At 71.7% G+C, this 112,275-nt stretch carries 106 protein-coding genes, 1 tRNA gene, 1 other RNA gene, 2 pseudogenes and 1 riboswitch (1 of these 111 only partly in view); of the genes and pseudogenes, 66 read left to right on the top strand and 44 right to left on the bottom strand.

Annotated elements, in window-relative coordinates; all coding sequences use genetic code 11:
* A protein-coding gene (locus tag AB0B57_RS18500; RefSeq protein WP_357070690.1) for an SRPBCC family protein crosses the window boundary here: on the top strand, positions 1–302 show its 3' portion. Its footprint begins 166 nt before the window's first position; only the last 302 of its 468 coding nucleotides appear in the window; its start codon lies off the left edge, out of view; its stop codon occupies positions 300–302.
* Between the two features lie 119 nt (positions 303–421).
* Here the strand turns inward: AB0B57_RS18500 and AB0B57_RS18495 are convergent, their stop codons facing one another.
* From AB0B57_RS18495 to AB0B57_RS18475, 5 genes are all read right to left on the bottom strand, one after another.
* Positions 422–895 (bottom strand): hypothetical protein, encoded by a 474-nt coding sequence (locus AB0B57_RS18495; protein ID WP_357070687.1) that lies wholly within the window; start codon positions 893–895, stop codon positions 422–424.
* Positions 896–1,063: 168 nt separating this feature from the next.
* Positions 1,064–2,083, bottom strand: coding sequence for a hypothetical protein (locus tag AB0B57_RS18490; protein WP_357071044.1), 1,020 nt, complete (start codon positions 2,081–2,083; stop codon positions 1,064–1,066).
* Positions 2,084–2,139: 56 nt separating this feature from the next.
* Positions 2,140–2,271: riboswitch (cyclic di-AMP (ydaO/yuaA leader) on the bottom strand.
* Between the two features lie 112 nt (positions 2,272–2,383).
* On the bottom strand, positions 2,384–3,301 hold the full coding sequence (locus AB0B57_RS18485; RefSeq protein ID WP_357070684.1) for a cation diffusion facilitator family transporter: 918 nt from the start codon (positions 3,299–3,301) through the stop codon (positions 2,384–2,386).
* Between the two features lie 107 nt (positions 3,302–3,408).
* Positions 3,409–5,523 (bottom strand): AAA family ATPase, encoded by a 2,115-nt coding sequence (locus AB0B57_RS18480; RefSeq protein ID WP_357070681.1) that lies wholly within the window; start codon positions 5,521–5,523, stop codon positions 3,409–3,411.
* Positions 5,524–5,631: 108 nt separating this feature from the next.
* Positions 5,632–6,576: an alpha/beta hydrolase gene (locus AB0B57_RS18475; RefSeq protein ID WP_357070678.1), complete on the bottom strand. Its 945-nt coding sequence runs from the start codon at positions 6,574–6,576 to the stop codon at positions 5,632–5,634.
* Between the two features lie 158 nt (positions 6,577–6,734).
* On the opposite strand from AB0B57_RS18475, the gene AB0B57_RS18470 reads away from it, so the two are divergent.
* Entirely contained in the window at positions 6,735–7,361 is a 627-nt protein-coding gene (locus AB0B57_RS18470) for a carbonic anhydrase (protein WP_357070675.1), read from the top strand.
* A 201-nt stretch (positions 7,362–7,562) separates the two neighbouring features.
* Here AB0B57_RS18470 and AB0B57_RS18465 read toward each other — a convergent pair whose 3' ends face one another.
* Positions 7,563–7,892: a hypothetical protein gene (locus AB0B57_RS18465; RefSeq protein ID WP_007463527.1), complete on the bottom strand. Its 330-nt coding sequence runs from the start codon at positions 7,890–7,892 to the stop codon at positions 7,563–7,565.
* Between the two features lie 309 nt (positions 7,893–8,201).
* On the opposite strand from AB0B57_RS18465, the gene AB0B57_RS18460 reads away from it, so the two are divergent.
* Together AB0B57_RS18460 and AB0B57_RS18455 are read left to right on the top strand one after the other, a co-directional pair.
* Positions 8,202–8,693 carry a DUF3145 domain-containing protein gene (locus AB0B57_RS18460; protein WP_357070672.1) on the top strand — a complete coding sequence of 164 codons (492 nt, stop codon included), beginning with the start codon at positions 8,202–8,204 and terminating at the stop codon, positions 8,691–8,693.
* A gap of 87 nt (positions 8,694–8,780) precedes the next feature.
* Positions 8,781–10,514 carry a glycoside hydrolase family 3 N-terminal domain-containing protein gene (locus AB0B57_RS18455; protein WP_357070669.1) on the top strand — a complete coding sequence of 578 codons (1,734 nt, stop codon included), beginning with the start codon at positions 8,781–8,783 and terminating at the stop codon, positions 10,512–10,514.
* Between the two features lie 28 nt (positions 10,515–10,542).
* Here the strand turns inward: AB0B57_RS18455 and AB0B57_RS18450 are convergent, their stop codons facing one another.
* Positions 10,543–11,202, bottom strand: coding sequence for a lipoprotein (locus AB0B57_RS18450; protein ID WP_357070666.1), 660 nt, complete (start codon positions 11,200–11,202; stop codon positions 10,543–10,545).
* Positions 11,203–11,335: 133 nt separating this feature from the next.
* Here AB0B57_RS18450 and AB0B57_RS18445 point away from each other — a divergent pair, with 133 nt between their 5' ends.
* Positions 11,336–11,554, top strand: coding sequence for a hypothetical protein (locus AB0B57_RS18445; protein ID WP_112582579.1), 219 nt, complete (start codon positions 11,336–11,338; stop codon positions 11,552–11,554).
* Positions 11,555–11,604: 50 nt separating this feature from the next.
* On the opposite strand, the gene fabF is transcribed toward AB0B57_RS18445, so the two are convergent.
* The 8 genes and pseudogenes from fabF to AB0B57_RS18405 all read right to left on the bottom strand — a co-directional run bounded on the left by fabF (position 11,605) and on the right by AB0B57_RS18405 (position 19,241).
* Complete coding sequence (gene fabF, locus AB0B57_RS18440; RefSeq protein WP_357070662.1) at positions 11,605–12,831, bottom strand: beta-ketoacyl-ACP synthase II; 1,227 nt, start codon at positions 12,829–12,831, stop codon at positions 11,605–11,607.
* A gap of 2 nt (positions 12,832–12,833) precedes the next feature.
* Positions 12,834–13,073, bottom strand: a complete 240-nt coding sequence (locus tag AB0B57_RS18435) for an acyl carrier protein (RefSeq protein WP_030330276.1) — start codon at positions 13,071–13,073, stop codon at positions 12,834–12,836.
* An 85-nt stretch (positions 13,074–13,158) separates the two neighbouring features.
* Positions 13,159–14,103: a beta-ketoacyl-ACP synthase III gene (locus AB0B57_RS18430; RefSeq protein WP_357070658.1), complete on the bottom strand. Its 945-nt coding sequence runs from the start codon at positions 14,101–14,103 to the stop codon at positions 13,159–13,161.
* The gene (locus AB0B57_RS18425; RefSeq protein WP_357070654.1) at positions 14,100–15,026 is read right to left on the bottom strand and encodes an ACP S-malonyltransferase; all 927 of its coding nucleotides are present in this window, start codon (positions 15,024–15,026) and stop codon (positions 14,100–14,102) included. The genes AB0B57_RS18430 and AB0B57_RS18425 overlap by 4 nt, the downstream gene beginning before the upstream one ends.
* Before the next feature lie 97 nt (positions 15,027–15,123).
* Positions 15,124–16,395, bottom strand: a pseudogene (locus AB0B57_RS18420) (helix-turn-helix domain-containing protein); the annotation flags it as partial.
* Positions 16,396–16,418: 23 nt separating this feature from the next.
* Positions 16,419–17,267: a septum formation family protein gene (locus tag AB0B57_RS18415; protein ID WP_357070651.1), complete on the bottom strand. Its 849-nt coding sequence runs from the start codon at positions 17,265–17,267 to the stop codon at positions 16,419–16,421.
* Positions 17,268–17,361: 94 nt separating this feature from the next.
* Positions 17,362–18,045 (bottom strand): response regulator transcription factor, encoded by a 684-nt coding sequence (locus AB0B57_RS18410; RefSeq protein WP_357070648.1) that lies wholly within the window; start codon positions 18,043–18,045, stop codon positions 17,362–17,364.
* On the bottom strand, positions 18,042–19,241 hold the full coding sequence (locus AB0B57_RS18405; RefSeq protein ID WP_357071041.1) for a histidine kinase: 1,200 nt from the start codon (positions 19,239–19,241) through the stop codon (positions 18,042–18,044). The genes AB0B57_RS18410 and AB0B57_RS18405 overlap by 4 nt, the downstream gene beginning before the upstream one ends.
* Before the next feature lie 120 nt (positions 19,242–19,361).
* Between AB0B57_RS18405 and AB0B57_RS18400 the strand changes: the two genes are divergently transcribed.
* A complete protein-coding gene (locus AB0B57_RS18400) occupies positions 19,362–19,904 on the top strand; it encodes a phosphoribosyltransferase family protein (RefSeq protein ID WP_357070645.1) in 543 nt (180 codons plus the stop codon).
* 225 nt (positions 19,905–20,129) lie between these two features.
* Positions 20,130–20,456: a hypothetical protein gene (locus AB0B57_RS18395; RefSeq protein ID WP_357070642.1), complete on the top strand. Its 327-nt coding sequence runs from the start codon at positions 20,130–20,132 to the stop codon at positions 20,454–20,456.
* Positions 20,457–20,540: 84 nt separating this feature from the next.
* On the opposite strand, the gene AB0B57_RS18390 is transcribed toward AB0B57_RS18395, so the two are convergent.
* Positions 20,541–21,188: a hypothetical protein gene (locus AB0B57_RS18390; RefSeq protein WP_357070639.1), complete on the bottom strand. Its 648-nt coding sequence runs from the start codon at positions 21,186–21,188 to the stop codon at positions 20,541–20,543.
* Positions 21,189–21,441: 253 nt separating this feature from the next.
* Between AB0B57_RS18390 and AB0B57_RS18385 the strand changes: the two genes are divergently transcribed.
* The gene (locus tag AB0B57_RS18385) at positions 21,442–22,047 is read left to right on the top strand and encodes a copper resistance protein CopC (protein WP_357070636.1); all 606 of its coding nucleotides are present in this window, start codon (positions 21,442–21,444) and stop codon (positions 22,045–22,047) included.
* 309 nt (positions 22,048–22,356) lie between these two features.
* Here AB0B57_RS18385 and gltX read toward each other — a convergent pair whose 3' ends face one another.
* From gltX to AB0B57_RS18370, 3 genes are read right to left on the bottom strand one after another with little or no spacing between them, the layout of a single operon-like run.
* Positions 22,357–23,766 carry a glutamate--tRNA ligase gene (gene gltX, locus AB0B57_RS18380; protein WP_357070633.1) on the bottom strand — a complete coding sequence of 470 codons (1,410 nt, stop codon included), beginning with the start codon at positions 23,764–23,766 and terminating at the stop codon, positions 22,357–22,359.
* A gap of 51 nt (positions 23,767–23,817) precedes the next feature.
* A complete protein-coding gene (locus tag AB0B57_RS18375) occupies positions 23,818–25,095 on the bottom strand; it encodes an MFS transporter (RefSeq protein ID WP_357070630.1) in 1,278 nt (425 codons plus the stop codon).
* Positions 25,092–26,441, bottom strand: a complete 1,350-nt coding sequence (locus AB0B57_RS18370; protein WP_357070627.1) for a GH1 family beta-glucosidase — start codon at positions 26,439–26,441, stop codon at positions 25,092–25,094. Before AB0B57_RS18370 ends, AB0B57_RS18375 begins: the two co-directional genes overlap by 4 nt.
* A 188-nt stretch (positions 26,442–26,629) precedes the next feature.
* Between AB0B57_RS18370 and AB0B57_RS18365 the strand changes: the two genes are divergently transcribed.
* Positions 26,630–27,076, top strand: a complete 447-nt coding sequence (locus AB0B57_RS18365; protein WP_088988232.1) for an SRPBCC domain-containing protein — start codon at positions 26,630–26,632, stop codon at positions 27,074–27,076.
* 259 nt (positions 27,077–27,335) lie between these two features.
* Here the strand turns inward: AB0B57_RS18365 and aceE are convergent, their stop codons facing one another.
* On the bottom strand, positions 27,336–30,074 hold the full coding sequence (aceE, locus tag AB0B57_RS18360; RefSeq protein WP_357070623.1) for a pyruvate dehydrogenase (acetyl-transferring), homodimeric type: 2,739 nt from the start codon (positions 30,072–30,074) through the stop codon (positions 27,336–27,338).
* Positions 30,075–30,252: 178 nt separating this feature from the next.
* On the opposite strand from aceE, the gene AB0B57_RS18355 reads away from it, so the two are divergent.
* The 7 genes from AB0B57_RS18355 to AB0B57_RS18325 all read left to right on the top strand — a co-directional run bounded on the left by AB0B57_RS18355 (position 30,253) and on the right by AB0B57_RS18325 (position 36,113).
* Positions 30,253–30,732 carry a hypothetical protein gene (locus AB0B57_RS18355; RefSeq protein ID WP_357070620.1) on the top strand — a complete coding sequence of 160 codons (480 nt, stop codon included), beginning with the start codon at positions 30,253–30,255 and terminating at the stop codon, positions 30,730–30,732.
* Positions 30,733–30,758: 26 nt separating this feature from the next.
* Positions 30,759–31,163: a YjbQ family protein gene (locus AB0B57_RS18350; RefSeq protein WP_357070617.1), complete on the top strand. Its 405-nt coding sequence runs from the start codon at positions 30,759–30,761 to the stop codon at positions 31,161–31,163.
* 373 nt (positions 31,164–31,536) lie between these two features.
* The gene (locus AB0B57_RS18345; RefSeq protein WP_357071037.1) at positions 31,537–31,941 is read left to right on the top strand and encodes a MarR family winged helix-turn-helix transcriptional regulator; all 405 of its coding nucleotides are present in this window, start codon (positions 31,537–31,539) and stop codon (positions 31,939–31,941) included.
* Between the two features lie 51 nt (positions 31,942–31,992).
* Complete coding sequence (locus AB0B57_RS18340) at positions 31,993–34,860, top strand: thiamine pyrophosphate-dependent enzyme (RefSeq protein ID WP_357070614.1); 2,868 nt, start codon at positions 31,993–31,995, stop codon at positions 34,858–34,860.
* 112 nt (positions 34,861–34,972) lie between these two features.
* Positions 34,973–35,410, top strand: a complete 438-nt coding sequence (locus AB0B57_RS18335; protein ID WP_272612865.1) for a DUF3052 domain-containing protein — start codon at positions 34,973–34,975, stop codon at positions 35,408–35,410.
* 89 nt (positions 35,411–35,499) lie between these two features.
* Positions 35,500–35,964 carry a peroxiredoxin gene (locus tag AB0B57_RS18330; protein ID WP_357070610.1) on the top strand — a complete coding sequence of 155 codons (465 nt, stop codon included), beginning with the start codon at positions 35,500–35,502 and terminating at the stop codon, positions 35,962–35,964.
* 77 nt (positions 35,965–36,041) lie between these two features.
* Positions 36,042–36,113: transfer RNA gene (locus AB0B57_RS18325), tRNA-Val, on the top strand.
* Positions 36,114–36,384: 271 nt separating this feature from the next.
* Here AB0B57_RS18325 and AB0B57_RS18320 read toward each other — a convergent pair.
* Entirely contained in the window at positions 36,385–36,972 is a 588-nt protein-coding gene (locus AB0B57_RS18320) for a TetR/AcrR family transcriptional regulator (protein WP_357070607.1), read from the bottom strand.
* A gap of 74 nt (positions 36,973–37,046) precedes the next feature.
* Here AB0B57_RS18320 and AB0B57_RS18315 point away from each other — a divergent pair, with 74 nt between their 5' ends.
* From AB0B57_RS18315 to AB0B57_RS18305, 3 genes are all read left to right on the top strand, one after another.
* Entirely contained in the window at positions 37,047–37,463 is a 417-nt protein-coding gene (locus tag AB0B57_RS18315) for a nuclear transport factor 2 family protein (protein ID WP_357070604.1), read from the top strand.
* On the top strand, positions 37,460–37,663 hold the full coding sequence (locus tag AB0B57_RS18310) for a heavy-metal-associated domain-containing protein (protein ID WP_357070601.1): 204 nt from the start codon (positions 37,460–37,462) through the stop codon (positions 37,661–37,663). Before AB0B57_RS18315 ends, AB0B57_RS18310 begins: the two co-directional genes overlap by 4 nt.
* A gap of 136 nt (positions 37,664–37,799) precedes the next feature.
* Positions 37,800–38,351: a DinB family protein gene (locus AB0B57_RS18305; protein ID WP_357070598.1), complete on the top strand. Its 552-nt coding sequence runs from the start codon at positions 37,800–37,802 to the stop codon at positions 38,349–38,351.
* 14 nt (positions 38,352–38,365) lie between these two features.
* On the opposite strand, the gene AB0B57_RS18300 is transcribed toward AB0B57_RS18305, so the two are convergent.
* Positions 38,366–39,118: a hypothetical protein gene (locus AB0B57_RS18300; RefSeq protein WP_357070595.1), complete on the bottom strand. Its 753-nt coding sequence runs from the start codon at positions 39,116–39,118 to the stop codon at positions 38,366–38,368.
* A gap of 315 nt (positions 39,119–39,433) precedes the next feature.
* Positions 39,434–40,174 carry a 3-oxoacyl-ACP reductase family protein gene (locus AB0B57_RS18295; protein WP_357070592.1) on the bottom strand — a complete coding sequence of 247 codons (741 nt, stop codon included), beginning with the start codon at positions 40,172–40,174 and terminating at the stop codon, positions 39,434–39,436.
* Between the two features lie 163 nt (positions 40,175–40,337).
* On the opposite strand from AB0B57_RS18295, the gene AB0B57_RS18290 reads away from it, so the two are divergent.
* Both AB0B57_RS18290 and AB0B57_RS18285 read left to right on the top strand, forming a co-directional pair.
* Complete coding sequence (locus tag AB0B57_RS18290) at positions 40,338–40,817, top strand: GNAT family N-acetyltransferase (RefSeq protein ID WP_357070589.1); 480 nt, start codon at positions 40,338–40,340, stop codon at positions 40,815–40,817.
* 91 nt (positions 40,818–40,908) lie between these two features.
* Positions 40,909–42,051 carry a polysaccharide pyruvyl transferase family protein gene (locus AB0B57_RS18285; RefSeq protein ID WP_357070586.1) on the top strand — a complete coding sequence of 381 codons (1,143 nt, stop codon included), beginning with the start codon at positions 40,909–40,911 and terminating at the stop codon, positions 42,049–42,051.
* 8 nt (positions 42,052–42,059) lie between these two features.
* On the opposite strand, the gene AB0B57_RS18280 is transcribed toward AB0B57_RS18285, so the two are convergent.
* Positions 42,060–42,266: a hypothetical protein gene (locus AB0B57_RS18280; RefSeq protein ID WP_357070583.1), complete on the bottom strand. Its 207-nt coding sequence runs from the start codon at positions 42,264–42,266 to the stop codon at positions 42,060–42,062.
* A gap of 81 nt (positions 42,267–42,347) precedes the next feature.
* Between AB0B57_RS18280 and AB0B57_RS18275 the strand changes: the two genes are divergently transcribed.
* The 3 genes from AB0B57_RS18275 to AB0B57_RS18265 all read left to right on the top strand — a co-directional run bounded on the left by AB0B57_RS18275 (position 42,348) and on the right by AB0B57_RS18265 (position 47,152).
* The gene (locus AB0B57_RS18275; RefSeq protein WP_357070580.1) at positions 42,348–42,866 is read left to right on the top strand and encodes a DinB family protein; all 519 of its coding nucleotides are present in this window, start codon (positions 42,348–42,350) and stop codon (positions 42,864–42,866) included.
* Between the two features lie 97 nt (positions 42,867–42,963).
* Positions 42,964–46,161 carry a DEAD/DEAH box helicase gene (locus AB0B57_RS18270; protein ID WP_357070577.1) on the top strand — a complete coding sequence of 1,066 codons (3,198 nt, stop codon included), beginning with the start codon at positions 42,964–42,966 and terminating at the stop codon, positions 46,159–46,161.
* 73 nt (positions 46,162–46,234) lie between these two features.
* Complete coding sequence (locus tag AB0B57_RS18265; protein ID WP_357070574.1) at positions 46,235–47,152, top strand: SWIM zinc finger family protein; 918 nt, start codon at positions 46,235–46,237, stop codon at positions 47,150–47,152.
* Between the two features lie 4 nt (positions 47,153–47,156).
* Here the strand turns inward: AB0B57_RS18265 and AB0B57_RS18260 are convergent, their stop codons facing one another.
* Positions 47,157–47,414 carry a DUF3040 domain-containing protein gene (locus AB0B57_RS18260; RefSeq protein WP_091409372.1) on the bottom strand — a complete coding sequence of 86 codons (258 nt, stop codon included), beginning with the start codon at positions 47,412–47,414 and terminating at the stop codon, positions 47,157–47,159.
* Positions 47,415–47,844: 430 nt separating this feature from the next.
* Between AB0B57_RS18260 and AB0B57_RS18255 the strand changes: the two genes are divergently transcribed.
* The 5 genes from AB0B57_RS18255 to AB0B57_RS18235 are packed head-to-tail and all read left to right on the top strand — an operon-like array spanning position 47,845 to position 54,148.
* On the top strand, positions 47,845–49,947 hold the full coding sequence (locus tag AB0B57_RS18255) for a DUF1800 domain-containing protein (protein ID WP_357070571.1): 2,103 nt from the start codon (positions 47,845–47,847) through the stop codon (positions 49,945–49,947).
* An 8-nt stretch (positions 49,948–49,955) separates the two neighbouring features.
* The gene (locus AB0B57_RS18250; protein WP_357070568.1) at positions 49,956–51,338 is read left to right on the top strand and encodes a DUF1501 domain-containing protein; all 1,383 of its coding nucleotides are present in this window, start codon (positions 49,956–49,958) and stop codon (positions 51,336–51,338) included.
* Positions 51,335–52,753 (top strand): ferredoxin reductase family protein, encoded by a 1,419-nt coding sequence (locus AB0B57_RS18245; protein ID WP_357070565.1) that lies wholly within the window; start codon positions 51,335–51,337, stop codon positions 52,751–52,753. The genes AB0B57_RS18250 and AB0B57_RS18245 overlap by 4 nt, the downstream gene beginning before the upstream one ends.
* A gap of 11 nt (positions 52,754–52,764) precedes the next feature.
* Positions 52,765–53,376, top strand: a complete 612-nt coding sequence (locus AB0B57_RS18240) for an FMN-binding protein (protein WP_357070562.1) — start codon at positions 52,765–52,767, stop codon at positions 53,374–53,376.
* Positions 53,377–53,425: 49 nt separating this feature from the next.
* Positions 53,426–54,148, top strand: a complete 723-nt coding sequence (locus AB0B57_RS18235; RefSeq protein ID WP_357071034.1) for an FAD:protein FMN transferase — start codon at positions 53,426–53,428, stop codon at positions 54,146–54,148.
* A gap of 314 nt (positions 54,149–54,462) precedes the next feature.
* Here the strand turns inward: AB0B57_RS18235 and AB0B57_RS18230 are convergent, their stop codons facing one another.
* A complete protein-coding gene (locus AB0B57_RS18230) occupies positions 54,463–55,134 on the bottom strand; it encodes a bifunctional DNA primase/polymerase (RefSeq protein WP_357071031.1) in 672 nt (223 codons plus the stop codon).
* 247 nt (positions 55,135–55,381) lie between these two features.
* Between AB0B57_RS18230 and AB0B57_RS18225 the strand changes: the two genes are divergently transcribed.
* The 7 genes from AB0B57_RS18225 to mctP all read left to right on the top strand — a co-directional run bounded on the left by AB0B57_RS18225 (position 55,382) and on the right by mctP (position 62,485).
* Positions 55,382–56,608, top strand: coding sequence for a helix-turn-helix domain-containing protein (locus AB0B57_RS18225; RefSeq protein ID WP_357070559.1), 1,227 nt, complete (start codon positions 55,382–55,384; stop codon positions 56,606–56,608).
* 16 nt (positions 56,609–56,624) lie between these two features.
* Complete coding sequence (locus tag AB0B57_RS18220) at positions 56,625–57,197, top strand: flavoprotein (RefSeq protein ID WP_357070556.1); 573 nt, start codon at positions 56,625–56,627, stop codon at positions 57,195–57,197.
* Positions 57,198–57,268: 71 nt separating this feature from the next.
* Positions 57,269–58,141, top strand: a complete 873-nt coding sequence (locus AB0B57_RS18215; protein ID WP_357070553.1) for a Nif3-like dinuclear metal center hexameric protein — start codon at positions 57,269–57,271, stop codon at positions 58,139–58,141.
* Positions 58,131–58,868 carry a C4-type zinc ribbon domain-containing protein gene (locus AB0B57_RS18210; RefSeq protein WP_357070550.1) on the top strand — a complete coding sequence of 246 codons (738 nt, stop codon included), beginning with the start codon at positions 58,131–58,133 and terminating at the stop codon, positions 58,866–58,868. Before AB0B57_RS18215 ends, AB0B57_RS18210 begins: the two co-directional genes overlap by 11 nt.
* A 3-nt stretch (positions 58,869–58,871) precedes the next feature.
* On the top strand, positions 58,872–60,014 hold the full coding sequence (locus AB0B57_RS18205) for a bifunctional RNase H/acid phosphatase (RefSeq protein WP_357070546.1): 1,143 nt from the start codon (positions 58,872–58,874) through the stop codon (positions 60,012–60,014).
* Between the two features lie 579 nt (positions 60,015–60,593).
* Positions 60,594–60,836 (top strand): DUF3311 domain-containing protein, encoded by a 243-nt coding sequence (locus AB0B57_RS18200; protein ID WP_139587743.1) that lies wholly within the window; start codon positions 60,594–60,596, stop codon positions 60,834–60,836.
* The gene (mctP, locus tag AB0B57_RS18195; protein ID WP_357070543.1) at positions 60,836–62,485 is read left to right on the top strand and encodes a monocarboxylate uptake permease MctP; all 1,650 of its coding nucleotides are present in this window, start codon (positions 60,836–60,838) and stop codon (positions 62,483–62,485) included. Before AB0B57_RS18200 ends, mctP begins: the two co-directional genes overlap by 1 nt.
* 233 nt (positions 62,486–62,718) lie before the next feature.
* Here the strand turns inward: mctP and AB0B57_RS18190 are convergent, their stop codons facing one another.
* Positions 62,719–63,177: a MarR family transcriptional regulator gene (locus AB0B57_RS18190; RefSeq protein WP_357070540.1), complete on the bottom strand. Its 459-nt coding sequence runs from the start codon at positions 63,175–63,177 to the stop codon at positions 62,719–62,721.
* 54 nt (positions 63,178–63,231) lie between these two features.
* Here AB0B57_RS18190 and AB0B57_RS18185 point away from each other — a divergent pair, with 54 nt between their 5' ends.
* On the top strand, positions 63,232–64,464 hold the full coding sequence (locus AB0B57_RS18185) for an MFS transporter (RefSeq protein WP_357070537.1): 1,233 nt from the start codon (positions 63,232–63,234) through the stop codon (positions 64,462–64,464).
* Positions 64,465–64,490: 26 nt separating this feature from the next.
* Here the strand turns inward: AB0B57_RS18185 and AB0B57_RS18180 are convergent, their stop codons facing one another.
* Positions 64,491–65,252 (bottom strand): sulfite exporter TauE/SafE family protein, encoded by a 762-nt coding sequence (locus AB0B57_RS18180; RefSeq protein ID WP_357070534.1) that lies wholly within the window; start codon positions 65,250–65,252, stop codon positions 64,491–64,493.
* Positions 65,253–65,349: 97 nt separating this feature from the next.
* On the opposite strand from AB0B57_RS18180, the gene AB0B57_RS18175 reads away from it, so the two are divergent.
* Complete coding sequence (locus tag AB0B57_RS18175; RefSeq protein ID WP_357070531.1) at positions 65,350–66,312, top strand: threonine/serine dehydratase; 963 nt, start codon at positions 65,350–65,352, stop codon at positions 66,310–66,312.
* Between the two features lie 136 nt (positions 66,313–66,448).
* Positions 66,449–66,865: RNase P RNA component class A (rnpB, locus tag AB0B57_RS18170), an RNA gene on the top strand.
* 152 nt (positions 66,866–67,017) lie between these two features.
* Here rnpB and AB0B57_RS18165 read toward each other — a convergent pair.
* Positions 67,018–67,818, bottom strand: coding sequence for a methyltransferase domain-containing protein (locus AB0B57_RS18165; protein ID WP_357070528.1), 801 nt, complete (start codon positions 67,816–67,818; stop codon positions 67,018–67,020).
* A 297-nt stretch (positions 67,819–68,115) separates the two neighbouring features.
* On the opposite strand from AB0B57_RS18165, the gene AB0B57_RS18160 reads away from it, so the two are divergent.
* From AB0B57_RS18160 to AB0B57_RS18150, 3 genes are all read left to right on the top strand, one after another.
* The gene (locus AB0B57_RS18160; RefSeq protein ID WP_357070525.1) at positions 68,116–68,505 is read left to right on the top strand and encodes a phosphotransferase; all 390 of its coding nucleotides are present in this window, start codon (positions 68,116–68,118) and stop codon (positions 68,503–68,505) included.
* 11 nt (positions 68,506–68,516) lie between these two features.
* Positions 68,517–69,026, top strand: a complete 510-nt coding sequence (locus AB0B57_RS18155; RefSeq protein WP_357070522.1) for a hypothetical protein — start codon at positions 68,517–68,519, stop codon at positions 69,024–69,026.
* Between the two features lie 1,097 nt (positions 69,027–70,123).
* Complete coding sequence (locus tag AB0B57_RS18150) at positions 70,124–71,149, top strand: DUF4062 domain-containing protein (protein ID WP_357070519.1); 1,026 nt, start codon at positions 70,124–70,126, stop codon at positions 71,147–71,149.
* A 72-nt stretch (positions 71,150–71,221) separates the two neighbouring features.
* Here AB0B57_RS18150 and AB0B57_RS18145 read toward each other — a convergent pair whose 3' ends face one another.
* Positions 71,222–71,362 (bottom strand): hypothetical protein, encoded by a 141-nt coding sequence (locus AB0B57_RS18145; protein WP_357070516.1) that lies wholly within the window; start codon positions 71,360–71,362, stop codon positions 71,222–71,224.
* A gap of 207 nt (positions 71,363–71,569) precedes the next feature.
* Positions 71,570–72,064: a nuclear transport factor 2 family protein gene (locus AB0B57_RS18140; protein WP_357070513.1), complete on the bottom strand. Its 495-nt coding sequence runs from the start codon at positions 72,062–72,064 to the stop codon at positions 71,570–71,572.
* A gap of 202 nt (positions 72,065–72,266) precedes the next feature.
* Here AB0B57_RS18140 and AB0B57_RS18135 point away from each other — a divergent pair, with 202 nt between their 5' ends.
* On the top strand, positions 72,267–72,728 hold the full coding sequence (locus AB0B57_RS18135; RefSeq protein ID WP_357070510.1) for an SgcJ/EcaC family oxidoreductase: 462 nt from the start codon (positions 72,267–72,269) through the stop codon (positions 72,726–72,728).
* 247 nt (positions 72,729–72,975) lie between these two features.
* Here the strand turns inward: AB0B57_RS18135 and AB0B57_RS18130 are convergent.
* Together AB0B57_RS18130 and AB0B57_RS18125 are read right to left on the bottom strand one after the other, a co-directional pair.
* A pseudogene (locus AB0B57_RS18130) lies at positions 72,976–73,092 on the bottom strand (DNA-binding protein); the annotation flags it as partial.
* 131 nt (positions 73,093–73,223) lie between these two features.
* Entirely contained in the window at positions 73,224–73,652 is a 429-nt protein-coding gene (locus tag AB0B57_RS18125; protein ID WP_357070507.1) for a hypothetical protein, read from the bottom strand.
* Positions 73,653–74,640: 988 nt separating this feature from the next.
* Here AB0B57_RS18125 and AB0B57_RS18120 point away from each other — a divergent pair.
* Entirely contained in the window at positions 74,641–74,778 is a 138-nt protein-coding gene (locus AB0B57_RS18120; RefSeq protein ID WP_357070504.1) for a hypothetical protein, read from the top strand.
* Positions 74,779–74,847: 69 nt separating this feature from the next.
* Complete coding sequence (locus tag AB0B57_RS18115; protein ID WP_357070501.1) at positions 74,848–76,230, top strand: hypothetical protein; 1,383 nt, start codon at positions 74,848–74,850, stop codon at positions 76,228–76,230.
* A gap of 15 nt (positions 76,231–76,245) precedes the next feature.
* Here the strand turns inward: AB0B57_RS18115 and AB0B57_RS18110 are convergent, their stop codons facing one another.
* The 3 genes from AB0B57_RS18110 to AB0B57_RS18100 form a co-directional block, all read right to left on the bottom strand.
* A complete protein-coding gene (locus AB0B57_RS18110; RefSeq protein ID WP_357070498.1) occupies positions 76,246–77,253 on the bottom strand; it encodes a hypothetical protein in 1,008 nt (335 codons plus the stop codon).
* Between the two features lie 130 nt (positions 77,254–77,383).
* Entirely contained in the window at positions 77,384–78,322 is a 939-nt protein-coding gene (locus AB0B57_RS18105; protein ID WP_357070494.1) for an expansin EXLX1 family cellulose-binding protein, read from the bottom strand.
* A gap of 55 nt (positions 78,323–78,377) precedes the next feature.
* Entirely contained in the window at positions 78,378–78,980 is a 603-nt protein-coding gene (locus AB0B57_RS18100; protein WP_357070491.1) for a TetR/AcrR family transcriptional regulator, read from the bottom strand.
* A gap of 123 nt (positions 78,981–79,103) precedes the next feature.
* Between AB0B57_RS18100 and AB0B57_RS18095 the strand changes: the two genes are divergently transcribed.
* The 7 genes from AB0B57_RS18095 (at position 79,104) to AB0B57_RS18065 (ending at position 85,254) form a co-directional block, all read left to right on the top strand.
* Entirely contained in the window at positions 79,104–79,940 is an 837-nt protein-coding gene (locus AB0B57_RS18095) for an SDR family oxidoreductase (RefSeq protein WP_357070488.1), read from the top strand.
* Positions 79,941–80,114: 174 nt separating this feature from the next.
* Positions 80,115–81,341: an epoxide hydrolase family protein gene (locus AB0B57_RS18090; RefSeq protein ID WP_357070485.1), complete on the top strand. Its 1,227-nt coding sequence runs from the start codon at positions 80,115–80,117 to the stop codon at positions 81,339–81,341.
* Positions 81,342–82,283: a thioredoxin gene (locus AB0B57_RS18085; RefSeq protein ID WP_357070482.1), complete on the top strand. Its 942-nt coding sequence runs from the start codon at positions 81,342–81,344 to the stop codon at positions 82,281–82,283. It begins immediately after the preceding gene.
* A gap of 32 nt (positions 82,284–82,315) precedes the next feature.
* Positions 82,316–82,915, top strand: coding sequence for an N-acetyltransferase (locus AB0B57_RS18080; RefSeq protein ID WP_357070479.1), 600 nt, complete (start codon positions 82,316–82,318; stop codon positions 82,913–82,915).
* A 154-nt stretch (positions 82,916–83,069) separates the two neighbouring features.
* Positions 83,070–83,942: an AraC family transcriptional regulator gene (locus tag AB0B57_RS18075; RefSeq protein WP_357070476.1), complete on the top strand. Its 873-nt coding sequence runs from the start codon at positions 83,070–83,072 to the stop codon at positions 83,940–83,942.
* A 20-nt stretch (positions 83,943–83,962) separates the two neighbouring features.
* Positions 83,963–84,295 carry a PadR family transcriptional regulator gene (locus tag AB0B57_RS18070; RefSeq protein WP_357070473.1) on the top strand — a complete coding sequence of 111 codons (333 nt, stop codon included), beginning with the start codon at positions 83,963–83,965 and terminating at the stop codon, positions 84,293–84,295.
* A complete protein-coding gene (locus tag AB0B57_RS18065; RefSeq protein WP_357070470.1) occupies positions 84,256–85,254 on the top strand; it encodes a hypothetical protein in 999 nt (332 codons plus the stop codon). Before AB0B57_RS18070 ends, AB0B57_RS18065 begins: the two co-directional genes overlap by 40 nt.
* A gap of 3 nt (positions 85,255–85,257) precedes the next feature.
* Here AB0B57_RS18065 and AB0B57_RS18060 read toward each other — a convergent pair whose 3' ends face one another.
* The gene (locus AB0B57_RS18060; protein WP_357070467.1) at positions 85,258–85,755 is read right to left on the bottom strand and encodes an NUDIX domain-containing protein; all 498 of its coding nucleotides are present in this window, start codon (positions 85,753–85,755) and stop codon (positions 85,258–85,260) included.
* Positions 85,756–85,924: 169 nt separating this feature from the next.
* Here AB0B57_RS18060 and AB0B57_RS18055 point away from each other — a divergent pair, with 169 nt between their 5' ends.
* From AB0B57_RS18055 to npdG, 4 genes are all read left to right on the top strand, one after another.
* Positions 85,925–86,128: a hypothetical protein gene (locus tag AB0B57_RS18055; RefSeq protein WP_357070464.1), complete on the top strand. Its 204-nt coding sequence runs from the start codon at positions 85,925–85,927 to the stop codon at positions 86,126–86,128.
* A gap of 82 nt (positions 86,129–86,210) precedes the next feature.
* Complete coding sequence (locus tag AB0B57_RS18050; RefSeq protein ID WP_357070461.1) at positions 86,211–87,107, top strand: histone; 897 nt, start codon at positions 86,211–86,213, stop codon at positions 87,105–87,107.
* A 177-nt stretch (positions 87,108–87,284) separates the two neighbouring features.
* Entirely contained in the window at positions 87,285–88,715 is a 1,431-nt protein-coding gene (locus AB0B57_RS18045) for an RNB domain-containing ribonuclease (protein WP_357070458.1), read from the top strand.
* Positions 88,716–88,839: 124 nt separating this feature from the next.
* The gene (npdG, locus tag AB0B57_RS18040) at positions 88,840–89,538 is read left to right on the top strand and encodes an NADPH-dependent F420 reductase (RefSeq protein ID WP_007463329.1); all 699 of its coding nucleotides are present in this window, start codon (positions 88,840–88,842) and stop codon (positions 89,536–89,538) included.
* A gap of 91 nt (positions 89,539–89,629) precedes the next feature.
* Here npdG and panB read toward each other — a convergent pair whose 3' ends face one another.
* Both panB and AB0B57_RS18030 read right to left on the bottom strand, forming a co-directional pair.
* On the bottom strand, positions 89,630–90,475 hold the full coding sequence (gene panB, locus AB0B57_RS18035; protein ID WP_357070455.1) for a 3-methyl-2-oxobutanoate hydroxymethyltransferase: 846 nt from the start codon (positions 90,473–90,475) through the stop codon (positions 89,630–89,632).
* 192 nt (positions 90,476–90,667) lie between these two features.
* Positions 90,668–92,425, bottom strand: coding sequence for an NAD+ synthase (locus AB0B57_RS18030; RefSeq protein WP_357070452.1), 1,758 nt, complete (start codon positions 92,423–92,425; stop codon positions 90,668–90,670).
* Between the two features lie 286 nt (positions 92,426–92,711).
* On the opposite strand from AB0B57_RS18030, the gene glnA reads away from it, so the two are divergent.
* The 5 genes from glnA (at position 92,712) to AB0B57_RS18005 (ending at position 99,220) form a co-directional block, all read left to right on the top strand.
* Positions 92,712–94,061, top strand: coding sequence for a type I glutamate--ammonia ligase (gene glnA / locus AB0B57_RS18025; protein WP_357070449.1), 1,350 nt, complete (start codon positions 92,712–92,714; stop codon positions 94,059–94,061).
* A gap of 89 nt (positions 94,062–94,150) precedes the next feature.
* On the top strand, positions 94,151–94,576 hold the full coding sequence (locus tag AB0B57_RS18020) for a DUF350 domain-containing protein (protein WP_357070446.1): 426 nt from the start codon (positions 94,151–94,153) through the stop codon (positions 94,574–94,576).
* A 79-nt stretch (positions 94,577–94,655) separates the two neighbouring features.
* Positions 94,656–95,348 carry a WYL domain-containing protein gene (locus AB0B57_RS18015; RefSeq protein ID WP_357070443.1) on the top strand — a complete coding sequence of 231 codons (693 nt, stop codon included), beginning with the start codon at positions 94,656–94,658 and terminating at the stop codon, positions 95,346–95,348.
* Positions 95,349–95,415: 67 nt separating this feature from the next.
* Complete coding sequence (locus tag AB0B57_RS18010) at positions 95,416–98,736, top strand: ATP-binding protein (protein WP_357070440.1); 3,321 nt, start codon at positions 95,416–95,418, stop codon at positions 98,734–98,736.
* Between the two features lie 112 nt (positions 98,737–98,848).
* Complete coding sequence (locus AB0B57_RS18005) at positions 98,849–99,220, top strand: VOC family protein (RefSeq protein WP_357070438.1); 372 nt, start codon at positions 98,849–98,851, stop codon at positions 99,218–99,220.
* A 214-nt stretch (positions 99,221–99,434) separates the two neighbouring features.
* Here AB0B57_RS18005 and AB0B57_RS18000 read toward each other — a convergent pair whose 3' ends face one another.
* On the bottom strand, positions 99,435–99,983 hold the full coding sequence (locus AB0B57_RS18000; protein WP_357071028.1) for a hypothetical protein: 549 nt from the start codon (positions 99,981–99,983) through the stop codon (positions 99,435–99,437).
* A gap of 186 nt (positions 99,984–100,169) precedes the next feature.
* Between AB0B57_RS18000 and AB0B57_RS17995 the strand changes: the two genes are divergently transcribed.
* The gene (locus tag AB0B57_RS17995) at positions 100,170–101,051 is read left to right on the top strand and encodes a virginiamycin B lyase (RefSeq protein WP_357070436.1); all 882 of its coding nucleotides are present in this window, start codon (positions 100,170–100,172) and stop codon (positions 101,049–101,051) included.
* Between the two features lie 186 nt (positions 101,052–101,237).
* On the opposite strand, the gene AB0B57_RS17990 is transcribed toward AB0B57_RS17995, so the two are convergent.
* Positions 101,238–102,173 (bottom strand): LD-carboxypeptidase, encoded by a 936-nt coding sequence (locus AB0B57_RS17990; RefSeq protein WP_357070434.1) that lies wholly within the window; start codon positions 102,171–102,173, stop codon positions 101,238–101,240.
* A 98-nt stretch (positions 102,174–102,271) separates the two neighbouring features.
* Here AB0B57_RS17990 and AB0B57_RS17985 point away from each other — a divergent pair, with 98 nt between their 5' ends.
* Positions 102,272–103,039 carry a type 1 glutamine amidotransferase gene (locus AB0B57_RS17985; RefSeq protein WP_357070432.1) on the top strand — a complete coding sequence of 256 codons (768 nt, stop codon included), beginning with the start codon at positions 102,272–102,274 and terminating at the stop codon, positions 103,037–103,039.
* Positions 103,039–106,086 (top strand): bifunctional [glutamine synthetase] adenylyltransferase/[glutamine synthetase]-adenylyl-L-tyrosine phosphorylase, encoded by a 3,048-nt coding sequence (locus tag AB0B57_RS17980; protein WP_357070430.1) that lies wholly within the window; start codon positions 103,039–103,041, stop codon positions 106,084–106,086. The genes AB0B57_RS17985 and AB0B57_RS17980 overlap by 1 nt, the downstream gene beginning before the upstream one ends.
* Positions 106,087–106,090: 4 nt before the next feature.
* Here AB0B57_RS17980 and AB0B57_RS17975 read toward each other — a convergent pair whose 3' ends face one another.
* A complete protein-coding gene (locus AB0B57_RS17975; protein WP_357070428.1) occupies positions 106,091–107,776 on the bottom strand; it encodes a hypothetical protein in 1,686 nt (561 codons plus the stop codon).
* A 44-nt stretch (positions 107,777–107,820) separates the two neighbouring features.
* Here AB0B57_RS17975 and mptB (AB0B57_RS17970) point away from each other — a divergent pair, with 44 nt between their 5' ends.
* Together mptB (AB0B57_RS17970) and mptB (AB0B57_RS17965) are read left to right on the top strand one after the other, a co-directional pair.
* On the top strand, positions 107,821–109,221 hold the full coding sequence (mptB, locus tag AB0B57_RS17970; protein WP_357070426.1) for a polyprenol phosphomannose-dependent alpha 1,6 mannosyltransferase MptB: 1,401 nt from the start codon (positions 107,821–107,823) through the stop codon (positions 109,219–109,221).
* 149 nt (positions 109,222–109,370) lie between these two features.
* Positions 109,371–110,786, top strand: a complete 1,416-nt coding sequence (gene mptB, locus AB0B57_RS17965; RefSeq protein ID WP_357071025.1) for a polyprenol phosphomannose-dependent alpha 1,6 mannosyltransferase MptB — start codon at positions 109,371–109,373, stop codon at positions 110,784–110,786.
* A gap of 45 nt (positions 110,787–110,831) precedes the next feature.
* Here the strand turns inward: mptB (AB0B57_RS17965) and AB0B57_RS17960 are convergent, their stop codons facing one another.
* Positions 110,832–111,800, bottom strand: coding sequence for a hypothetical protein (locus tag AB0B57_RS17960; protein ID WP_357070424.1), 969 nt, complete (start codon positions 111,798–111,800; stop codon positions 110,832–110,834).
* Positions 111,797–112,162 (bottom strand): helix-turn-helix transcriptional regulator, encoded by a 366-nt coding sequence (locus AB0B57_RS17955; protein WP_357070422.1) that lies wholly within the window; start codon positions 112,160–112,162, stop codon positions 111,797–111,799. Before AB0B57_RS17955 ends, AB0B57_RS17960 begins: the two co-directional genes overlap by 4 nt.
* Between the last annotated feature and the right edge of the window lie 113 nt (positions 112,163–112,275).

Raw genomic sequence — 112,275 nt, 5'->3', positions numbered from 1 at the left:
ACGACAGGCTGGTGGCCGGCCCACTACGCTTCCGCACCACGTACCACGCGGACGTGCTGAGCAGCAGCGACGACGAGATCATCATGGTGGCCCGGCAGTGGCCCGCCACCACCGTGCACAACCACACCCGACTGCGCGCCGAGCCCGACGGCCTGGTCCGGATCGACGTCGAGATCACCCTGACCGCACCGACGCCGCTGTTCCGGTACGCGTTCCGCCAGGCGCGGGCCGCTCACCTGGCCCTGGCCGCCCGCCTGGGCCCAGCCCTCAACCGCACCGGCGACCCACCGCCCCCGGCCTGACCCGCGCCCTTGCCCGCCCGGGTCCCGACCCGCCCGCGGCCCGCCGCCCGGGTCCATGATCGTTCTCGATCCTGGATGTGGTGGCCTGTTGACGCTCAGGAGGCCACGACATCCTGGTTCTAGCGCGATCTTGCGGGGCGACGTCCCCACGGCTTGTACGTGGACAGCACCGTCGCGATGAGCAGGAGGGTGGTCGACACCGCGGGTGCGATCACCAGGTCGGCGCGGTCCCGTGCGGGCAGGGCGGCGCCCAACTCTCCGGCGTGCCGCAGGTTCGGGGTGAGCAGGAACAGCACCAGCCCGGCCATCACCGTGGTGAGCACGAGCTTGACCAGCACCCATCGGTAGCGCACGAGGCCCCACGGGGTGAGCAGCGCGCTGGCGACACCGATGAGCCACACCAGGACGCTCAGCGGCGCGAACAGGACGGTGCCGACCAGCGCGCCGACCGGGTAGAGCACCGCCGGGTCGGCGCCCCGCTGCACGGCGATGCCGAGGGTGAGCAGCACCAGGTCCGCGCCGAGCCAGCCCAGCGACGTGACCAGGTGCAGGGTGAGAAGGCCCTTGCGGGCGGCGGGTGGGATCCGAGGCATACCGCAAGGCTGCCCGCCGGCTCTGGCCGGGTCGTCCGACGAGCGGCGACATCAGGGGTACGCCCGCTGACGTAGCCGGCCAGCGCCGCGCGACTGCCCGAACGAACGTGATGCCTGTGAGCCATCGTGATGACTCACAGGCATCATGCGCTGCGGGGAACGGCCGGGTCAGTAGACCGACAGGTGTACGTGGTTGGTGTGGTCGGTGGACGGGGTGCCACCGGCGCCGCTGTACGACTTCCACCCGCTGCTGGGCAGCCAGATCTGCCGGTACCAGATCACGTACAGCACGGCGAGTCGGTCGGCGTTGCGGATGAAGTACGCGGCCAGGTTGTTGCCGTACGTCTTGTCGCCGCCGGTGGCGTTGCCGCCGAAGCCGCTCGTCTGGGCGGCGAAGTCGCAGGCCCGGCCCTTCGGGTGCTCGCCGGAGCCGCTGGGGCGGTGACAGGAGACGTACCGGGTGAAGCCGGCGGCCTTGGCCTGGTTGAGCGCGTGCAGGGTGCGCGGGGTGATGCAGCCGTTGGCGGGCGTGGGGTCGTTGACGCTGCACGACTCGGAGGGCCAGGAGCCGTCGGAATTGCGTGGCGCCGCCTTCGCGTTGGCGGTGGAGGTGCCCCGGTTGGAGCTGGTGTCGGCGGTGGTCTGCGGAGGCTTGGGCGTGTTGGCGACGGTCAGGGCGCGTTCGGCCTGCTCCTTGCGCTTGGCCATCACGGTGACCTGCTTGCGTTGTTCGGTGATCTCGCCGTTCAGGGCGGCCCGGGTGCGATTGGCCTCGTCCTTGGTGGCGAGCAGGTCGCGCAGCACCCGGTCCTCGTTGGCGGCCACCGCCTCCAGGGCGGCGGCCCGGTCCATGAAGCCCTCCGGGCTGCTGCTGTTGAGCAGCGCCGACACCGCGCCGAGCCGGCCGGTGCGGTACGCCACGCCGGCGATCTGGCCGACCTTGCCGTCGCGCTGGGCCAGCTCGACCTCGATGGTCTTCAGTTGGGTGGCGAGCTGCTGCTGCCGCTGCACGGAGGTGTCCAGAGCGCGTTTGGCGTCCAGGTAGCCCTTGCTGGCGGCCTCGAGTTGGGCACGCAGCGACGGGGTGCCGCCCTCCTCGTCGGAGTCGGGTGCGGCGGCGGCCCGCAGGCCGGTCGGGGGAGCGGCCGAGGCGGTGCCGGCCGGGATCGCGAAGCCGAGGGCGAACATCGCGACGATCAGGGCCGCCAGTCGGGCGGCGGGTGGTCGTGCTGGTGCCACTGCGCATGTCCTTCCGTCAGCCGCCGACCGGGTTAGCTGACGGGTTCGGGACGGAAGATCCCTACCGCTGACGCGGATGCACCCCAGGAACGTGGTTCCCCGGTTCGCCTGGTTGGGCGATTAGGCGGCGACCGCCACCGGCGCCTGGAGGGCGCCGCCTGGTGGAGGCCGGGACCGAGCCTACCGGTGCCGGTGGGGCTGCTGCAGCCGATGTGACGGAAGGTGCGCACGTCGTCACGGAAATGGGTGTTACCACTCGATCGAGCCGCAGGCCCCGGTGGCGGCGCCGGGCTCGATCTGCAACGTCGCGTGTTCGATCCGGAAGTCGTCGTGCAGGGCGGTACGCGCTGCGGTCAGCACCGCGCCGACCTCCGCGTCGGGTGCCATGGTCAGGTGCGCGGAGGCCACCTCCATGCCCGAGGTGAGCGTCCAGACGTGCAGGTCGTGCACCTCCACCACACCGGGGACGGCGGCCAGCCGGTCGTGCACGGCGGTCACCTGGAGGTGTTCCGGGGCGGCCTGCACCAGGATGCGGACGGCGGCACGGGCCAGCCGCCAGGTGCGCGGCAGGATGAACGCGCCGATGGCGACCGCGACCAGCGGGTCGGCCCACCACCAGTCGGTGACGGCGATGAGCAGTGCGGCGCCGATCACGCCGAGTGAGCCGAGCAGGTCGCCGAGCACCTCCAGGTAGGCGCCCTGCAGGTTGATGCTCTCCCGGGCGCCGGCGCGGAGCAGGGCGAAGGCGGCGACGTTCGCGAGCAGGCCGAGTACGGCCACCACGAGCATCGGGCCGGCGACGACCTCGTGCGGGTCGCCGAAGCGGCGGATCGCCGCGATCACCACGTAGATCGCGACGCCGGAGAGCAGGACGGCGTTGGCCAGTGCGGCGAGCACCTCGAGGCGGTAGAGCCCGAAGGTGCGCTGCGGGTCGCCGGTGGCCCGTCGGGTGGCGGTGATCGCGGCGAGCGCCAAACCGATGCCGAGCACGTCGGTGAACATGTGCCCGGCGTCGGAGAGCAGGGCGAGCGAGCCGGTGTGCAGGGCGGCCACCGCCTCGACCACCATCAGGGTGGCGAGCAGCCCGAACGCCGCCCAGAGGCGGCCCCGGTGCTGCTGTGCGGCATTGGCGACGGACCCGTGGTGGTGGTCATGACCTGCGCCCACGAGATCCACCTTCCGCTGCCGGCCGGGGCCCGGTCAAATGTATGTTCACATCGCTATGTGTGCAAGTGTCAGGTCGGCCGCCGGCCCGTGCGACGAGCGGGCACGGATCAGCCGGTCGGGTCGATGGTGGTGAGTCGCTGCGTGGCCCGGGACAGCGCCACGTACAGGGTGCGGACCCCGGCACCCGGATCCGCCCGGATCTCGCTCGGTGCGACAAGCACGACCCCGTCGTACTCCATGCCCTTGGCCTCCAGGCTGGTGACCACCTGCAGGCGCGGCGCGTCGAGCGCGGCGAGCCAACCGGCGACCTCGTCCCGGCGGGGAACCGGCGTGATCACCCCGACCGTGCCCTCCACCTCGGTCAGCAGGCCGGCGGCCGCCTGCACGGTCGCGGTCGCCAACCCCGTCGCGGGCACCACCAGCTCGACCGGATCGACCCCGGTGGAGCGCACGGCCGTCGGCAGCGGCAGGTCGGGGTAGAGCCGGCGGATCTCCGCCGCCGCCACCGCGAAGATCTCCGCGGAGTTGCGGTAGTTGGTGGTGAGCGTGAAATCGTGGCGCTTGCGTCGGCCCAGCGCCTGGTCCCGGGCCCGGTCCAACTCGTCGGGGTCGCCGGTCCACGCGGTCTGCGCGGGGTCACCCACCACCGTCCAGGAGGCCAGCCGACCACGCCGACCGACCATCCGCCACTGCATCGGTGAGACGTCCTGCGCCTCGTCCACCACCACGTGCGCGTAGTCCCGGTAGTCCTCCGGACGCTCCCGCGCGGCCGCGCGGGCGGCCCGCTGCCGGTCGCTGGCGGTGCTCAGCTCGCGGACGCCGCCGGCTAACTGGAACGGGTCACGCCGAGCCCTGGCCGGCTGCGCCGGCTTGCCGAGCAGGGCGTCCAACTCGTCCAGCAGCGCGATGTCGGCGATGGTCAACCCATCCGAATCCAGGTTCCGGTACGCGGCGGTCAGCAGCCGGATCTCCGCGCCGGAGAGGATCCCCCCGGCGTACCGCCGCAGCCGGTCCGGCCGCGCCAGCCAACCGAGCACGTGCCGCGGGTGCAGCCGAGGCCACCACGCCTTGAGGAACTCGCGGAACTCCGACCGCTCGGCGATCTCCGCCTCGAAGGTCCGCTGCTCCGGCAGTCGAACGCCCACCTCACGGGCCTGCGCCCAGAGCGCGGCGAAGATCCCGTCGAAGCCGGCCCGGCGGACCTCGTTGCGGCGGGCACCCCGGTGCAGCGCGCGGTCCCGGATCCGGTCCAGCGCCGCCCGGTCCAGCCGCAGCAACGTGCCCCGGTAGAGCAGCCGCAGCTCACCCGGGCCGCCCGGGACCGCGTCGCGGGCCGCCCGCTCCAGCACCCGGCGCATCCGCAGCGAGCCCTTCACCGCCGCCACCTCGGGCGGGTCGGTGCGGGTGGCGCTCATTCCCGGAAACAGGGTGCCCAGCGAGTGCAGGGTCGCGGTGTCCTCACCGAGCGACGGCAGCACCGAGCCGATGTACTCCACGAAGACCGACGACGGGCCGACCACCAGGATGCCGCCGCCGGCGTACCGGCTGCGGTCGGAGTAGAGCAGGAAGGCGGCCCGGTGCAGGGCGACAGCGGTCTTGCCGGTGCCGGGGCCGCCCGCGACGATCGTCACCCCGGAACCGGGTGAGCGGATCGCCTCGTCCTGCTCCCGCTGGATGGTCGCCACGATGTCGCGCATGCCCCGGCCGGTGGCCTTGGACAGGGTGGCCAGCAGCGCGCCGTCGCCGACGACGGTCATCCCCTCCGGGGCGGCGTTCGGGTCCAGCAGGTCGTCCTCGATCCGGGTGACCCGCTCGGCGCGGGACTGGATCGTGCGGCGACGCACCACGTCCAGCGGCTGCGCCGGAGTGGCCTGGTAGAAGGCGGCGGCGGCCGGTGCCCGCCAGTCGACGACAAGCGTGGTGGTGTCCTCGTCGCGGATGCCGAGCCGCCCGACGTGCAGCACCTGCCGGTCCCGCAGGTCCAGCCGGCCGAAGACCAGCCCCTCGTACTCGGCGTCCAGGACGTGCCGCCGCTGTGCCGCGTGGAAGACCATCGCGTCACGCTCAACCAACGAGCCGTACGTGCCCACCCGGGCCATCCGGTAGCCGTCACGCTCGGCACGGACCGCCGACTGCCGCAGTTCGGCGAGTCGCGCGTACACCCGGTCGAGGTGGCGTTGCTCGACGGCGATCTCCTGCTCCAGGCCGGTCTGGTCGGTCAACGCACGCTCCTTCGAAGGTCGCCGGCAGGCGGCGGGAACCGCGCGAGCCGACCGCAGAAGGGTACGGCCCCGCGCCTGGCCGGCCGCGCCCGAGGTGCGGGAACGCGCTCAGACACCCGTTTCGGCGGGCGTCGCCCCCCGGCTGCGGGACGGCGGTTCGGCGAGCACCCGACGCAGGACGCCGGTGAGGGCCGCGTTGACCTCGTCCGGGCGCTCCATCATCAGCATGTGCCCGGCACCCGGGCAGACGGTCAACTCGGTGGCCGGCAGGGCCGCCGCGATCGACTCGGCGCACGGCGGTGGGGTCAGCCGGTCCCGGTCGCCGACCAGGGCGGCGGCCGGCAGGTGGGCCAACGCGGTGAGGGTGTCCAGTCGGTGCTGGGTGCCGATGGAGGCGCGGAACCCGCCGATCGAGCGCAGCGAGGCACGAGCCACCGCGGAGGTCACCAGGCGGATGTCGGAGGGGTCGCAGCGGTCGCCGAAGAGCATCCAGCGGATGCTCGGGCGCAACGCGTTCAGCAGCGCCCGGGGCGCTCGCCAGGAGCCGCACCGGGCCAGCACCCCGGCACCTGTCGTCTCGGCCAACCGGATCAACCGGGCGATCCGTGGCGACAGCCCGTAGACGGTGTGCGTGTGCCCCTCGGCGGTGGTCGACACGAAGACCAGACCGGCCGTACGGGCGGCGAAGTGCGCGGGGTGGCGGTGGGCGTACTCCATGATCGTCATGCCGCCCATCGAGTGCCCGACCAGGACCACCGGCCCGACCGGCGCCACCGTGTCGAGCACCGCGGCCAGGTCGTCGCCGAGTTGGGCCAGGGTGGCCGTGGGCAACGCCATGCAGCTGGACCGGCCGTGCCCCCGCGCGTCGTAGGTGACCACCCGCACCGACCCGCCGAACGCCGCGGTGAGCGCGTCGACCTGCCGGTGCCACGCGCGCCCGTCCAACGTCCAGCCGTGCAACAGGATGGCGGTGACCTGCGCGTCCGTCGGCCCCGTCGCCTCGACGTTGAGCCGTACGCCGTCCGGCAGCCCGACCTCGAACCGCTCCGGCATCGCCACCTCCCCAGGGCCGCCCGGCACCACCAGTCCCACTGGTACCCGGCTACCCGCCACGGCAGCACACCAATCACGCCGTCGCCAACATTCCCGACCCCGCCCGTGGGGTCCGACGGCGGGCCAAGCTGGACGGCATGGGGTCCTCGGGAGCGCCCATGGGCGGGGCATCGGGGCCGGGGCGGCAGGCCGGCGGCACTCCTCGCGCCGCGCTGGCCGACCTGCTCGCCGGCAACCGGCGGTTCGTCAGCGGCCAGCCGATCCACGGGCACGACGTCACGGCCGCCGCGGCCGCCGCCTCCGGCGACCAGCAGCCGTACGCCGTGGTGCTCGGCTGCATCGACTCGCGGGTGCCGCTGGAGGCGATCTTCGACCAGACGTTCGGTGCGATCTGCGTGATCCGTACCGGTGGGCACGTGCTCGACCGGGCGGTGTGCGGGTCGATCGAGTACGTGGTCGGCCAGCTCGGCGTACCGCTGGTGCTGGTCCTCGGTCACGAGCGGTGCGGCGCGGTCGGCGCCACCGTGGACGCGCTGCGCGCCGGGGAGCGTCCCGGCGGCTCGCTGGCGCACCTGGTGGACGAGATCGCCCCGGCGGTGACCGAGGTGGGGATCGACGACCCGGCGGTGCTGCCGCTCGCGATCCGTCGGCACGTCCGGCGAACGGTAGGCACGCTGCGCGCCGACGACCTGCTCGCCGGGCCGGTCGCCGCCGGACGGGTGGCCGTGGTCGGTGGCCTCTACGACCTGGCCACCGGCGAGGTCACCCTGCTCGACCCGGCCTGAACCCGCCCGCCGCGCTCGACCGACGCCGACGCCGACGCCCGCGCGGCGTGCTTGATCGACTCGGGTTTCGTGATGTCGGGGTGTCCGGCCGGCCGGGACACTCCGGTTTTCGGGAAGCCGAGTGGATCTCGCCCCGGACACGCGACACCGCCCGCCGGGAACTCCCGGCGGGCGGTGTCGATGGTGCGGTGGGGGAGGGGCTCAGCCCTCGAAGACGCCGGCCGCGACCAGGCGCTTCTCGGTGGCCTCCCAGCCGTCGTTCGGGTGAACGGCAGCCAGGTTGTTGATCTCCGCCCGGATCTTGGCGGCGTGGCCGGCGGCGGCCAGCACGCGGATCTCCTCGACGAAGGCGTCGGAGTCCGTGCGCAGGTGCGCGGTCTTGCCGTTGGTCAGGTTCCGCACGTAGGCGTGCTTGCCGCCGTTGAGCGGGATGAGGTACTTGAACTCGCCCAGCACGCTGAGGGCGCCACCCTGGCCAGCCTGGCCGGCCCGGACGGACGCGCGCGCGGTCTTAGAGGTGTTGCTCGCCACGGAGGTACTCCTTGCAAGACGTACGGGAGGACTGGACGTCCGGGGGCTGTGTGCGGGCCACACTGCGCTCGACCCGCGAAGGTGTAACGCGGCATAAGCCGCCGATGGAACTGTACAGGACCACGACATCATGCTGGTCGTCGCGGTGTCCTGAGAGGCAACGGCGGCCACCCGTCCGGCTATTCCACCCGGCGTTTTTTCCGATTCCCTGGCGCACCACGCGTCACAGGAGTCATCATGTGTTGCAGCAACCACCTGGGTGGACGAGGTCGTAGGGGAAGACGCACCTCGCTCTCCCGGGAGGTCACCGTGCCAACGCGTGGCGTCGTATACGTCCACTCGACCCCACTCGCCGTGTGCTCGCACGTCGAGTGGGCGATCGCGCGCGTCCTAGCCGCGCCGGTCAACCTGCAGTGGACGGCTCAGCCCGTCGACCCCGGCGCACGCCGGGCCGAGTGCGGGTGGACCGGTCGTCCGGGGACGGGCGCCGAGCTGGCTGTTGCCCTACGGCAGTGGCCCATGATCCGTTTCGAGGTCACCGAGGAGCCGAGTCCCGGTGCCGACGGCGAGCGGTTCATGTACGTGCCGGCCCGTGGCCTGTTCCGGGCCACCGTCGGCGTGGCCGGCGACATCCAGCTCGGCGAGGACCGACTACGCGCGCTGATGGTCGCCTCCCGGGCCCCGGAGGCGCTGGCGCACGCCCTGGACAAGGCGCTCGGCACGGCGTGGGACGCGGACCTGGAGCCGTACCGGTACGCCGGCGACGGCGCCCCGGTGACCTTGCTCACCCGGGTCGGCTGATCCGGCCGCCGGCCCGCTGGCCGTACGCCGTCGGGCCGGCGGCGACCGGTAAGGTCAAGTTGCCCCGATAAGGGGGAAGCTGGTGGGATGGGCGGCGTGTCGAATCGCCCGTGGCGCGCCGCCGTCACAGTCGCCGCTCTGACCGCTCTGCTCGTCTCCGGCTGCTCAGGCGACCCGGAGCGCCCCGCGCCGCCACCCAGCCCGGCCGGCGCGACCGCCGCCCCGAGCGTCCCCGCCGCGACACCGGCCAACGACCCCGCCGCCCGTGCCGCGGCCCTGGTCGCCACGCTGTCCGACGAAGACCTCGTCGGTCAGGTGCTGATGCCGTACGCCTACGGCGACTCGGCGACGAAGGTGTCCGCCGGCTCGGCTGCCGGCAACCAGGCCCTCGCCGGGGTCGACACCCCCGCCGACATGATCGCCAAGTACCGGCTGGGTGGCCTGATCCTGGTCGGCTTCAGCGCCGACGATCCGACCAAGGGCAACCAGGAGACCACGAACGTCGACAACCCGAAGCAGGTGCACGAGCTCACCACCGGGTTGCGTACCGCCGCCGGTCGGCTCGCCGCCGGGCCCGCGCCGCTGCTGATCGGCACCGACCAGGAGTACGGCGTCGTCACCCGCGTGACCGACGGGGTCACCGTGCTGCCCAGCGCGCTCGCGGCGGGCGCGGCCGGCGACCCGAAGCTGACCGAGGCCGCCTGGCAGTCCGCCGGCGCCGAGCTGGCCGCGATGGGGATCAACGTCGACTTCGCCCCGGTGGCCGACGTGCTGGCCACCCGCAGCACCGTGATCGGCTCCCGGTCGTACGGCTCCGACCCGAAGCAGGCCGCGGCGCAGGTGGGCGGCGCCGTCCGTGGCCTCCAGACGGCCGGGGTCGCGGCCACCCTGAAGCACTTCCCCGGGCACGGCCACAGCGCCGACGACTCGCACCAGGACCTGCCGGTGCTCACCCAGTCCGCCGCCGAATTGCAGAGCGGCGCGTGGCCGCCGTTCACCGCCGGCATCGACGCCGGGGCGATGGCGGTGATGTCCGGTCACCTGGACGCCCGCGCGATCGACCCGGGGACCCCGGCGACCTTCTCCCACAAACTGCTCACCGACGTGCTGCGCGGCCAGCTCGGCTTCAAGGGCGTGGTGATCACCGACGGGATGAACATGCCGCCTGCGAAGCGCTGGGCACCCGGCGAGGCGGCGGTCCGGGCGCTGAACGCCGGCAACGACCTCATCCTGATGACCCCGAACGTCGGCCAGGCGTACGACGGGCTGCTCGCCGCGCTGCGCGGCGGAACACTGCCCCGGACCCGGCTGGTCGAGGCGGTCACCCGGGTGCTGACCATGAAGTTCCGGCTCGCGGAGACCCCGGCCGCGCAGATGTCCACGCTCAACGCCCCGGCGCACCGGGCCGCGGCCGACGCGCTGGCCGCCGCCGCCGTGACCGTGCTGCGCGGCACCTGCGGCGGCGCGATCCCCGGGCCGGTCACCGTCACCTCCTCCGGAGGACGGGACGGCACCCGGGCCGCGCTCACCGCCGCACTGACCGCCGCCGGGGTGTCGGTCAAGCCCAGCGGCGGGACGATCGTGCACCTGGTGGGCTACGGCGACGGCGCCAAGGACCTGCGCGCCGACGCGGCGGTCACGGTCGCCATGGACACCCCGTACGTGCTGGGCGAGGCGAAGTCTCCGACGTTGCTGGCCACGTACTCCTCCAGCCGGGCGTCCATGACCGCGCTGGCTGCCGTGCTGGCCGGCAAGGCCCGGCCGGGAGGCCGGTCCCCGGTGGTCGTGCCCGGTCTGCCCGCCACGACCTGTCGGACCTGACCGGCGGCGCGCCGGGTCCGCGCCCACCTCACTCGCCCTTCGCGAGCCCCCGCACCGCGAGCCGGTACGCCGGCAGCACGTCGGTCCGTTCGGCGATCAGTCCCTCGTTGACCGCGAAGACAAGCGTCTGCCCCGCCGACTGGACGGCCAGCGCCCAGTTCCGTGACTCCTCCTCGTCGGCCAGCGGGTTGGTGGCGAGCCAGGTCATCTCGGTGGCGTCGAAGCCGCCGGCGCGAAGGTTGCGGAACTGCTGGCCGGCGACCGTCTCGCCGGCCCCGGCGGCGAAACTCTCCAGCGCGGCGCGCGGCGTGACCGTCGGCGAGTCCGCCGCCCAGATCCGCAGGAATCCGCCGCCGGCCGCCCGGCCGTCCACCTCGCAGCGCACGGTGGTGCCGCCGCGCTTGGTGAGTGCCTCGCCGAGCAGCTCGGCCAGCTCGCCCTTGGGCGGCTCGACGGCCTTGGCCGTCCACCCCTCGGCCAGCGGAAACGACACCGGTACCGGGCAGGGAGAACTGGTGGCGCCGGGCGACGCCGGGGCCACCTCGTCGTACCAGGGCTCGCCCGTGGCCTGCGGGGTCGGGCCGCCGGCCTTCGGCCCGGCGGGAGCGGCGGCGTCGTCGCCGCAGCTGGCCAGCAGGCCGAGGGTGAGCGCCGCCGCCGACACGGCGACAAGGGTACGAGTGTCCATGGTGGTGATCCCCGTCAGTCGATCTTCAGTCGGCCCATCTAAGCCGGGCGGTCTCTCGACGTCAATCGGCGATCGTGTGCCCGCGCGGCGAAATCGGGTCGCCCCGCCCGGGTCGGTCTGACAACCTGACCCGATGGGAGCGGCAGCGGGATTCCGGCACGTGCAACGGGCGGACGGCACGGTGGTGATCACGCACCACGGCCGGGTCGCCGGCACGCTGCGCGGCGCGCGGGCCGCGGAGTTCCTCGCCGAGGTCGACGACGACCCACAGTTGGTGATGGCCCGCTGGACCGGCAACTACCGCCACGGCAACGAGCGCACCGCGAAACAGCACCCCCGCAACCGAGGCTGAACGACGAAAGGGGCCCCTCCTCGACGAGGAGGGGCCCCTTTCGCGGGATCTCAGGGTCGGGCGAAGACGAGCGCCACGTTGTGGCCGCCGAAGCCGAACGCGTTGTTCAACGCGGCGGGGATCTCCATGTGGCGTGCCTTGTGCGCCGCGACGTCCAGAGTGAGACCGGGCTCCGGGTCGTCGAGGTTGATCGTCGGTGGGACGACACTGTCGCGGATGGCCAGGATGGTGGCGATCGACTCCAGCGCGCCGGCCGCACCGAGCAGGTGACCGGTCATCGACTTCGTCGCGGACAACACCGGGTGGTCGCCGAGCGCCTTGTGCAGCCCGCCGATCTCCAGCATGTCACCGACCGGCGTCGACGTGGCGTGGGCGTTGACGTGCACGATGTCCCGCTTGGCCACGTCCGCGTCCGCGATGGCCTTGGCGATGGCCCGGATCGCGCCCTCGCCCTCGGCGTGTGGCTGCACGATGTCGTACGCGTCGGACGTGATGCCGGCCCCAGCGAGGCGCGCGTACACCCGGGCGCCCCGGGCGGCGGCGTGCTCGGCCCGTTCCAGCACCAGGATGCCGGCACCCTCACCGAGGACGAAGCCGTCCCGGCCCCGGTCCCACGGGCGGGAGGCGCGCTCGGGGTCGTCGTTGCGGGTGGACATGGCCCGCATCGAGCTGAAACCGGCGATCGGCAGCGGGTGGATGACCGCCTCGGTGCCGCCGGCCACCACCACGTCGGCCCGGCCGGAGCGGATGATGTCCAGACCGAGCGCGATCGCCTCGGCGCCGGTGGCGCAGGCGCTGGCCACCGCGTGCACCCCGGCCTTGGCGCCCAGTTCCAGCCCGACCCAGGCGGCCGGACCGTTCGGCATCAGCATCGGGATGGTGTGCGGGGACACCCGCCGCGGCCCGGACGCCTCGAGGATGTCGTCCTGGGCGAGCAGGGTGGTGGCACCGCCGATGCCGGAACCGACGCTGACGGCCAACCGCTCCCCGTCGAGGTCGGAGCCGGCGAGGCCGGCGTCCGCCCAGGCCTGTTGCGCCGCGATGATCGCGATCGCCTCGGACCGGTCCAGCCGGCGCAGTCGGACCCGGTCCAGCACCTCGGACGGCTCCACGGCCAGCTGGGCGGCGATGCGGACCGGCAGTTGCTCGGCCCACTCCTGGGTGAGGGCACTCACCCCGGAGCGGCCGGCGAGCATGGCGTCCCAGGTCGACGCGACGTCCCCGCCAAGCGGGGTCGTCGCGCCGAGCCCGGTGACGACGACGTCAGGACGACTCATGATCAGGACTGCGCCGCGATGTAGCTGACGGCGTCACCGACGGTCTTGAGGTTCTGTACCTCGTTGTCCGGGATTTTGACGCCGAACTTCTCCTCGGCGGCCACCACGACCTCCACCATGGAGAGCGAGTCGACGTCGAGGTCGTCGGTGAAGGACTTCCCCTCGGCCACGTCGTCCGGGTTCACTCCGGCAACCTCTTCGAGGATCTCGGCGAGGCCGGTGGTGATCTCGTCACGGGTCATTGTGGTTGGTTCCTTTCATCGGGGTTGTCCGACGGACGGCGTCGCCGACCGCCACTCCTCGACGCGTACGCGCCGGAGGGGGTCTTCAGGGGCAGCGGACGACCTGACCGGCGTAGGTCAGACCACCGCCGAAGCCGAACAGCAGCACCGGTGCGCCCGAGGGCACCTCCCGGCGCTCGACCAGCTTGGACAGGGCCAGCGGCACGCTCGCGGCAGAGGTGTTGCCGGACTCGACGATGTCCTTCGCGATGATCGCGTTGGGGATGTTGAGCCGCTTGGCGATGCCGTCGATAATCCGGGTGTTGGCCTGGTGTGGCACGAACGCGGCCAGCTCCGACGGGTCGACCCCGGCCCGCTCACAGGCCTGCAGGGCCAGCGGCGCCAGCTCGGTGGTGGCCCAGCGGAACACCGCCTGCCCCTCCTGCTGGACGTACGGGCGCCAGCCCTCGATGCGGACCGCGTCGCTCTTCTCCGGCACCGAACCCCAGACCACCGGGCCGATCCCGGCCGGCTCGTCGTCAGCGGTGGCGGTGACCACCGCGGCACCGGCGCCGTCGGCGAAGATGATGCAGGTGGAGCGGTCGGTCCAGTCGGTGAAGTCGGAGAGCTTCTCGGCGCCGATGACGAGCGCGTTGCGCGACGCGCCGGCCCGGATGGCGTGGTCGACGGTGCCCAGCCCGTACGCGAAGCCCGAGCAGGCGGTGTTCACGTCGAACGCGGCCGGGGCGGTGATGCCCAGCTTGGCGGCGACCCGGCAGGCCACGTTGGGGCTGCGGTCGATCGACGTGCAGGTGGCGACCACGACCAGGTCGATGTCGGCGGCAGTCAGGCCGGAGTTGGCAAGCGCCTTGCCGGCGGCGGCGGCGGCCATGTCGGCCACCGTCTCGCTGTCGGCGATCCGCCGGCTGACGATGCCGACGCGGTCGCGGATCCACTCGTCGTTGGTGTCGACGAGCTGGGCGATGTCGTCGTTGGTCACCACCCGGGAGGGCTGGTAGTGCCCCATCGAGACGATGCGACTGCCAGTCATGAACGACCTCCGATGCGGGCGATCAGGTCCCGTGCGGCCGGCAGGTCGTCCGGGGTGTTCAGGGTGACGATCTCCGGGGCGCCCTCGCCCTTGAGGTCCCGTTTGATCAGCCCGGCGAGCGTGCCGGCGTGCGGCAGCTCGATCACGCCGGTGACACCGAGGTCGGCCAGCGTACGCATGCACAGATCCCAGCGCACCGGCGCGGTGATCTGACGGATGAGGCGCTGCACCAGCTCGGCGCCGTTGTCGACAGCGGTGCCGTCGAGGTTCGAGAGCAGGGTCCGGGTCGGGTCGGCGGGGGTGATGCCGGCGGCGACCGCGGCGAGCGCGGTCGCGGCCGGAGCCATGTACGGGGTGTGGAACGCGCCCGCCACCTTGAGTCGGATGATCCGGGTCCGGGCCGGCGGCTCGGCGACGAGCCTGTCGATTCCGTCCAGCGTGCCGGCGGCGACGATCTGCCCGGCGCCGTTGCGGTTGGCCGGGTACAACCCGTGTGCCTCGATGGCGGCGAGCACCTCGTCGGGGTCGCCACCCAGCGTCGCGGCCATCCCGGTCGGCTCCAGCGCGCACGCGGCCGCCATCTCCCGGCCGCGTACGCCGGCGAGGGTGATCGCGGCTTCGGCGGTCAGCACGCCGGCGAGGGTGGCGGCACTCAACTCACCGACGCTGTGCCCGGCGGTGATGTCGACGCCTTCCAGTGGCAGGTGCTCGGCCGCGAGTAGCGCCGCGGCGACCAGCAGCGGCTGGGTGCGGGCGGTATCCATGATCTCGTCGGCACCGGCGGCGGTGCCCAGGTGCGTCAGGTCGACCCCGGCCAACGCCGACCACTCGCGCAGCCGCGCCTCGGTGCCGGTCAGGTCGAGCCAGGGGGTCAGGAAGCCGGGTTTCTGAGAACCCTGGCCGGGACTAAGTACGGCGAGCACGCCTATGACTCTCCCGGATTCGCGCGGGTAACGCTGTGTCGCCTCCGACCAAACCACACTAGAACCTTTGGAGGTTTCCTACAAAAGTCGGCGTGAATCAATCCTCGGTTCGGACGGTTTTCCGGTTGGCCGGGGTCATTGTCTGAGTCGTGACGGTCGAGGTGAGCGGGACGACCGGATCCAGCCGACCCACGGTGAGCGCCACCTGAAGTGCGAACGCGTCCCGGGGAGACAGCGGCGAGAAGCCGGTCACCTCGGCGATCCGCCGGAGCCGGTAACGCACCGTGTTCGGGTGGACGAACAACGCCCGGGCGGCGCTCTCCAGCGTGCCACCGGCGGCCAGGAAGGCGTCCAGGGTCGCCAGCAACTCGCCGCCGGCGCGCACCAGCGTCGCGTACACGTCGTGTCGCAGCCGCCGCCGAGCCTCCGCGTCGCCGGCCAGGGCCCGCTCCGGCAACAGATCAGCGGCCGGCACCGGACGGGGAGCACCGGGCCAGGCCGGCGCCGCCCGGAACCCGGACAGCGCCGCCCGCGCCGACTCGGTCGCCTCGTCCAGGCTCGGTACGGCCGGACCGACCACCACCGGCCCGTCACCGAACGCGCTCAGCAGCTCGGCGGTGGCGGTGAGCGGGTCCGCCGCGCCGCCCAGCACGATCACCAGCCGGTCGCCGTGCACCCCGCCGATCACCTCCACACCGATCCGGCGGGCCTGCCGGTAGACCACGTGCAGCACGGCGGAGACCTCCCCGCCCGGCGATCGGCCGACCGCCACCGCCACCGGCGGCGCGTCCGCCCAGCCGAGCGCGGCGGCCCGACTGGCCAGCACGTCGGGCGAGTCACCGCGCAACAGCGCGTCGACGAGCAGGGCCTGCAACCGGGCGTCCCACGCGCCGCGTGACTCGGCCGCCCGCGCGTAGACCCGGGCGGCGGCGAACGCGATCTCCCGGGAGAAGCGCAGCACCGCCTCGCGGAGTTGCTGCTCCTCGCCCTCGGCGGCCAGGTGCGACACCTGCTCCTCGACCACGTCGATGGTCACCTTGATCAACGCGACGGTCTGCTGGAGGGTGATCGACCGGGCCAGCGCCTGCGGGGCGGCGGCGAAGACCTCGTCGGAGACCTCCTGGGTGCTGTCCGCGGTGCCGCCACCCTCGCTCAGCCACTGCACCAGCGACCGGGCGCCGGCCTGGGCCACCAGCATCACCCAGGAGCGCTGGTCGGCCGGCAGCGCCCGGAACCACGGCAGCGTCTCATCCATCCGAGCCACGCTGGAGGTGGCCAACGCCCCCGCCGAACGCTCGATCCGGCGCAGCGTGGCCGCCAGCTCTCCACCCCCCGGCGTACTCACCGCCCTAGCCTGACACGTCGTGACCAGGCCAACCACGTCGGCACCGGTCAGCGGGTCGCCGGCAGCACGCGCCGACCGGCACCCTTCACCGACGCGGTGAGCACCCGGTCGGGGCTGTGCAGGAAACACCAGGCGCCGGCATCCGCCTGCCACTCGGGCTCACCAGACGGGACGGACGCCAACGCCTCGAACCGGTCGCCCAGGTCCCGCTCCGGCAACCCGACGTGTTGCGCGATCGTCGACTGACAATCCGCCCGCATGACCTCCTCGGTGACCTGATCGGCCTGCGGGGTGGGCCGCCAGAGGCCGGCGAACTCGGTGGCGTGCGGCCCGGTGCAGTCCGTCGGCGGCAGGTTGACGCCGCCCTCGGCGGTCTCCTCCGGTTCGGTGAAACAGGTGAGCCGCAGCGTCGAGTCACCGGTCAGGGCACCGCCGAGGCTGTTCGCCCGGGGTTCGGGGAACCACCGGTCCACCGCGTGCATCTCCAGCAGGTCGCAGCGGTACCACCGCTCACCCGCCTCCCAGTGCGCCGCCGACGGGACCAGCACCCGCATCGCCAGCCGTGACTCGCGCCACTCGCCGCCCAGGAAGAGGGCAGCCTCGGCGTCGCAGGACCCGTACGCCCGCCCGATGCCCTCGGTGTTGGCCGCCGGCGGTGCCGACGCGGCGGCGTCCGCGCCGCCGAACCGGCCGACCAGGAAGGTCTCCGTCTCGTGCTTCGAAGAGCAGGGGATCGGCGTGTACGTCTCGGGGCTGCGCTCGTCGGAGGCGGCGGCGTGACACACCCCCGCCTCGGGGGTGAAGGACGGGAGCGACTCGTCGGCGAAGATGCTGTCGCAACCGCCCGCCCCCATGATCAGCACTGCCAGGACCGTCGTCCCCCACCACCGTCGCACGTTGTCTCCGTTCTGGGCCGCCGCTGTCGGCGTCGATGGCGCGCAGCGTACGGCAGCAGGGCGACAGCACCGTCCAGGGTGGACCGGCGGCGGATCACGGTGGCGGCAGGCCCAGCTCCTGGGCCAGGATCGCGGCCTGTACCCGGCTGCGCAGGCCCAGTTTCGCCAGGATCCGGCTCACGTGCGTCTTGGTGGTGCTCTCCGCCGTCGCCAGCCGGTCGGCGATCTGCTGGTTGGACAGGCCCAGCCCGAGGCAGGCCAACACGTCACGCTCACGAGGGGTGAGGGTGCCCAGCGCGGCCCGGGTGTCCGCGGACGCACCCGGCGCGGTGGCCGCGAAGGCCGCGATCAACCGACGGGTCACCGCGGGGGCGATGAACCCGTCGCCACGCGCCACCGTCCGCACCGCGGTCACCAGGCCGTCAGCGTCGGTGTCCTTGAGCAGGAACCCGGCCGCACCGGCGCGCAGCGCGCCGAAGACGTACTCGTCGAGGTCGAAGGTGGTGAGCACCAGCACGTCGGCGAGCAGGTCGGCGACGATCGCCCGGGTCGCCCAGATCCCGTCCTGGCGGGGCATCCGCACGTCCAGCACCGCCACGTCCGGGCGTAACTCCCGGCACAGCCGCACCGCCTCGTCGCCGTCGGCCGCCTCGCCGACCACCTCCAGGTCGGGGGCGGCGCCCAGGATCAGGGCCAGTCCGGCCCGTACCGCCGGTTGGTCGTCCGCGAGCACCACCCGGACGACCGCGTCGTCCGGTGCGCGCGCCGGCCCGGTCACCCGCCCTGCCCGGTGGGCAGCGTGGCCCGGACCTGCCAGCGCCCGTCCCGCGGCCCGGCGGTGAACCGCCCGGCCAACAGCGTGACCCGTTCCCGCATCCCGATCAGCCCGGCCCCGGCACCCGGCACCCCGCCCCCGGGTACGCGCACCGGATTCTCCACGGTCACCACCACCTCCGCCGGCCGGTACGCGATGGTCAACTCCGCCTCACCCGTGCCGTGCTTGAGCGCGTTGGTCAGCGACTCCTGCACGATCCGGTACGCGGCGAGGTCCACCCCCACCGGCAGCGGGCCCGGGGTGCCATCGGTGCGTACCCGTACCGCCAGGCCGGCGGCCTGGATCCGCTCGACCAGCCCGTCCGCCTCGGCGAGCCGGGCGGTGACCACCTCCGGCACCGCCGGGCCGTCACCCGCGGGACCGTCGCCGGTCGCCGGCTCCCGCAGCACCTCGATCATCTGACGCATCTCCGCCAGGCCCTGCACGCTGCTCTCCCGGATCACGTGCAACGCCGAGGTGACCTGGCCGCGATCCAGGCCGGGTACGGACAGCACGGCGGTGGCGTGGATGGCGACCGCGCTGAGGTGGTTGGCGACGACGTCGTGCAGCTCGCGGGCCATCCGGGCCCGTTCGGCGCTGACCGCCTGCCGGCGGTCCAACTCGACCAGCCGGGCGGTCTGCTCGGCCCGCGCCCGCTCGGCGGCGGCCTGGTCGCGGTACTGCCGCACGCTGATGCCGGTCAGGACCGGCAGCAGCCCGGCGAGCACCACCAGCACCCCGATGGTGACCCCGCGCCAGTTGTCGAGGGAGACCACGCCGACGACGGCACCGAGCAGGCTCAGTCCGATGGTCACCCGCAGCAGCCACCGCCACAGCCGGGGCGGGCCGTACACGCAGGCGTCGTAGAGCACCTGCGTGTAGACCAGGATCGTGCCCAGCGAGTTGCCGAGCGCGGTGTCCACCACCAGCGCCCCGGTGCCCACGGCCAGGCTGGCGCGGGGGGCGACCCGACGCATGCCCACGGCCGCGCACATCACCAGCAGCGGCGGCAGGAACAGCGCCGACGGCACGCCCGTGTTCGGACGGACCTGCGGCTGCCAGCCCAGGGAGTAGAGCACCAGGCCGCCGGCCAGCGACGCGGCGGCGAGCGCGAGGTCGCGCCCGAGGGTGCCGGAGCCGAGCCACGGTGGCGGTCGCATACCCACGATCCCACCACAGCCGCCGACCCCCGGACACCGACCGGAGGAGGAGGCCGACGGCGTCGACATGCGTCGAAAGGGGTACGCGCAGCCCGTCCCGGCCCGACGATAATGATCATCATGACCGACCCGGAAACCCTGGCCGCCCTGGCCCGCGAGATCGACGTGACCTGCCGACTGACCGGCACGTTCGTGCTCCGCTCCGGTCGGACCGCCGACGAGTACTTCGACAAGTACCGCTTCGAGGCCGATCCCCGCCTGCTGGACCGGGTGGCCGCCCAACTCGCGCACCTGGTCCCGACCGGCACCGAGGTGCTGGCCGGGCTGGAGATGGGCGGGATCCCGGTGGTGACCGCGCTCGGCCGGCACACCGGGCTGCCCTGCGCCTTCGTCCGCAAGAGCGCGAAGCCGTACGGGACGGCCCGGCTGGCCGAGGGAACGGAGCTGGCCGGGCGGCAGGTGCTGGTGGTCGAGGACGTCGTCACCTCCGGCGGCCAGGTTGTCATCTCCACCGGCCAACTACGCGAACTGGGTGCCCGGGTGGAGCACGCCCTGTGCGTCATCGACCGCGTCGAGGGTGGGGCCGAGGCGCTCGCCGGGCACGGTGTGGCGCTGCGAGCGCTCCTGCGCCGGGCGGACCTGGAGGCGCACCGCGCCCGCTGAGCGCCGGTCGGCTCCGTCTGCGCCCGCTGTCTGCGACCTCCGGATTAACGGCGCGAAAAGAGGCTGTGAACTGCGCGGCAGGGTTCCGCGCTCACCGTCGTTTTTGCGAACTGGCCGGTGCCGACCCCGGGTACGCCGTGCGCGGCCAGTCGGTCCCGGCCAGTACGGTGACAGGGGCACGTCGGGGGAGCACCCGCGGGTGAGGCGAACGTGAGGAGACCGGGGATGGCGCACGGGGAGGCCGAGCACGGCTGCGCCCAGGGCGAGCCCTGCCGACCGGGGCACCACGACCCGCAGGCGACTGGCAAACACCGCCGGCCGGCTGCCGGCGCGACGGGGCACCCGGGGGAGCCGCTCACCGGCCGGGACGACGAGACCACGCTCCCGCGTCAGCGCTCCGCCGAGGGCGCCGCCCTGGCCGAGCCCGACGCAGACGTTCCTGCTGGTTGCCTCAGCGAACTTCCCGGCTGGGCCGGGGCGCATCGGCACGGCCCGGTCCGGCCGCGCCCGCGGGCCACCCGCCGGGAGCGCCCACCACGCCGCTGGTGCTGAGCGCCCGCCGCGCGAAACAGCGCGTGCGGTGGGTCAGCGGTTGCGGCGGGTCAGCGGTTGCGGCGGGTCAGCGCGTGCGGCGGGTCAGCGCGTGCGGCGGCGGATCAGCAGGGCGATCCCGGCCAGGCCGACCGTGATCGTCAGCATCACCCCGACGTTGAGCAGCAGCAGGCGTTGTAGGTCGCCAAGCGCGTCGTCGAGGTCCTTCGCCGGGTCGAGCGTGTCCTCCGGGAGCACCCGTTCGCCACCGCCCGCACCACCGCTGACCGTGTCGAACTGCCGCTCCAGCGGCACACCGGCGGTGCGCAGGGTCTCGGACATGCTCAGCCGTCCCAGGAACCAACCAGCGCTGGCCTTGCCGGCCGGCTGCTTCGCCGGCCGGTAGACCCGCGGGCCACCGACCGCGCGGGGATAGAGGTCGTAGGTCTGCTGCGGCGTCTCGCCGGCGAACACCACGACCGTGTACTTCGGACCGAGGTCGGCCGGCTTCGGGCCGGTCGGCATGCCGGTGCGCCCCAGGAAGTTGACCTGGTCGATGACCGCGCCGACGTGGGCGGGTTGGGTGTCCACGCGCAACCGCAGCGGCGCGGCGAGCCCCTCGCCCGTGATGTCCACCCCGGCCGGTGCCGTGTTCGGCGCCGCCGAGACCGGGCCGGCGGTGCCGAGCGACAGCAGCGCCGTCGCCAGCGCGCCCGCCAGCACGGCGGCCAACCGCCTCATGTGTCGGACCATCCCGCCTCCTCGCCCCGTTCGATGGATGGCTTCGGTGTGACGCCTGAAGCGGTCTGCCGGTGCGGGCATCGACCAGATGGCCGGGCCTACTCCTACAGACTCCGCAGAACGTCGATGGGTTGCAGCTTCTGGAACAGTAATTGGAACTATCTGCGATCTCTGCTCAACTAATGAGGAGCCGTTTGATCAGCGGGCGGATCGTACCCTTACGGAGGGGTTCATGGGGGGCAGGGTTACACGTACGGTGCGGGTCATGCCAGTGGTGCTCGGCGTGGCGTTCGGTGTGTCGTTCCTGATGCCGGCAACTCCGGCCGCCGCGCACAACTCGCTGACCGGCAGCGATCCGCGCGACGGTGCCCGAGTGGCGAAGGCACCGGCCCGGATCGAGCTGCGGTTCCTCGCCAAGCCGGCAAAGGCTACGACGAAGATCACAATAACGGGACCGAACAATGTGGTCGCTGGCGGCCCACCCGTCTTCGACGGCAGCCGCGTGCGGGTGCCGTTCACGCCGACGGCCGCGGGGCTCTACGTCGTCGGCTACCAGCTCGCGTCCAGCGACGGGCACCCGGTGAAGGGCGAGGTGCGGTTCACCCTGACGACCGGGACCGCCGCCGACCCGTCCGCCTCGCCGTCGGCCGCCGTCGGCGCCAGCCCGGCCGGCTCACCCTCGGCCGTCGGCACACCCTCCGCCGGGCCCGCGTCGGCGACACCTGCCAGCTCGACGGCCTCCGCGGTGCCGGCGGCGTCGGAGCAGTCCGACTCCGGCGGTCGCCTGTGGACCGGGGCGCTCGGCGGCCTGCTGCTGCTCGCCGCACTCGCAACCGCCCTCATGTTCCGTCGGCGCCGACGCGTTCGGTGACCCGCTGAAACTCACCGCCCCCGGTGGGTGAGGGGTATCGGTCATCCTTTGCTCTGCACCCGCGGATGCGACAGCTACGGTCTGTGACCGGCGCGTATTGGGGTGCAGAGCAAAGGAAGGGCGACGCGCGAGGGCGCCAGCGACGCGCGAGGGCGCCAGCGACGCGCGAGGGCGCCAGCGACGCGCGAGGGCGCCAGCGACGCGCGAGGGCGCCAGCGACGTGCGAGGGCGACGCGCGACGGCGACGCGCGAGGGCGCCGGCGAGGGCGGTGACCCGGTCGCCGTTCTTGACGCGTCGACGAGCGACGGTCAGACCAGGCGGAGTCGGGCGGCGCGCATCCGGGTCAGGGTGCGCTCGCGACCGAGGACCTCCAGCGACTCGAACAGCGGCAGACCCACGGTGCGGCCGGTGACCGCGACGCGTACCGGTGCCTGTGTCTTGCCGAGCTTGAGGCCACGCTCGGCGCCGACCGCCTCCAGCGTCGACTTCAGCGCCTCGGCGTCCCACGACTCCAGCGACTCGAACGCCGCGATGGCCGCGTCCAGCAGCTCGGCCGAGCCGTCCTTCATCGTCTTGGCCCAGGCGGCCTCGTCGATCAGCGGCGAGGCGAGGAAGAGGAAGTCGACGTTCGGGACGATCTCGCTGAGCACCGCGAGCCGGGTCTGGGCCAGCGGGGCGACTGCGGCGAACGCGTCGGCGTCGAACTCCTCCGGCTGCCAGGGCGGCGGCGCGATGGTCCCGGTGCCGGTCAGCCACGGCTGGCAGGCGTCGATGAAGTCGGGCACGGACAGCGCCCGAATGTACTCACCGTTGAACGCGCGCAGCTTCTTCTCGTCGAAGAACGCGGGGGAGGGGTTGACCTCCTCCAACCGGAACTCGTCCTCGATGACCGACCAGGCAACGATCTCGCGGTCGCCCGACGGCGCCCAGCCGAGCAGCATCAGGTAGTTGCGCATCGCCCCGGCGAGGTAACCCTCGTCGCGGTACGCCTCCAGGGCGACCTTGTCCCGCCGCTTGGAGAGCTTCTGCCGCTTCTCGTTGACGACCACCGGCACGTGCGCCCAGATCGGCGGCTTGACCCCGAGCGCGTCCCACAGCAGCTGCTGCTTGGGCGTGTTGGGCAGGTGTTCCTCGGCCCGGATCACGTGGGTGATCCCCATGGTCATGTCGTCGACGACGTTGGCCAGCAGGAAGACGGGCGAGCCGTCGCCCCGGGCGATGACGAAGTCCTCGATGAGCTTGTTCTCGAAGGTGGGCTCACCGCGGATCAGGTCGACCACCACGGTCGTGCCCTCGTCGGGCGTACGGAAGCGCAGCGCGTGCCCCGGGCCGGGGCCGAGGCCACGGTCGCGGTGGTAGCCGTCGTAGCCCTGGTACTGCGAGCCGGTGCGGGCCTGCACGTCCTCGCGGGTGCAGTCGCAGTAGTAGGCGCGACCCGAGTCGTAGAGGCGAGCGGCGGCGGCCCGGTGCTCGCCGGCGTTCTCCGACTGGAAGTACGGACCCTCGTAGCTGCCCCGGGAGATGCCGATCCAGTCCAGCGCGGAGAGGATGCCCTCGGTCCACTCGGGCTTGTTGCGCGCCGCGTCGGTGTCCTCGACGCGCAGCACGAACACCCCGCCCTGCTGCTTGGCGTAGATCCAGTTCTGCAGTGCCGAGCGGGCACCGCCGACGTGGAACATACCGGTCGGGGAGGGGGCGAAGCGCACACGTACCGTCACGTCCCCCAGCCTACGGCGGGCGGCGACCGCTTTTGGCCACGCCCCCCTGACTCACGGCACCGAACGGATCTTCACCACCAGGGCGCTGCCGATCAGGGTGACCACGGCGGTGACCGCGTAGAGCGTGGGGTAACCGCCCAGGTACACCACGAGCGGGGCGGACAGGGCCGGCCCGAGCACCTGCGGCGCGGAGTTGGCGATGTTGATGACGCCCAGGTCCTTGGCCCGGTCGGTGGCCCGGGGCAGCACCTGGGTGATCAACGCGGCGTCCACCGAGAGGTAGACGCCGTAGCCGGCGCCGAGCAGCAGCGCCGCGACGATGGCCATCGGCCAGACCGGCGCGACCGCGAGCAGCAGCGCCGCCACCGCCATGATCAGCCCGGAGACGATCACGTAGATCTTGCGGCGTCCGGAGCGGTCGGACATTCGGCCGGCCACCACCGCGGTCAGCATCATGCCGAGCGTGTAGAGCAGGATCAGCACGAGCAGGCCACTCTCGGGATCGGCGTGGTGCACCCCGTCGGTGAGGAAGTACAGCAGGTAGAGGGTGCCCAACGCGTTGCCGAGCTGGACCAGGAACCGGGTGAGCCAGGCCCAGGCGAAATCCGGGTGCCGGCGCGGGCTGATCCACATCGAGGCCAGCAGCGCCCGGGTGCGCACCACGGGCCGATGGGTACGCGGCAGCGGCTCGTCGGGAGTGAGCAGCGCGAACGGCAGCGACAGCAGCAGGATGGCCACCGCGATGGCCAGGTAGCCGGCGGCGTTGCCGGTGACCACGGCGGTGACCAGCACCGCGCCGAGCACCAGCCCGAGCGCCTGCGGGATGCCCACCCAACCCGAGACGCCGCCGCGTTGCGTCACCGGCACCCGGTCCGGGATGGCCGCGCTGAGGCTGGCCAGCATCGCGTTGAAGCAGACCTGCGCGGCCACCCAGCCGAGGGCGACCCCGAGGATGGTCCGCTGCTGGGCCAGCAGCACCAGGGCCGCCGCGCCGAGCAGGGCCCCACCCGCCGTCCAGACGTGCCGACGACCGAACTCGCGGCCGGCGATCCGCAGGCACGTCCGGTCGGAGAACGCGCCGGCCAGGGGGTTGGCGAGCACCGCGGCCAGCGCGCCGAGGCCGGTGACCACGGCCAGCATGTTCTCCTTGTCGCCCGGTGCGATCTGCTCGATCTGCTGCGGCAGCAGCACCTGGATGGGCGTGAAGAACGCCATCCACACGCCCAGGTTGGCGGCGAAGATCAGACCGATCCAGCCGCGCCGCACCGGAACCGTCGGCTCGGCGAGCGCCGCCGGCAGCGACGCCGGCGTCGGGTCCAGGGTGGTCACCGCGCCGACCCGCCCCGGGAGGCCGCGATCACGTCCCGCAACCAGGTGTACGACGACTTCGGCGTACGCGTCTGGGTGGCGAAGTCCACGTGCACCAGACCGAAGCGCTTGGTGAACCCCTCGGCCCACTCCCAGTTGTCGAGCAGCGACCAGACGAAGTACCCGCGGACGTCCACCCCGTCGTCGATGGCGGCCCGGACCGCCCGCAGGTGCCCGTCGAGGTACGCGATCCGCTCCGGATCTGCCACCTGCCCGTGGGCGTCGGGTGCGTCGTCGTACGCGCAGCCGCCCTCGGTGATCTCGATGGGCGGCAGCGCGTCGCCGTACGTGTCGCGGAGCCAGCCGAGCAACTCGTGCAGCCCGTCCGGGGCCACCGGCCAGTCGAAGGCGGTACGCGGATAGCCGTCCAGCGGCACCAGGTCGAACGGCAGTGGTGAACCCTCCTCGGCGGCCCGTACACCCGTGGGGTTGTAGTAGTTGACCCCGAGCACGTCGATCGGCGCGGCGATGGTGTCCAGGTCGCCGGGGTGGACGATGCCCGGGTCGAAGCCGGGCAGCTCGGGGTAGCCGCGACCGAGCAGCGGATCGGTGAAGAGCCGGTTGTGCAGCACCTCGTACGCGGCCCCGGCGGCCCGGTCGGCGTCCCGGTCGCCGAGCACCCGCACCGGCGAGTAGTTGTTGGCGATCGCCACCGGGCTGCTGGTGTGCGATCGCAGCGCGGCGACGGCGAGCCCGTGCCCGAGCAGTTGGTGGTGGGCGACCGGGAAGGCGTCGAAGAGCAGCGCCCGGCCGGGGGCGTGCTCGCCCATGCCGTAGCCGAGGCTCATGTGGATGAACGGCTCGTTGAGGGTGATCCAGAGCCGGACCCGGTCGCCGAGCCGGGCGGCGGTCAGGTCGGCGTACTCGGCGAAGCGGGCGGCGGTGTCGCGGTGCAGCCAGCCGCCGGCGTCTTCGAGCGGTTGCGGCAGGTCCCAGTGGTACAGGGTGGCCACCGGGTCGATGCCGGCGGCCAGCAACTCGTCCACCAGCCGGTCGTAGAAGTCCAGGCCGGCCGGGTTGGCCGGGCCGGTGCCGGTGGGCCGCACCCGGGGCCAGGCGATGGAGAACCGGTACGCGGACACGCCCAGTCCGGCCAGCAGCGCGACGTCCTCGGTGTGCCGGTGGTAGTGGTCGCAGGCCACCGCGCCGCTGCTGCCGTCGCTGATCCGGCCCGGGGAGTGCGCGAAGGTGTCCCAGATGGACGGACCGCGTCCGTCGGCCGTGCTGGCACCCTCGATCTGGTGGGCGGACGTGGAGACGCCCCAGCGGAAGCCGGCGGGGAACTCGGGCATCGGTGCGGTGGACATGCGCCCTCCCGATCAACGTGAAATGTGTTCGGGACTTTAGGGCGCTCTCGATGAATGCGCCATAGGCCGGCCTGGCGCAATCCGCAATGGTTGATCGGCGTGTCTTTTTCCGAACCCGTCCAGGTAAGTCCGATTTAGCGCATAGAGTGCCGATATCGTGGGATGTCCTCACCGGAGGAAGACGGAAAATGATCCTCGTTGAACGCAGTGCGCACGTGGCGGCGCCAATTGAAGTGGTCTGGGATGTTGTCCAGCGGGCCGAGCAGTTGCCGGCCTGGCTGGCCGGGGTTCGCGCGGCCGAAGTGCTCTCGGGTGAGGGCTTCGGCCGGCGACAACTGGTCCAGGCGGGGCGCGGCTCGGCGCATGAGGCCGAGGTGATCGCCTACCAGGAGCCGACGTTGATCGGCTGGCGGGAACGGGCCAAGGGCGCCGGCTCTCGGGCGGAGGCACGCACCGAGATCTACGTCCAGCTCACCACCGATGAGGAGGAGGGCGGGACCATCGTGCGGCTCATCGTGGTCCGCTGGCCGGCCGGCCCGGTCAAGGCGGCCCTGCTGCGCCTCGGACTGCGTCGGGTCGGCGCCGACCTGGAGGACTCGCTGGCCCGGCTCACCGACCTGGCCGCCGTCGGCTGACGAGCGCCCATCCTCCCGGCGTCACCCGCGACGGCGGTGGTCCGGATCCCCGCCAGGGCCCCCGGACCACCGCCGCTCCGTACCCCACCCCCACCCCCGCCCCAGCTTGGCGTCGATCATGGACTTGTGGTGCCGGGAAAGGTGCGATTCAAGCGCTTCGTCCACCACCACAACTGCATGATCGACGGGTGCAAGTGGGGGCAGGCATGACGAAAGGCCCGGCGCGCAGCGTCGGGCCCTTCGTCGATGGTGCTGGGGTCTAGCTGTCGCCGCCGGTCTCGCCCACCGGGGCGGCGTTGACGTCGTCGATCGCGTACTTCTTGGCGGCCTCGGCCGGGATCGTGGCCGCGACCGCGCCGCTGCGGGCGAGCTGCCGCAGCGTGGCCACCACGATCGACTCCGCGTCGACGTGGAAGTGCCGACGCAGCGCGTGCCGGGTGTCCGACATGCCGAAGCCGTCCGTGCCGAGCGACGTGTAGTCGCCGGGCACCCAGCGGGCGATCAGATCCGGTACGGCACGCATGAAGTCGCTGACCGCGACCTTCGGCCCGTCCGCGTCGGCCAGCTTCTGCTGGATGTACGGGATCTTCGCCTCGGCACCCGGGTTGAGGAGGTTGTACTCCTCGGTCTCCACCGCGTCGCGGCGCAGCTCGGTCCACGAGGTCACCGACCAGACGTCGGCGCCCACCCCCCAGTCCTGGGCGAGCAGCTGCTGGGCCTTGAGCGCCCACTGCATCCCGGTGCCCGAGGCCAGCAGGTTGGCCTTCGGGCCGTCGACCTGCGGGGCCGGCGCGTAGCGGTAGATGCCCTTGAGCAGGCCCTCCACGTCCACGTCGGCCGGCTCGGCCGGCTGCAACGTCGGCTCGTTGTAGACCGTCAGGTAGTAGAAGACGTTCTCCTGCGCGTCCCCGTACATCCGGTGCAGGCCCTGCTCCAGGATGTGTGCGATCTCGTACGCGAACGCCGGGTCGTACGCGACCACCGCCGGGTTGGTGGCGGCGATCAGCAGGGAGTGCCCGTCCTCGTGCTGGAGGCCCTCACCGTTGAGCGTGGTCCGACCCGCGGTGGCGCCGAGCAGGAAGCCCCGGGCCATCTGGTCGGCCGCGGCCCACAGCCCGTCGGCGGTCCGCTGGAACCCGAACATCGAGTAGAAGATGTACATCGGGATCATCGGCTCGTCGTGCGTGGCGTACGCCGAGCCGGCCGCGGTGAACGAGGCCACCGAACCGGCCTCGTTGATCCCCTCGTGCAGGATCTGCCCGGAGGTCGACTCCTTGTACGACAGGAACAGCTCCCGGTCGACCGAGGTGTAGCGCTGGCCGTGCGGCGAGTAGATCTTCGCGGTCGGGAAGATCGAGTCGAGGCCGAAGGTGCGGGCCTCGTCCGGGATGATCGGCACCCAACGCTTGCCGAACTCCTTGTCCTTCATCACGTCCTTGAGCAGACGGACGAAGGCCTGCGTGGTGGCCACCTTCTGCTTGCCCGAGCCGCGCTTGATGTCGGCGAACCGCTCCGGGCCGGGGATGGCCAGCCGCTTCGTGCTGGTCCGCCGGGACGGCAGGTAACCGCCGAGCTGCTCGCGCCGCTCCTTCAGGTACGCCAGCTCCTCGGACTTCTCACCCGGGTGGAAGTACGGCGGCAGGTAGGGGTTGTCCTCCAGCGCCTTGTCCGGGATGTCCAGGTAGAGACGGTCGCGGAAGGTCTTCAGATCCTCCAGCGTCAGCTTCTTCATCTGGTGGGTCGCGTTGCGGCCCTCGAAGTGCGAGCCGAGCGTCCAGCCCTTGATCGTCTTCGCCAGGATGACTGTGGGCTGACCGGTGTGCTCGGTGGCCGCCTTGTAGGCCGCGTAGAGCTTGCGGTAGTCGTGCCCACCCCGCTTGAGGTTCCAGATCTCGTCGTCGCTGAGCGGCTCGACCATCTTGCGGGTCCGTGCGTCCCGGCCGAAGAAGTGCTCCCGCACGTACGCGCCCGACTCCGCCTTGTAGGTCTGGTAGTCGCCGTCGGTCGTGGTGTTCATGAGGTTGACCAGCGCGCCGTCGGTGTCCGCGGCGAGCAGCGGGTCCCACTCGCGGCCCCAGACGACCTTGATCACGTTCCAGCCGGCACCCCGGAAGAACGCCTCCAGCTCCTGCATGACCTTGCCGTTGCCCCGTACCGGGCCGTCCAGCCGCTGCAGGTTGCAGTTGATCACGAAGGTGAGGTTGTCCAGCTCCTCGCGGGCGGCCACGCCGATGGCGCCGAGCGTCTCCGGCTCGTCCATCTCGCCGTCGCCGAGGAACGCCCAGACGTGCTGCTGGGAGGTGTCCTTGATGCCGCGGTGCTGCAGGTACCTGTTGAACCGGGCCTGGTAGATCGCGTTCAGACCGCCGAGGCCCATCGAAACGGTGGGGAACTCCCAGAAGTCCGGCATCAGCCGCGGGTGCGGGTACGACGGCAACCCACCACCGGGGTGCGACAGCTCCTGGCGGAACCCGTCGAGCTGGTGCTCGCTGAGCCGCCCCTCCAGGAACGCCCGCGCGTACATGCCGGGGGAGGCGTGGCCCTGGTAGAAGATCTGGTCGCCACCGCCCGGGTGGTTCTTGCCCCGGAAGAAGTGGTTGAAGCCCACCTCGTAGAGCGACGCGGAGCTGGCGAAGGTGGAGATGTGCCCGCCGACGCCGATCTCCGGGCGCTGCGCCCGGTGCACCAGCATGGCGGCGTTCCACCGGACGTACGCCCGGATCCGCCGCTCGACGTGCTCGTCACCCGGGAACCAGGGCTCGCGCTCGGACGGGATGGTGTTGATGTAATCGGTGGTGGTCAGGGGCGGAACCCCGACCTGGCGCTCACGGGCCCGCTCCAGCAGGCGCAGCATGACGTAGCGGGCGCGCTTGGCTCCGCGTTCGTCGATGACACCGTCAAGCGACTCGACCCATTCGCTTGTCTCGTCAGGGTCGATGTCCGGAAGCTGGCTCGGTAGGCCGTCGCTGATCACCGGGCGCTTGCGTTCCGTAGCCACAGGCGTTCCCTCGGTTGTGTGTGGGATAGGTCTCTAGCGCCATCCTGCCCCCTGGTGGCACCCCTCGTCACGTCTAGGCCCCCCGGACGCGATGCTGAACACAGGTACCCGCCGGTAACTTAACGCGACGGCCCGGTGAAACCTGAGCGGTTTGACCGGCACTCCTACCGTCGGCACCATGAACGGACGTTCTGTCGCGATTGCCGCCAGCATGATCGTTGTCGGGGTGGCGGGCCTGGTCATCGGCGTGTTCGCCCTCGCTGCCGGCAACACCTGGCCGACGGTGGGACTGATGGCCCTCGGGGCCCTGCTGGTCGTGTTCGGCGTGGTCCTGCTGCGGCAGACGAGCCGCGCGGCCCGCGTGAGCGGCCAGGACGGAGGTCGCCGTCGCCGCCGTCCGGACTCGGACGGCGCCGCCGGGTACCCCCTCTACCCGATGCCCGCCGGGGACGCCGGGAGCGGGCACGTCGACCGCCAGCGCGACGGCGACCACGACCGCTCCGACGGTACGCAACCGGTCGGCGGCGACTCCGGGGGAGGCTGGTCCGGCTGGGGCTGGTCCAGCGGTGACTCCGGCGGGGGCTCGTCCAGCGGCGGTGACTCGGGTGGCGGTTGGTCCGGCGGCGGCGACTCGGGTGGCGGTGGCGGCAGTTACTGACCCCGCTCTCCGGCAGAATGCGACGTATGCGCAGCGACGTGATCACCGTCCAGACCGGGTCCCGGCCGACCGTCCGGGACATCACCGCCGAAGCCCAACAGTTCGTCTCCGGGGAGGGCGACGGCCTGCTGCACGTCTTCGTGCCGCACGCCACGGCTGGCCTGGCGATCATCGAGACCGGGTCGGGCTCCGACGACGACCTGCTCAGCGCGCTGGACGACCTGCTCCCCACGACGGACCGCTGGCGGCACCGGCACGGCTCACCCGGCCACGGTCGGGATCACGTGCTGCCGGCGTTCGTCCCGCCGTACGCCACGCTGCCGGTGCTCGGCGGGCGTCTGGCGCTGGGCACGTGGCAGTCGATCTGTCTCGTCGACACCAACGGCGACAACCCCACCCGCCAGGTCCGCTTCTCCTTCCTCCCCGGCTGACCGCTCTCCCCGGCTGACCGCGCCAAGATCGTGTTCGATCCTCGTTCTAGTGGTGTCGGCCGGTGCACCACCGCCAGGCGAGGTGCACCACCGCGGGTGCCGACCGGCCGGTGAGCAAGTCCCGGCACAGTCGGCGTGAGACGTGCACCGAGGTGCAGTCGTCGCCACCGGACGGATGGGCGAACTGCTCCTGGTCCGTTCCGGTCGGTCCCGGCGCGGGCGGCGTCGCCGCGGTGGGCGGCGTGCGCGAACCCGATCGCCGAGCTCCGCGACCGGGCGCCGTGCGTACGATGTGGACGTGACGCAGGAGGCGGGGCCCGCAACCGGTGGACCGGTGGATCGGGCTGGCCTCGCCGACGATGTGGTGCGTCGGATGACGCAGGTGATCACCGCGCTGCGGCACCGGCAGGGCGTCGCGTTCGCTCAGTTGGGGCTCACCCCGGCGGCGGCCCGGGCGTTGCGCGAACTGGACCCGGACCACCCGCTGCCCGCCCGTGACCTCGCCGGTCGACTGGGCTGCGACCGGTCGAACGTGACGGTGCTCGTCGACAAGCTGGAGCAGGTCGGGTTGGTCGAGCGCCGCACCGACCCGGCGGACCGCAGGCAGAAGACGTTGGTGGTGACCGAGCGGGGACGCGTCGAACGGGACCGGGTGACCGAGGTGATGTCCGACTCCCGACTCCTGTCCGGGCTGACCGACCGGGAGCTGAGCACCCTTCGTGACCTGGTCCGGAAGATGTCCGACGAGGACTGTTCGGAGCCCTGCGGGCCGGAGTGAGTCGACAGGCGCCAACCGTGTCCCACTGGGCGACACTGGCTCTCGTCGGTAATGCTGTCCCACGTGACGACCCCGCAAGATCTCGACGACCGGTTCCGGGAGACGCTGGCGGCGCTGCCCGCCGCGGTGCGGCGGCGTGACCCCGCCGACCCGGTCAGCGACGATGCCCCACTGACCGGGGCGCAGGTGCTGGACCTGTTCGACGCGCAGGTGACCAGCCGGCAGCTCGACCTGGCCGGCCGTTGGCTGCGCGGCTTCGGCGAGGGCTTCTACACAATCGGCTCGGCCGGGCACGAGGGCAACGCCGCGGTCGCCGCCGCGCTGCGCCCCACCGATCCGGCGCTGCTGCACTACCGCTCCGGCGCCTTCTACTGCGTCCGCGCCGCGCAGGCCGCCGCCGATTCGGCAGCGACCGTGGGTTCGGCCGCGACCGCCGACCCGAAGCAGTCCGGACCCGTGCCGTCCGGACCCGTGCCGTCCGGACCCGTGCCGTCCGGACCCGTGCCGTCCGGACCCGTGCCGTCCGGTTCCGTGCCGTCCGGTTCCGTGCCGTCCGGTTCCGTGCCGTCCGGGTCCGTGCCCTCCGGGTCCGTGCCGTCCGGCTCAGTGCTGACCGGGTCTGTGCTGTCCGGTTCCGTGCCGGCCGACTTCGAGCGCTCCGAGTCCCGGCCGACCGACCGCGAGGCGCGCGGCCGCGAGTCGACCAGCGCCGAGTGGCGCGGCCGCGAGTCGGCCGGCACCGAGTGGCGCGATCGCGAGTCGGCCGGCACCGAGTGGCGCGATCGCGAGTCGGCCGGCACCGAGCGGCCCGATCGCGAGTCGACCAGCGCCAAGCGGCCCGACCTTGAGAGGCCCGACAGCGAGGCGACCGACCCCGAGTCGACTGGCCGCGAGGCGACCGAGCGTGATCCCGCCGGGTCCGCGTCGGCGGTCGGCGGGTTCGCGGCGTACGAGGACGCGGCCCGGGACGTGCTGCGCGGGATGGTCGCCTCCAGTCAGGAGCCGATCGCGGGCGGCCGGCACAAGGTGTTCGGCCGGGCCGACCTGGCCATCGTGCCGACCACCTCCACGATCGCCTCGCACCTGCCCCGCGCGGTCGGGATGGGACTGGCCGTGGAGCGGCTGCGCCGGCTGGACAGCGTCGGGCGGCGTACCGGGGCCGGGGTGCGGGTCGGCGGCGGTGCGGGCCCCGCGTCCGTTCCGTGGCCCCCGGACGCGATAGTGGTGTGCTCCTTCGGCGACGCCTCGGTCAACCACGCCACCGCCACCGCCGCGTTCAACACCGCCGGCTGGTACGACCACGCCGGCCTGCGCATCCCGGTGCTCTTCGTCTGCGAGGACAACGGGCTGGGCATCAGCGTCCGCTCACCGGAGGGCTGGGTCGAGGCGACCCTGCGGGCGAAGCCGGGCATCCGCTACTTCAGCGCGGACGGGGCCGACCCGGTGCAGACGTACGCGGTGGCGGCCGAGGCGGCGGCCTGGGTGCGCCGCAACCGGCGGCCGGCCGTGCTGCACCTGCGCACGGTACGGCTGATGGGACACGCCGGTGCGGACGCGGAGTCGGCGTACCGGAGCACGGCCGAGCTGGCCGAGGAGCTGGACCGGGATCCGGTGGCCGCCACCGCGCGGCTGCTCGTCGATGCCGGTGTGGCCACCGGCGAGGAGCTGCTGGCCCGGTACGACGAGACCGGCTGGCAGGTACGCCGGCTGGCCGAGGAGGTGCTGGGCGAGCCGAAGCTGGCCTCTGCGGCCGACGTGGTGTCGGCGCTGGCCCCACGCCGTCCGGTGCGGGTGGCGCGGGCGGTGGCCGACGCCGCGGCGCGGGCCAGCGGGCCGGGCGCCGGCGCCCGGGTCGAGGCGTTCGGCGGTAAGCCGCCGGAACTGGCCGGCCCGATGAGCCTGGCGCAGAGCATCAACGCGGCGCTCGCCGACGGGATGCTCGACCACCCGCAGATGGCGATCTTCGGGGAGGACGTGGCCGCCAAGGGCGGTGTGTACGGGGTGACGAAGGGGCTGCGCGACCGTTTCGGGGCGGCCCGGGTCTTCGACACCCTGCTGGACGAGACGTCGGTGCTCGGGCTGGGCCTCGGGGCCGGGTTGGCCGGGATGCTGCCGGTGCCGGAGATCCAGTACCTGGCGTACCTGCACAACGCCGAGGACCAGCTGCGCGGCGAGGCGGCGACCATGCAGTTCTTCTCGCGGGGGGCGTTCCGCAATCCGATGGTGGTCCGGGTCGCCGGGCTGGCGTACCAGGAGGGTTTCGGCGGGCACTTCCACAACGACAACTCGGTGGCCGTACTCCGGGATGTGCCAGGTCTGGTGGTCGCGGTGCCGGCGCGGCCGGACGACGCGGCGCCCATGCTGCGGACCTGCCTGGCCAGCGCGGCGGTGGACGGCAGCGTCTGCGTGTTCGTGGAGCCGATCGCGCTCTACCACACCCGTGACCTGTACGCCGAGGGCGACGGGGAGTGGCTGGCGGCCTACCCGGAGCCGGGCGCGTGGGTTTCCGGGCACGTGCCGATCGGTCGGGCCCGCGTCTACCGGGTCGGCTCGGCCGACGACCTGACCATCATCACCTTCGGTAACGGGGTGCGGATGTCGCTGCGGGCCGCTGCGGTCCTCGCCGAGGAGGGGGTGGGCATCCGGGTGGTGGATCTGCGCTGGCTGGCCCCGCTGCCGGTGGCCGACATCATCCGGGAGTCCTCGGCGACGGGACGGGTGCTGGTGGTGGACGAGACGCGCCGCTCCGGTGGGGTCGGCGAGGGGGTGATCGCCGCGCTAGTCGACGCCGGATATGTCGGTGCCGCGCGGCGCGTGGCCGGAGTTGACTCGTTTGTACCATTAGGTCCAGCAGCACGTCATGTTCTGGTCTCGGCGGAAGCCATTACCGACGGTGCCCGTACGCTGCTGGCACGGTAAATTCCGTTGCACCCGGTGCGCCACTTGCGCGCGGACGCACAAGTGTGTGGACTTTGCCTGACGGCGTCGCACCGACGCCGCGAGCAGGGACGAGATGAGGAGGCACGCGACAGTGAGCGCGACCGCTGGTCAGGCCGCCGACGGGGTACGCAGCCTGGCGGACCGGTTCGGAATGGAACCGGGGATGGTCGTCATGGAGATGGGGTACGACGACGACGTCGACCAGGATCTCCGGGACGCCCTGACCGACCGCTGTGGAGAGCTGGTCGACGAGGACACCGACGAGGTGGTCGACGCGGTGCTGGTTTGGTACCGCGACGGCGACGGTGACCTTTTCGAACTTCTCGTCGATGCCCTCGGCCCGCTGGCCGACAACGGGGTCGTGTGGCTACTCACCCCGAAGGCGGGGCGTGACGGGCACGTCGAGCCGAGCGAGGTCGCGGAGTCCGCGCCCACCGCCGGCCTTCAGCAGACCTCGACCGTCAACGCCGGCCGGGACTGGAGCGGCGCACGTCTGGTGCTGCGCCGAGGGGCCAAGGCCAAGAAGTAGCCCGCGCCGTTTCGCCGGCCCGGCGGTCCGCACCGTCGGGTGGCAGGCTGGTGCCGTTCCCCCCGACTCGACCCCCGAGGAGATCACGCATGCCCATCGAGGTTGGTGCCGAGGCACCGGACTTCGTGCTGAAGGACCAGAACAACCAGGAAGTCCGACTCTCGGACTTTCGGGGCAGGCGCGCCGTGCTGCTGGTCTTCTACCCGTTCGCCTTCACCGGCACCTGCCAGGGCGAGCTGAGCGAGGTGCGGGACAACCTCGACGCGTACGTGAACGACGACGTCCAGGTGCTGACGGTCAGCGTCGACTCGGTCTTCAGCCACAAGGTCTGGGCCGACCGCGAGGGCTACCAGTTCCCCCTGCTCGCCGACTTCTGGCCGCACGGCGCCGTCGCCCAGGCGTACGGGGTCTTCAACGACAACGCCGGCTTCGCCAACCGGGGCACCTTCCTCATCGACAAGGCCGGCGTGGTCCGCTACACCGAGATGAACGGCCCGGGCGAGGCCCGCGACCAGCAGGGCTGGCGCAAGGCCATCGCCGAAGCGACCAGCTGACCGGGGTACGCCGTGCGCCGAGGTCGGCGGCGAGCAAGGTAAGCTTGCCAGCCACCGGCCCGCCGCACGGGCGATCCGGGCGCGTAGCTCAGTGGGAGAGCACTCGCCTTACAAGCGAGGGGTCGCAGGTTCGAAACCTGCCGCGCCCACCTTCCGACACGTGAGCGCCGAGGGCTGCCGGATCACCGGTGGCCCTCGTCGTCTCGTGACCCCGTGGCTTCCGCTCGCTGTCCACCCCCGCGGCACTCCTCGGGCGGGGCGTAGGCGCGAATGGTGCCGTTGTGCCGCGCGGCTTTTCCCTGTGCGATGAGGGGCACGAGACGTTTACAGACGGGGCACCGGCCTTGCTGGGGCTGCGAGCGCTGCGTCACAGTGCCTCCCAGGTAGGCCGTTGCACATCAGACTAGCGTCCGAACATGATCACCCGCTGGGGCGCAGCAGCCTGATCAGGACGGTACGCAGCGCGTCGGCGGCCTCGGTCCGGGTCATCCGGCCGGCGTCGACCTCCTCGCCCACGGCGTGGCCGATCTTGATGGTCATCGTGGCGAGCAACCCGGCCGGCAGTCCACTGTCGAACTCGCCGCTCGCCTGTCCGCGCCGAATCACCCGGGTGATCCGATCGGCGACCGGCACGTGGCGTTCCTCGTCGACCTGCGGACTCACCGGCAGTGCCGCGATCTGCTGGATCAGGACTGGATAGCGCTCGGCGATCTGGGCGCCGGCCGTGAGGACGCGGGTGAGCGCGTCCGTGGCGGGTCCGTGGTCCGGGTCGGCGGCGTCCATCGCGGCGACGGCCTCGTCGGTGATCCGTCGGACGACTGCCGCCATCAGCTGCTCACGGGACGGGAAGTGGGCGTAGACGGTCTGCCGGGTGACACCGGCGGCGCCGGCGATGGCGTCGAGGCTCGCGTCGGGCTGCGCGTCGAGCAGTCGGATCGCCGCGTCGAGGATCGCGCCGCTGTTGCGGCGGGCGTCGGCGCGGCGGTTGCGATCTGCTGAGCCACTCATCTCTTACACCTTGCCAAAGTTGTCGAGGATCGATATTTTACAAGCTGTAAAGGATCGACCGAACGGTAGGTGAGATGACCGCTTCCGACGGCACCGCCCCGAAGGAGTTCATCGCGAACTTCTTCACCTCTTTCATGAGCGAGCTGGTTCACGGCGACGAGGACCCGGCCACTGTCGTCGACCGCTATCACACGCCCGACATCGTGCAGGTCGCCGACGGCCACCTGATGGACCGCGCCAAGCTCATCGCACACTCGCGCCCGGCGCGCAAGCACCAGACCGGCGCCCGGTGGGAGGTGCACGAGGCGATCGCGGCCGGGGACCGGATCGCCGCCCGCTACACCCTGCACTTCCAGACCTCCAAGCGGGAGGGCAGCGTGGACGTCCACTTCTTCGGGCAGTTCGCTGCCGACGGGCGGATGCGCCGGGCTCACATGCTGACCCGTTCGGTGCCCGTCGAGGCGCCTGCCCGAGGGCAGTCGCCGCCATGACCGTCAGCAGCTATCGGGTGATCGGTATGGCCTGCGGGCACTGCGCGGGCTTCGTCACCGAGGAGATCGAACGGATTCCCGGTGTCACCGCCGTGGCGGTGGACGTCGAATCCGACACCGCCACGGTGACGAGCGACCGCCCTCTCGACATCGCCGAGGTGCGCGCCGCAGTCGAGGAAGCCGGCTACGAACTGCCCTGACGTCTCGACGGCAGCTCCGCTCGTCCGCCAACAGCAGCTCGCCCGACCCGGGACCACCCGTGGCTTCACCCACGGAATCCTATTCGTGTCCACGCGGGATGGACCGGCCTCGGTCGGCCCGTTAGCCTCGATCACCATGACCAACGCCGACGAGCACGGTCACCCCGAGCCGCCGATCGCGGGCGACGAGACCGCCACCCTGCTGGGCTCCCTGGACCGGCAGCGCGCGACTCTCGCCTGGAAGACCGGTGGGCTCGACGCGGACGGTCTGCGGGCGACGCTCGGCCCGTCGTCGATCACCCTGGGTGGGCTGCTCAAGCACCTGGCCTTCGTCGAGGATCTCTACTTCTCGCTGAAGCTGGCCGGGCGTTCACCCGGACCACCGTGGGAGACCGTCGACTGGGCCGCGAACCCCGGCTGGGACTGGCACTCCGCCGCCGAGGACACCCCGGAGCAGCTCTACAACCTCTGGCGGGAGGCGGTGGCCCGTTCCCGGGCCACCGTCGCCGACCTGCTGACCGACGCCGGTCCGGAGCAGTTGGCGCGGGGCGAGTGGCCGGACGGTCGCGTGCCGAGCCTGCGCCGGGTTCTCGTCGACCTCATTGAGGAGTACGCCCGGCACGTCGGCCACGCCGACCTGATCCGGGAGTCGGTGGACGGGCTCACCGGCGAGGATCCGCCCCGCTGAGGACGCGGCCGGTTTCACCTCAGGGTGGCGTGCAGCCGATCCAGTTCGCGCTGGGTGCCGATGGCCGAGCGGTGCTCAGGGTGCTCCACGTACTGCCGAATCGTGTTCGCGAGGAACCCCGGCTCCACGTGCAGCCGTCCGGCCGCCAGCGGATACGGGTAGGGCGGCTTGCCCGGCACCGCGGGCACCCGCATCAGGGGGATGCTCGCGGCCTTCGGGGGCGGGGGAGGCGGTCCACCGGGAACCAGGCGATCCCAGGGTAGGAAGGTCCGCCTGACAAGGCCCTTTGCCGTGATGCCATCGCGGTCCAGGGTGAGGCGCGGCCGGTTCAGCAGCAGGGTGAGCGCGATACCGCCCAGGACGAGGAGCGGGACAGCGATGGCCAGCGCCAGCACCCCTGGTATCTGGACGAGTTGTGCGCGATCCTCGCCGGCGATCCGTTCGGTCTGCACGAAGGCCGCCGCGATCCAGCCAAGGACCATCGACCAGGGGCCCATCCAGCGCGGGCTCGACGGCGCGACGAAGCGGTTCCGCGCCGCGTCCACCTGCCAGGTCGCGGGCCGCCGGTTGCTCCTGGTCAACAGGTTGTAGCCGGCCCACGGCACCAGGAGCGTGCCGGCCAGGACGGCCACCCACGTCAGGAGGGCGACGCCATTCGGATCGATCCGCCAGGTCAGCGGCTTGAACCACAGCTCGGCGCAGACCCGCAGGGCGAGTGCGGCCACGGCGAAGGGCCAGACCAGCAGGCGTGCCGCGCGAAGGGACATGGCCGGCACCGTAGGCGGTCCGGTCAAGCCGACGAGCGAGCTGGTGATCAGCGGTGCTGGTTGAGGTCAACGCCGTTGCGTTAGGTGGAACGGCTGTTCGTCAACCAGCACTGTCTTGTCGATCATGGAGTTGTGGTGGGTAACAGAACGCCCGTAAAACCCCCAAAGTCGGCACCACAACTCCATGATCGCCAAGCCAGGCCCAGATCGGGCACTTCCTGTCCCGGGTTGACCCGCTGGCTACAGCCCTAACGCAACGGTGTTGTGGTTGAGGTTGGGCGGCGTCGCGGCGCCATCCGACGCCGCCCGGGGTCCTCAGCTGGTGAAGCCGCCGTCCACATTGAGCACCGCACCTGTCACGTACCCGGCCTCGGGGCTGGCCAGGTGCGCGACGGTGGCCGCGATGTCGGCGGGGCGAGCGTAGCGGCCGACGGCGGTGAATCCCCTGATGGCCGCCGCGTTCGGGCCGTCCGCCGGATTGGCGTCCGTGTCGGTCGGCCCGGGGTTGACCAGGTTGACGGTGATGTTCCGTGGGCCCAGCTCGCGGGCCAGGCCCCGGGTCAACCCGACGAGCGCGGTCTTGCTCATGCAGTAGAGCGTCAGCCCGGGGAAGACGGCCCGTTCACCGACGTTGCTGCCGATGCTGATGATCCGTCCGCCTTCGCCCAGGTGCCGCAGCGCCGCCTGCACGGCGACGTACGGTGCCCGGATGTTCACCGCGATGGTCTGCTCCAGCTCCGCCGGGCCGAGTTCGTCCATGGCACCGACCAGGAAGACCGCCGCGTTGTTCACCAGGATGTCCAGCCGACCCAGGTCGGCGGCCACCCGGTCGACCGCGCCCCGCACGGCGCTCGGGTCGGCACCGTCGGCCTGGATGGCCAGCGCCCGCCGGCCCAGCGCCTCGATCTGTTTCACCACTGTCGCGGCCCGCTCCGCGTCCTGCCGGTAGGTCAGCGCCACGTCGGCGCCGTCCTGGGCCAGGCGCAGGGCGATGCCGGCCCCGATGCCGCGAGAGCCCCCGGTCACCAGGGCGACCCTGTCGTTGAGTGTCATCATGCAAACGATCATGTAGCCGCGCCGACTGCCCGTCTGGCGGCAATCGGACCCCTCGTTCCCACCCCCAGGTCCGAAACCCGCGCCCGTGCGCGACCGAACCCGGTGGCGCGCCCAGGTCTGATCTGCTGCACTCTTCACCGGCGACGACAGAGGGGAGGATTCGGTGGAGTTGACGTTGACACCGATGACCGAGCAGGACCTGACCCGGCTGCTCGGGGAGTTGGAGCAGGGGTACGCGGAGGACCTGGTCGTGAACCGGGGGTTGACCCCGGAGGCGGCCCTCGAACGGTCGGTCAGCCAGATCCGGGAGTCGCTGCCGGCGGGCGCGGCGACCGAGGGGGCGCTGCTGCGGCTGGGCCGGGTCGACGACACCGAGATCGGCTGGATCTGGGTGACCCTGCCGGCGGCGACCGCCCCGCGCCAGGCCTGGATCCACAACATTGAGGTGCATCCGGAGCACCGGGGACGCGGCTACGCACGCCGGATGATCCAGCTCATCGAGGTCGAACTCGCCCAGCTCAACGTGCCCGAGTTGGGTCTGAACGTCTTCGGTACGAACGTCGTGGCGATCGGGCTCTACCGGAGTCTGGGCTTCGAGGTCACCTCGCAGCAGATGGCGAAGCGGATCACCGCGGCGAGTTGAGCCGGGAGTGACCCAGGACGGTCCCCCCGGCAGGACTGTTCACCTGCCCAGCGGGAAACCGGCGCGGACTGCACCTGGGGAGGAGCGACGGATGACGCATGGCGCCGGACTGACCATCGGTGTGCTCGGCTCGTACGGTGGGCGAAATCTCGGCGACGAGGCGATCCTCACCGGCCTGCTCACCGATCTGCGCACGCAGGAACCAAACGCCCGGATCATTGTCTTCTCCCGTAACCCGGAGCACACCCGGGCCGCCCATCCGGATGTCGAGGCGGTGCCCTGGGAGGGCGTCAGCCGTACCGACTCCGCCCTGGTCCTGGCCCAGCTCGATCTGCTCATCCTGGGCGGCGGCGGCATCCTCTACGACCGGGAGGCCCGCCGCTACCTGCGGGTGGTCCGGGTCGCCCAGGAGCGTGGCCTGCCCCTGATCACGTACGCGGTGGGGGTCGGGCCGCTCAGCGACGGGGTGGACACCGGCATGGTCCGGGAAACGCTCTCCGGCGCGACCCAGGTGACGGTCCGGGACCAGGAGTCCCGGATGGTGCTGGAGGAGGCCGGCCTGCTCAACCCGATCACGGTCACCGCCGACCCGGCCTTCCTCCTCCAGCCCGAGGACTTCCCGGCGCACCTGCTCGCCGAGGAGGGCGTGCCGGTCGGTAAGCGGCTGGTCGGGATCAGCGTGCGGGAGCCGGGGCGGGCCGCCGAGCGGCTGGACGTGGACGGCTACCACCGGCTGCTGGCCCAGATCGGTGACTTCCTGGTGCACCGGATCGACGCGTACGTGCTGTTCGTGCCGATGGAGCGCGACGACATCCGGCACGCCCACGGGGTGCTCTCCCACATGGTCGCCGCCGATCGGGGGCGAATCCTGCACGGCACCTACTCTCCACAGCAGGTACTCGGGCTGATGCGGCACTTCGACCTGGCCGTCGGCATGCGCCTGCACTTCCTGATCTTCGCGGCGATGGTCGGCACACCGTTCCTGCCCCTGCCGTACGCCGGCAAGGTCTTCGACCTGGCCCAGCGGCTCGGCGTGCCGGCCCTGCGCGGCGTGGAGCGGGAGGTCGAGGGGCCACTGTTGGCCGAGGTCGACAGGCTGTGGGACGAGCGGGAGCAACGCGCCGAGGCCACCGCCCGCCGGGTGGCGGAGGTGTGCGAGCAGGCGCGGGGCACCTCGGAGGTCACCCGCGGCGTGTTGGAGGGCCTGCGCAGCCAGGCCCTGACCCGGGTCTGAGTGGGCGCTCAGACCGCGGGGCCGGTCCACCGGTAGCGCCACTCGCTGGCCTCGTCGTGGGCGGTCTCCAGCTCGTAGATCTGTGCCCCCGCCAGCCCACCCGAGCCGAGGTGATGGTGGGTCAGCGGTGGACGGCCGTTGCTGTCCAGTTCGACGGTGATGGTCTGCCCGTCCGCCGAGCCGCCGACGAGAAGGATTCGCACGGATGAAGCCATGCGCCCATCCTGCCCGTCGTGTCGCCCGCCCGCAGCGATAGCGGGGCAGCGGGCGACCCGGCCCGTGGCTAGGGTCGGCGGATGGAGCAGACGATCGATCCGACGCTCGGTCCGGTGCTCGCCCGCACCGGCGACGAGCGCGCCGTACTGGACTCGTTTCTCGACTTCCACCGTGGCGTGCTGCTGCGCAAGGTGCGCGGTCTCTCCGACGCCGACGCCAGCCGACGCCTGGTGCCCTCGGCGACCACGCTCGCCGGGCTGGTCAAACACCTGACCCTGGTCGAGCGGAACTGGTTCCCGACCCTGCTGGCTCCCGAGCCGGGCGACGTCTACCTCACCTCGGCGGAGGACGCGGTGGCGAGCTTCACCCTCGGCGACCAGGACACCGTCGCCGGGCTGACCGAGGCGTACGAGCGGGCCTGCGCCCGGTCCCGTTCGATCGCCGCGCGTTTCGACCTCGACCACGTGGTGCCGCACCCGCAACTCGGCGAGGTGTCGCTGCGCTGGATCCTGGTGCACCTGATCGAGGAGACGGCCCGACACGCCGGCCATGCCGACATCCTGCGCGAGTTGACCGACGGCGAGTCCGGCGCGATCTGAACCTGATCTTCGTTGAGTTCGTGCCTGGGCCGGTGGGGCGCGTGATCGCCCAGCGGGGCCGCATATCCTGGGCGCGGGCGGCGACGAGGGGGAGCAGGTGCTGGTCATCCACGGGCTGTGGAAGCCCTGCGACGGCTCGACCGGCGGCCTCGCCGTCTGGGCCGAGGACAGCGTCGCGCCACCAGCGTCGACCCGTCCCGGCCGGCCGCCCCGGGAGCGCCCGCACCCCTTCGCCGCCGGGCACGCCGACCTGGCCGCCGTCCTCGGCGACGTCGCCGAGCCGACCCGCCCGGACACCGCGCTGCTGACCCTGCCCACCCGGGCCGGCACGCCCACCGACTCACCCGAGCTGATCCGGACCGCCGTCGCACCCCCGGCCCGCGGCCGGCTCACCCTGGCCGGGTGGCGGGTCCCCGTTCTGGTGTACGCCCCAGACGACGCGCTGCCGCTGCTACGCGCCCTGGACGACCTCCCGGCGGTGCCCGGAGCCACCCTGCGCCACCTCGCCGAGTTGGCCGACTTCGCCGCCGATCTGGTAACCCGGGGCCGGGTGCTCCCCGGCGTCGCCGCGTCGGCGGGCCGGGCGGTGGCGGACGCCGCGCCGGCCGGGGGCATGGCGGCGGGGGCTTCGTCGGGCGGTTCTGCGCAGGTGTCGGCGCGTGCGGTCTGGCGGCCGCTGTTGACCGGCACCGACGCCGGCTGGGCGCGATCACTGGCGTTGGCCCTGCCGCCGGCCACCCGAGCCGCCGCCGTGCCGCCCACCCCGACCTCGGCCGAGCTGGGTGGGGTTGAGCTGACGGCCGCCGCGCTGGTCGCGGACGCGCTCGACGCGTTGACCGACGCCGCCGCGCGGGCTGCTCTGGCGACCACCACGCTGGCCCGGGGACTGCGGCCGGGCGGCCCGGCACCGGCCTGGTTGGCCGCACTCGCCGGCCCTCGGCGTGACTTCACCGTCGATCCCCTGGCGTTGGCCACGCTGCGCGACGAGCTGGACGTCTGGCAGCGGGACGCCGCTGGCGGCCCGGTGCGGGCCAGTTTCCGGTTGGTGGAGCCAGCCCCCGACGAGATCACCGAACCCATCCTGGTCACCCGCCCGGCACCGGCCGACATCGTGCCGGTGGAGTCGGTCGGTGGCGGTCGGTGGCGGCTGGAGTTCGGGTTGCAGTCGGCGGACGAGCCCGGTCTGCACGTCGACGCCGGGCAGGTCTGGCGGGCGCCGCAGACGCTCGGCGGCCTGGCCGGTCGCACGAGCAGCCCGCAGGAGACGCTGCTGGCCGAGCTGGGTCGGGCCAGCCGGCTCTGGCCGGACCTGGACGCCGCGCTGCGCACCGCCGCTCCCGAGGCGATGGACCTGGATGTCGAGGGGGCGCACCGATTCCTCAGCGAGGGTGCCCCGGTGCTGCACGCGGCCGGCTTCGGGGTGCTGTTGCCCTCGTGGTGGCAGCGCCGGTCGGCGCGGCTCGGCGCTCGGCTGCGGGCCCGCAGCCGCACCGCGCCGGGCACTGTCGGTGGCACCGAAGCAGGTGTCGGCCTGGACGCCCTGGTCGACTACCGCTGGGAGATCGCCCTCGGTGACCAGCCGTTGTCCGCCGAGGAGCTGGCGGCATTGGCCGAGATGAAGACCCCGCTGGTGCGGCTGCGCGGTCGGTGGGTCGAACTCGACCCGGGGCGGCTCGCCGCCGGTCTGCGTCTGCTCCGCTCGGCGGGTGAGCTGAGCGTCGCCGACCTGCTCCGCCTCGGGCTGGCCGACGGCGAGGCCACCGGGGCGCTGCCGGTGCTGGAGGTGACCGCCGACGGAGCACTTGGCGACCTGCTCGCCGGGGCGGTCGAGCGCCGGCTCACCCCGCTGGACGCGCCGCCGGGTTTCCAGGGGACGCTGCGGCCGTACCAACAGCGCGGACTGGCCTGGCTTGCCTTCCTGCGCTCGCTCGGCCTGGGTGGCGTGCTCGCCGACGACATGGGGCTGGGCAAGACCGTGCAGTTGCTCGCGCTGCTCGCCGGGGATCCACCGGACGCCGGGCCGACGCTGCTGGTCTGTCCGATGTCGCTGGTCGGCAACTGGCAGCGGGAGGCGGCACGGTTCACGCCGACGCTTCGGGTGCACGTACACCATGGCGCGGAGCGCGCGCGGGGGGCGGAGTTCACCGCGGCCGCGCACGGTGCGGACCTGGTTCTCACCACCTACTCGGTGGCCGCCCGCGACGCCGTCGACCTGGCTGGCATCGACTGGCACCGGGTGGTGGTGGACGAGGCGCAGGCGATCAAGAACGCGTCGACCCGGCAGGCCGAGGCGGTCCGCGCGCTGCCCGCCCGGCAGCGGGTGGCGGTGACCGGTACGCCGGTGGAGAACCGGCTCGCCGACCTGTGGTCGATCATGCAGTTCGCCAACCCGGGTCTGCTGGGGCCGGCGGCGACGTTCCGTAAGCGGTTCGCCGAGCCGATCGAGCGCAACGGCGACGTCGAGGCCGCCGAGCGGTTGCGCCGGATCACCGGGCCGTTCGTGTTGCGCCGCCTCAAGACCGACTCGTCGATCATCTCGGACCTGCCGGAGAAGCTGGAGATGGAGGTGGTCTGCAACCTCACCGCGGAACAGGCCGCCCTGTACCGGGTGGTGGTCGACGACATGCTGGCCCGGATCGAGACCAGCGACGGCATCGAGCGGCGCGGCCTGGTGCTGGCCACCATGACCCGACTCAAGCAGGTCTGCAACCACCCGGCCCAACTGCTGCGCGACGGCTCGGCGTTGGAGGGCCGCTCCGGCAAGCTGGCCCGACTGACCGAGATCCTGGAGGAGGTGCTGGCGGCGGGGGAGCGGGCGCTGCTGTTCACCCAGTACGCCGAGTTCGGTGCGATGTTGCGGGGTCACCTGTCGGCGCGGTTCGGCCGGGAGGTGTTGTTCCTGCACGGCGGCCTCGGCAAGGCCGAACGGGACGCGATGGTGCAGCGCTTCCAGTCGGCGGACGGTCCGCCGCTGTTCGTCCTCTCCCTCAAGGCCGGTGGCACCGGGCTCACCCTGACCGCCGCCAACCACGTGGTGCACGTGGACCGGTGGTGGAACCCGGCGGTGGAGGACCAGGCCACCGATCGGGCGTTCCGCATCGGTCAGCGTCGGCGGGTGCAGGTCCGCAAGTTCGTCTGCGCCGGCACGGTGGAGGAGAAGGTGGCCGCGTTGATCGCGGACAAGCGCAACCTCGCCGAGCGGGTGGTCGGCACCGGCGAGCAGTGGATCACCGAGTTGTCCACCGGCCAGTTGCGTGACCTGTTCGCCCTGGAGGCCGGGGCGGTGGTGGAGTGAGCGAGCGGAGTGTGCGAACCATCAGGCACAGCGTGGTGCCTCACCCCGGCGCGGAGCGCAGCGGAGCGCTGGAGTGAGCCAGCCGAGTACCGACCGGTTCGCCGACTACGGGCGCCCCCGCAAGGTCGACGGGGGTCTGCGGGCGCGCAGCGCCCGGGGCGCGATCGGCAGTTCCTGGTGGTCGCGACGTTTCCTGGAGGTGCTGGAGTCCTTCGCGCTCGGCACCCGGCTGACCCGTGGCCGGTCGTACGCGCGGGCCGGTCAGGTGCTCACGCTCGACATCGCACCGGGGCGGGTCAGCGCGGTGGTGCAGGGCTCGCGCCCGCAGCCGTACCAGGTGTCGATCGCGCTGAAGCCGTTCCCGGCCGCACTCTGGTCCCGGATCGAGGCGGAGCTGGCCGGCCAGGCGTTCTTCAGCGCCCGGCTGCTCGCCGGGGACCTGCCCGACGAGTTGGAGGAGCTGTTCGTCGCCGCTGGCGCGCCGCTCTTCCCCGCCGCCGTCGACGAGCTGACCCAGCGGTGCAACTGCCCCGACTTCGCGGTGCCGTGCAAGCACCTCGCGGCGACGTTCTACCTGCTGGCCGAGGCGTTCGACGCGGACCCGTTCGAGTTGCTGCACTGGCGCGGCCGATCCCGCGCCCAGCTGCTCGACGAGCTGCGCGCCCGGCGCGTCGAGGCCACCGGCGCCGCCCTGCCACCCGCACCGGCCGGCCCACCGTCCGAGCCGGACGGATCGGAGTCGACCGTGGACGTCGTGGCACCGGTCGGCGCGGCCCGCGCGCTCGCCGGGCTGCCGGCGACGCCGCTGGCCGAATCGGCGGACCGGTTCTGGATGCCGTCCGTGCCGCTGCCCGATCGGCCACCCCGACTGGCGACCGGCCCCGACCTCCTGCTGCGCCAGCTCGGAGCGCCAGCTCCGGCCATCGGCGGGCCGGGGCTGCTGGAACGTCTGCGTCGTGCGTACCGGGCCTTCGGCCCGGCCGACCGGTGAGCCGTCACGTCCACCGGCGGCGGAACCGCCACATGATCGCGGCGTTCGCCACGAGCACCACCGCGCAGATCGCGCCGGTCAACCGGCCGGCGAACACGGCTATCGCTGGCAGCGACGCCCACAGCACGATGGTCAACAACATCAGGTAGCGGCCCCTGCGGGCCCGGGCCCGGTGGTCCAGCCGGTTGAAGAAGGCCGGGTCACTCTCCCGGAGCTGACGGGTGATCTGGTCGAACCTGCGCTGATCCTCTTTGCTGAGCATGGCGCTGCCTTCCCCTCACGCGTTCAGCGGTTCGGCGGCATACCCGCCGTGACGGCGGCTCACGCCCACCCGCTGCTGCTACTTTTCCGCCACGCGAGTGAACCTCATGTCCGGCTTACCCAAACCTTAAGTTTGTCTGTGGTGATGGGCGGCGCGGAACGTGTCGCCTCCGGCGGAGCGGTCCGATCTGTGCCCGGCTGCCGCACGTACGCCCTGCTGGGAGGGTCCGCGCTCGACTCCGGCCCGCCGCCCGATCCCGACGACGCGCTGAGCGCTGTCTTAAGTGCCCTCCTGCGGGTGTTCGGCCCACCTTGAAGGCACCTGAGGGCTTGGCTACCTTGCCGTAGCAACCCCCTCAGGCAACAGTCGCCGCACCTGCCGCACCTGCCGGTCGCAGTTCTCGGCGCTCATCAGAAATCGGGATTGGTACATGGCCGACCAGAATGTGCCACCACGTCGACCGCGGGACGACCGCGGTTGGGACGGACGCCAGCACCACAGCGCGGACGGCTACGGCGACCCCCACACGCCCGCGCCGTACGGGTACGACTCGCCCCACCCCTACCAGGGCGGCTACCCCGCCCAGGCCGACCCGCGCGAGCAGTACGGCGACGGTTACGCCCACGCCGGACACCCGGCCCCCGGCCCGCGCGGACCGCAGTGGGTCGGCCCGGAGGGTCTCGGCCGGCCGGCACCGGCGCGACCGGCCGGTGCCGGACTGCCCGCCCTCGACGATGACGACGACCCGGGCCGCAAGGTCGGCCGGCGCAAGGCCATGGTCGCCCTCGGCGGCACCGCCGCCGTCGTCGCCGGTGGCGCGGCGATCGCCATGACCCCGCAGTTCCGTGGCCTCTTCGGCGACGAGGCGGCAGCGGCCGGCGACGCGACCGGCAGCACGGTGACCGACGGCACCGCGGCGCGGCCCAGTGGCCAGCAGCCCAGCACGGTGCGGACGTACACCGAGCAGAACGAGAGCTACATGGGCTCTCGGGCCGGTGAGGCGCTGAAGAAGAACGCGCCGACAAGTGGACGGACCCTGCCCGGCCCGGCCGCCGCCGCGGCGGCGACCAAGGTGACGGTCAAGACGGTGCTGTCCAAGGACCCGATCCTGCACCTGGCCCGGCGCGCCACCTTCGGGCCCACGCCCGCGGTGATCGCCGACATCAAGAGCCAGGGCATCGACGCCTGGATCCGCGCCCAGTTGGAGCCGGACAAGATCGAGCCGAGCAAGGCCGAGCTGAAGCTCTCCGAACTGCCCACCCTGAAGCTCGACCCGCAGCAGTTGCGCACCCAGCGGGACCAGCTCAACGAGCAGGGCGCCCAGCCGGAGCGGGAGATGGTCGACGCCACCATCGCGCGGCAGATCTGGTCCAAGCGCCAACTGTTCGAGGTGATGGTCGACTTCTGGAACGACTTCCTGCACGTCGCGGCCGACTTCGACGGCGGCGAGGTCTACCGCAACTCGTTCGACCAGGACGTCGTGCGCAAGTACGCGCTGAGCAGCTACCCGGAGATGCTGGTCGCCGCGAACAAGCACCCCGCGCTGCTGATCTACCTGAACCAGAAGGACTCCCGCAAGGACGCGATCAACGAGAACCTCGCCCGGGAGAACCTCGAGCTCTACTCGGTCGGCGTCGACGGTGGCTACGAGGAGCAGGACGTCCGGCAGGCGGCCATGCTGCAGACCGGTCGCGGTATCGACCGGGACGGCAAGTACGTCTTCAAGCCGGAACAGCACTACGTCGGCAAGGTGAAGATCCTCGGCTTCACCCACGCCAACGACTCGCTGGACCCGAAGAAGGCCGACGCGGCGATCGACGCGTACATCGCCTACATCGCGCTGCACCCGTCGACGGCGAAGTACGTCGCGCAGAGCCTGGCGACCCGGTTCGTCTCGGACACCCCGCCGAAGTCCCTGGTGGACCGGCTGGCCAAGACGTACACCACCAACAACGGCCTGATCAAGCCGGTGTTGATGGCGCTGTTCAGCTCCTCGGAGTTCTGGGCCGGCGTGGGCCAGAAGGTGCGCCGGCCGATGGAGTACCTGGTCGCCACGTACCGCACCCTGGGCGTCTCACCGGACCCGTCGCCGAAGCACAACAACGGCGACAACAAGCGCACCCCGTACGCCCGGGGCCTGCGGCAGATCCACGACAAGCTGCGCGAGCTGGGCCAGTTCCCGATGGGTCAGCCCACCCCGGACGGCTACCCGGATGTCTACGTCGCCTGGACGTCGGCCGGCACCATGGTCAACGGCTGGAACGAGGCGGGCGAGATCATCGGTGGCTTCCGCACCACCTTCACGTACACGGCGCCCGAGAAGTTGATCGCCAAGCCGCCGGCCACCGCCGGGGCGTACGTGGACGCGCTCTCCCAGCGGCTGGTGGGTCAGCTGCTGAGCACGCGGGAGAAGACCCTCATCCTCGGTGTGGCCGGTGTGCCGGCGACTGCCAAGGTGGACGCCACGTTCAACGGGGCCATCACCGCCGTCGCGCGGGCGATCCTCGCTTCCCCCCAGCACCACCTCCGGTGAGGCACCCGATGGAGAAGACTGTGTACAACTCTTTCCCCCTGCACCCCGAATGCCCCGACGTGCGACGGCTGGCCGACAACCCGGCCGAGGCGTTGCTGCGCGCGGAGGCGGACATCGTCGCCGCCGAGAACGCCGCCGAGGCCGACCGCTACCGCACTCTGGAGAACCTGGAGGAGGCCCAGCAGGACGGTCGTGGCGTCACCCGGCGGACCTTCGTCGTGGGTGCCGCGGCCACCGCCACCGCCCTGGCCACCGCCCAGTTCGTCACCACGTCGGCGTCGTTCGCGGCGACCCCGACCGGCACCCTGATCCACGTCTTCCTCTACGGCGGCCTGGACGGGCTGAGCCTGGTCGCGCCGGACAACGAGCCGGTGCTCGCCAAGGCCCGCCCCGACCTGCTGCTCGGCAACGACTCGCTGGCCCTGGACCGTGGCTTCAAGCTGACCAGCGCGTTCAAGCCGTTGGAGAAGTGGCTCGCGGCCGGCCAACTGGCCTTCGTCCCGGGGACCTCGGACCCGCGGCTGTCGCGCAGCCACTTCCAGGCCGCGGACGCCTGCAACCTGGGTGGCCTGCCCAACGAGACCGGCGGCCGGGGCTGGCTCGACGGTCTGGTCGACCACCTGGGCAAGGGCACCGCGTTCCGCAGCGTCGGCATCGGCAGCACCCTGCCCCGCTCACTCGTGGGCACCAACGGCGCGCTGTCGCTGAACAACGTGGGATCGCTGCGGCTCAACGGCGACCAGAAGTACCGGGCCGCCACCGAGGCCGCCATCAAGGGGCTCTTCACCGGGATCAACCACCCGGTCGAGGAGGCCGTGCAGGAGGGCATGGGCGCGTTGGCCACCGCCCAGCAGTTGGCCGCCAAGCCGTACGAGCCGGCCGAGGGCGTCAAGTACGAGGGCGTCGGCAACTCGTTCAAGCAACTCGCCCAGCTGATCAAGGGCGGCGCGAACGTCCGGGTCGCCACCGTCGGGATGGGCGGCTACGACACCCACGAGAACCAGGGCACCGCCGCCGGCGGCCAGCTGCACCGCCGGCTGAACGAGCTGGCCAGCGCGATGGCGGCCTTCTTCACCGACCTCGGCCCGCAGGCCGCCGACGTGACGATCATGGTGTCCAGCGAGTTCGGCCGCCGGGTCGGCTCCAACACCGGCGGCACCGACCACGGGCACGGTGGGGTGGTCACGATCCTCTCCGGCAAGAAGCTGGCCGGCTCGCTGCTCGGCGACTGGAACGGTCTGGACAAGCTGGACTCCGGTGACGTGCCGGAGTACAACAACATGTTCAACGTGTACGGCGCGGTGGCCCAGGGCCGGTTCGGGCTCACCAACGCGGAGGTCGAGAAGGTCTTCCCCCGCCAGAAGTACGCCCCGATGAAGCTGTACGCGTGACGCATTCGCACACCCACGCCGCCGGCCGTCGTACCGGGACCTCGTCCCGGCACGGCGGCCGGTCGGCTGCGCCCGTACCCCCGCAGATCCCGGACCGGCGCGGACCCGGCGGCCGGCGGCTGCTCGGCCTGTTGCTCCTGGTCGGCCTGCTCGCCAGCGTGCTGCCGTGGTGGCTGGGCACCCCCGCCGGTTCGTTGCGCAGCACCGCGTCCACCGTCACCGCGGCGGGCCGGATCAGCGGTCTGATCGCCGGCTACCTGCTGCTGGTGCAGGTGCTGATGATGAGCCGGCTGCCGGTGCTGGAACGGTGGATCGGCGGCGAGCAGATGGCCCGCTGGCACCGCGACGTCGGCGCCACCCTGCTGGTCGCCGTGCTGGCGCACCTGTCGCTGATCATCGTCGGCTACGCCGACCTGCGGAACCAGTCGCTCCTCGCCGAGGTCGGCACGCTGCTCGGCGACTACGAGGACATGGTGTCGGCGTTCGTCGCCGCCGGGATCATGATGCTTGTCGGGCTCAGCAGCATCCGGGCGATCCGCCGGGCGCTGCCCTACGAGCTGTGGCACCTGCTGCACCTGTCCAGCTACCTGATCCTGCTGCTCGGCTTCGGCCACCAGTTCACCCACGGCGCGCAGCTCTACAAGCCCGGTCCGGTCCGCACCGGCTGGATCGCGCTCTACGTGCTGGTGGTCGCCGCCCTGCTCTGGGGTCGGGTGCTCGCGCCGCTGGCGTTCAACCTGCGCTACAAACTGCGGGTCGCCGACGTGGTCGCCGAGAGTCCCGACACCATCTCCATCTACCTCACCGGCGAACGGCTCGGCCGGCTGGCGATGCTCGGCGGCCAGTACTTTCGCTGGCGCTTCCTCACCAGGGGCTGCTGGTGGCAGTCGCACCCGTTCTCCGTCTCCGCCGCCGCGAACGGTCGCTGGTTACGACTCACCGTCAAGGTCGTCGGCGCGCACACCGGGGACCTGCGGGACCTGACCGCAGGCACCCGGGTCTGGGCCGAGGGCCCCTCGGGCACCTTCACGGCCGCGCACCGGGTCCGCGAGCGGGCCCTGCTGATCGCGGGCGGCAGCGGCATCACGCCGATCCGGGCGATGCTGGAGGAGTTGCCGCCAGGCGCGGCCCTGATCTACCGGGCCCGCACCCCCGCCGACGTGCTGCTCAGCCGTGAGCTGGACTGGCTGGCGCAGGAGCGCGACACCTCGCTCTGGTACGTCATCGGGTCCCGCGACGACCCCGGCCCCCGTCAACTGATGAGCCCGGACGGGTTGCGTCAACTGGTGCCCGACGTGGCCCGGCGCGACGTCTACCTGTGTGGGCCACCCGGCCTGGTGGAACAGTCGGTGCGCGCGCTGCGCAGGGCCGGCGTGCCCCGACGGCAGATCCACCTGGCCACGTTCGAGTTGTAGGAAGGCATCAGATGCGTCGCGCGTTGCTCGCGATCACCGGCCTGGCCGCCAGCACCACCGCGCTCGTGGTGTTCAAGGGGTCGCCGGCCGCCACCCAGGTCGCCCAGAACCTGCCGACCGCCCAACCGGTCGACCCCACCCCGCAGGACGTCGACCCGGCCGCCGCCCCGGCCCCCGGCGCCGCCGCCGAACCGCCCGCCGGGGCACCGACGCCGTCGGTGGCGCCCAGCGCGCCGTCGTCGGCCAAACCCACCAAGAGCACCACCCGGCCGCCCAGCACCCCCCGCACCACCACGAAGGCTCCGACCGCGCCGCGGCCCACCACCAAGGCGCCGCAGCCGACCACCCGCCGGATCACCGGGCCGGGCGTGGACAACGAGTACGGGTACGTGCAGGTGCAGATCGTGGTCTCCGGCACCCGGATCGTCGACGCCGTCGCACTGTCGCTGCCCAGCGGGGGTGAGTCCGACATCCACAGCGACGACGTCAGCGGCCGGTACGACGGAAGCGGCGGCGAGGTGGTGCAGAAGCAGAGCGCCAACGTCAACACCGTCTCCGGTGCCACCGAGACCAGCAACTCCTACAAGCAGTCGCTGCGGGGCGCGATCGAGCAGGCGTTCTGACGTGCCGGCGGCGCTGATCCGACCCGGGCTGTGCCGGGTCGAGCAGATCATGGGTACGGCGATCACCCTGGACCTCGCCGACGACCTGCCGCCGGCCACCCTGTCCGAGGTGGCCGACGACGTCTTCGCCTGGATGCGCGAGGTGGACGCCCGGTTCAGCACGTACCAGCCGGACAGCGAGGTGTGCCGCTTCGACCGGGGTGAGGTGCTGCTCTCCGAGGCGTCGGCGGATCTGCGGTTCGTGCTGGAGACCTGCGCCGACCTGTGGGGTGCCACCGACGGGTTCTTCGACGCGTACGCCACCGGGCGGCTCGACCCGTCCGGTTTCGTCAAGGGGTGGGCCGCCCAGGTCGCCTCGGACCGCCTGCTCGCCGCCGGTGCCGTGAACCACTGCGTGAACGCCGGCGGTGACCTGCGGGTGCGGGGCGTGTCCCCGACCGGGGCACCGTGGCGCATCGGCATCCGGCACCCCTGGGACGCCATGGCGACCTGCCTGGTGCTCACCGGGACCGACCTGGCCGTGGCCACGTCCGGCGTCTACGAGCGGGGCCGGCACGTGCTGGACCCACGCCGGGGCACCCCGGCCAGCGGGTTGCGCTCGGTGACAGTGGTCGGCACGGACCTCGGCGTGGCCGACGCGTACGCCACCGCCGCCCTGGCCATGGGCACCGCCGGTCTGGGTTGGCTGAGCGGCCTGGACGACCACACCCATGCGGTGGTGACCGACGACGCCCGCCAATACCATTCCGCCGGCCTACCCCTAACCACCTAACGCCCCACCCCCCCGCGCGGGGGGTGGGGCGGGTGGGGTGGGTTGTTCTAGCGGACTGGGCGGTGGGTGCCGGCTGGGCGGGAGCCGGTGGGGCGTGGGCGGCCGGGGCGCGAGCCGGAGGGTCGGGTGCCGGCCCACCGGTGGCGTCGGTGGCTACGGCGGGGCGGTTCGGTGCCGCCGGGATGAGGCGCCCTGTCGTTCGTGGACATCGTTCCCCCGTTCGTGGCGCGCGTTCGCGCCGTCTTCCTGTCAACGAGGACCGGCGCCCCGGCGACGCTGTCGGGCACCGGATCGAATCGTCGGTCGGGCCGGTCTCATCGGCCTCGTCGGGGCAGCGGCAGGTGACCGGGGAGCAGGTCGGGGGCGAGGGTCACGCCAGCGGCGCGCAGCGCCCCGATCAACGTGTTCTGTACGAGGTACGAGTCCGGCAGTTGCCAGCGGGCCTGCTCGGGGGCGACCGCCCAGCGGACCGTCCCCTCCGGCAGCCGGGTGGGCGGCGCGGGGATCCACGAGCCCGGCCCGTGTCGGACCACGTGGAAGCAGTGCTCCAACTCCGGCCGGAGCGGGTCGCCGGGGCGGACCAGGAACATCCACCGCCCGGTGGGGGTGACAAGCACCGGGCCGCGTACGCCGGTGCCGGCCGGGTGGATCCGCACCGCGTCGAGCACGTGCCGGCCCAGGTGGGCGGGCACCTCCAGCACGTCGAAGGTTCGGCCGGTGGGCAGCAGCACCCCGTGTGGACGGTTGCGCCACCAGGTGGCCACCCGGGCCGGGTCGGCGCTGGCGGCCAACTCCCAGTTCTCCAGGGCGGGGTGGCAGCCCACGGTGGGACAACCGGCCCGGCCACAGACGAAGCGACTGCGGGCCAGGCAGGCCCCTGGCGTGACCTCCCATCCGTGTGTGGCGTACCGCATGGCGACCCTGCGCAGCCGGACTCGTTCCAGTGGTGACAGTTCGGCTACGCGCGGTCCGACGTTCCCCCACATGTGTGCCATCTCCCCTCGTCGGGCCCGGCGGTCGCCAGGTCGCATGTCGAGCACCGTCACTGCCGTAACCCACGATCGTTGAGGTTGACGAACGGCTCGTGCAACTTGCACGAAAGTACGAGGGCTGGCCGTTCGACTGACGTACATCGTGTGCGACCAGCGAAAACCTGAACGTGAACGGCGGCCGTCGCACCCGCTGACATCGCCCCCGCTCGATCTATCGGCGGCGGCAGAGGAGGATGGGCAGATGGACGAGCTACCCATAGGACGGCGAGTGGCCTACTGGCGAGGGCGCCGCAAGATGTCGCAACAGGTCTTCGCCGATCGGCTCGGCAAGTCCAAGAGTTGGGTGGACAAGGTCGAACGCGGCGTTCGCCGGCTGGACAAGTTCTCCGTCCTCTACGAGATCGCCGACATCCTCCAGATGGACGTGCAACTGCTGATGGGCAAGGACCCGGAGCGACGCGCCGACGCCCTCAACTGCATCGACCAGGTCGAGGTGCAGGAGATCCGGGCCGCGCTGGAACGCTACGACTCGATGAGCGCGTACTTCGACGCGGTGCCGTGTCCGCCACCGCTGGACGACCTGCGCAAGGCCGTCAACCACGCCTGGCTCACCTACCAGTACGGCCGCTACGGCATGCTCACCCGGGCCCTGCCGAAGCTGCTGCGCGACGCCCAGGCGGCCGACGCCGCCTACGGCGGTGAGCGGGCCGCCGAGGCGGCCCACCTGCTCGGCCAGGTCTACCAGATCGCCTCCTCGGTGCTGCGCAAGCTCGGCGAGTGCGAGCTGGCCTGGCTGGCCGCCGACCGGTCGATGGCGGTGGCCCAGCGCGCCGACGACCCCCTGCTGGCCGGCATCGCCACCACCCGGGTGTGCAACGCCCTGGCCGCGATGGGCCGGGCCCGCCCCGCACTGGAGCTGAACGTCCAGATCGCCAACCGGCTGGCACCCGGCGGAAGCAACGAGGTCACTCCGGCCCGGCTCTCCGTCTACGGGATGTTGCTGCTGCAGGGCGCGATGGCCGCGTCCCGCATCGGCGACTCGGCCAGCGTCGACGACCTGATCAACTGTGCCCAGGAGGCCGCGACCCTGCTCGGTGGCGACCACAACCACTACTGGACGTCGTTCGGCCCGACGAACGTCGAGCTGCACCGGGCCGCCGCCGCGGTGGAGTTGGGCGACGGGGGTCGGGCGGTGGAGGTGCACCACCGCATCGCGGAGCACTCCTTCAACGCGCTGCTGCCCGAACGCCGCGCCCACCACCTGCTCGACATCGCCCGCGGGTACGCCCAGGTCGGCGACGTGGCGAACGCCGGCGAGATGTTGCTGATGGGTGATCGGCTCGCGCCGTCGGAGATCCGCTGCCGGCCGATCGCCCACGAGGTGATGTCGGACGTCCTTCGTCGCACACGTGGTGCGCCGCCTTCTCCGGTAGCGGAGTTGGCTGAGCACATGGGAGTAGGGGTATGACCGCGGAGCCGGTGTGATGGCCGGTCCAGCGCGCAGCAGCGGACGCCGTGCGGTGCTCTACGTCATCGCCTGTGGTTCGCCGCTGGCCCGCAGGGTCGGGCAGTTGGTCGACCTGGCGCAGCAGGACGGCTGGGACGTCTGCGTGGTCGTCACGCCGGACGGCGCCAAGTTCGTCGACCAGACCGCCCTGGCCCGGCAGACCGGCCACCCGGTGCGGACGCACTACAAGAATCCCGACGACCCGGACGTGTTGCCGCCCGCCGACGCAATGATCGTCTGCCCGGCGACGGTCAACACGGTCAACAAGTGGGCGGCCGGCATCGCCGACACACTCGCGCTGGGGCTGCTGGTCGAGGCGCAGGGCAAGGGCATCCCCATCGTGGCGGTGCCGTACACCAACGTCGCGATGGCCGCCCACCCGGCGTTCCGCGCCGGCCTGGCCCGGCTGGCCGAGTGGGGTGTCACGGTGCTCTTCGGTGACGACGTGGTCGCCTTGCACCCGCCCGGCACGGGGGAGCAACACCTGCACGCCTTCCCGTGGGCGATGCCGCTGGCCGCGCTGCACACCGTCACCGTGGGAGCCGCCTAGCGGCCACGGCGCGACTCGACCGGGCCGGGCGTCACCGCTGGGCCGCCCCCGCGCCGGTAAGCTGGCCCGCCGTGAGCACTAGCAGATCCGTCCCCACGGTGACCGACGTGGTGGCCGAGCTGGAACGGCGCTATCCACCGGTCTGGGCCGAGGACTGGGACCGGGTGGGCCTGGTGCTCGGCGAGCCGACCGCCCCGGTCCACCGGGTGCTCTGCGTGGTCGACGTGGTGCCCGAGACGGTCGCCGAAGCGCTGGCCGCCGACGTGGACATGATCGTCGCGCATCACCCGCTGTTGCTGCGCGGGGTCTCGTCGGTGGCGCCGACGACCTTCAAGGGCCGGATCATCCACCAGTTGATCCGCGCCGGGGTGGCGCTCTACGCGGCGCACACCAACGCCGACGTGGCGTCCCCGGGTGTCTCGGACGCCCTCGCCGCCCGGTTCGGGCTGACCGGGCTGCGCCCGTTGCAGCGGCCCGCGCCCGGCTCGGCCGCCCACGGCGACGACCGGGGTTTCGGCCGGGTCGGCGAGTTGCCCGAGCCGATGACTCTCGCCGAGCTGACCCGACACGCGGCCGCCGTGCTCCCCGTCACGTCCTGGGGAGTTCGCGCCGCGGGGGATCCCGGGCGTATGGTTCGTACCCTCGCCGTCAGCGGCGGGTCGGGGGACAGCTTCCTCGGCGCCGCGACCGCCGCCGGGGTGGACGCGTTCCTCACCGCCGACCTGCGGCACCACCCGGCCGGCGAGCACCTCGCCGCCGATGGTCCCGCCCTGATCGACGCCGCCCACTGGGCGACCGAACGACCGTGGCTGGACGACCTGGCCGCCCTCCTACGGGAGGCGCTGGGCGTCGAGACGCTGGTGTCCGACCTGGATACCGACCCGTGGACCGTGCATGCCGCCGCACCCGTTGTGGACGACAAGGAGCCCGACCGTGAAGGCTGACCCTCAGGTGCAGCGCCGCCTGCTCGACCTCCAGGCGATCGACACCAACCTCGCCCAGCTCGCCCACCGCAGGCGGACGCTTGCCGAGCGGGCCGAGCTGGAGTCGCTGGCCCGGGAGCTGTCGTCGTTGGAGGACGAGCGGGTCCGCGCCCAGGTGGCGGTCGACGACCTGGACCGGGACATCGCCCGGCTGGAGAAGGACGTCGACCAGGTCCGCGCCCGCAAGCAGAAGGACGAGAACCGGCTGGCCGCCGGCACCGGCCCGGCCCGCGAGTTGGAGGCGCTCCAGCACGAGCTGGTCTCGCTGAACCGGCGCCAGGGCGACCTGGAGGACGCCGAACTGGAGCTGATGGAGCAGCGTGAGACCGCGCAGGGCGTCCTGGACGGCGTGGAGCAGCGGCTGGCCGACACCCGGGACAAGCGGGCCGCGACCGAGCAGCGCCGCGACGACGCGTTGGCCGAGATCGCCAAGGAGGAGGAGTTCAAGCGGGGGGCCCGTCAGCCGCTCGCCGCCGACCTCCCGAGCGACCTGGTCACCCTCTACGACAAGATCCGCGAGGACACCGGCCTCGGTGCCGCGCTGCTCACCGCGGGCCGCTGCGGCGGGTGCCGGCTGGAGCTGTCCGGTGCCGACCTCGCCCGCATCCGCAAGGCGGCCCCGGACGACGTGGTCCGCTGCGAGGACTGCCGCCGGATCATGGTCCGCACCAACGAGTCGGGCCTGTAGGTCGTGGCGCCGCGCGTGGTCGCCGTCGAGGCCGACGGCGGGTCCCGGGGCAACCCCGGCCCCGCCGGCTACGGCGCGGTGGTGCTCGACCCGGAGACCGGCGAGGTGCTCGCCGAGCGTTCCGAGTCACTGGGTACGACGACCAACAACGTCGCCGAGTACCAGGGGCTGATCGCCGGCCTGACCGCCGCCGCCGAGCTGGGTGCCGCCGAGGTGGACGTCCGGATGGACTCCAAACTGGTGGTCGAGCAGATGTGCGGCCGGTGGCAGATCAAGCACCCCGGCCTGCGGCCCCTCGCCGCCCAGGCCGCCGGGTTGGTGGGCCGGTTCACCGCCGTCCGGTTCATCTGGATTCCGCGCGACGAGAACCGGCACGCCGACGCGCTCGCCAACGCCGCCATGGACGCCGCCGCCGGCCGTCCCACCTCTTCCCGGACGGCGGGCCAACCGCCGGCGACACCCGCGGTCGGCAGCGACCCGGCGACCGCGCCGGCCTCGTGGGAGCCACGGCCGACCTTCACCGCCACCCGGCTGATCCTGGTCCGCCACGGCGAGACCGAGTACACCGAGCAGCGACGCTACTCCGGCCGCGGTGACGTGCCCCTGTCCGAGCGCGGCCGGGCCCAGGCCGGGGCCACCGGCGCCCGGGTGGCCGCGCTGGCCCCGTCCGTCGCGGCCGTGCTCAGCTCACCACTGTCCCGGTGTACGGCCACCGCGGCGGCGATTGCCGAAGCGCTCGGCGGTGACGTGCCGGTGCGCACCGAGGACGACCTGATCGAGTGCGACTTCGGCGCGTGGGAGGGGCGCACCTTCGCCGAGGTGCGTCAGCAGTGGCCGGGGGAGATGGACGCCTGGCTCGCCTCACCCCGGATCGCCCCGCCGGGCGGAGAGTCGTTCACCCACGTCGCCGAACGCGCGCACCGCGTGACAGCCGGGCTGCTCACCGCGTACCCCGGGGAGACCGTGGTGGTGGTCTCGCACGTCTCGCCGATCAAGCTGGTGCTGCGCGACGCCCTCGCGGCCGGCGACGGGTTCCTGCACCGGCTCTTCCTGGACGCGGCCGGCATCTCGGTGCTCGACATGTGGCCCGACGGCGGCGTGGCCGTGCGCACGGTCAACGACACCGCCCACCTCGCCGCGCTCTAGATCGGCGGCGGTCGGGCCCACCGGCTCGTCGCGCCCTGCCGCGCGGAAACCCGCCCGGCCCCACGGCCTGTAGCTGCTTGTTCAGGTAGGCCGGGGGCAGCTCGTAGAACGCGGCGAGGGTGCCCGTTGGCACCGGGGCGTCCAGCCAGCTCAGGGTTGTCCTTTGCTCTGCACCCGCGGGTGCGACGGCTACTGTCTGCGACCGGTGCCTATTGGGGTGCAGAGCAAAGGACAATCAGCGATCAGCCATCGAAAGGAGGGGTGCGGGGATCGTCGCCGCGACTGATCTCCGCACCCCCCTCGTCGCCGCGGCCCAGGGTCGACGAAGCACCCGCACGGCTCGTGGTCAGCCACGGCGGCCCGACCTCGTGCCGTGACATCACCCCGCAACCCTTGGCGGCCCGTCGGGCTGGTGGCCGGGCGGCGGTTCTCGCTGTCCTACTGGGCGTGCGCGTCATTCGGCGCACCGTGATCGCCGCTCGGCGCACGACTCACCGGCCGGGCCGCGTGGCGGTCCGCGCAAAGCCGTAGCCTCCGGCCCGTTACATCGAGATCTTCGACTCCCCGGAGGTGTGTCAGATGGCTGCACCCGAACCGGAGGCGCCCACCACGGCGCCGGCCAGGGCGAAGGACCACAGCCCCTGGAACTGGTTGCTCTTCATTCCCATCGTCGTACCGCTGATCCCGGCCTTCTTCAACGGCGACTCGCCCCGGGTCTTCGGCTTCCCGCGCTTCTACTGGCTGCAACTTGCCTTCATCCTGCTCGGCGTCGGCACCACCACTTTGGTCTACCAGATGACGAAGAAGCGGGGAGGCCGCTGATGTGGCGCGACCATCTCACCGAGATCATCGTCTTTTCGCTGCTGTTCCTCCTGGTCAGCGCGATGGGCTTCGTGGCCGCCCGGTGGCGGGCACCAAAGGACATGGCGCACCTGGACGAGTGGGGGCTGGGCGGGCGCAGCTTCGGCGGCTGGATCACCTGGTTCCTGGTCGGCGGTGACCTCTACACCGCGTACACCTTCGTGGCGGTGCCGGCGTTGATGTTCGGTGCCGGCGCGGCCGGGTTCTTCGCCGTGCCGTACACCATCGTCATCTACCCGCTGGTCTTCCTGGTGCTGGTGCGCCTCTGGTCGGTGTCGCACCGGCACGGGTTCGTCACGCCGGCCGACTTCGTCCGCAACCGGTTCGACTCGCCGGCGCTGGCCCTGCTGATCGCCATCACCGGCATCGTGGCCACCATGCCGTACATCGCGTTGCAGCTGATCGGCATCGAGGCCGTCCTCAAGACGATGGGCGTCACCGGCGACAACGCGGTGGCCCGACACCTGCCGATCATCATCGCGTTCGCCATCCTGGCCGCGTACACGTACCAGTCGGGGCTGCGCGCGCCCGCGCTCATCGCGTTCGTCAAGGACAGCCTGATCTACATCGTCATCCTGGTGGCGGTCGTCTACCTGCCGTACAAGCTGGGCGGCTGGGGTGACATCTTCGCCGCCGCGGACGCGAAGTTCGACGCCTCACCCAACCCGAACGACGGCATCCTGCTCAACGGCAACAACCAACTTCAGTACATGACGTTGGCACTCGGCTCGGCGTTGGCGCTCTTTCTCTACCCGCACAGCATCACCGGTGTGCTGGCCAGCAAGAACCGCGACGTGATCAAGCGGAACATGTCGGCGCTGCCGGCGTACAGCCTGCTGCTCGGGCTGATCGCGCTGCTCGGCTACATGGCCATCGCGGCGGGGGTGAAGCCGCTGCCCGGCGCGAAGGAGGGCACGGTCGACAACAACACGATCGTGCCGCTGCTGTTCGACCAGCAGTTCCCGGACTGGTTCGCCGGTGTGGCGTACGCCGCGATCGGCATCGGTGCCCTGGTGCCCGCGGCGATCATGTCGATCGCGGCGGCGAACCTGTTCACCCGCAACATCTACAAGGAGTACCTGAAGCGGGACGCCTCCCCGGCCCAGGAGGCGAACGTCTCGAAGATCACCTCGCTGGTGGTGAAGGTCGGCGCGGTGGCCTGCATCGTGTTCCTCGACCCGCAGTTCTCCATCGACCTCCAGCTGATCGGCGGCGTGATCATCCTGCAGACGCTGCCGGCGGTGGCGCTGGGCCTCTACACCCGCTGGTTCCACCGCACCGGCCTGATCGTCGGCTGGGTGGCCGGCATGGGCCTGGGCATGTGGATGCTCTACCAGGTGGCCAGCCCGACGAAGAAGCACTTCGGCGGCTCGGCGTTCCCGCTGTCGGAGTTCGGGTTCGACACCACCAAGACGATCTACGTCGGCATCGTGGCGGTCCTGGTCAACCTGGCCGTGGCGGCGCTGGTGACGCTCGCGCTGCGGGCCGCGAAGGTCGAGGAAGGAGTCGACGGCACCACACCTGACGACTACTTCGCCGACGAGGGCGACCCCCGGGTCACCCCGGGCACCGACAGCGACGCCGACGCGGCCCGCGAACCGGTCGCCTGACCTCAGGCACGTACGCCCGGGCGCCGACGTGGGTCGGTGCCCGGGCGCACCTGTCCCCGCGCCCCGTCTCCCCGCGCCCCGTTTCCCCGCGCCCGGCGTCTCCCGCGTCGATCTTGCAGTTGTGGTGCCCGGCAGGTGGTGATTCAGACCGTTTGTCCCCCACCATAAGTGCAAGATCGACGGGGCTGGGCGGGGCGGGGCGGGGCGGGGCTGGGCGGGGGTGGATCAGCGGATCAGCGGGGGTGGTTGCGGTTTATCAGGGCCTGGTTTAGGCGGCCGAGCAGGGTTGCCAGGGCGGTGCGGTCCTCGGTGGTCCAGTCGGCCAGCATGTCGCCGTAGAGCCGGGTGCGGGCGGCCTGCACGACGGCCATCCGTTGCAGGCCGGCGGCGGTGGGGGAGATGACCGTGCCCCGGCCGTCGGAGGGATCCGGGGTGCGAGTGATCAGGCCGTCGCGTTGTAGGGCGGAGACCTGCCGGGTCACCGTCGAGCCGTCCAGGTTGAGTCGGGCGGCGAGCGCCGAGACGTTCTGTGGGCCGGCGTCGGCCAGGTGGCGCAGGATGACGTACGCCGCGCGGTCGAGCACCCGGTGCTCGGCGGTGCCGGTGGCCCGCCGGGTGGCCTCGCCGAAGCGCATCAGCAGGGCCACCTCGGTCTCGATCCGGCCGAGGGTGCTTTCGTCGTCGTCGTTCATAGCTGTATGATACAGGATAATTACCTGTACGATACAGCTATCTGAGGAGTCGGAGTGGATCGGCGTTCCGAACCGAACCGCAGTGCCATCTACGCCACCACGCTGGTGGCCTTCCTCGCCATCGCCGGCATCGCCGTCGTCGACCCGATCCTGCCGGCCATCGGCGATGCGATCGGGGTCAGCGCCTGGCAGGTCGAGTTGCTGTTCACCGCGTACATCGCGGTCATGGCCCTGGGCATGATCCCGGCGACGCTGGCCAGCGGCCGGTTCGGCTTCAAACCGGTGCTCGTCACCGGCGTCTCCGTGGTCGGCCTCGCCGCGATCCTCGCCTCGTTCAGCGACAACATCGTGCAGCTGTCCGTGTTGCGCGGTGTCTGGGGGCTGGGCAACGCGATGTTCTTCGCCACCGCCATGGTGGTGCTCGTCAACCTGGCCGTCGACCGGGAATGGGTGGTCGGCCTCTTCGAGACCGCCCTCGGCCTCGGGTTCGCCGTCGGACCGCTGATCGGTGGCCTGCTCGGCCAGGTCAGCTGGCGGCTGCCGTTCTTCGTCTGCGGCGTCTTCATGGTCCTCGCCCTCGGCGTGGCCTCCCGCAAACTCCGCGAACCCGCCAACCGCCAGGCCCCGGTACGCGTCGGCCAGATCTTCGCCACCTACCGCCGGCCGGCGTTCATCGCCCTCTGCGTGGTGACCGCCGCGTACAACTTCGTGTTCTTCGTGGTGCTCGGCTACACGCCGCTCTTCCTCGGCCTGGACATCGTGCCGCTGGGGCTCGCGTTCACCGGCTGGGGCCTCGGCCTGGCCACCGGCATCCTGGTCATCGGCCACCGGCTCGCCCACCGGATCGGCGCGGTGCAGACCGTCGGCGTGGCCATCACCGGCCTGCTGGTCTGCATGGTCCTCTTCGCCACCTCGCACTCCACCGCCGAGGCGCTCGTGGTGCTGGTGCTGGCCGGACTCTGCATGGGGCTGGCCAACGCCAACCTTACCGATCTGGCGCTCGGCCTCGGCTCCAGCGATCGTCGGGTCGCCACCGGAGCGTTCAACCTGGTCCGCTGGGGCGCCGCCGCGCCGGCACCGATCATCTCCGGCAAGCTCGCCGAGCACTCGCTGGCCCTGCCGTTCTGGGTCGGCTTCGGGGTCCTCGCCGTCGGCGTGCTGGTCTACCTGGCCTTCGCACACGTGATGGCGGCCGGCTACGGCGAGCGGGTGCTCTGGTCGCGCCTGAACCGCGCCGCCGCCGATGCCGAGAACGCCGTCGAGGAGCCGGTAGGCGAGGCCTACTGACGCAGGCTTGTTGGCTTTGCCGCCGGTCAGCTCAGGGCGCGCCAGAGCAGGTAGAGGCCGATCGTCGTGCCGAACACCACGATCAGCGTCTTGAGCACCACCGGCGGCAGCCGGCGGACGAGCCGGGCGCCCGCGTACCCCCCAAGGAGGGTGGCCGGCGCGACCACCGCGACCGCCGCCCAGTTCACCGGGCCGAACAGGGCGAAAACCACGAGCGTGGTCAACCCCACCAACGCGGAGAGCAGATTCTTGATCGCGCTCACCCGTGCCAGCGTCGCGTCCAGCACCAGGGCCAGCCCGGCGACAAGCATCACCCCGAGTGCCGCACCGAAGTAACCGCCGTACACCGCGCCAAGCGCCACCATCGCCTGCACCGTGACCGTCCGCCGGCGTGGCGACAGGTCCCGGGGGTGGCCGACCAGCCGGCGCAGCGGGTCCTGGAACGCCAGGACCGCTGTCGCGCCGAGGACCAGAAAGGGTACGACCAGCTCGAACGCGCGGGCCGGGGTGGCCAGCAACAGCAACGCTCCGACGATCGTGCCGGCGATCGTGGTGGGTATCAGCGTGGCGAGCGCCCGGGGGCGCGGCAGGTCCATCCGGCTGCCCGCCACGCTGGCCAGGTAACCGGGGAACACCGCGATGGAGTTGCTGACGTTCGCCGGAACCGGGGGCAACCCGACCGCGATCATCGCCGGAAAAGTGATAAGCGAACCGCCACCGGCCACCGCGTTGACCGTGCCAGCGGCGAGACCGGCGGCGAGTAGCAGCGCCGCGTGGGAAAGATCCATAGCCCCACGAGGCTAGCCCGGCCGCCTGGCCCCCCGCACGATCGGCTGCTCCTGATCCGCGGGTCGGCCTGTCCCGCTGCTGTGGCACGCTTCGGTGATGATCGAGCTCGCGGACATCGAGGCGGCCGCCGACCGGATCGCCGGCCATGTGGTCCACACGCCCACCGTGCCCAGCCCCGGCCTGTCCGAGCTGCTCGGCGTGCCCGTCACCGCCAAGCTGGAGCTGCTGCAACGTACCGGGTCGTTCAAGGCACGTGGCGCGGCGGCGAAGCTGCTCGTCCTGGACGACGCCGAGCGGGCGGCGGGCGTGCTGGCGGTCAGCGGCGGCAACCACGGCATCGCGGTCGCGGTGATGGCCGGCGCCCTGGGCGTGGCGGCGACCGTGGTGATGCCCCGGACGGCACCGGCGCGTGCCATCGAGGTGGCCCGCGCGGCCGGTGCCGACGTCCAGCTGACCGACGGCATGTCCGCCGCGTTCGCGCTCATGTCCCGGCTGCGGGAGGACGGCCTGACCCTGCTGCACCCGTTCGACGACCCGGTGGTGCTCGCCGGGCAGGGCACTGTCGGACTGGAGTTCGCCGACGACGCCGGTGAGTTGACCGACGTACTGGTCAGCGTCGGCGGCGGGGCGCTGATCTCCGGGGTGGCCGCGGCGCTGCGGGCACGCCGGCCGGGGGTACGGGTCTGGGGCGTGGAGACCGAGGGCGCGCAGGCGATGTCGCAGGCCCTGGCCAAGGGTGGGCCGGTCGAGGTGCCGCTGTCGTCGATCGTCACCACGCTCAGCGCGCCGACCGTCTCGCAGCTCACCTACGATCACGTGACTGCCCTGGTCAGCGACGTGCTCGTGGTCTCCGACGCGGAGGCGGTGCGGGGAACTGTGGAGTTGGCCGAGCATGCGAAGGTCTGGGCCGAGCCGGCCGCCGGATGCCTGCTGCCGGCCGCCCGCCGGGTACGGGAGCGGGTGGGCGACGATGCCCGGTTGGGTCTCGTGCTCTGCGGTGGCAACGCCACGGTCGCCGACGTGGCGTCGTGGACGGCGCGCCTGGGGGCCCTCGGGTAATCCCTGTGGCCGGCAGCAGGCCGCCCCGCACGATCCGGCCCCCGTCTGCCGGTCGCGTCGGTCCGCCATCGTCATCGGCCGGGCCGGGGCGGAACGGGGCCTCCCCATCACGTCGTTAGGATGGGAGCGCGACGGACGAGTCGACCGGGCGGTCGCGTCGGCGGGCTTCGGCCCGCCGCCGAGGAACGTCCGGACTCCACAGGGCAGGGTGGTTGTTAACGGCAACCCGGGGCGACCCGCGGGACAGTGCCACAGAAAACAGACCGCCGACCCCCAACGGGGACGGTAAGGGTGAAACGGTGGGGTAAGAGCCCACCAGCACCCCGGGTGACCGGGGTGGCTCGGTAAACCCCACCCGGAGCAAGGCCAAGCAAGGGCCGTCACCGCAAGATGACGACCCGGCGCAGACGCTTGAGGGCTGCCCGCCCGATGTCTGCGGGTAGGCCGCTGGAGCCTGCCGGCAACGGCAGGCCGAGATGGATGGCCGCCGCCGGCGCAAACCTTTCGGGGTACGCGCCGCGCACAGAATCCGGCGTACAGGTCGACTCGTCCGTCGCCCACCAGCTCAGAGCCTCGATCAAGGCTCTGAGCTGGTCGTCTGTTAGGTGTCGTTGGAGTTGGGTGGTAACAAGGCAATCCCAATATCAGGGCCCCACGCCGTAACGAGGCATGCTGCGCCCCCCGCCCTGGCGAGAGGCACTGCGGTTAATCAGCTGCAATAGGACGGTATTCGTAGTCGACAGGGATGGACGTGATTGGTTCGTCGAGTGCAGCCTCCGGTAGGCGGCGACACACGGCTCGGACATATCCAAGGTTGCGGCCTTGGTCGGCCTTCAAAGCCCCGATTTCCGCGCTGTTGTCAGGGGCGACAGCGTATTGCCACTCCAGCCATCTCTTCCATCCGTCCGGCATTGCATCGGCCGCCTCCACCGCGACTACTCCGCTGCGCTGCCAGTGCCGAGACCACCAGCCGGCGGAGTGCAGGCAGGCCATGCTTGGTTCCCACCAGCCGGTGAGATGATCAGGAATGGGTCCATCAATCTCCTGCATCAGGCCGGCATTGGCAATTCCTATCAGACCGCCTGGCTTGACAAAGCGCGCAAGGTAGTTCACGAACAGGTCGTCGGTCCCGAAGTACATGAACGAGTCGATGCTGGTCACGGCATCGAAGAAGCCCGTCGAAAACGGCAGCGACTTCGCGTCCGCATGCAACGCGAACACGCTCTTGTCAAGACCAGCATCATGAATTCGCAGAGCGCGTTCATCTGCTCCGAACCACAGGTCCACCGACCACACCTCGACACCGAATTCACGGCTCATGAAGATCGACGAAGCTCCGCGGCCACTGCCGAGATCCAAAACTCTCATTCCTTTTTGTAGAGGCATCTGCTGAGTGAGCCACTCTGTGAGCCAAAGCGAGTTGGCTCCCCCGCTGACGCACGACTTCAACCAGTCAAGCGAATACTGCGAGGATCGGGGAAAGCGCAATGATGCTTCATTGGTCATATGTATTGCCTCTCGTTCAAGTGGATGAGCTTGTAGTGCATTGTTCACCCTCGGCGGGAACTGAGAGTAGCCTTCTGGGCTTCCCCTCTGCCACCGGAATTCATGCCCATGGCCTCAGTCGGAGGGACAATGGCCATAGTCCGGCGTACAGGTCGACTCGTCCGTCGCCCACCAGCTCAGAGCCGTGATCAAGGCTCTGAGCTGATCGTTGACGAGTACCTATGGGAAACCGGTCGACAGGTGATCAGTCGTGAGCTCTCCTGGTCATGATTTCCCTCCCGGTAGGAGCCGTCCCTGGTGATTGTCCGACCTCGAATCGACCGCGTACTTGTCGAACGGTTGATCGAAACACAGTTCCCACAGTGGGCCGGGCTGCCGCTGCGCCTGGTTGAGCCGGGTGGGTCCGACCACGTCATCCATCGGATCGGCGAGAAACTTGCGGTCCGGTTGCCTCGGCACGCCGGTGCCGTCAGGCAGGCCGAGAAGGAGTATCGGTGGCTGCCACAGTTGGCCCCGCACCTACCGCTGGCCATCCCGCAACCGGTCGCGGTGGGTCGACCGGACTTCGGGTATCCGTGGCCCTGGGCGGTCTCGCAATGGCTTGACGGCGAGGTGGCAACCTCAGCTGCGCTGGGTCGGATGATCGACCCTTCGCTACCCACAGTGCTCGTCCTGGTGGTGACGTGAGGCGCCGTGTGGTGGGCATTCTTGCCCTGGGCGCACTGTCGATGTCCCAGGGCGGGTGTTCTATGCCGTTCAGCTGCGCCGAGCCGGAGGTGACGGTCGACGCATCCGTGCATACCGAAGCCGCGCCGATCGAGTCGGAACTGCGACCGCTGGGTCGGGTCCTGGAGGTCCACTGGTGGGAGTGGACAGAGAACGGCCGCTGCGACTTCAACGTTGGCGACCTCTTCCTGGTGCGTGAGGGCGCGGTCCGGGTTGCGCAGGCCGACATTGCCAGGCTGACCGAGTTGACGACTGCCTTGGACGTGGACATCCCCGACGATGTCGCGCCACACCCGCGGCTGTCGTCCTGGCTGCCCGCCGAACCGGAGTGGCGTGGTGGGACCGGCCTGGATTGGAGCGACGGCGAGGAAGGCTCGGCCGTGTCAGCCTCATACTTGCTGGACTCGGCGAGCGGCGTCGTCTTGTTCCGATCCGACGCCAACTACGACCCGGCGTCGACTCCGACCGTCTCACCCTCCTGACGGGCCCCACAATCGACCGCGAGGGGGATCGGCATGGCATTGACCAGGAAGGGCTCAAGGCTGACCACGGTCGACGGCATCGTCTACCGGTGGCGAGTGCGCGGGAAGCCGACCTACGACCAGGCACTCTGCGAGCGACCACTTACCTTCGCCATCGAGCAAGCCGACCGCAAGGGCAGCGTGCTGCTGGTCAGCATGCCTCAGGACCATCCGAGCAACTGGTTCGGCGGCCCGCCCGTCCCTGTACTTCCGTCGACGGTCGTGGCAGTCGTCCGCAAGGCTCTGGCTGGGGGATGGCGACCTGGCGAGCCAGCGGCAGCCTTCCACGTGACTGTGCCCGACATATCGCGACCAAGCTGCGCTGATGCCGTCCCGCGAGGAACACACCCGAAACGCGATCGATAGCCTGTTCGGGCCTGCGGCTGGGGTTCCGGAACCGCGCCCGTGAGAGCGTTGTATCTGAGGGCCAGACTCGTCCGGGTGACCACTCGATGCGGCATCGGGGAGAGCGGGCGGCGGGTCACGTCTACCGGGTGATCACAAGTGACCACCCATCCGGGGCGGTTCTGCGGTGGGATCTTCGCCCCGTCAAGGTTCGACCTGAGACGGCCTGAGGGCGCGCGTGGTCTTGTTGCCCAATAGCTGCCTCGTCCTCCCCTGCGCCTTGCTTTATGGCCCGATCAAGAAGGTCCAGATCGGCACGCATCGCGTCAATCAATTCCTGCTGCCCTCCCGCATACGTGTCAGGCAAGGCGCTATCCTCGGCAAGGGTTTCTTCGAACATGCCGGCGGCTGCTACATGTAGCGGAAGCTGTGCCCCCCGAGTCGATGATCGGGTCGGGGCGCAAGTCGAAGCCGGACGACATGCTCAATCAGCTCCACAAGTTTGGCGTCGGCCGCCTGGGGGCTATCTTCTGTAAGTTCGCAACTGCGTACCCATGTCGGGGCCGTCGTTGCTAGGTTGACCGGCCAGGGGTTGCCGATCAACTATGCAGCACCCCGGGCAATGCGGGCATTCCTCCTCAAACTACTAGCGCCCCGCGACTCGCGAGGCTCCAGGCATCCAGTCACGGAGCATCCGATGCAACAATCGCTCTATGGCATCCCCTACCGTCTTCGTGAGCTCCACTTTCTACGACCTCCGCTACATTCGTGAGAGCCTCAAGCGAATGATTGAAGCGCTGGGTTATGGCGCCGTCCTAAGTGAGGACGGGGCGGTCTTTTACGATCCGGCAACTAGCGCTTCCGAGTCCTGTTTCAAGGAAGTTCCGAACGTCGACCTCTTTGTATTGATTATCGGGGGTCGATACGGAAGTCTTGCGCGGGATAGTGATAAGTCTGTGACCAACGGCGAGTACCAGACAGCAATCAAGCAGCACATACCCGTATTCGCACTTGTCGAGCAGGGAACCGCTAACGATTTCGAGTTGTACCGTGCAAACGCGTCCCGCCCAGAGGTCTTGGCGCACGTCTCTTTTCCCCATGCTGATAGCCCGAAAATATTCGAGTTTATCGAAGAGGTCCAAACCCGGGCTCAGAACAACGCAATCGCACCGTTCCGAAACTTCAGCGACATCGAAAGCTATCTACGGCAGCAGTGGGCCGGCATGATGCATGCCTTCTTGAAGCGGGGAGCCGAGGAGCGGCAGATGGCCGACAGTCTAGAAATGCTCGCGCAGGTTAATAGCAGGATCGAATTGCTGGCCGAGCAGATCCTGAAGAATGTCGGATCTCCACTTGATCGCATTGTCGTGAGAGCCTTGCAGCGAATGCTAACCTCTAGAGCGATAGCTGACTTAAGGTACGTGCAGGTCAACCCGACCCCCGCCGACATGGTCCAACACGAGTCATTCGACAGCTGTGCTGCGGCCTACGGTAAGCAGTACAGGGAGGCCAGGGACACAACGGTAATTTCGAGTAATGGATACATCTCATCCACCAGGTGGGACGAGGATCGGAAAGACTACCAAGAGCTTCGGGATTACATTCTGAGGCTGTTAAAAGAATCGAGTGTCTCACCTGCGGAACTCATGGCCTATGACTTTGGCGGAGATTTGCCAAAGTCGTTTGACGCCAAATCTCCAGGTTTCATGTCAGCGGGTTCCGAGGATGATGTGACCTAGGTGAACATCCCGTTTCTCCTCTAGACCAATCCTTCTCTAACACAGTCTAGTCGAAGCTTGACTCCAGCTATGTCAGGAGAGCTGCATGGCAATTCCGGTATTGTGCCGCGGCCGGACGCTGATCGGGTACGCGCAGAGCTGATCGAGTGACCCACGCAACGCGGCGGCCGCCCGGATAGGCATCGCGGCCAGTTCGGCGGTGAGCACGATCACGGACGCTCCGATGGCCTCATCCTCGTCCGACTGGCGACCCGGTCCTGCCACGCCCACGCGTACAGTCACCCGTCACCGGGCGGCAGAACCGGCAGCGCGTAGACCTCCTCGGCTGACCGCCGGGACCGCAGAACACCCGAAGTACGTGGAGATCTGGCACAAACGATGCTATCCACAGCGGGTCGCACACCCGTGCGTCGGGGACTGCTATCGAGGCGCGGCACGCGGCACGATGTGCCGTTCCCCGGTGTCGGCCATCGAGTGCAACATTCCGGCGGCGAGCGGGATGAGCCGGGCAAGGCCGGGCTGTCCATTGCGCCCGGCCAGTTCGGGCCCCAGCCTGGTCATCAGCCGGGTCAGCGCCGGCAGCGGGCGAATGAAGAGCGTGATCTCGGTGATCAGGCCGTCCGGGCGTAGGCGCAGCCGCTGCGCTTCACAGATGCGCCGGCCGTCGACCTGGGCTTCGTAGAACAGCGCCACGGTACGGCCCTCGGCGACCTGGTCGGTGTAGGTGATGCCGTCGATCGCGGTCAGGGCCACCTCAAGCAGGTCGCGTACCTGTTGGCGACCCTGGAAGGTGAACCGATCGGTGATCGGCGAGACAAGTGTGACCTCCGGGCTGAGAGCGGCGACCGCTGCCGCGGCGTCACCAGCCTCGCCGGCCGCACGCCATGCGGCGACTGCGTGGTACGGCTGACTCACCGGTACTCCTTCCGGGTGGGCGCTGCCGCTCGAACCAGAACCGGGCGACGACGCGCCTCGTCGAGTATCGCCCTCGATGACGGCGGGAGGGGTCCCCCCATCGGACCAGCCCGTCCCCCGGCATTGATGGAATCGCTGGACGCCAGGCGTACGGCCTGGCGCTGGCCGGCCCGCCGTCACCCTGCGTGGCAGGATGAGAGGCATGGCTGAGGAAATCGCTGCCGTACAGCGGCTTTACGAGGAGTTGCTGACCGCCTGGAACGACCGCGACGCGCGCCGGTATGCCGCCTTGTTCGCCGACGACGCCTCGCTTGTCGGCTTCGACGGCAGCCAGGTCAGCGCGTCGGAGTTGGCGGGCCACCTGGCGCCGATCTTCACGGACCACCCGACCGCCTCGTACGTGTGGAGAGTGCAGGAGGTGCGTCCGCTCGGTCACGGGGTTGCGCTGCTGAGAGCGCGGGTCGGGATGGTCCCACCAGGCCAGACAGATGTGAATCCGGCGGTGAACGCAGTGCAGTCGCTGGTCGCGGTGCAGCAGAACGGGACGTGGCGTGTCGCGTTGTTCCACAACACCCCGGCGCAATACCACGGCCGGTCGGACCTCGCGGACCAACACACAGCCGACATGCGCGATGCCATGGCCGAGGCCAGCAGTCGTGTCTGACGCCAACTAACCGGCGACGGCTTGGGCTGGACAACTACCTGCCCGTCCAGCCCGATTTAGGCGCATCCCCTCTCCGGTCGGCATGCCAACGCGGTATGAAGCTTCCGTCGGCTCATCGGGGGAGTGCCCCGCTGCGGAGCCGGTTGCCGTCAGGGTCGACCACCTCGAACTCACGTCCCCGATCTTTTTGTTCGACGGTTGCCATGCCGCAGGCAGCCGCGACTGCATCCATGTCGTCGACGTACAGATTTTCGAGATGCCCGACCCACGTGCCGTCGCTGGCGAGCGTCAGAGCGAACGGCCCGGACAGCCCGATGTGGGGGCCGGCGTCCGCCGGGATCACGGGGGCGTGCACGTGCGGCATCCGTGCCTGTTGCGGATCCTGAACGGACTGTTCAGGCCCCGCCGAGGGGCCTGAACAGTCCGTTCAGCGGTTGTCTCACCTCAGTTCAGGGCCGCTTTTCTGCCCCGGCTGGGCAGGAGTGGCACTGACTCCTAGCGGTCCCGCCGCTGCCCCTGCCTACCAGGCTTCCGGCTCGGCCTGCCCCGACTGCCCCTTTCCGAAGATCGGTTGTAGCCCCGCTGCGTTCTCTGACGCCGTCGGTCCTCTGATTGGCTGAGCGCCAGAATGATCGTGGCGGCGATGATCAATACGACGAGGGTGCCGCCTCCGAGAAGCAGAGGGGCGGTATCACCGGGCAGATTGTGCGTAGCCAGGACGGTTCCGCCAGCGATACCGCCCGCGAGGAAGAGCCCAACGACTGCGATAACAGCGGCCGAGGAGAGGTTGCCGCTCTCCCACTCGACCCCCTTGAGATGGATCTTGAGGTGCCCGCGCCGCTCGTCTGAGGGGTCGGGCTGGCGCTCCGTGGTGGTGAAGTCCACCTCGGTCGGCGCCGATCTACCGTTGTTCCTGCTTGGCATGAACCTGTCCTTCGGGTTGAAGGTTCACCTGATGCGACTTGCGCCGGCAACTTGATCGGGACCAGCTTCTGTACGTGCAGGAGCTGGTCTTGATCAGCCATCGATCTCGGGCGGTACCGTACCACGTGCGTGCCGCGTCCGGATTTGCCTGCCAGTGGGGGGTGGCCCGGAACCAGGGCAGGACTGGTTCGTTATCCCCACGGAGCCAGCCGGGAGCCGTATAGCATATGGTTCGGGCTTGCCTTGCAGGACAGTCGTCCGGCAAAGTAGTACCGCGAGGTAGCAAGATGATCATTCGTTGCCGCGAGTGGTCGTGTCGCTACGCGAAACACGCCCCGGCCCTCCCCGCAGAGCGCCTCACCCGGTTTCGGGGACAGCTTGGCAGAGCTGGTTTCCGGGTGGGGGGTCGACAAGAGGAGAACCAATGCCCACAGTCACCGCACCAGAAGGCACCGTAGCAATTAACCGCGACCAAGTCGCCGAACCGCAACCCGCCCTGCCGAAGGATGACTTGGCCCCACCTAAGCCGCCGACAACTCGGGGTCACGGAGGTTCCTTGACCAAGGTAACGGTGAACCTTCTTCCACGCACAATGGTTGCGCTGGAAGAGGTTAGTGGATCGACGGGCGACAACAAAACCGAGACGATAAATCGCGCGGTTCAACTGTATGCGTGGGTGCAACGCATGCTTGATGCGGGCGAGTCGATTCGTGTAGTCAGCCCAGACGGGCAGACGAGAGAGATTCACTTGTTCTAGCCGTAATGGTGGACCGATCGCATGACCGGTCCACCATTACAGGTCACACCTTCTACCCTCATGCTTCAACGGAATTCGACCATCGCTTACTCTCTGCGGGAACCGCGCGTTGGAACGATGCATCGTCCGACTGCTGGGTGACCCCCACCCCAGTACGCAATCCGTTGGCTCGACCTCGCGGCCGAGTTCTACGGCCATTCGATCGCCCTGGCGTTCTACCTGGCCGCGTCGATGCACGAGGCGATCGATGACGTGTACGGCCTGGGCCTGCGCCCGGACCCGACCGCGATGCACGCCCGGTTCCTCGGGTGGTTGTCCCGGGCCCGGCGTCCGAAGCGGCACACAAGTCAGGCTCGACCCGAGCGGTGAGGCCGCCGGGCCGATGATGGCGCAATCCGGCGCGACAGACGCCTTGACCTCGTGCTGGACGATGAGGCGGTGAAGGTACGGCAACCGTACTTCGACCGTGTTGTCCTCCTGTTCTTCGGGGTGCTGCTGCTCACCGGAGCTGTCGTCATCGCGTACCAACTGCTGGATGTCGCCTGGATCGGCCTGGTGCTGGGCGCGGCGGCTGTGGCGCTCGGGTTGGCGCTGGGTGGCCGGTTGGTGCGGGACGCGGTGTCGCCGTTCCGCGTCGACGTCGACCGGCGGGGCCTGTCGGTGCGGACCCCGAAACTGAAACGCCACCTGCGGTGGGACGAGGTTGCCGCGGTGGTGCTCGTCGACGATCCGGCGGCTGTCGGCCGGCGCACCCTGCGGGGTCCGCGTCTGCTGCTGGTGCCGGCTGCCGGGGTGCGCCTGGGCGTCCCGCTGCCCGAGAAGAGCCCGGTGGACGGGCAGGCGGCCATCGAACTATTCACACTCCGCGAGGTGGACTACGAGGAGGGTCAGTTCGCGCGGGACCTGGCGGAGCTGGCGGGTGACCTGTTGCACGACCTGTGTCGACAACCGGTCCTGCCGACCGACGCGGTCCCCCTGCGGCGCTTTCCCGACGAGCCCGACCGTGCCCGGCTGGTGCGGTGGCTGGACCGGCGTCGGGCCCTGCTGTTCGCCGGCTGGTACCTGTTCGTCCTCGTTCCTCCGCTGCTGCTGATCGATGCGGTGGCGCCGCGTAACGAACTGCTCGGCGTCCTCGTGCTGGTCGTGTCCCTGGTGGTGGTCGGCGTCGTCACCACAGGGGTGCGGCAGTTCACCGAGGGTTGCCGGGATCTGGTCGACGGGGAGGCGATGATCGACGGCGCCGGCCTCGTGATCGGTCCTGACCCGGCGGCACCCCCGATCAGCCTGCTGTCGGGGATCGTCCACGTGCGGCAACCGGGTCAGCTGAGCGGTTTCGGTAAGGCGTGGGTGCTGGCGCGCTCGGCTGACGAGGGGCCTCCGGTGCCGCTGCTGCTCCTCGCTGATCCACGCACCGGGCTGCTCCGCGATCGGGACGACCTGCGGGCACTGGAGGCGGTCCTGCGTCGCTCCGCCGACGAGCGGGACCGCGCCGCGGGTCGGCAACTCGACGAACTGGCGGCGCGGGCCCCGGCATCCGTCGCGTCGCCCACCCTGCCCCCATCGGGAGCCGTGCCGGCCCGCGCACCCGCGACCGCCCTGTGGGAGGCGGCGAAGGGGGTGGGGCGGGCTGTCGTGTTGCTCGGTGTCGTGGCCACCGTCATGATCGCGGGCGGCTTGGTGGTCGAGGAGACGAGCTACGTGGGGCGTGCCCTGCTCGCCACCGCCGCCGCCCTGTTCCTCGGGTGGATCGTGTACGCGGTGTACCGCGTGGTGGTGCTGCTCCGGACGCTGTTCGCGATCGTCGCGCGCCCGTTCCGCTGATCAGGGCCGGCAGCCTCAGAGTCCGGTGCTGGGGTCCGGCACGGTGACCCGCGCCGGGGTCCGCGCCCCGAAGACGGTGGCGACCAGGTCGCTCACCGTGTGCACCCCCGCGTCGATCGTCTTGCCGGGTGGGAGTTGGTACATGATGGCGACGACATAACGCTGGCCGTCGCCGGCGAATCCCACGGTGTTGGTGACCCAGTGCTTACCGCCCGGGTCTGGCTCGATCGACCAGCCGTTCTTGGTGCCGGGCTGCTGTGCGGCGCCGGCCGCCCAGATGCCCCAGTGCTGGATCGCGCCGACCGAGCGCATCGCGTCGAGGAGGTAGGCCCGGTCGGTCGGGTTGAGGCGGTCCAGCACGTACGACATCAACCGCTGTAGATCGTCCGCCGTGCACTTGAGGTGTCCCCAGAAGCGCGAGTAGCCGGCGACGGTGGTCAGCCCGGTCATTCCGTAGCGCTGCTGGAAGCGTGTGAGTTGGCTGTCGCGGCCGTAGCGGTTCCACAGGGCGGTCGCCGCGTCGTCGGAGGAGACGTTGAGCATGTCGGCGATCTGCCGGCGTGCGGTGGCGTCGAGGGTGATCTCGCCCGCGCGGGCACGCTCCAGCAGGCCCACGGCCATCGCGAGCTTGATGGTGGAGGCTGTCCAGATCGGATGGTCGGTGGTCCCTGCCTGCCAGAGCTCGCCGGTCCGCCGGTCGCGCACCAGGATGCCGAGGACCCCCGGTTTGGTCTTGAGTAGGGTGGCCGCCGCGGTGAAGCGTCGGCGCTGCGCCTCGTCGGCGCTGACCGAGCCTGACTCGCTGGGCCGCACGTCCGGCGCCTGACCCAGCCCGCTCGTCGAGCGTGGCGGGGAGGCCCCGGTGGTCGGCGGGCTGGCCGGGCCGCTCGAACAGCCGGCGAGCACGAGCACCGCGGCCAGCGCCGCGAGAACCACTGAACGCCAGGCGGGACGTCGCCCTGGCCGCGCGGCCGCCAGGTCGCCTTTACGGGCCTCGTCGTCCTCGAACCGTCTGACTGTCACGGCGGGTGATCATAGTCCGGCCTGGGGCTGCGTCCGGTTCTGCCCGCGATGCCGGCCATGGTTGTGCCTGGCCCGCCGGCCTCGCCGGTCGAGCCCCACTCCGAGGTTTCCGTGTCGGCGACTGGGCGGGTCAGCAGTGCGGACGGTCGAGTGGGGCGGCACCGGCGAGCGCCTCGACTGTCGTCGTCGGTGCGGCCGACTCCGTCGGGGTCGGCGAGGGCGCGACGGTGGGGCTCGGCGGGGCCGAGGGGGAAGCGCTGGGCGGGGCGGCACTGGCGAGGGTGGCCGTGCTGCGTTGGATGCGCTGAGGGGTCATCCGGATACCGGTGGCGGTCGCCTGGCGCCCGTACACGTCGGTGACCCTGATCCGGTAGGGCCCGGGGCCGAGCCCGCTCTCGACGGTCCAGTAGTTGTCGATCTGCCGGGCCGCCTTGCGGAAGCCGCCGCCCGGTCCGGCCGCCTCGACCGTGCGCAGCGGGTTGCCGTGGTTGCCGACCTGCACCGCGAACCAGTACCGCGAAGCGCCGCTCTTCATCCGGAAGGTGAGGCCGCCGTCGAGTGGCGGGTTCACCACCGCGCGGTACGTCACCGGCGCGATGCCCTGCGCCCGGTCGGCGATCTTGGCGAACGCCTCGTCGGAGAGGTCGATCTTGCCGGCGCCGCATCCGCCGCACTGGTCCATGACCAGGACCCGGACCTTGCCCTTCGGGCCGGTCACGTCCAGGTAGCTGCCGCAGGCCGCCGACCCGGCGTACGCGGACGCGCCGAGGGCCACGTAGAGCCGGTCCGCCGGCGGGCCCGGGAAGGAGCAGGTGCCGCCCGAGCGGCCCGCGTCGTAGAAGCTGGCCTTTCCCTTGTGGACGGCGTTGCCGCTCGGCGGGGCGGCGTGGACGACATTGCCGGTCGGCGGGGCGGCGCAGGCCGGGGTGGCACCGCCGCGGACGGCGAGGGTGATGCCGAGTACGGCCGCCAGCGCGGTGACCCCGGCGCCGGCCAGCCAGTGTCTGACCCGCCGACTCGACCGAGGTGTGCCGTTGTCGTCGTCGGGGGCCGTGCCTGGTGCCGTCACGGCGCCTGATGTTGCCGCATGGCTCGGGGGCAGCGCAAAGCCGTCCCAGCTGTCGTCACTCGGCGGATCGGCGGGGGCGCAGTCCGTTCAGGGCGGTGCTGACGACGAGGTCGGCGTACTCGGCGGTGAGCGGCCCACCGCGTTGCAGCCAGCGGCTGAACACCGGCCCCCAGATCAGGTCCACCGCCACGTCCAGGTCGATGTCCTCGGCGAGTTGGCCGGCCTGCTGCGCGCTGCGCAGGCGCTGCCGTTTGGCCTCCTTCAACGGCCCGTCCAATCGTTCGGCGTAGACCGCCGCCAGCTCGGGGTCGTGTGCGATCTCGGTGGCCAGCGCGCGCATCGGTTGCTCGTACCGGGGATCGTTCATCTCCTCGACCGTGGCGCGCAGCACCAGGGTCAGGTCCGCCGCCAGGTCGCCGGTGTCCGGCAGGGTTGGCGGCCCACCTTCGGTGGCCTCGCTGAGCAGGAGGAACGCGTCGAAGATGACCGCGCCTTTGGACGGCCACCAGCGGTAGATGGTCTGTTTGCCGACCCCGGCGCGCGTGGCGATGCCCTCGATGCTGACCTTCGCGTACCCGACCTCCTGGAGCAGGTCGAAGGCCGCGCCGAGGATGGCGCGTCGGGAGGTCTCTCGCCGGCGTGCCGTGTTGGGCGTCATGAGGCGGCACGATACCAGTAACGAGACGGACCGTATCGTCTTGACGGCCTCCCGTCTGAGGCTTACTCTTCTGGCATCACGAGACGGACCGTCTCGTCTCGTCACGAGGGAAGAGAGACCCCCATGCGTACCTGGTTCATCACCGGCGCCAGCCGCGGTCTGGGCCGCGCGTTCGCCGACGCCGCGCTCGACCGCGGTGACCGGGTGGTCGCCGCCGCGAGGACCATCGCGACTGACGACTTCGACGAGCGGCACGCCGACCGGCTGCTGGCCCTGACCCTCGACGTGACCGACCGGGCGGCGGTCATCACCGCCGTGCACACCGCCGTCGAGCACTTCGGACGCCTCGACATCGTCGTCAACAACGCCGGCACCCTGTCCATGGGCATGATCGAAGAGTTCACCGAGGAGCAGGCGCGCGCCCAGTTCGAGGTCAACGTCTTCGGCGCGCTGTGGGTCAGCCAGGCCGTGCTGCCACACCTGCGGGCCCAGCGGTCCGGACACATCGTGCAGATCTCCAGCATCGCCGCGCTCGGCGGCTTTCCGAGCACCGGCCTGTACAGCGCGAGCAAGTTCGCCCTGGAGGGCATGAGCGAGGCGCTGGCGATGGAGGCGGCGGCCTTCGGCGTCACGCTCAGCATCGTGCAGCCGGGCGGATACTGGACCGACCTCTACACCAGCCTGAGCGCCACCACGCCCCTGCCGGCCTACGCGCCGCTGCGGGCCGAGTTGGAGCGGCAGTGGGCGGACGGCTCGATCGACAGCGCGCCCCGGCTGGCCGCCGAGGCGTTGCTGCGCCTGGTCGACAGCGACGACCCGCCGCTGCGGCTCCTGCTCGGGAGCATGGTGTACGACCTGGCGTTCGACATCTCCCGCCGGCGGATGGCCACCTGGGCCGGCTGGGAGCAGGTCAGCCGCGCCGCCGAACACGCCGTCGCGGCACCCGGACCTGAGCGGTGAGAGGGCTCCTCGTATCGCCACGAGTCGTATCGCCACGAGCGACGGGTGCGGCGTTCTAGGCTCCGAGATATGGCGGCGGCGTGCCCATCTCGAATTGGCACACAAAGGCCGGGCAGCGCCTGCAACCCATGTTTTCTCCTCACGAGGCGCAAACCCAGACGGAGAGGAACACGCATGGCTGTCAAAACCAAGACCCGTCCCGCTACCACGGAGATTCGGCCGTTCAGCGTCGACATTCCGCAAGCCGACCTCGACGACCTGAAGAGGCGCATCAAGGCGACCCGCTGGCCGGACAAGGAGACGGTGGACGACCAGTCGCAGGGCGTGCCACTCGCGACAATTCAGGCCGTCGCCCGCTATTGGGAGAACGAGTACGACTGGCGCAAGGTCGAGGCGCGACTGAACGCCGTACCGCAGTTCATGACCACCATCGACGGGGTGGACATCCACTTCATCCACGTGCGCTCGAAGCACGAGGACGCGCTGCCGCTCATCGTCACCCACGGGTGGCCCGGATCGGTGATCGAGCAGCTGAAGATCATTGAGCCGTTGACCGATCCCACCGCGCACGGTGGCAGCGCGTCGGACGCCTTCCACCTGGTGATCCCGTCGTTGCCGGGCCACGGTTTCTCGGGCAAGCCGACCACGTCGGGGTGGAACCCGCAGAAGATCGCGACTGCCTGGACCGAGCTGATGACGCGTCTGGGCTACAACCGGTTCGTCGCGCAGGGCGGCGACTGGGGCGCGGTCATCGTGGATCAGATGGGCCTCCAGGCGCCCGCGGAACTGCTCGGCATCCACACCAACATGCCCGGTGCGATCCCACCCGAGATCGACCTGCTGTTCCAGGGCGACACCACCGGCGCGAACAACGCCATGGGCTCGTTGCCGTCCGGTCTGTCCGCCGACGAGATGCGCGCCGCCGAGGAAGCCAACTACGTCTGGAAACACGTCGCGTACGCCCTCATGATGGCGACACGGCCGCAGACACTCACCGGCCTGGCGGATTCTCCGGTCGGTCTGGCGTCCTTCCTGCTCGACCACGACGCGAAGAGTCTCGCCCTGATCGCACAGGTCTTCGACGGCGCCAAGGCGGGCCTCACCCGCGACGACATCCTGGACAACATCTCGCTCTACTGGCTGACGAACACCGCGGTCTCCGCGTCCCGCCTGTACGCGGAGAACAAACTGTCGTTCTTCGCCGCCAAGGGCGTGACCATCCCGGTCGCCGTGAGCGTCTTTCCCGACGAGCTGTACGAGGCGCCGCAGAGTTGGGCCGAGCAGGCGTACCCCAACCTCATCTACTACAACAAGCTCGACGTGGGTGGGCACTTCGCGGCCTGGGAACAGCCGAAGATCTTCACCGAGGAGCTGCGCACCGCCTTCCGGTCGCTGCGCTAGATGGCCGTGCACCTGCCTGCGCTGAACGGGGCGGCCGAGTGGCTCAACTCCGAGCCACTCGGCCCCGCCGACCTGGGCGGGCGCGTCGTCCTGGTCAACTTCTGGACGCTGACCTGCATCAACTGGCTGCGTCAGGAGCCGTACGTGCGTGCCTGGTCGCAGGCGTACCGCGACGACGGGCTGATCGTCGTCGGGGTGCACACGCCGGAGTTCGGGTTCGAGCACGAGGTCGACTGGGTGCGGCGGGCGGTCGCGGCGCGATCGATCGACTACCCGGTGGCTGTCGACAACGACTACGCGATCTGGAGCGCGTTCGACAACCACTACTGGCCGGCGCTCTACTTCGTCGACACCCTCGGGGTCATCCGCGACGAGCACTTCGGTGAGGGGCGCTACGAGCAGTCCGAGCGGATGCTCCAGCAACTGCTCGGCATCGAGCGCGACCCCGTACCCGTCAAGGGTGTCGGCCCGGAGGCGGAGGCCGACTGGACCAACCTGCGCACGCCCGAGACGTACCTCGGTTTCCGGCGCGGCGACCACTTCGCGTCGCCGAACGGCCCGGCGCTCGACGAACGCCGCGCCTACCAGGTGCCGGAGAGCCTGAACGTCAACACGTGGGCCCTGTCGGGGGAGTGGACGATCGGGTCGGAGAACGTCGTGCTCGACCGGGCCGGCGGCGGCATCGCCTTCCGGTTCCACGCCCGCGACGCGCATCTCGTGCTGGCCCCCGAGGCGGGAGCGTCGATCCCGTTCCGTGTGCTGCTCGACGGTGCGGCACCCGGCCCGTCGCACGGCGTCGACGTCGACGCCGACGGCAACGGTGTGCTGGAGGACGGCCGCCTCTACCAGCTTGTCCGCCAGGACGGCGCGGTCGGTGAGCGGACCCTGGAGATCACGTTCGGTGCGCCCGGCGCCGAGGCGTACGCCTTCACCTTCGGCTGACGCGCGCCCATCCCGGGATAGCATCGACTGCTGTGACGACGCCTGAGATCACCCTCGCCACGCCAACGGACCGCGATGCGGTGGTCGCCACGCTGGTTGCCGCATTCGTCAAGGATCCCATCCTGCGACATCTGTTCCCGGACGAGGACACCTATCCGCGTTACGCCGCTGTCTTCTTCGGGGACCTCTTCGACAAGCGGGTGCACAGGTCGTCGATCTGGACGATCGGCGGCGGTGCGTCCGTCGCCATCTGGGAGCCGCCGGCCGAGCCGCCGGTTGACGCGCCGCCGGACGCCCCCGGCGTCGGCCCCGGGTCGCCGGAGGAAGCGCGATACCCCGCCGACGTGCTGGCCCGCGTCCGGGGCTACGACGACACCGTGCACGCCGCCCTGCCGACGTACCCGTTCTGGTACCTCGGTGTGCTGGGCACCCACCCCGACAGCGCCGGACGCCGTTGGGGCCGTGCCGTCATGCGGGCCGGGCTGGCCCGCGCCGCCGCCGACGGCCTGCCGGCGATCCTGGAGACCAGCTACCCGGCCAACGTCGAGCTGTACCGCCGCGCCGGCTGGGAGGTGCTGGGCACCCTGTCGAAGCCCGTCCCCACCTGGATCATGCAACAGCCGGCCCGCTGACGTCGGGGTTGGCGGTGCCTCGCTGCCCTGCAAGTCCGCCAGGCTACGACACGACGACCGGTGCGGTCGCACCCGACCGATGCGGGCATCGGATGTCGGGTCGGCCACCGGCCCGGCGACCTAGCGTTGGTGCTCCAAAGGAAGGGAGCACCGGGTGCTGGAGCGGCTCAACGAGGCCATGGCGCACATCGAGCGCCACCTCGACCGCAAGGTCGAGGTGGCCGAGCTGGCGCGGATCGCGCTGACGTCGGAGTACCACTTCCGGCGGCTGTTCTCGGCGCTGGCCGGCATGCCGCTGTCGGAGTACGTCCGGCGGCGTCGGCTCACCGTCGCTGGCGCGGACGTGCTGGCGGGGGAGCGGACGTTGCTCGACGTCGCGGTGCACTACGGCTACGGATCGGCCGAGGCGTTCGCCCGGGCGTTCCACGCCGTGCACGGCGTGGGGCCCGGAGAGGCTCGGCGTACGGGGGCAGCGCTGCGTGCCCAGCCCCGGATGTCCTTCCGACTCACCGTCGAAGGGAGCGGCAGCATGGAGTACCGGATCGTCGACAAGGACGCGTTCGCACTGGTGGGACGCAGGGCCCGGGTCCCACTGGTGCACGAGGGGATGAACCCGGCGATCGTCGCGTTCGTCCGGAGCATCGACACGGAGACGACCGCGCGGATCGAGGCGCTCTCCGACCAGGAGCCGCAGGGGATCGTCAACGTCAGCGACAACGTCGCCGACAGTCGGCAGGAGGGCACCGAGCTGGACTACTGGCACGGCGTGGTGACCGGTGCCGTGCCGCCGGAGGATCTGGACGCGCTGCCGGTGCCGGCCGGCACGTGGGCGGTGTTCACCACCTCCGGGGCGTTTCCGCAGGCCGTGCAGCACCTGTGGCGCGACGTGTTCACCCAGTGGTTCCCGTCCAACCCGTACCGCAGCCGACCCGGACCGGAGATCTCCCGGGTTCGGGTGTCCGCGGACGGCACCGTGGCGGACGCCGAACTGTGGATCCCGGTCGAGCGCACCCCCACCCCTATGTAGAGTTCCGATACAGTGGTCGGATGCGGATCACCATTCCGGTCGCCAAGGTGCTCGCGGCGCTGCTCGCCGAGCCCGACGAGCAGCGCTACGGGCTGGACCTGATGCGACTGACCGGCCTGGCCAGCGGCACCCTCTACCCGGTGCTGCACCGGCTGAAGGAGGCCGGCTGGCTGGCCGCCGACTGGGAGCCGATCGACCCGGTCCAGGCCGGCCGGCCGGCCCGTCGCTACTACCGCCTCACCGCCGAAGGCGTGGCGCAGGCCCGGCAGGCGCTCGCCGACCTCCGTGCCGCGATCCCCGACGGTCGTCCCTCGTGGGGTGGCACCGAGCCCACCGGGGCACCGGCGTGGTGACCCGCCGGATCGCCGAGGTGCTGTTGGATCTGGCGGCGCGCCGCTGGCCGGCCGATCTGCGGCACGAGCTGCGCCGCGAGTGGGCCGCCGAGGTGCACGTGCTCGCCGAGACCGGTCGCTGGACGACAATGCTCGGCTTCGCGGTGAGCCTCGCGGTCAGCCGGGCCGGCGCCCCGGTCGTCGACCGCCGCCTGCTGCGCGGTCGAGTCGGCCGTACCGCGGCGGCTCTGCTGCTGTCCCCGATCGCCTGCGTCGCGATCGTGATCGGCGGCGCGTACGTGCTGGACCCGATTCAGCCCTGGCTGGCGGGAGTGGACTGGCCGGAGCGGGCACAGAAGCCGATCTGGACGGCGGTCACTGTCGTGCTGGCGGTGTTGCTGGCGATGGTCGCCGCGCGCTGGGCCCGGCACGGCGCACTCGACGGCCCGCTGCGCATCGCGCTCGGCGTGGTGCTGCCCATCGGCGTGACAGTGGTCGCGTGCCTGTCCGCTCTCGTCCCGGAGGACCTGGCCACCTCGGTACCCGGGCTGCTGCTCTGGTTGGCCGGTCTGACGCTGGCGCTCTGGGCCGCGGCGAGCCTCGCCGCCCACAATCGCCTCCGCGCGGCCTGGTGGGTGGGCGTCCTCGGCGCACTCGCCGTCGCCGACCTCGCGGTGGTTCTCGCCGTCGTCGATGCCATCGCGGCGGGCAGTCGCGCCGGCCCGGTCATCGGTCCGACGCCAGTGGAGAGCATCGACCGGATCTCCGCGCCGCTGTGGCTCCTCGCCGCCTGGACAGACTGGAACATCGCCCTGCCCCGGCCCGCCATCCCCTGGGAGATCTTCGGAATCATCACCCTCCACGTGCCGCTGGAACCGATGCTCTACCTGGCCTGCACGCCGTACGCCCTCGCGTACACCATCCGGGCGGCGCGGTCCGCGCCCACCGCGCCGGTCGCCCTCACGCCGACCCCGGTGTGAACCTCAGTCGGGCACGTCGTCCCACGTCGTGCCCGGCTCCAGGTAACCGGCCACCTGGTTCTCCCGCAGCGCGTAGGCGATGACCAGCAGGGCGTGCTTGTCCAACTCGGGCAACCGGTCCAACGAAAACCACCCCACGGCCAGCGACTCGTCGTCGTTGACCCGGGCGGTGCCGCCCACCAGCCGGCACAGGAAGCCCAGATTCAGGTACTCGCACCTGTCACCGTTGGGATAGGTGTGCGGATGGGAGACGGCGCTGGACAGGCGCACCGGGGCCACGTCCAGGCCCGTCTCCTCCCGCACCTCGCGCACCAGCGCGGTGGCCGGCTGCTCGCCCGGCTCGACGAAGCCGCTGACCACCGACCAGCGGCCGTCGTCGGCACGTTGGCCGAGCAGCAGCTCACCGGCGTCGTTGCGGACGACGGCGCTGACACTCGGCAGCCAGAGCAGGTCGTGACCGACGTGCTTGCGCAACCCCACGATGTAGTCCGGTGTCGCCATCGGGCGATCATAGGCCGCGACCCCCTGGCCAGCCGTCGCGTCAGCCAGCCCGATCGACCTATTTCGGGTGTTCTGCCCCGCCAGGGCCGATGCATATCTACTGTGGAGAGGGTCGGCGACTTGCGCGATCCGGTGGCGGCCGGTCGGTTCGCGGTGCACAGTGATTCCCATGAGCGACAGCGAACGTGGTGGGCATTTCTACTGGTGCACCCGGCACCACCGGGTCGAGACGGACGCCGACGTGTGTCCGGCGAAGCATGTTCTCGGCCCGTACAACTCGGCGGCCGACGCGGAGAACGCCCTGCAACGAGTGCAGGAGCGCAACGAGGCGTGGGATGCCGAGGACGCTCGTTGGGCCGGGGAGGACAGGTAGACGGCGCGGGACGGCCCGTGCCGAGGTATTTCGTGCTCCGCGAGGACGCACGCGAGAGCACGTCCCCGAGGAGGGAACCACGATGGCCGAAGCACAGCAGGCCACCACCCGTCCGACCGCCCGCCGCACCACCGCGAAGAAGACCGCCGCGGCCGAACGGAACACGGCGGCGAGCCGGACCACCCCCGTGCGCAAGTCCACCGCGAGCGCCGCCGCGGCGAAGGCTCCGGCCCGGAAGGCTGCCGGCGGCGCGGGGCGCGCCCCGGCGAAGAAGACCACCACGGCGGCGAAGAAGGCCCCGGCGAAGAAGGCCGCGACCAAGACCGTCGCGAGCAGGACCACCGCAGCCAAGACCACCGCCGCCAAGGCCGGTGTGACGAAGAGGGCCGCGACCAAGACCAGCGTGGCGGCCCGGAAGGCCCCGGCGAAGACCTCGACCGCCACCCGCAAGACGACCACCGCCGCGAAGCGGGCCCCCGCGTCCACGGCACGCACGAGCACCACCGCCGCGACCAGGACAACGGGCACGGCGAAGAAGACGACGAGCGCCGCGAAGAAGACGACCGGCGCCGCGAAGAAGACCACGGCGTCGGCGGCGAAGAGGACCACCGCCGCGGCGAAGGCACCGGCTCGCAAGGCCGCGACCAAGGCGTCCGCGGTGAAGAAGACAGCCGCCAAGAAGGCCCCGGCGAAGAAGGCCCCGGCCAAGAAGACCACCGCGAAGAAGGCCGCTTCCACCCGCCCGAGCGGCGGCGTCCGCACGGCCGCCGCGAAGAAGGCGCCGGCCGCGAAGGCGACCGGCACATCGTCGAGTACCGCCCGCAAGGCGGCGGCGAAGAAGGCCCCGGCGAAGAAGACCACCGCGGCCAAGGCCCCGGCCCGCAAGGTGACCGCCCGCAAGTCGCCGGCCCGCCCGGTGGCCGCCCGAGCCACCACCCCCCGGAGTACGCGCAGCACCGCCCGGAAGGCGACCGGCTGAGGACACGTGCGTCTCGGCCCGGCTCGTCCCGCCGTGCCCTCACCGCGACGCCGCTTGCGCGGTGGCGGGTCCGCCCGCTGCTCCAAGGGGGGCGGGGCGGAACGGGCGGGGCGGTTCGGCGAAGATCTCGGCCGGTCACCGGAAGCGGATCACCGCCGGCGCTGTCAGGATTGACCCGTGGTCATTCGACGCGTACTCGCGCCCCGCATCGACTTCGGCGCACTGCGCCGCGAGTTTGGCCTGCCCGAGGGCTTCCCGGCGGCCGCCCAACGGGAGGCCGACGCGGCCGCCGCCGCGCCGCCGCGGCCATCCGTCGACCGCACCGACGTGCCGTTCGTCACGCTCGACCCGGCCAGCTCGCGTGACCTGGATCAGGCGATGCACCTTGCCCGCCGTCCGGGCGGCGGCTACCGGGTGCGGTACGCGATCGCGGACGTCGCCGCGCACGTCGAGCCGGGTGGCGCGCTGGAGGAGGAGACCTGGCGGCGCGGGCAGACGGTCTACCTGCCCGACGGTCACGTGCCGCTGCATCCGCTGACGCTCAGCGAGGGCGCGGCCAGCCTGCTGCCGGACGACGACCGGGCGGCCGTGGTGTGGACCATCGACCTGGACGCCGACGGTGGCACGGTAGCCGTCGAGCTGGAACGCGCCCTGGTGCGCAGCCGCGCCAAACTCGACTACACCGGGGTGCAGGCGGCGGCCGACGCCGGGCGACTGCCCGAGCCGATCGCGCTGCTGCCCGAGATCGGTGAGCGACTGACCGCCCGGGGGCTGCGCCGCGGCGCCATCAACCTGCCGCTACCCGAGCAGGACGTGGAGCCCGACGGCGACGGCTGGCGGCTGGTGCTGCGCGGGCCGGTGCCGATGGAGGAGCACAACGCGCGGATCTCCCTGCTGACCGGCATGGCCGCCGCCGACATCATGCTGGCCGGTGGGATCGGCCTGCTGCGGACGATGCCCGCCCCGAAACCGGAGGCGGTGCAGCGGCTGCGGGCGGCTGCCGCCCCGCTCGGCGTGCACTGGCCGGACGGCGCGGGCCCCGGCGAGGTGATCGCCGGCCTGGACGCCACGCAGCCGCGCTCCGCGGCCTTCATCGACCAGGCGGCCGAGCTGATGCGCGGCGCGGCGTACACCGCCTTCGACGGCACGCGGCCGGAGCAGCCGGAGCACGGCGGTGTGGCCGCCGCGTACGCCCACGTCACGGCGCCGTTGCGACGCCTGGCCGACAGGTACGCCACCGAGGTCTGCCTGGCCCTGCACGCGGGTCGGGACGTGCCCGACTGGGCGCGCGACGCGCTGCCCCGGCTGCCCGAGGTGATGGCCAGCACCGACCGGGTCGCCTCGGCGGCGGCCCGGGGCGCCGTCGAGTTGGTCGAGGCGGTGCTGCTTGCCGACCGGGTGGGGGAGACCTTCGAGGCGGCCGTGCTCGACGTCGACGCCCCACCCAACGGCAAGTCCCGGCCCCGCCCGCCCGGCGGCACGGTTGCCCTGGACACCCCACCGGTCCGGGCCCGCTGCCACGGCGACCTGCCGCTCGGCGAACGGGTCCGGGCCCGCCTGGTCACCGCCGACCCGGCAGCCCGCACGGTGCTGTTCGAGCTGGCCTGAGCCGACTCGCGGCGGTCCCGCCCGTCGCCGCGGGTGGCGTCGCGGGCGGCGGGCTCGCCGGCAGCGGGGATTGTCACAACGCCTGCCGCTGCTGACGGACCTGACGGTTTGCGAGGATGAGCCCATGGCATACGACGCGAGCACGCTGCCCGACGTGTCCGGGCTGACGGTCGGCATCATCGGTGGCACCGGCGATCAGGGTCGTGGCCTCGCCTACCGGCTCGCCCGAGCCGGGCAGACGGTGCTGATCGGTTCCCGGTCGGCGGAGCGGGCCGCCGAGTCCGCCGCCGAGATCGCCGCGCTGCCCCGGATGCCGGCCGACGTGCGGATCACCGGCGCGGCCAACGACGAGGTGGCCCGCCGCAGCGACGTGGTGATCATCGCGGTGCCGTGGGACGGGCACGCCGCGACAGTCGCCGCACTCGCCGAGCCGCTCGCCGGGACGATCGTCGTCGACTGTGTCAACCCGTTGGGGTTCGACAAGCAGGGCCCGTACGCGCTCACCGTCGCCGAGGGCAGCGCCGTGCAGCAGGCTGCCGCGCTGCTGCCCGACTCCCGGGTCTGCGCGGCGTTCAACCACGTCAGCGCCCCGCTGCTGGCCGACCCCGAGGTCGACCGGATCGACCTCGACGTGCTGATCTGCACCGAGGACCGTGAGCTCGTCGACATCGTCGGGGCGCTCGCGGCGCGGATCCCCGGAATGCGCGGCATCTACGCCGGCCGGTTGCGCAACGCTCACCAGATCGAGGCGTTCACGGCGAATCTGATCGCCATCAACAAGCGCTACAAGGCCCACGCCGGGATCCGCGTCACCGACCTCTGACCCGAGCGGTGTGATCCACTCCGGTTTCCGGAAGACGCGGTGTCCCGAGGTCAGGGACACCGCGTCTTCGGCAAAGCCGGGTGGATCACGCCTAGAAGGTGTGCTCCGCGGTCGGGAACTCGCCGCCACGGACCTCGTCGGCGAAGCGGCGGGTGGCGTCGGTGAGGGCGCCGGCCAGGTCCGCGTACCGCTTCACGAAACGTGGCGCCTTGCCGGTGCGCAGGCCGGCCATGTCCTGCCAGACCAGCACCTGGGCGTCGGTGTCCGGGCCGGCACCGATGCCGACCGTGGGGATCGCCAGTTCGTGGGTGATCCGCTTGGCCACCTCGCCCGGCACCATCTCCAGCACCACCGCGAACGCGCCCGCCTCCGCCACCGCCCGTGCGTCGGCGAGCACCTCGTCGGCGGTGTCGCCCCGGCCCTGCACCCGGTAGCCACCGAGAGTGTGCTCGCTCTGCGGCGTGAAGCCGATGTGCGCCATCACCGGGATGCCGGCACCGACGATCGCGGCGATCTGCGCGGCGCAGCGGCGGCCACCCTCCAGCTTCACCGCGTGGCAGCCACCCTCCTTCATGAACCGGACGGCGGTGCGCAGCGCCTGGGCCGGGCCCTCCTCGTAGGAGCCGAACGGCAGGTCACCGACGACGAGTGCCTGCCGGGTCGAGCGCACCACGGCCCGTACCAGCGGAAGCAGGTCGTCGGCGGTGATCGGCAGGGTCGTCTCGTAGCCGAAGACGTTGTTCGCGGCCGAGTCGCCGACCAACAGCACCGGCACGCCGGCCTGGTCGAAGATCCCCGCGGTGTACTGGTCGTACGAGGTCAGCATCGGCCACCGTTCGCCGCGCTCCTTGGCGGCGATCAGGTCACGGGTGCGGACCCGACGGGTGACCGGTCCGCCGTACAACGCGGTCACCTCGCTCGGAGTGGACTCCACCATCTCTGTCTCCCTTCCTCGAGGCCGCCTGCGCGGTCCCCGGGTTCCGTCGCGATCGTCGCACCGCGAGACGGGGTGACGGCAGGGCCCAGTGCGAGATGTCACTCCACCGCGAAACCGCGAGGCCCGCGCCCGGCGGCCACCGCGAGGCGGTGCCGGGCCGCGCCACCGACCCGGCACCCCCAGGTGTACGCCTCAGCCGTGCTCGCGCCACCGGTTGGTGATCGGCAGCCGGCGGTCCCGGCCGAACGCCTTCATGGAGATCTTCGTGCCCGGTGCCGACTGCCGTCGCTTGTACTCGGCGGTATCCACCAGTCGCAGCACCTTGTCGACCACCGCCGGGTCGTGGCCCGACTCGACGAGCCCGTCGCGGCCGAGGTCACCGTCGACGTACCCGATCAGGATCGGGTCCAGGACGTCGTAGTCGGGCAGGCTGTCGCTGTCGAGCTGGCCCGGGCTCAGCTCGGCGCTCGGCGGCTTGCCGATCGAGTTCTCCGGAATCGGGGCGGTCTCACCGCGCCGATCCGCGTCCCGGTTACGCCACTTCGCGAGCCGCCAGATCAGCGTCTTCCAGACGTCCTTGACCGGGTTGAAGCCGCCCACCGAGTCGCCGTACAGCGTGGAGTAACCCACCGCCAGCTCACTCTTGTTGCCGGTGGTCAGCACCAGGTGGCCCTCCTGGTTCGACAGGGCCATCAGGATCACGCCCCGGACCCGGGCCTGGAGGTTCTCCACGGCCACCCCGGACAGCGACAGGTTGGCCAGGAAACCGTCCACCATCGGCTGGATCGGCTCGACGCGGTAGTCCAGGCCGGTGCGCTTGGCCAGGTCGGCGGCGTCCTCCCGGGAGTGCTCCGAGGAGTGCTGACTGGGCAGCGACACACCGACCACCCGGTCCGGCCCGAGGGCGTCGACGGCCAGCGCGGCCACCACCGCCGAGTCGATGCCGCCGGAGAGCCCGAGCACCACCGACGGGAACCGGTTCTTGTTGACGTAGTCGCGCAGGCCCAGCACGAGCGCCTGCCACACCTCGGCCTCGTCGGCCACCGGCTCGATCAGCCCGCCGGTGGCGGCCGGGCCGGACGGCGCGGGCGGAATCCCGTCCACCGTGTGGTGCGCGACCCGCATGCCGTCCGCGATGACCTCGGTGGTCGGCGCCGTGGTGGCGGCCGGCAGCTCGACGTCGTGCACGAGCAGGTGCTCGACGAACTGCGGAGCCCGGGTGAGCAGGTCACCGTCGGCGCTCACGATCATCGAGTCGCCCTCGAAGACCAGCTCGTCCTGGCCGCCGGTCATGTTGACGTACGCGATGGTGGCGCCCGCCTCGACGGCCCGGCGGCGGACCAGCGGCAGCCGGATGTCGTCCTTGTTCAGCTCGTACGGCGAGCCGTTGATGTTGACCACCAGCCCGACGCCGGCCTGCCGGGCGGCGGCGAACGGACCGCCGGCCTGCCAGAGGTCCTCGCAGATGGTCAACGCGACGTCCACGCCGCCGATCCGCACCACGGTCAGCGTGTCGCCGGAGACGAAGTAGCGGTCCTCGTCGAAGACCCCGTAGTTGGGCAGGTGGTGCTTGAAGTAGCGGGCGGCCACGGTGCCCTGGTGCAGCAGCGCGGCGGCGTTGCGGGCACCCCGGCCGGGCTCGGCGTCGCCGCTGACCTGCGGCGGTCCGTCGGCGTCCAGGTAGCCGACCACGACCGGCAACTCCCCGAGGCCGTCGGCGGCCAGGTCCGCGGCGAGCCGCTCGACGGCGGCCTGGGACGCGGCGACGAAGGAGCGCCGGAAGACCAGGTCCTCGACCGGGTACCCGGTCAGCATCATCTCCGGAAAGAGCACCAGCTGGGCACCGGCATCGGCGGCCTGGCGAGTCCAGCTGCGGACCAGGTCCGCGTTGCCGGCGATGTCGCCGACGCTCGGGTTGACCTGGGACAGGGCGAGACGCAGGGTGGGCATGCCTTCATCTTGCCCCAGCCTCCGCGCGACAATCCGTACCCTCGGACGAGATTGCCGCCACCTACCGCGACAGGCGTCCGCGAGGCCGCGACGGCAGGGGCTCGGCCGTCCGGACGGCGGACGCGGGCGGCACAGCCGGCGGGCTCGCGCTCGCCGGGCGGGACACGAGGGGACGACCGGCGGCAGTTCGCGTAACGTCTGCGTAACCAGGCCCGGTAAGACTGGGCGATCAGGTCGGGGCAGCCCGGCCAAGGCGGACAAAAGAGTGTCGCGAGGGGTTGGGGAAGTGGACCGTCAGCAGGAGTTCGTCCTCCGCACGCTGGAAGAGCGGGACATCCGGTTCGTCCGGCTGTGGTTCACGGACGTGCTGGGCACGCTCAAGAGCGTCTCGGTGGCGCCGGCCGAGTTGGAGGCGGCCTTCGAGGAGGGCATCGGCTTCGACGGCTCGGCGATCGAGGGCTTCGCCCGGGTCTTCGAATCGGACATGGTGGCCATGCCCGACCCGACCACCTTCCAGGTGTTCCCCTTCGAGGGCGGGGTCAGCGGCGAGAGCGCCCGGATGTTCTGCGACATCCTGCTGCCCGACGGCGGCCCGTCCTGGGCCGACCCCCGGCACGTGCTGCGCCGCGGGCTGTCCAAGGCCGCCGAGAAGGGCTTCACCTTCTACACCCACCCGGAGATCGAGTTCTTCCTGCTGGAGAACGGCCCCCAGGACGGCTCGGTGCCCACCCCGGTGGACACCGGCGGCTACTTCGAGCACACCACCCACGCCGTGGCGCGCGACTTCCGCCGCCAGGGCGTGCTGGCGCTGGAACGCATCGGCATCTCGGTGGAGTTCAGCCACCACGAGGTCGCACCCGGCCAGCAGGAGATCGACCTGCGCTACGCCGACGCGCTCACCACCGCCGACAACATCATGACCTTCCGGCACGTGGTCAAGGAGGTGGCGCTCTCCACCGGAGTGCAGGCCAGCTTCATGCCGAAGCCGTTCACCGACCAGCCGGGCAGTGGGATGCACACCCACCTGTCGCTGTTCGAGGGGGAGCGCAACGCGTTCCACGACGGCGGTGACCCGATGAAGCTCTCCAAGGTGGCGAAGTCGTTCATCGCCGGCCTCCTGGTGCACGCCCGGGAATACACGGCGGTCACCAACCAGTGGGTCAACTCGTACAAGCGGCTGTTCCCGCAGGCCCTGCCGGACCGGATCACCGAGAGCCCCGCGTACGTCTGCTGGGGTCACCTCAACCGCTCCGCGCTGGTCCGGGTCCCCGCGTACGGCAAGCCCAACTCGGCCCGGGTCGAGGTCCGCTCGCTGGACTCGGCGGCCAACCCGTACCTGGCCTTCGCGGTGCTGCTCGGCGCCGGTCTGAAGGGCATCGAGGAGGGGTACGAGCTGCCGCCGGGCGCCGAGGACGACGTCTGGTCGCTGACCAGCGCCGAGCGGCGTGCCATGGGCTACGAGGCACTGCCGGAAAACCTCGCCGAGGCGATCGACGTGATGGCCGAGTCCGAGCTGGTCGCCGAGGTGCTCGGCGAGCACGTCTTCGACTTCTTCCTGCGCAACAAGCGGGCCGAGTGGGAGCAGTACCGCCGCGAGGTCACCCCGTACGAGCGGCAGCGTTACCTGGCGCTGTGAGCGCGGGGGGCTGACGCGGTTGCGCGCTGCCGCTATCGTCTCGATCACCGCGCCGGTACCCCTCCGGGCGGAGAGTCGGGAGGCAGTCGGTGCTGGAGGATCTGCTCAGCGGTGCCTGGCAGAGCGTCGTGTTCGGGATCGTCGGCGTGGGGCTGATGGCGGCCGGCTTCGGCCTGGTCGACCTGCTCACCCCCGGGCGGCTGCGGGACCTGATCTGGGTCGACCGCAACGCCAACGCGGGGCTGCTGCTGGCCGCCAACCAGCTCGGCATCGCCGGGATCGTCTTCACCGCGATCCTGACCAGCTACAGCGACTTCGGCCGGGGGCTCGCCTCCACGGTGCTGTTCGGGCTGGTCGGGCTGGCCATCATGGCGCTGGCCTTCGTGGTGCTGGACCTGCTCACCCCGGGCAAACTCGGCGAGGTCATCTGCTCGCCCGAGCCACACCCGGCGGCCCGGGTCAGCGCCGCCACCCACTTCGGCGCCGCGTTGATCGTCTGCGCCTGCATCGCCTGACGGCGGTCGCGTCCCGGTCCGATCGCTGAGCCGGTCGCGTGCCGGTCCGGCGTCGTACCCCGGCCGTAGCGTGCGGGGCATGAACCGTACGGACCGGCTCTACGCGTTGGTCGAGGAGCTGCGGGCGGTGTCGCCACGGCCACGCAGCGCCCGCTGGCTGGCGGTCCGCTTCGAGGTGAGCAGCCGGACCATCGAGCGCGACATCGGCGCGCTGCAGGAGGCCGGGGTGCCGATCTGGGCCGAGAGCGGGCGCACCGGTGGCTACGTCCTGGACCGCAGCCGCACCCTGCCCCCGGTCAACCTGACCGCCGCCGAGGCGGTGGCGATGGCCGTCGCGCTGCACCGCCTCGACGGCACACCGTTCGCCGGGCCGGGCGCCACCGCGCTGCGCAAACTGGTGGCGGTGCTGCCGGCCGCCGACGCCGCCGAAGCGCACCGCCTCGCCGGCCGGGTGCACCTGGTCGGTGACGGGCCGGTAACGCCCGTCCCGGCCATCGTCGCCGACGCGGTCGCCGCGCGGCGGGTGCTGCGCATCCGGTACGCCGACCGCGCCGGCGCGGACTCGGTGCGCGACGTCGAGCCGTTGGGCTACCTCGGCAACCCCCGCCACTGGTATCTGCTGGCCTGGTGCCGGCTGCGCGACGAGCTGCGCTGCTTCCGTACCGACCGGATCCGCAGCGTCCAGGCGCTGCCCGACGTGGTGGTCCGGGAGTTCCGCCCGACGGATCTCGACATCCCCCGGGAACGGGTCCGGCCGCTGAGCCTGGTCTGATACCTGACAGCACGCCGAGCAGGATTGCGGGAGGCTGGCGGGTCTGCCGTCGCGGGGGAGGACCAGGGTGCCCGACACGCTCAGCTACGCCGACGCCGTCCGGCTGCTCGGCGGGGAGAACAGCCGGTTCTTCACCTGGTTCGACAAGCTGACGGGCTGGTCGCTCCTGGGAGCCTCGGTCGCCGGTGTGCCGGGAGCGCTGGGCATCTTCGACGCCAAGGCGGAGTTCGTCCGGCTCGGCCACGAGTTGGTACGCAACGTCTCCGAACAACGCTCCGGGTTGTCTCGGTACGACCGGACGCAGCGTCTGGAGGCGGCGCACGCCGTGATCGCGGTGACCGCCTTCTTCGAGGCGCTGCACGACGTCGATCTGCCATTCGACGCGGCCGACCTGGCGGTGGACAAGCGGGAACAACTGGCACTCGCCAGTTCCGGGTCGGTCAGCGACGGCATCGTGGATTCGTTCTTCGGCACGGCGGCGCCACTGCCGGGGCCACACCTGCCGTACCCGGCACTGCGGGCGGCCCTCGTCACGTACTTCGACGGTCTCACCGGCCGGGTCCTGCACTTCGTCGAGGGTTTGGCCGTCTGGGAGCAGGCAGACCACCAGCTGCGGAGCAGAGCCGCCACGGCCCTGTCCCGACTTCCGGACGTAGCCATCAGACGGCACCGAGACCTGTTGACCCGGTTGGCGGAGGACTTCTTCGAGGTCAACTTCTGGCTGGGGTTGCAGGAACACGAGGCCACCCGCCAACAGCTCCGGGCGATCTCGGTCGGGTTGGCGGAGATGCGTCGGGCCCTGGCCGTCATGTCCACCGGCCGCCCTCCCGACGACAGACGTGCCGGTCTCGCCGCCGCCTACACCTCCGATCTGCGGCGACCGATCGTCTCGTCGGGGGACGTGCCGGCGGGTTTGCGGATGCCGACGCTCGGTGAGGCGTACGTGCCGCCGTTGTGCCGGATTGCCGAGTTGGGGGCCGGGGCGCGCGCCAGTGACGAGAGCTGGTGGCGCGACCGCCCACTCCGCGAGGATCTGTGGCAGTCGCTCGTGGTGCACCTGACCTCGGCGGGTGCGACGACGGCGCCGTTGCTCGTGCTCGGTCAGCCAGGTTCGGGCAAGTCCGTGCTCACCCGGATCCTTGCCGCCCAACTGCCTGCCGCCGACTTCCTGGTGATCCGCGTCGTGCTGCGAGAGGTGTACGCCGCCGGTGACCTGCAGGACCAGATCGAGCAGGCGCTACGCGCGGCGACCGGCGAGCGGCTCACCTGGCCCGACCTGGTGCGGTCGGCCGGCGACGCCATGCCTGTCGTGTTACTCGACGGGTTCGACGAACTGCTCCAGGCCACCGGCGCCAGCCAGACCGACTACCTGCGCAGGGTGGCGGCGTTCCAACGTCGTGAGGCGGATCAGGGACGGTCGGTCGCGGTGCTCGTCACCACCCGGACGAGCGTCGCCGATCGCGCCCAGCCGCCACCAGGCGCGGTCGCGGTGCTGCTGGAGCCGTTCGACGCGACCCGGATCGATACCTGGGTGGCCACGTGGAACCGGGTCAACGCCGACTGCTTCCGGGCGTCGGGCACCGGTCCCCTGGACCCCGACGTGGTGCGGGCGCACCGGGAGCTCGCGGAGCAGCCGCTGCTCCTGCTGATGCTCGCGCTCTACGACGCCGACGGACACGACCTACGCTCGGCCGGCGCGTTGGGGCGCGGCGAGCTGTACGAACGGTTGCTGAAGCGGTTCGCCCACCGGGAGGTCCTGAAGCAGTCCTCCGGGTTGTCGGAACGGGACCTGGCCCGGGCGACGGAGGAGGAACTGCGCCGGCTCTCGGTCGTCGCCTTCAGCATGTTCAACCGGGGCGTGCAGTGGGTGAGCGAGGACGATCTCGATGCTGACCTGGCCGCGTTGCCCTTCCTCGGGCGGCGGGCCTCGACGGTCCGGCAGGACGAGCGGGGGTCGCTGAGCACCGCCGAGATCGTGCTGGGGAGGTTCTTCTTCGTGCACCGTTCCACGGCGGTGCGGGAGCACGGGCCGTCGCACACCTACGAGTTCCTGCACGCGACCTTCGGCGAGTTTCTCATCGCCCGCACCGTCACGCTCGTTCTGCGTGACCTCGTGGTGCGTGAGGCCGCGACCCTGCTCGACGATGCTCCCGTCGACGACGACCGGCTGTACGCGTTGCTCTCGTTCGCCGTGCTGTCCAACCGTGCGCCGGTGGTCACCTTCGTCGTCGAGGCGCTGGCGGCGTGGCCGGAGCAGCACCGCGCCGAAGCGCTGGACCTGCTGCTGCGACTGTTCCGTGTGACGTCGGAACCGCGCCCGGTGGGCCGTCACGAGTCCTACCAGCCCCGACGGTTGCACCTGCCGGAGCGCTGCGCGGTGTATGCCGCGAACCTGCTGCTGCTCGCGCTGTCCATCGCTGACCTGCCGTGCGGCGACGTGTTCCCGTCCAGTGCACAGCCCGTGCGGAGTTGGCGGAGGCGGGCGGTGCAGTGGCGGGCCCACCTGGACGACGCCGCCTACCTCGGTCTGCTGACCCTGGTCCACCCGATCCGGGGTTGGCAGGACGGGGAGCCTCGGCTCACCCTGTCGCTGAGCCCCGGAGTCGATTCGACGGAACCGGACCCCCGCTGGCACCTCCCCGTCCGTCTGGGCCTCCCGACCTCCGATGGCGACGGGGCGCACAGGTACGTCCCCGATGTTGATGTCGACCTGTGGCGCCGAAGCGTCCATTTCGAGTGCGATCCGCACGCCGAGGCGATGCTGCACGCCGTGGAGCCGGCGAGACTCTCCTTGCTGGAGAGGCGCTTCGACACCCTCACTTACTTCTTGAGCTTTCCGGACGGAGACTGCTCGGAGGCTCGACTGTTGCTCGATGTTGCCCTTCTGCCGCTGCATCCCACGCCGCTTCCGCAGCGGGAGCGGGTGTACCGGCGACTGCTGGCAAGCATTGAGCCGCACCGGCCGACGTCGCGGGACGAGTCAGTTGCCGCCTTCCTCCTGGACCGGCTGGCCCTCGACACCGAGCTGTCATCCGCGTTCGCCGCCGATGTCCTCCAACACCTGGACGCACTGGACCTGACTGCGGGCCATGCCGCCCCGGCCGTCAGGTGCGTGCTCGCCTTCGTGGGCCGCGACGATCAGGTCGACGCCAGGTGGGTCGCGCTCGCCGGCGACCTGCTCGCCAGGGCCCGGGGTGGGGCGGCGGGCAGAGGACATCCGCTCGACTGGTTGGACGAGACGACCTGCGAGCTGGTGGTGCGGATGTACGAGCTCGAACTCCATCGCGAGTGGATTTCGGCGGCGGAGGCGCAGCACTTCGCGTTCTGGTACGGCTCCCGTCGGCCCGACCTGGTGCAACGGCTGCGGCGGTTCGCGGACGGGCCGTAGGGCGCCACATTCTGCTGAAACAGAAACACCGACAGGACGTTGTCGTGGAGGCCACCGAAACTGTTCCAGACGACGGCCGTTCGGCCGGTACGGGAAACTCTGGAGGCAGTAGATGTCCGCGACACCCATCACGTGGTTCGAGATCGGCACCGATCGGCCGGAGGAGGCGGAACGCTTCTACGGCGAGCTGTTCGGCTGGACCTTCGAGGAGCAGGGCTCGACCGACGGCGGGTCCTACCGGGTGACCGGAGCCGGCGGCGACACCGGGATCGGTGGGGCGATCCGGGCCATCGACGGGGCGTCGCCGAACTACGCGGTGTTCTACGCCGAGGTCGCCGACGTGGCGGAGACCTGCCGACGGGCCGAGGAGTCCGGCGGCCGGGTGCTGGTGCCGGCGCGAACGGCCCCGAGCGGTCTCACGTTGGCCCACCTGCTCGACCCGGCCGGCAACCAACTGGGGGTCTTCACGCCCCCGCCGGCCTGAAGCCCGCCGGCCTGAAGCCCGCTGCCTGACGCCTGCGGGGTCTGCCGCCCAGAGGGCGGCCGGCCGGGTGGGTCTGGTTGGTGTGCGTCGGGCGTTGATCGACTCGGTTTCATGGAATCGGGGGTGTTGGGCTGGTGTGGACACCGCGGGTTCATGAAAGTCGAGTGGATCAAGTCGGGGCAGGCCCGGTCTGGCCAGGGCCTGCCCCGATGGGTTACCTGCCGGGCGTACCCGCTGGGCCGCCGTCGTTGCCCGGTCCGCCGTGACCGCCCGGGCCACGGTGGGCGCCCGGGCCGGGGAAGACGCCGGCCTCGATGGCCTTGGTGATGGCGTCGGCCTGCTCCTGGGTGAGCTTGCCGTCCTTGACCGCCTGGTCCAGGCGCGCCTTGAGCGCGGCCTGCCGTTCCTTGAGCGCGGCCTGCCGGTCCGCGGCGGACGGGCGCTGCGGGCGATCGGCCGGCCGGTGCTGCTCGCGGACCTTCTCCAGCGCGGCGGTCACCTTGTCGGTGGGCACGCCCAGCTCCTTGGCGAGCGCTTCGGCGAACTCGTTCTGCCGGTCGGCCTTGGCGCCGGGAGCGGCGTTGGCCTTTGCTCCGGGGGCGGTGTCGGCCTTCGATCCGGGGGCCGGGGCGGTGCTGGCGCTCGGTGTCGGAGTCGGGGTGTCCGCGGCGAACGCGATCGTCGGGGCGGCGATCCCCACGCCGAGGACGCCGGCGGTGGCCAGACCGGCCAGCAGGTGCTTCCTGGGGATGGTGCGGGACATGCTGTCCTCCAGAAGGTCGGTGACGTGCGCTGTCATCACCGACAGTGACCAGGCTGGCTGGGCGTAACCCGTGGCGAACCTGTCAGCGGGCTGACAATCCTGGCTGCCCGGCGGCCAAATCGATTGCGCCAGTGCGTGATGAACCGTCAGGGTTAGCGATTCACCGACGAAGGGACGCACGTCGAGATGACCGTGGAGATTCGGGAGATACCGCTCGTCGAGCCGGGCGTCGGCCCGTACGGCATCACGGCCGGCCCCGACGGCGCGTTGTGGCTGACGTTGGTCCACGCCGGCGGGATCGCCCGGCTGGGGGCCGACGGCGCGGTCCGGACGTACCCGCTGGATCAGCCTGGCGGCCGCCCACTGATCATCACGGCGGGGCCGGACGACGCCCTGTGGTTCACCCGCTCGGGAGACGACCGGATCGGTCGGATCAGCACCGACGGCGAGCAGCGCACGATCGCCCTGCCCGCCGGCGCCGGGCCGGGCGGTATCGCCGCCGGAGGAGATGGCGCGCTCTGGTACGCCGGGATGAGCTCCGACACGATCGGCCGGGTGGACATCGACGGCACGGTCACGGTGTTCCCGTTGCCGGTGACCGGCGGGTTCGCCTCGATGATCACCGCCGGTGCGGACCAGGCTCTCTGGTTCACCCTCAACCAGGCGAACGCGATCGGCCGGATCGACCTCGACGGCCGGGTGACACTGCATCCGTTGCCCACCCCGGACGCCGGCCCGGTCGGCATCACGCTCGGCAGCGATGGTGCGATCTGGTTCGTGGAGATCGCCGCCGGTCAGCTCGGCCGGATCACCCCCGACGGCGAGATCGTCGAGTTTCCGCTGCCCGATCGTGCGGCCCGTCCGCACGCGATCGTGGCCGATCCGGCCGGTGGCGCCTGGTTCACCGAGTGGGGAGCCAACCGGATCGGTCACCTCGATCCCACTGGCCGGATCGACAGCTACGCCCTACCCACCCCCAACGCCGAACCACACGGCATCACCCGCACCGCCGCCGGCATCTGGGCCGCCCTGGAAACCGGCGCAGTAGCCCACCTGCCCCCCACCTAACCCCACCCCACCCCACCCCACCCCCACCCCCACCCCCACCCCCACCCCACCCCCGCCCCGCCGGCGGTGATCATGAGGTTATTGCCGCGACACGCCGAGGCGAGCGACTACAACCTCATGATCACCGGGGGAGGGGGCGGGGGGAGAGGCCGGGGGAGGGAGGGAGGGGGACGGGGAGGGCGGGGGTTATTGGACTGCGGGGGTTGCTGTCAGGGTGTTGGTGTTGGTGTCTAGGGTGGCCTGGGTGCCGAACGGGACCGTCAGCTGGCCGTGGCCGTGGCCGATCGGCAGGCCGCCGAGCACCGGTACGCCCAGGTCGCCGAGGCGTTCGGTGAGCACGTCGACGATCGTGGTGTCCCAACCGTCGCCACAGTCGGTGAACTGCCCGACCGCCACCCCGGCCAGCCCGTCCAGCACGCCGGCCCGGCGCAGCTGGGTGAGCATCCGGTCGACCTTGTACGGGGGCTCCTGCACGTCCTCGATCAACAGCACCGCACCGGTCAGGTCGGGCAGGTCCGGGGTGCCGATCGACGCGGCGATCAGGCACAGGTTGCCGCCGAGCAGGGTGCCGGTGGCGCGACCCGGAACGCGTACGCCGAAGGTGTCCTCGGTGGGCAGCGCGCTGATCGACACCGGCTCGGTCGTCATCAGCGCCGCGTGCAGGGACTCGGCGGAGCGCAGCGGGGTCCGCTCGTCCCGCCAGGCCGCCCCCGGGCCGTGCACTCCGGCCAGCCGGGCACCCCGCCACAGTGCGAACTGCAACGCGGTGATGTCCGAGAACCCGGCCACCACCTTCGGGTCACGGCGTACGGCGGCCATGTCGATGGCGTCCACGATCCGCTGGACGCCGTAGCCGCCACGGGTGCAGATCACCCCGCGTACCTGCGGGTCGGCGAACGCGGCGTTCAGGTCGGCGGCCCGCAGGTCATCGGTGCCGGCGAGGTAGCCGTGGCGGGCGTACGCGTGCGGTGCCGGGACCGGCCGCAGGCCCCAGCCGATGAGCAGCTCCATCCCCCGGGCCACCCGCTCCGGCGAGGTCGGCCCGGACGGTGACACCAGCAGCACCGTGTCACCCGGTCGCAGCACGGGCGGGCGGACGACGGCGGTGTCCTCGTTGATCACAACCGCAGAGCCTAGCGCCGGATCCAGGATCGACGGCCGGCGCGCGCATCCCGGTGGCGGGGCATGGCGGCACACGGCCCACCGGCTAGCCTCGACGGGTGGCAACCGCGCTGGTGATCGAGAACGACCCGACGGACGACGCGCGCCGGCTGGGTGAGTGGCTGACCGAAGCTGGGCTGGAACTGCGGGTGGTCCGCCCGCACGCCGGCGACGAGCTCCCCGCCGACCTGGAGGGGTACGCCGCGTTTGTGGTGCTCGGCGGCGACCAGCAGGCGTACCCGCTGCCGGACGGCTCGCCCGGCGCTCCCTGGTTTCCGGCGGTGGAGGGCCTGCTACGCAAGGCCGTCCGCTACCGGGTGCCCACCCTGGCGGTCTGCCTGGGCGCGCAACTGCTCGCCACCGCGCATGCCGGCCTGGTCGAGCGGAGCCCGTCCGGGCCGGAGATCGGCCCCGGTGTGGTCGGCCGGCGCGACGCCGCCGAGCACGATCCGTTGTTCCGGTACGTGCCGCTGATCCCGGACGTGCTCCAGTGGCACGCCGACGAGATCACCGAGCTGCCCCGGGGTGCCACCCTGCTGGCCGCGTCCACCCGCTACCCGCACCAGGCGTTCCGGCTCGGTGACCGGGCGTGGGGGTTGCAGTTCCACATCGAGTGCGACGCCGAGATGATCGCCGGCTGGGCGACCGACTCGACCCAACTCGCCGAGCTGGGCTACGACCCGGAGCTGGTGGTGGCGGCCTGCGCCTCGGTGCTGGCCGATGTCGAGGAGGTCTGGCAGCCGTTCGCGGCCCGGTTCGCCGCGCTGGCCCTCGGCGAGTTGGATGACAGCACGATCCGGCGCGGCCTGCCGCTGCTCGGGCACTGATGAGTCGGCCGACCAGGGCACCGGGGCGGCTCGCCCGCTATGGCTTCGGCACCGCCGAGGGCGACGGCGGCGCGCGCGCCGCGGATCTGCTCGGCCCGGACGGGCTGCGGCTGTGGCGGCCGGAGGAACAGGAGCCGGCCGACGAGACCGCGGCGGAGCTGCTTGCCGCACTGTCCCGGGCCGCCGATCCGGACCTGGCACTGCGGCAACTACACCGCATCGTGGAGACCGAACGCCGCACGAGCGCAGGCAGCGCCGGGGGCAGCCCGAGCGGCGGTAGCGCCGCGTCGTCGCTGCTCGCGGAGCTGCACACCGACCCGGGCCTGCGGCGGCGGCTGATCGCGGTGCTCGGCGCGTCGGCGGCGCTCGGTGATCACCTGGTGGCCAACCCCGAGCACTGCCTGACGCTGCGGACCGCCCCGGACGGGCTCGCCCCGATCGCCGAGGGGCGGCTGGAACCGACCGGCGGTGGCAACCCGGTGGCGGTGCTGCGGACCGCGTACCGGCTGGCACTGTTGCGGATCGCGGCGGCCGACCTGACCGGCGGGCGCGGCCTGGAGCAGACCATGGCCGCGCTGTCCGCGTTGGCCGACGCGACCCTCGCCGCGGCGTACGAGATCGCCGTCACGGAGCTGGCCGAGGGCACCGAGCGGCCCCGGCTCGCGGTCGTGGCGATGGGCAAGTGTGGCGGCGGCGAGCTGAACTACGTCTCCGACGTGGACGTCATCTTCGTGGCGGCCGAGGACGCCGACCTGCCGGCGGCGACCCTGGTGGCGACCCGGCTGATCCACATCTGCGGGTTCGTCGCCTGGCCGGTGGACGCCGCGCTGCGACCCGAGGGCAACCGGGGCCCACTGGTGCGAACCCTGGCCAGCCACCTGGCCTACTACCGCCGGTGGGCGCGCACCTGGGAGTTCCAGGCGCTGCTCAAGGCCCGCCCGGCCGCCGGTGACGTGCCGGTGGCCCAGGAGTGGATCGACCAGCTCGCGCCGCTGGTGTGGCGGGCGGCCGAACGGCCCGAGGCGGTCGAGGACGTCCGCGCCATGCGCCGCCGGATCATCGACCACATCCCGCCGAAGGAGTTGGAACGCGAGATCAAGCGCGGCCCCGGCGGGCTGCGCGACATCGAGTTCGCCGTCCAGTTGCTGCAACTCGTGCACGGCCGCGTCGACGAGACGCTGCGGGTACCCGGCACCATCCCGGCGCTGCGCGCGCTCGTCGCCGGCGGCTACGTCGGCCGGGCCGACGGCGAGGCGCTGCTGCGCGGCTACCGCTTCCTGCGCAGCGTCGAGCACCGACTCCAACTCCAGGGCCTGCGTCGTACGCACACCGTGCCCAGCGAGCCGGGCGCGTTGCGCTGGCTCGCCGCCGCACTGGGTTTCACGGCCACGCCGGGGCACAGCGCCGTGGAGAGCTTCCGGGCCGAGTGGGTCACCCACGCCACCGAGGTACGCCGACTGCACGCCAAACTGCTCTACCGGCCGCTGCTGGAGTCGGTGGCCCGGGTGCCGGCCGACGGGTTGCGACTCACCCCGGAGGCGGCCAGTCACCGGCTGGAGATCCTCGGCTTCGCCGACCCGGCCGGGGCGCTGCGCCACCTCCAGGCGCTCACCGGCGGGGTGAGTCGCACGGCGGCCATCCAGCGGACGCTGCTGCCGGTGCTGCTCAGCGAGTTCGCCGACGCGCCGGAGCCGGACCGGGGGCTGCTCAACTACCGCAAGGTCTCCGACAAACTGGGCAGCACCCCCTGGTATCTGCGGCTGCTGCGCGACGGCGGCCCGGTGGCCCGGCGGTTGGCCCGGGTCCTCGCCCTGTCCCGGTACGTGGCCGACCTGCTCGCCCGGGACCCGGAGGCGCTGCGGCTGCTGGCCGAGGAGAACGAGCTGGCCCCGCGCCCGCCCGACGTGCTCCGGGAGGGGTTCCTGGCGGCGGCGGCCCGGCACACCGACCCGGTCGAGGCCACCCGTGCGGTGCGCGCGCTGCGACGTCGGGAACTGGTCCGGGTGGCCTGCGCGGACGTGCTCAGCCGGGCCGGCGCGCTCGCACCCACGCCGAGCCGACCCGACGGCACGAACCGGCCCGCCACCGGGTCGCTCGACATCACCGAGGTCGGCACGGCACTCGCCGACGTCACCGACGCCACGTTGGCCGCCGCGCTGCGCGCCGCCCGGGCCAGCCAGCCGGCCCCGGCGGGGCTGCGGTTCGCGGTGATCGGCGTGGGACGGCTCGGCGGGTACGAGTCGAACTACCTCTCCGACGCCGACGTGCTCTTCGTCTACGACCCGCCCGCCGGGACCAGCGAGAGCGACGCCAGCGCGGCGGCGCACGCGATCGCCGAGGAGTTGCGCCGGCTGCTCGGCGTACCCGCTGCGGACCCGCCGCTCGGCGTCGACGCCGACCTGCGCCCGGAGGGGCGGCAGGGTCCGCTGGTGCGCAGTCTCGCCGCGTACGCGCAGTACTACGCCCGCTGGTCGCGGGTGTGGGAGGCGCAGGCGTTGCTGCGTGCCCGGTTCGTCTGCGGCGACGCCGACCTGGGCGCCGAGTTCGAGACGATGATCGACCCGGTGCGGTACCCGGCCGAGGGGCTGACCCGCGAGCAGGTCGTCGAGATCCGCCGGATCAAGGCCCGGGTGGAGACCGAGCGGCTGCCCCGAGGCGCCGACCCGGCCACCCACACCAAGCTGGGTCGGGGCGGGCTCGCCGACGTGGAGTGGGCGGTGCAGCTCGTCCAGCTCCGGCACGCGGGCAGGGTGCCGGAGCTGCGCGGCACGCGTACTCTCGATGCCCTCGCGGCCGCCGAGCGGGCCGGCCTGATCGACCCGGCGGACGCCGCGGAGATGGCCGCCGGGTGGTCCCTGGCGGCGCAGGTCCGCAACGCGTTGATGCTGGTCCGGGGTCGGGCCGGCGACCAACTGCCCCGGCACGGGGTGGAGTTGGCCGGCGTGGTGCGGCTGCTTGGGCGCGACGACCCGGGGGAGTTCCTCGACGAGTACCTGCGCACCGGCCGCCGCTCCCGCGCCGCCGCCCAGCGGGTGCTGGAGGGGTAGCGGGTCAGCTGCCGAGGGTGTATTCGCCGGGGCGGGGCACGGTGACGGTGGTCCAGCCCCCGTCGGCGGTGACCGTGGTGCCGCCGGATGCGACAAGCCACCGGCTGTGCCGGACCCGGACCGCCACCGGACCGGCGGTGAGGGCCCGGAAGGTCACCGTCGCGCCGTCAGCGCGGATCAGCTCGGCGGGTGCGGCGACCAGCGGCGTCGGGTCGACCACCGCCCAGACCCGCCAGTGCGGGCCGGACCAGACCGGCGTCAGGTACGGCAACCCGCCCTGGACCAGCTCCGCCTCGGCCCGCCCCACCCAGGACAGCGGGGCGTCCGGCAGCGCCACGAACTGCACGGCGTTCTCCGTCAGCCAGGCCCGGTAGCTGGTCGGAGTCAGCGGTACGCCGGTGCCGGCCGCGCCGGGCACCGTGGTGAAGAAAAGCGGGTTGCGGTCGATGTCGGCCTGCCGCAGCCAACCCCGGGCCAGCGGCACCTCACCGAGGCGGGCCGCCTCCCAGTAGTTGCGGGTCGGCGGCACCTCGACCCGGCCGGTGAGCCGTTGCCCGGCCAGGAACGCGCGCAGCGGCGCGTGGTAGCCCGGCGCGCTCGTCGGGTCACCGATGCCGAGCAGGTCGGCGGGGACCACCGGCGGCTGCCACACGCAGACCGCCACCAGCAGCGCGGCCAGACCCACACCGCCGCGCAGCCGCGCCGGCCGCGACCGCCCCGCCGCCGTGGACCCGGCTGCGGCAGCGCTGGTCGGGGCGGCGTCGGCCGGGGCGGCGTCGGCCGGGGCAGCGTCGGCCGGGGCGGCGCGCTGCGCCGACCGGCGGGCCAGCCGCTCGGAGAGCCAGGCGGGCGGGCGGGCCGCGGCGGCCAACACCGGCAGCGCGAACATCGTCACCAGCCGGGTCGCGTTCAACCCCACGGGCGTGTGCACGGCGGCGGCGGCGAGCACCCCGGCGGCGGAGAGCAGCGCGCCGAACCGCACCGGCCGGTACGTCACCAGCGCCGCCACCAGCAGGCTGGTCAGCACCGCGCGGACCGTGTCGGTGCGGCTGATGTTCATCCAGCCGCCGTCGCCGAACAGCAGCGCCGTCGCGGCCAGCGGCACCGCCGCCGCGACACCGAGCGCCAGGCCGTCGGCGTACCGCCGGGTGAGCAGCAACGCCACGCCCACCAGGCCGACGAACAGGCCGGCCACCGGGCTGGTCGCCGAGGCCAGCAACGCGGCGAACGCAGCGAGCGCGAGCCGCCCGCGCCCTCCTCGGGGTACGCCTCGACTCAGCGCGAGCAGCGCGGCCAGCCCGAACGCCACGCCCAGGGCGTACGTGACCCGGCCGGAGACCAGGTTGCCGGCCAGCGTGACCACCCCGACCAGGCTGCCCAGCAGCGGTCGGGGCACCTCGGCGCGGACCAGCAGCGCGGCCAGCGCGGCGGCCGACGCCACCAGAGCCAGCGCGCCGGTCACCCGCACGCCGAGCAGTGCCATCAGGGGCTGGGAGAGCAGGCTGTAGCCGAACTGCTGCACCCCCGCATACCACCGCAGGTCGACCGGGGTGGGCCCGTGGGCCGCGAAGAAGTCCGCCCGGGCCACCTGCGCGGACAGGTCCGACCCCATCAGCGGCAGGGCCAACCAGAGCGCGCCGAGCACGACGGCGGAACCGGCGGCCACCGCCACCACCCGACTACGCCGCATGCCCACCTCCGTACCGCGACCACCGTACTGGCAGCATGTCCGGCGTGCCTCACCACCTCGCGCGTTGGATCGGCCTGGCGGGATCGGCGTTGCTCGCCGTCGCCGCGTTCCTCGGCGGCGCCCTGCCCGGCTCCCCGCTGCGTTCCAACCCGGTCAGCATCTGGCAGGGCCCGAACGGCCCGCTGGTCCTCGCCGCCTGGTTGGTCGGCACCGCGTTGCTGGCCTACGCCTGGTGGGCGCTGCGGGACTCGGTGCCATCGACCCGCTGGGCGTTGACCACCGTCGGGCTCTGGCTGCTGCCGCTGCTTGTCGCACCGCCGCTGGCCAGCCGGGACGTGTACGCGTACGCCTGCCAGGGCGCCAGCTACGCCGCCGGGCTCAACCCGTACGCGCAGGGCGTCTCCGCGTTGCCCTGCCCCTGGCTGGACACCATCTCGTACATCTGGCGGGACACGCCCGCGCCGTACGGGCCGCTGTTCGTGGTGCTCTCCGGTGCGGTGGTCAAGGCCACCGGCTCACTGACCGGCGCGATCGTGGTGTTCCGGCTGATCGCGGTGGCCGGGGTGGCGCTGACCGCGGTGAGCCTGCCGGTGCTGGCCCGGCGAGCCGGCGTACCCGCCGGTCGGGCGGTCTGGCTCGCGCTGGGTTGCCCGCTGGTCGCCGTGCACCTGGTGGGCGGCGCGCACAACGACGCCCTGATGGTCGGCCTGCTGGTCGCCGGACTGGCGGTGATCGCGTCCCGGCCGGGCCGCCCCGGCCCGCTGCTCGCCGGTGGCGTGCTGCTCGGACTGGCCGCCGCGATCAAGGTGACCGCGCTGGTCGTGGTGCCGTTCGCGGCGTTGGCCGCGATCGTCGGCGGGTACTCGATCCGGGCTCTGTTCCGGCACGGCGGGTGGGTGGTCGGCGGCGCGGTCGCCGCCGTGGTCGGGGTGACCGTGGCGGCGGGGCTGGACTTCGGCTGGGTCAGCGGGCTGGCCAGCGGCAGTGACGTGATCGCCTGGACGTCGCCGTCCACCGCGATCGGCCAGACCGTCGGCTACCTGGTGGTGCCGTTCGGCGGGCACATCGACGCGCTGCCGGTCACCCGGGGGATCGGCGTGGCGGTGCTGGCGCTGCTGCTGGTCTGGCTCTGGTGGCGGGCCCGTACCCGGGAGCCGCTGTGGCACGCCGCGGTGGCGTTGGCCGCCACTGTCGCCCTCGCGCCGTTGTTCCACCCCTGGTACTGGATCTGGCCGTTGGCCGTGCTCGCGGCCACCGCCCGCCGGACCGGATGGTTCACCGTCGTCGCACTCGTCGCGTCGTTCCTGGTGCTGCCCGACGGCACCGGCCTGCCCCGGTTCACCAAGACGGTCGGGGCGCCGCTGATGACGCTGTTGGTGATCGCCCTGGTCGTCTGGTTGGTACGGTCGGCTCGGGTGGCCCGTCAGCCGGTCGCCGCCGATTGAGGGAAGGTGCGCCGGTGACCGCTCCCGGTCCGCCGCCTTCCGGACCGTCGCCTTCCGGTCCGCCGCCTTCCGGTCCGCCGCCTTCCGGACCGTCGCCTTCCGGTCCGCCGCCTTCGGGTCCGCCGGCTTCTGGTCGGTGGGCGGCACGCCTGGCCCGGTACGCGGGACTGGTCGGCGCGGTGCTGCTCGCCGTCGCCGGGTACCTCGGTGGGGCACTGCCCGACGCCCCGCTGGGCGCGACACCGGAGTCGATCTGGCGAGCCCCGGGCGGTCCGGCGACGCTTACCTGCTGGCTGGTCGGCACCGGGCTGCTGGTCACGGCGTGGTGGTCGCTGCGCGAGGCGGTGCCGTCGACCCGGTGGGCGTACGGCACCGCCGGGCTGTGGGCACTGCCGCTGCTTGTCGCGCCGCCACTGGGCAGCCGGGACGTCTACTCGTACGCCTGCCAGGGCTGGACGTACGCGCAGGGCGTCGACCCGTACGCCGTTCCGGTGGCGGCGGCGGGCTGCCCGTGGCTGGACGCGGTGGCACCGATCTGGCGGGACACCCCGGCACCGTACGGGCCGGTGTTCGTGCTGCTCGCGGCGCTCGCGGTCATGCTCGGCGGCGGCCTCACCGGCACGATCGTGGTGCTTCGGGTCATCGCCGTGGCGGGGTTGCTGCTGGGCGCGCTCTGCCTACCCGGACTGGCGCGTGCGGCCGGGGTGCCCACCCGGCGGGCGGTCTGGTTGGCGCTGGCCGGGCCGCTGGTCGGAGTGCACCTGGTGGCCGGGGCGCACAACGACGCGGTGATGCTGGGCCTGCTGCTGGCCGGGCTCCTGATCGTGGTCCGCCGACCGGGTCGGCCGTCGGCGTTGCTGTTCGCCGGGGTGCTGCTCGGACTGGCCGTGACGGTGAAGGCCAGCGCGGTGGTGGTGACGCCGTTCGCCGCACTGGCCGCGGTGCAGGGCCGGCACACCGTACGGTCGTTGGTGCGCGACGGCGGCTGGCTGACCGGCGGGTTGCTCGCCGCGCTGCTGGTCAGCTCGGCCGCGTCCGGGCTCGGGTTCGGCTGGCTGGGCGGGTTGACCCACAGCGGTGACTCGAAGCAGTGGACGTCACCGCCCACCGCCGTCGGCCTGGTCGTCGACTATGCCGGCGCGCTGGCCGGCCGGGGCCCGCAGGCGGTGCCGGTGCTCCGGGCGGTGGCGCTGCTGCTGCTCGCGGTCGTGCTGGTGGTCCTGTGGTGGAGGGCCTGGCGGGACCTGCGGGCCCCGGGTGATCCGGCCCTGACCCGTCCCTGGGTCACGCTGCACGGTGCCGGCCTGGCCCTGGCGGCCACGGTGGTCCTGTCCCCGGTCTTCCATCCCTGGTACGCGACCTGGCCGCTGGTGCTGCTCGCGCTCACCGCCCGGCGGACAACGTGGTTCGTGCTGCCGGCCGCGGCGGCGGCCTTCCTCGCCCTGCCCGACGGCACCAACCTGGCCCGCTTCACCAAAGCCCCCGGCGCCCTGGCGATGACCACCCTGCTCCTGGCCGCCCTCCTGCACACCCTGCGCCGACGCTCCCGACCGCGCCGATCATGAGGTTGGCGGCGTCGTCGATCTCCGAAAGCGCCGCCAACCTCATGATCACCGGGGGAGAGGGTCGGGGTTGGGGGTGAAGCGGGAGCGGACGGCGAGCGCGAGCGGCAGCAGCGCGGGGCCGACAAGCACGACCACGGCAGTGGTCGCGGCGAGCGCCGTCCAGCTCGGCACGAACTCGGCAGGCATGCTGTCGAACGCTCCCGCCAGCGGGTGCAGGGCCAGCAGGCCCACCGGGGTGAGCAGGATCAGTAGGGCCCAGCCGCCCCGCAGGTCGCCGCGCAGCGCCAGCCCCGCGCCGAGCAGCACCGACACGGCGAGCACCACCACGGCGGCGGTCGGCAGCACCGGCACCACCGTCCAGGTGTGGTAGCTCGACGCGAACACGTTCGGAGACAACAGGATCGCCCCGAGGACGCCGGCGCCGCTGACGGCGACCAGCGGGGCCGCCCGCAGCGACGCCGGCAGCCCGTCGGCCGCGCCGAGCGCGACCAGGCCCAACCCGAGCTGGGGCAGCAGCACGAACAGCGGCGGGCGCGGCAGACCGGTGAGTGCGGCGACCGGGACGAGCGCGGCCGTGAGGAGCACCGCGAACGCGACGGCGCGTCGGGCCCACCGACCGGGTGCCAGGGCATGCACCAGTGCGGCCAGCCCCCAGGCGGTCCACGCCCCGATGCCGAGCGAGATGAACGGCCCGAGGGTCGGCTCGCCGAAGCCGGCGGTCGGTGCGGGGCGTAGTTCCAGCACCATCCAGACCCCGGCCAGCGCGGTGGCGGTGAGCAGGGCCAGAGCGGCCGCGAGGCGTACACCCGGCAGGAGGCCGGCCGCGCCGGTGGCGCGCACCCGCTGGCGCAGGCCGGCGCGCACGACGTCCGCGGCGTCCGCGGGCGAGGGCCAGCGCCGGCCCGGGTCAGCCAGTTCGAGGTACGTCCCGACGATCTCGGCGCCCCGGGAGCGCCGGTAGTCGACGGGGTAGGCGTGCAGGAGCCGCAGGTAGCGGCGCTCAAGCTCGGTCATGCCAGCCCTCCGGCCACGCGCGGGGTGACCGGTCGGGCGGTGCGAGCCCGCTCGGCGAGCCGGGTGGTGGCGGCCTCGACGTTGCGACGTAGCCGTTCGGTCTCGGCGGTCAGGGTGGCGTCGCCGGTGGCGGAGAGCCGGTAGTAGCGGCGCAGCCGGCCATCCACCACCTCCTCCCGGTCGACCTCGACGAGGCCGGCGTCGACAAGCCGGTCCAGTGCCCCGTAGAGCGTCCCGGGGCGCAGCGACACGCGGTTGTCGGAGAGGGCGGCGACCTCGCCGATCAGCCCGTAGCCGTGCATCGGCTCGGCGGCGAGCGCGGTGAGGATCAGGAAGGTGGGTTCGCGCAGCGGTGTGTCCATCGCTGCAATGTATCGGACGCGAAGGTATATCGGAAGGCGTTATAAAGCCGCCGGGGCCGCGCCGCCGGCCGGCGGGGGGCGGCGCCCGCCCGGGGCGGTGGGCGGTGGACACA

Source organism: Micromonospora sp. NPDC049101, from assembly GCF_040648675.1.
Lineage (GTDB): Bacteria > Actinomycetota > Actinomycetes > Mycobacteriales > Micromonosporaceae > Micromonospora.
This window is presented reverse-complemented; position numbering and strand designations above follow the sequence as displayed.

What these genes read in the sequence shown, in the direction of transcription:
- AB0B57_RS18030 (WP_357070452.1), bottom strand. Translation starts at nt 92,425, where the DNA reads ATGCCCACCCTGCGTCTCGCCCTGTCCCAGGTCAACCCGAGCGTCGGC.
- AB0B57_RS18220 (WP_357070556.1), top strand. Translation starts at nt 56,625, where the DNA reads ATGGCCGGTCCAGCGCGCAGCAGCGGACGCCGTGCGGTGCTCTACGTC.
- AB0B57_RS18430 (WP_357070658.1), bottom strand. Translation starts at nt 14,103, where the DNA reads ATGACTGGCAGTCGCATCGTCTCGATGGGGCACTACCAGCCCTCCCGG.
- AB0B57_RS18310 (WP_357070601.1), top strand. Translation starts at nt 37,460, where the DNA reads ATGACCGTCAGCAGCTATCGGGTGATCGGTATGGCCTGCGGGCACTGC.
- AB0B57_RS18340 (WP_357070614.1), top strand. Translation starts at nt 31,993, where the DNA reads ATGCTGTCCCACGTGACGACCCCGCAAGATCTCGACGACCGGTTCCGG.
- AB0B57_RS18285 (WP_357070586.1), top strand. Translation starts at nt 40,909, where the DNA reads ATGACGCATGGCGCCGGACTGACCATCGGTGTGCTCGGCTCGTACGGT.
- AB0B57_RS18100 (WP_357070491.1), bottom strand. Translation starts at nt 78,980, where the DNA reads ATGACGCCCAACACGGCACGCCGGCGAGAGACCTCCCGACGCGCCATC.
- AB0B57_RS18370 (WP_357070627.1), bottom strand. Translation starts at nt 26,441, where the DNA reads ATGTCCACCGCACCGATGCCCGAGTTCCCCGCCGGCTTCCGCTGGGGC.
- AB0B57_RS18450 (WP_357070666.1), bottom strand. Translation starts at nt 11,202, where the DNA reads ATGGACACTCGTACCCTTGTCGCCGTGTCGGCGGCGGCGCTCACCCTC.
- AB0B57_RS18005 (WP_357070438.1), top strand. Translation starts at nt 98,849, where the DNA reads ATGTCCGCGACACCCATCACGTGGTTCGAGATCGGCACCGATCGGCCG.
- AB0B57_RS18345 (WP_357071037.1), top strand. Translation starts at nt 31,537, where the DNA reads ATGACGCAGGTGATCACCGCGCTGCGGCACCGGCAGGGCGTCGCGTTC.
- AB0B57_RS18165 (WP_357070528.1), bottom strand. Translation starts at nt 67,818, where the DNA reads ATGACCAATGAAGCATCATTGCGCTTTCCCCGATCCTCGCAGTATTCG.
- AB0B57_RS18200 (WP_139587743.1), top strand. Translation starts at nt 60,594, where the DNA reads ATGGCTGCACCCGAACCGGAGGCGCCCACCACGGCGCCGGCCAGGGCG.
- mctP (WP_357070543.1), top strand. Translation starts at nt 60,836, where the DNA reads ATGTGGCGCGACCATCTCACCGAGATCATCGTCTTTTCGCTGCTGTTC.
- AB0B57_RS18175 (WP_357070531.1), top strand. Translation starts at nt 65,350, where the DNA reads ATGATCGAGCTCGCGGACATCGAGGCGGCCGCCGACCGGATCGCCGGC.
- panB (WP_357070455.1), bottom strand. Translation starts at nt 90,475, where the DNA reads ATGGTGGAGTCCACTCCGAGCGAGGTGACCGCGTTGTACGGCGGACCG.
- AB0B57_RS18350 (WP_357070617.1), top strand. Translation starts at nt 30,759, where the DNA reads ATGCGCAGCGACGTGATCACCGTCCAGACCGGGTCCCGGCCGACCGTC.
- AB0B57_RS18250 (WP_357070568.1), top strand. Translation starts at nt 49,956, where the DNA reads ATGGAGAAGACTGTGTACAACTCTTTCCCCCTGCACCCCGAATGCCCC.
- AB0B57_RS18070 (WP_357070473.1), top strand. Translation starts at nt 83,963, where the DNA reads ATGCGGATCACCATTCCGGTCGCCAAGGTGCTCGCGGCGCTGCTCGCC.
- AB0B57_RS18330 (WP_357070610.1), top strand. Translation starts at nt 35,500, where the DNA reads ATGCCCATCGAGGTTGGTGCCGAGGCACCGGACTTCGTGCTGAAGGAC.
- AB0B57_RS18275 (WP_357070580.1), top strand. Translation starts at nt 42,348, where the DNA reads ATGGAGCAGACGATCGATCCGACGCTCGGTCCGGTGCTCGCCCGCACC.
- AB0B57_RS18365 (WP_088988232.1), top strand. Translation starts at nt 26,630, where the DNA reads ATGATCCTCGTTGAACGCAGTGCGCACGTGGCGGCGCCAATTGAAGTG.
- AB0B57_RS18435 (WP_030330276.1), bottom strand. Translation starts at nt 13,073, where the DNA reads ATGACCCGTGACGAGATCACCACCGGCCTCGCCGAGATCCTCGAAGAG.
- AB0B57_RS18120 (WP_357070504.1), top strand. Translation starts at nt 74,641, where the DNA reads ATGCACGAGGCGATCGATGACGTGTACGGCCTGGGCCTGCGCCCGGAC.
- AB0B57_RS18060 (WP_357070467.1), bottom strand. Translation starts at nt 85,755, where the DNA reads ATGGCGACACCGGACTACATCGTGGGGTTGCGCAAGCACGTCGGTCAC.
- AB0B57_RS17960 (WP_357070424.1), bottom strand. Translation starts at nt 111,800, where the DNA reads ATGACCGAGCTTGAGCGCCGCTACCTGCGGCTCCTGCACGCCTACCCC.
- AB0B57_RS18300 (WP_357070595.1), bottom strand. Translation starts at nt 39,118, where the DNA reads ATGTCCCTTCGCGCGGCACGCCTGCTGGTCTGGCCCTTCGCCGTGGCC.
- AB0B57_RS17995 (WP_357070436.1), top strand. Translation starts at nt 100,170, where the DNA reads ATGACCGTGGAGATTCGGGAGATACCGCTCGTCGAGCCGGGCGTCGGC.
- AB0B57_RS18315 (WP_357070604.1), top strand. Translation starts at nt 37,047, where the DNA reads ATGACCGCTTCCGACGGCACCGCCCCGAAGGAGTTCATCGCGAACTTC.
- AB0B57_RS18055 (WP_357070464.1), top strand. Translation starts at nt 85,925, where the DNA reads ATGAGCGACAGCGAACGTGGTGGGCATTTCTACTGGTGCACCCGGCAC.
- AB0B57_RS18135 (WP_357070510.1), top strand. Translation starts at nt 72,267, where the DNA reads ATGGCTGAGGAAATCGCTGCCGTACAGCGGCTTTACGAGGAGTTGCTG.
- AB0B57_RS18295 (WP_357070592.1), bottom strand. Translation starts at nt 40,174, where the DNA reads ATGATGACACTCAACGACAGGGTCGCCCTGGTGACCGGGGGCTCTCGC.
- AB0B57_RS18000 (WP_357071028.1), bottom strand. Translation starts at nt 99,983, where the DNA reads ATGTCCCGCACCATCCCCAGGAAGCACCTGCTGGCCGGTCTGGCCACC.
- AB0B57_RS17975 (WP_357070428.1), bottom strand. Translation starts at nt 107,776, where the DNA reads ATGCGGCGTAGTCGGGTGGTGGCGGTGGCCGCCGGTTCCGCCGTCGTG.
- AB0B57_RS18355 (WP_357070620.1), top strand. Translation starts at nt 30,253, where the DNA reads ATGAACGGACGTTCTGTCGCGATTGCCGCCAGCATGATCGTTGTCGGG.
- AB0B57_RS18395 (WP_357070642.1), top strand. Translation starts at nt 20,130, where the DNA reads ATGGCGCACGGGGAGGCCGAGCACGGCTGCGCCCAGGGCGAGCCCTGC.
- AB0B57_RS17980 (WP_357070430.1), top strand. Translation starts at nt 103,039, where the DNA reads ATGAGTCGGCCGACCAGGGCACCGGGGCGGCTCGCCCGCTATGGCTTC.
- AB0B57_RS18385 (WP_357070636.1), top strand. Translation starts at nt 21,442, where the DNA reads ATGCCAGTGGTGCTCGGCGTGGCGTTCGGTGTGTCGTTCCTGATGCCG.
- AB0B57_RS18405 (WP_357071041.1), bottom strand. Translation starts at nt 19,241, where the DNA reads ATGCGACCGCCACCGTGGCTCGGCTCCGGCACCCTCGGGCGCGACCTC.
- AB0B57_RS18190 (WP_357070540.1), bottom strand. Translation starts at nt 63,177, where the DNA reads ATGAACGACGACGACGAAAGCACCCTCGGCCGGATCGAGACCGAGGTG.
- AB0B57_RS18085 (WP_357070482.1), top strand. Translation starts at nt 81,342, where the DNA reads ATGGCCGTGCACCTGCCTGCGCTGAACGGGGCGGCCGAGTGGCTCAAC.
- AB0B57_RS18125 (WP_357070507.1), bottom strand. Translation starts at nt 73,652, where the DNA reads ATGCCAAGCAGGAACAACGGTAGATCGGCGCCGACCGAGGTGGACTTC.
- AB0B57_RS18320 (WP_357070607.1), bottom strand. Translation starts at nt 36,972, where the DNA reads ATGAGTGGCTCAGCAGATCGCAACCGCCGCGCCGACGCCCGCCGCAAC.
- AB0B57_RS18475 (WP_357070678.1), bottom strand. Translation starts at nt 6,576, where the DNA reads ATGCCGGAGCGGTTCGAGGTCGGGCTGCCGGACGGCGTACGGCTCAAC.
- AB0B57_RS18400 (WP_357070645.1), top strand. Translation starts at nt 19,362, where the DNA reads ATGACCGACCCGGAAACCCTGGCCGCCCTGGCCCGCGAGATCGACGTG.
- AB0B57_RS18255 (WP_357070571.1), top strand. Translation starts at nt 47,845, where the DNA reads ATGGCCGACCAGAATGTGCCACCACGTCGACCGCGGGACGACCGCGGT.
- AB0B57_RS18240 (WP_357070562.1), top strand. Translation starts at nt 52,765, where the DNA reads ATGCGTCGCGCGTTGCTCGCGATCACCGGCCTGGCCGCCAGCACCACC.
- AB0B57_RS18180 (WP_357070534.1), bottom strand. Translation starts at nt 65,252, where the DNA reads ATGGATCTTTCCCACGCGGCGCTGCTACTCGCCGCCGGTCTCGCCGCT.
- AB0B57_RS18260 (WP_091409372.1), bottom strand. Translation starts at nt 47,414, where the DNA reads ATGCTCAGCAAAGAGGATCAGCGCAGGTTCGACCAGATCACCCGTCAG.
- AB0B57_RS18495 (WP_357070687.1), bottom strand. Translation starts at nt 895, where the DNA reads ATGCCTCGGATCCCACCCGCCGCCCGCAAGGGCCTTCTCACCCTGCAC.
- AB0B57_RS18490 (WP_357071044.1), bottom strand. Translation starts at nt 2,083, where the DNA reads ATGTTCGCCCTCGGCTTCGCGATCCCGGCCGGCACCGCCTCGGCCGCT.
- npdG (WP_007463329.1), top strand. Translation starts at nt 88,840, where the DNA reads ATGGCATACGACGCGAGCACGCTGCCCGACGTGTCCGGGCTGACGGTC.
- AB0B57_RS18280 (WP_357070583.1), bottom strand. Translation starts at nt 42,266, where the DNA reads ATGGCTTCATCCGTGCGAATCCTTCTCGTCGGCGGCTCGGCGGACGGG.
- AB0B57_RS18050 (WP_357070461.1), top strand. Translation starts at nt 86,211, where the DNA reads ATGGCCGAAGCACAGCAGGCCACCACCCGTCCGACCGCCCGCCGCACC.
- AB0B57_RS18150 (WP_357070519.1), top strand. Translation starts at nt 70,124, where the DNA reads ATGGCATCCCCTACCGTCTTCGTGAGCTCCACTTTCTACGACCTCCGC.
- AB0B57_RS18095 (WP_357070488.1), top strand. Translation starts at nt 79,104, where the DNA reads ATGCGTACCTGGTTCATCACCGGCGCCAGCCGCGGTCTGGGCCGCGCG.
- AB0B57_RS18235 (WP_357071034.1), top strand. Translation starts at nt 53,426, where the DNA reads ATGGGTACGGCGATCACCCTGGACCTCGCCGACGACCTGCCGCCGGCC.
- AB0B57_RS18230 (WP_357071031.1), bottom strand. Translation starts at nt 55,134, where the DNA reads ATGTGGGGGAACGTCGGACCGCGCGTAGCCGAACTGTCACCACTGGAA.
- AB0B57_RS18455 (WP_357070669.1), top strand. Translation starts at nt 8,781, where the DNA reads ATGGGCGGCGTGTCGAATCGCCCGTGGCGCGCCGCCGTCACAGTCGCC.
- AB0B57_RS18305 (WP_357070598.1), top strand. Translation starts at nt 37,800, where the DNA reads ATGACCAACGCCGACGAGCACGGTCACCCCGAGCCGCCGATCGCGGGC.
- AB0B57_RS18470 (WP_357070675.1), top strand. Translation starts at nt 6,735, where the DNA reads ATGGGCGGGGCATCGGGGCCGGGGCGGCAGGCCGGCGGCACTCCTCGC.
- AB0B57_RS17955 (WP_357070422.1), bottom strand. Translation starts at nt 112,162, where the DNA reads ATGGACACACCGCTGCGCGAACCCACCTTCCTGATCCTCACCGCGCTC.
- AB0B57_RS18015 (WP_357070443.1), top strand. Translation starts at nt 94,656, where the DNA reads ATGAACCGTACGGACCGGCTCTACGCGTTGGTCGAGGAGCTGCGGGCG.
- AB0B57_RS18225 (WP_357070559.1), top strand. Translation starts at nt 55,382, where the DNA reads ATGGACGAGCTACCCATAGGACGGCGAGTGGCCTACTGGCGAGGGCGC.
- AB0B57_RS18090 (WP_357070485.1), top strand. Translation starts at nt 80,115, where the DNA reads ATGGCTGTCAAAACCAAGACCCGTCCCGCTACCACGGAGATTCGGCCG.
- fabF (WP_357070662.1), bottom strand. Translation starts at nt 12,831, where the DNA reads ATGAGTCGTCCTGACGTCGTCGTCACCGGGCTCGGCGCGACGACCCCG.
- AB0B57_RS18445 (WP_112582579.1), top strand. Translation starts at nt 11,336, where the DNA reads ATGGGAGCGGCAGCGGGATTCCGGCACGTGCAACGGGCGGACGGCACG.
- AB0B57_RS18390 (WP_357070639.1), bottom strand. Translation starts at nt 21,188, where the DNA reads ATGGTCCGACACATGAGGCGGTTGGCCGCCGTGCTGGCGGGCGCGCTG.